This window comes from Ruegeria sp. CDSC081, assembly GCF_059610485.1.
The window spans coordinates 336,907-436,464 of sequence record NZ_JBXWNS010000004.1 but is presented as its reverse complement, the minus strand read 5'-3'; the positions used below and the strand labels follow the sequence as shown (position 1 = coordinate 436,464).

Below are 99,558 nucleotides of genomic sequence, written 5' to 3'. Positions count from 1 at the left end.
TCCGGCGTAGCTCAGCGGTAGAGCAGTTGACTGTTAATCAATTGGTCGTAGGTTCGATCCCTACCGCCGGAGCCAATCTTCCAAAATCTTCACGACTATAAAAACACCCTGCCTCAGGCCGTGCGTCATAACTCAGGGCAGATGATAAACGGTTTCAAAGGTTCATCCTCAAATTTTTTCATTCCATTCAACTCAAAGTTGAGGGATAAGTTCCCAATTACATTTGCATTGAAGGACTTAGTCTGGGCCCAAGTTATTAGCAGGCTCAGGTGAACTTGAGATAAATTGAAAGAAGATTTTATGCCGGTCACGCTTGTCCCAAAGCCAAACCAGGCAGATCAGAAACGCCACTGGCAAGTCGCGAAACGGACATACGAGCATAAGGAAATATCATGAAGCAGGTGAACTGTTTGATCATAGGTGCTGGCTTTGGCGGCATTGGTATGGGCTACCAGCTCAGACAAGCGGGAATCGACAGCTTCGCAATACTCGACAAGGCCACTGAATTTGGGGGCACTTGGCAGCATAACACCTATCCCGGTGCGGAATGCGATGTGCCCTCGCATTTGTATTCTTACTCTTTCAGCAAAACGCCGGACTGGAGCCGAAAATGGTCGGGACAGAAAGAGATTCTGGATTACATCCGGGATTGTGCGGAAACATTCGGAGTGATCGCGCATTTACGCCTTGGCTGCGCCGTCACTTCAGCAAGCTTCGATCCGACAAGTGAAATGTGGACTGTGACGACCAAGGGCAATGGAGATGAAACCTATCTCTGCCGCCACGTGGTTTGCTCGGTTGGTCAGTTGCACTTTCCCAACCGTATTGGGATACCGGGGATGAAACTCTTCGGGGGAACCATATTCCATTCTGCCGAATGGCGCCATGATATCGACCTGAAGGACAAATCAGTTGCCGTGATTGGAAATGCAGCCAGCGCGCTGCAGTTCATCCCAGAGATCGCCAAACAGGCAGACATTCTGACAGTTTATCAACGCACGGCAAATTGGGTCATGCCCAAAGGCAACAAGACCTATGGCGAGAGCTTCAAGTCGCTGATGCGTTCGATGCCTTTCCTTCAAAAACTTTATCGTTTCCGCCTTTGGGCCGAGAATGAATTCAAGATCTTTCCAGTCATGAAAGGATCGAAACTGCACGAGATGCTGATGCAGAACATACTGAACCGGCATCTGGAAAAGACGATATCGGACCCAAAACTGCGCGAGGCGCTTCGGCCCAAATACCCGCCCGGCGCGCGTCGCCTTTTGGTCTCGGACAGCTACTATCAGACCCTGAACCAGGATAAGGTTGATCTGGTAACGGAGGGGATCGACTGTTTCACCAAAGATGGGATCAAGACCACAGACGGTACCGAACGCAACCATGATGTGGTCATTCTTGGCACCGGGTTCCAATCCAACCCCTTCCTGCAAGCTATTGATATCAAGGGACGTGATGGTATCTTGTTGCGCGATGTTTGGGATAAGGGTGGTGCGCGGGCCTATCTTGGTATTTCGGTTCCCAAATTCCCCAATCTGCACATTATTTACGGACCAAACACAAACCTTGGCCACACGACGGTCCTGGCCATGATCGAAGCGCAAATCGGTTTTGTCATCCAACTTATCAAGGCGGCCGATCACGGCACGATCGAAGTAAAACCTGAGGCGGCATTGCGTTTCGATGACGAGATGCAACAGCGTCTTGCCAAAAGTCAGTGGGCGCGGATCAAGCGCAGCTATTACAAAGATGGCGAGCGGATAACCACCAACTGGCCAGGCAGTTCGTTCGAGTATTTCAGGCGCACGAGGAAACCCAAACTGGCAGATTTCAGGCGTGGAACTTCAGAAGGCTGAGGGGCTATAGATCTACGTTCGCCGCGAAGTCAGAAAACCCGGCAAACCATCTCGCTTGTGTCTGCCAGACCAGTGATCTTGCGCTAGGTACTCAGCACATCTTTGAAGTCTTCCCGCAGGTTGCGTTTCAGGATCTTGCCAGTCGCGTTCAGTGGCAGCGCGTCCACAAAGACTACCCTGTCCGGGATCTGCCACTTGGCGATCTTACCACCAAAAAACGCCAGCAATTCTTCTTCGCTTGGGTTTGCCCCCTCGGCTTTCACCGCCACAAGAACGGGCCGTTCGTCCCATTTCGGATGCGGCACACCCACAACGGCTGCGCCTGCCAGCTTTGGATGTGCCACCGCGATATTTTCGAGCTCGACCGAACTGATCCATTCACCGCCGGATTTGATGATGTCCTTTGAGCGATCTCGGATCGTCATATACCCGTCCGGGTCCAGTGTCGCCACGTCGCCAGTGGCAAACCAACCGTCTTGCAGCAGACCCTGATCCTGCATCATGAAATAGCTGTCCAATACCCAGTATCCGCGCACCATCAGGTCTCCCTGTGTTTCACCGTCGCGCGGAAGCTCATTGCCCAGATCATCAACGATTTTCAATTCGACCCCATAACAAGGACGGCCCTGACTTTCCCGAAGCCCATACTGCTCTTCTTTGGGCAGTTTTCCATGTTTCGCCAAGGGCTGGTTCGCGGTTCCCAGCGGGCTCATCTCGCTCATCCCCCAGGCGTGGACTGTATCAACACCGTAGGTTTCGCGGAACGTCTCGATCATCGACGGCGGACATGCGGCCCCACCAATAACTGTGCGCTCAAGACTGGACAGTTGACTGCCAGACTTCTTGGCAGAGGCCAGCAGACCCTGCCAGATCGTCGGCACACCCATGGCCAGTGTCACCCCATAGTTGTCAATCAAATTGACCAATGCCTCGCCATGCAAATCTGGTCCCGGTAATACCATCCGAGACCCCGACATCGCGCAAGCGTACGGCGATCCCCAAGCGTTCACATGGAACATCGGTACAACTGGCAGTACCACATCCATCGCCGAATACCCGATCACGTCACGCGTGTTGGACCCAAAACTGTGCAAAACTGTCGAGCGATGGGAATAGAGCACCCCCTTGGGGTTTCCGGTTGTGCCCGAGGTGTAACAAAGGCTTGAGGCTGTGTTTTCGTCCAGTCTGGGCCATTGATAGCCGGAATCACCGGTTTCGATCAGCTCATCATAGAACTGCACCCCTGGAACCTGCACGATTGCGTCATCATTCCGCGGACCCATAAACACGAAATGCTGCACCTCTGTCAGGTGGTCCTTCAAAGCGGCGACAAGCGGGATGAATGTGGCGTCGAAAAACAGAACCCGGTCCTGCGCATGATTGATGATATAGGTCAGCTGCTCTGGAAACAGCCTGGGGTTTACGGTGTGGCACACGAATCCAGCACCCGAAGTGCCATAGTAAATTTCCAGATGGCGGCGGTTGTTCCATGCCAATGTCGCTATCCGAGCGTGCGGTTCCAGCCCAAGACCTAACAGTGCAGAACCCAATTTTCGCGCGTTTTCGGCGACTTGCGACCAGTTTGTTTCAGTTAAACTGCCGTCAGTTTCGACAGAATAAATCTCGGTTTGGCCATGATAGCGATCGGCATGCTCGATCAGTGACGAGATCAGCAACGGTTGCGTCATCATTTGTCCCAGCATGGACATCCTCCCTGTGTCGGGGCCGCTTTTTGCAGCACCTTCTTGTTTGCCACGCATCTTTGACTGTTGGCGCGGTCAAAAGAAATCCTGCCAAGCATTTAATTGTCTGACAATAGAAGAATGCGTCATGCAAGGGCTGCAAAGCTGGCTTTTATTCGGTTTCCCGGTGCAACATGGCATAGGCAACAAGGGCGGCGGTTGACCCGTCTTTGGTCTCGGTACCTTCTGCACCGTCCACGATTGGCCCCAGTGAAGTCGCCAGTTCCTTGCCCAGTTCAACGCCCCACTGGTCAAAAGAGTTGATCCCCAACAGGACCCCTTCGACGAATACGCGATGCTCGTACAGGGCGATGATCTGCCCCAGAACAAAAGGCGTTAGCTTGGGGTACATCAGCGTGGTCGAGGGACGATTGCCAGCAAACACCCGATGTCGGGCCTGACGTTCGCGCTCTTCACCCGTCAACCCTTTGTCGGCCATGCGCTGCCGCGCCTCGTCCAGCGATCGGCCGCGCATCAGCGCCTCGGACTGGGCCAGACAGTTGGCCAGCAGCAGACGGTGATGGTGGGTCAGCTCGGGTTCATGTCCCTCGGCAGCGACCATGAATTCGCAAGGGATAACGTCTGTGCCCTGATGGATCAGCTGATAAAACGCATGCTGACCATTGGTACCAGGCTCACCCCAGACCACCGGACCCGAAGGAATGGTCAGCGCACTGCCGTCCATGGCAACGGATTTGCCATTCGACTCCATCTCGAGCTGCTGAAAATATGCGGGCAAGCGCAGGAGACGCTGATCGTATGGCAGCACGGCCCGGCTGGCATATCCCAGAACCTGCCGATGCCAGACACCGGTCAAAGCCAACATCACCGGCATATTCTCGGACCAATCGGCGGCGCGAAAATGCACGTCCATTGCCTGTCCACCGCGCAAAAACGCGTCAAAGGCCGTCGAGCCTACGGCAATCATCACCGGCAGGCCCACAGGCCCCCAAACCGAATAACGCCCGCCGACCCAATCGGCGAAACCAAACACGCGCTGTTCGGGAATGCCAAAGGCCTGAGTCTTGTCCAAAGCGCTGGAAACCGCAGCAAACTGTCGGGCCGGCTCCCCACCGCCATCGACCATCCAGGCGCGCGCGGTGCGGGCATTGGTCATGGTTTCAATGGTCGTGAACGTCTTGGACGCGACAATCACAAGTGTCCGCGTCGGATCCAGCTGCCGTAGAACATCGGCAATATGTGCCCCGTCTACATTCGAGACATAGTGCAGCCGCGGCCCGTCGTGATACGGAGCCAGCGCATGCGTAGCCATAACCGGTCCCAGATCAGACCCACCAATTCCGATATTTACCACATCGGTAAAGCTGCCCCCTGCCCCGGACACGGCACCCCCTCGGACCTCTTCGGCAAAGACACGCATCCGCTGCAGCGTATCCAGAACGCCAGGCATGACATCCAGACCATCCACGTCGACCGGACCGCCATCCAGATTCCGCAATGCCGTATGCAGAACCGAGCGTTCTTCGGTTTCATTGATCTTGGCACCCGCAAACATCGCGTCGCGCCTGTCGGCAAGCCCCGCCTCGTCGCATAGGCGGATCAGGGCTGCGCGAATATCTGCGTCAATCTGCGTCTTTGAATAGTCAAACAGCATATCGCCCGTTGAGGTCGAGAAAACCTGTGCCCGATCCACGTCTTGTTCGAACAAGTCCAAAATGGAATGACCGCCATCTGACGCAAATGCCTTGAGAGTATCCAGGTTCATAACTCTACTCCGCCCAATGGACCGTCATGCCGCCCAACACAGCAGCAATCGGCGCCTCTTTGGGATGCAGGGACATGGCCCGGTCCAGCGCCTTGCGTTTGGTTTCCCCAAAAATCACCAGATGCTTAGACAATGCGCCGTCCAAGACCGGAGCCGTTAATGTAATCCGCGCCTCGGGCTGAACTTCGGGTCGGGCCACGGCCAAAGGTGGCGCATGCCCGTCCAATGCGGCGGCCAACCCGTCCATCCCCGGAAACAGCGAGGCGGTGTGCATATCTTCGCCCATACCCAGCATGAGAACCGAAAGAGGCAGCACAGGCGCAATCAAGCTTTCAATTTCGGGCAGCACCGATTCCGGATCTTTGCCATCCAGATACAGCGGCACATATTGCGCGACCGAGGCGCGATTGGTCAGCAAACGCTCTTGGATCAGCCGCGCATTTGCGCGATCGCTGTCGCTGGGCACGCACCGTTCATCCGTTGGCAGAATTTGGACCCGATCCCAATCCAAATCAGCGGCGCACAATCCGTCAAAGACCGGCCCGGGTGTGGTACCGCCCGGCACAGCAAAAGAGACCAGATCGTGATGCAGCAGCGCCGCCTCAAGATCTCCGGCGATAGCATTGGCCACGTCGATGGCTAGCATATCCCGGTCGGCGTATTCCTGAATTTTCATGGGTTTATCCCTTGCCAACGGCGACCGTCCCGTTTCATCAGCAGCTCGGCGTCGCCCGGCCCAGTGCTGCCGCTCTCATAAGGTTTCGGCACGTCGCCACGCGCCTGCCATCCTGCGATGATCGGGTCTGTCCAGGCCCAGGCGGCCTCGACCTCATCACCGCGCATGAACAGCGTCTGATTGCCTCGGATCACATCCATCACCAGACGTTCATAGGCGTCTGGCGGGTCCTGGTTCTCGGCGCCCAGGGCCTCGGCAAAGCTCATGTCCAAGGGCACGTCGACCAAACGCATGCCGCCTTGCCCGGGCTCTTTGATCGTCACTTTCAGCGTGATGCCCTCATTTGGCTGCAGGCGGATCGACAGCGCATTCGCATGACGCCCGGCATCCGCTCCAAAGATCGAGTGCGGCGCGTCTTTGAACATCACATTGATCACCGAAGACCGGGCCACAAGGCGCTTGCCCGTGCGCAAGTAGAACGGTGTTCCCGCCCATCGCCAGTTGCTGATATGCGCCCGCAGCGCCACATAGCTTTCCGTGGTCGAGCGCGGATTTCCAACGGCTTTGCGGTAACTTGAACTTTCGCCCTCAAACTGCCCCCGCACGATATGATGCGGCTTTACCGGGTCCAGAGCGCGAATGACCTTGAGCTTTTCATCACGCACCGCATCCGGGTCGAACTTGGCCGGAGGTTCCATGGCGATCAGGCACAAAAGCTGCATCAGGTGGTTCTGCATCATGTCGCGCATTGCGCCTGCGCGCTCGTAATACTCTTCACGGCCGTTAATTCCGACGGATTCGGCTACGGTGATCTGGATATGGTCGACATACTGGCTGTTCCAAAGTGGTTCGAACAACATGTTGCCGAACCGAACAGCCATCAGGTTTTGGACGGTTTCTTTGCCCAGATAGTGGTCGATTCGATAGATTTGACTTTCCCTGAAATGCGCGGCCAGCGTGGCATTCAAAGCTCGCGCACTTTCCAGATCATGGCCAAAGGGTTTTTCAACCACGATCCTCGTCTGCGGGGTAGTCAGATCATAAGCCTCGATCCGTTCCGCCAGAGGGCCAAACAACCGCGGCCCCACCGAAAAATAGAACGCCCGAACCCGATCCGGCTGAAGTTTCTGCGCAAGCTCGGCCCAGCCATGATCCGCAACAGCATCCAATGTCACATAATCAACCCGCTGCAAAAACGCGTTCAGTGCAGCGGTGTCCTGACTGTGTCGTCCGGCATGTGACTCAAGCGAGTTGCGGACCAAATTGCGGAACTTGTCACGGTCGTAATCCGTTCGGGCCGCCCCGATTACTTGCGCGCCTTCAGCCCACTGGCCAGCACAAAACCGGCGAAACAGAGCGGGCAGGATTTTACCCTGCGCCAGATCGCCGGTTCCGCCAAAAATGACCAGATCAAAGGGGTCTACAGGTATGACGCGAGAAACCATGTGTTTTCCTTACCTTGCCCTATGCTCAATGTCCAATGTTAGCGCAACCATTTTTGCGGATTTCCGCGACATCAATTCTCTGTCAGTTCACCCATGTCTCACTTTGCGAAACGGTCTGAAACCTCTAATTCAAGGTGACAACAGAAAAGAACCGGAAACCGGAATGAAAGACAACGCCCCTCAGATCGTCAATATCGGCAAGTTTCAAAACAAATTGGTGACAGCGGATGGCCAGACTCGTGCCTCGGTGGCGTTGACCAACCCCGAGACGCTCTGGTTCAATACCGGGACTTTGTGCAACATCGAATGTGTGAACTGCTATATCGAAAGCAGCCCGACCAATGATGCGTTGGTCTATATCTCGGCGGATGAAGTGCGCGACTATCTGGACCAGATCGAAGACAGAAACTGGCCCGTGCGTGAGATTGGCTTTACCGGTGGTGAGCCGTTCATGAACCCCGACATGATCGAGATGGCGCGCGCTGCGCTGGAACGCGGCTATGAGGTGTTGATCCTGACCAACGCCATGCGGCCAATGATGCGCCAGAAGATGCGCGAGGGATTGACTGAACTTCAGCGCGACTACGCTGGGAAACTGACGCTGCGGGTATCGCTCGACCATTATCGTGCCGACCTGCACGATAAGGAACGTGGCAAAGGCAGTTTTGACAAAACCGTGGAAGGTATGAAGTGGCTACGCGATGGCGGATTCCGGATGGCTGTTGCCGGCAGAACCGTATGGGGCGAGGACGATGAAAAAAGCCGTCAGGGATATGCTACGTTATTCAACCACCACGGGTTTGGCATCGACGCGCATGACCCTGCGCGAACGGTCCTTTTCCCGGAAATGGACGAGACCGTGGAAGTGCCGGAAATCACCACCGCCTGCTGGGGTATCCTGAACAAATCTCCTGCATCCGTGATGTGTGCCAGCGCCCGGATGGTGGTCAAACGCAAACGCGCTGAAAAACCGGCTGTTCTGGCCTGCACGCTGCTGCCTTATGAGCCGGAATTCGAGATGGGCCATACGCTGGCCGAGGCGGAAGCGGACGTGCATCTGAACCATCCGCATTGCGCCAAATTCTGCGTCCTGGGCGGGGCCAGCTGTTCGGGGTGATCAGTTCAGTTCCGGCGATTTCCAGAACTTTGAGCCCGACGCGCCCGCTGCCACGCGCCACCCTTTCTTGGACAGTTCAAAAAAAGACCGGCCATCGGTGAAGCGCACGGTTTCCGTCGTGTTTTCATCGCCGTACATGGCGCGGGTTTCGGCCGTCGCGTCATAGCCCTGGGTGATGAACTTATCCAGATCAGCAGGGGTTTCGAACATGATCACAAACTTGGATTCAAAGCCGCCGATGCCGATCGCGCCACCCACGCCGCCTGTTCCCATGTTCATATATGTGTGCTGGCCGGTGTCCTTTGACACCGCCACACCCCGCCCATACCCAGCCGAGACTGGAAACACCGTAACCTTGCGCGAGTCGAACACGGCATAGCCGGCACAGACCTCGTACAGCGCATGCGCTTCGTGATTTTCGGCCAGCAACTGATCCAGAATCTGCGTGGCCAATGTGTCCAGCTTGGCGCGCGTCTCTTCCGGAGTGGCCTCATTGCTTAGCAATTCGGTGGTCGAGTCGACCGTACCCTCAACAGCTTTCGCGCCTTTATCGATTGTCTCGCCAACGGTTTCGGCCCCTTGCCCTACAACGTCAGCCGCGTTTGACGCGCCTTTTTTGATCTTGTCCAAAACTCCCTCAGCGGCGACTGGCCCACCAAGCAAAACGGCGGCGACAAACAGCAACATTCTGGGCATGCGGCATTTCCTTAGCTGATCAATGGTTTGGACACGACCCTAGCCTAAGAAAATCAAATGGAACACGCCCTTTCGTTACACAGCCAATAATCTGTCAGGGCGGCTAATTCACCCGAAACTCGCCAACTTGATTGCGCCACTCTCCGGGCGCGATCATCTTACGGTGGGTGAATTTTACGGAATGTAAGGGGCCTTCGATCTCTCGCTGCCAGAAATCAATGAACTCGAACAGTTTCGGATGATCCGGCGCCAGATCGTATTCCTGCCAGATGAAGGTGTTTAGAACATGGATATAGTCGGGCATGTGGTAGAATAATTCCGCCGTTGTCAGCCCATATCCTTTAAGCATCAATTCCGTTTCGCTGCGCTCCATTTCGACCTCAATATTAATTGCAAGGTCCCCCTATTGTATCACGAAAACACCCTAATCCTTAGTTAACAATATGTTACCGTGATGTTACCGGAGTTTCTCACTTGCAAAATGGTTGCTTGCTTGCACCTTATGTGCCGGGTCTGATAAGGTGTATCCACAAGATATAGAGTCTGCATACAGAACGGGCAGTTTACGTGAGCGATACGCCAGAAGTTCCTGAAAATATGGATGAAAACCCACCAGAACGCCCCGTTTACGGTGGCCCGACGGTCTCCATCGAATCCGAAATGCGCACGTCCTATCTGGACTATGCGATGTCGGTCATTGTTAGCCGTGCGATTCCTGATCTGCGCGATGGGTTGAAACCGGTACATCGGCGCATCCTTTACGCGATGCACGAGACCGGAAACACCCATGACAAATCCTATCGCAAATCGGCCCGTCCGGTCGGCGACGTAATGGGTAAATACCACCCACACGGCGACAGCGCGATCTATGACGCGTTGGTGCGGATGGCTCAGGATTTCTCGATGTCGCTGCCGCTGCTGGACGGTCAGGGCAACTTTGGCTCGATGGACGGCGACAACCCGGCGGCCATGCGCTATACCGAAGTGCGGATGGACAAGCCCGCCGCCTCTCTGCTGGCGGATATCGAGAAAGACACCGTCGATTTTCAGGACAACTATGACGGCAAAGACAGAGAGCCGACAGTCCTGCCCGCACGGTTCCCGAACATGCTGGTCAACGGCGCTGGCGGCATTGCCGTGGGCATGGCGACCAATATCCCGCCGCACAATCTTGGTGAGGTGGTCGACGCCACCCTCGCCCTGATCGACGATCCCGATCTGACGTCCGAGCAGCTGATCGAGTATGTTCCAGGCCCCGACTTCCCGACCGGCGGCGTAATGCTGGGCCGGTCCGGCGCGCGTAAAGCCTATCTGGAAGGTCGCGGCAGCGTCATAATCCGCTCGAAGACCCGCGTCGAAGAGATCCGTAAAGACCGCTATGCCATCGTGGTTGATGAGATTCCCTATCAGGTGAACAAGGCTTCGATGATCGAAAAGATCGCCGAGGCCGTGCGTGAGAAGAGGATTGAAGGCGTCAGCCACGTTCAGGACGAATCCGACCGTAACGGCGTACGCGTGGTGGTCGAACTCAAACGTGATGCCACGCCCGAAGTTGTTTTGAACCAGCTTTTCCGTTTCTCGCCGATGCAGACCTCGTTTGGCTGCAACATGCTGGCGCTGAATGGTGGCCGGCCCGAGCAGTTGACCCTGCGCCGGTTCCTGACCTCCTTCATTGACTTCCGCGAGGACGTCGTCGCCCGTCGCACCGCCTACGACCTGCGCAAGGCCCGCGAACGCAGTCACATCCTGTGCGGTCTGGCCGTGGCTGTGTCGAACGTGGATGAGGTTGTCGCCACAATCCGGTCATCCGCTGACGCGGCGCAAGCGCGAGAAAAGCTGATGACCCGTCGCTGGCCCGCGGCTGAGATCGAAAGCTATCTGCGCCTGATCGACGACCCTCTGTCCAAGATGAACGACGACGGCACCTATAACCTGACCGAAGTTCAGGCCCGCGCGATCCTCGACCTGCGTCTGCAGAGATTGACCCAGATCGGTGTCAAAGAGGTTACAGACGAACTGGAAGAACTGGCGGGTAAGATCCAGGAATACCTGGATATTCTGTCCTCGCGAGAGCGCATCATGTCGATTATCGGGGATGAGCTGCGCAGCGTGCGTGAACAGTTTGCCGTGCCCCGTCGCACCGAGATCGTCGATTGGTCCGGCGACATGGAAGACGAGGACTTGATCGAGCGTGAGGATATGGTCGTGACCGTCACGTCGGGCGGCTACATCAAGCGTACTCCGCTGGCCGATTTCCGGGCGCAAAAACGTGGTGGCAAGGGCCTGTCGGGAATGCAGACCAAGGAAGAGGACGTCGTTACCAACCTCTTCGTGGCGAACACGCATACACAGTTGTTGTTCTTCACCACTGACGGGATGGTCTACAAGCTCAAAACCTGGCGTCTGCCGCAATCCGGGCGCACTGGCAAGGGCAAGGCCATTGTCAACATCCTGCCGATTCCAACCGGGGTTTCGATCGCGGCGATCATGCCCGTGGATGTGCCGGACGAAGAATGGGAAAACCTGCAGATCATCTTTGCCACTAGCGCAGGCGATGTGCGCCGGAACCGACTGTCGGATTTCACCAATGTCCGCCGCAACGGCAAGATTGCGATGAAATTGCCCGAAGGCATCGAACTGGTGAATGCACGCATCTGCTCTGAAGACGAAGATGTGATGCTGGTCACCAATTCGGGCCGCGCAATCCGGTTCCGCACCACTGATGTGCGCGTGTTCAACTCACGCGAATCCACCGGTGTTCGGGGTATAAGGCTGAGCGGTGGCGACCGTGTCGTCTCGATGTCGGTGATCCGCCACTTTGAAGCTGATCCGGATGAACGCGCCGCCTATCTCAAGATGCGCCGCGCAATGGCAGGCATCGCCGATGACGGTGAGACGGATGAGGATGAAGCAACCCCCGACACCATCACGCAGGAACGCTATGCCGAAATGTCCGCTGCCGAAAACATGATCCTGACGATCACCACGGGCGGTGCAGGCAAGCTGAGCTCCAGCCACGACTACCCGGTCCGCGGACGCGGCGGCATGGGTGTTGCGGCGATGGACAAGGCAATGCGCGGCGGAGCACTTGTGGCCTCGTTCCCGGTCGATATCGAAGATCAGATCATGCTGGCCACGTCCAAAGGTCAGTCGATCCGGGTCCCGATCGAAGGCATCTCGTTCCGCTCGCGGTCAGCAGGTGGCGTGAAGGTGTTCAACACCGGCAAAGGCGAAGAGGTTGTCAGCGTCGCCTGGATCGCCGATCAGGGTGACGAGGAAACCGAAGAAGAGTAAACACCATACTGGTGGGAACAGGGCGCCGCTCCATCGGGGTGGCGCCCTTTTTTATGCGCGCACCAGATCATCCACGAGCCAAAGACGGTCCTGCCCCCAAATGCTTTGTCCTGCAATGTGGAAACTGGGAACACCCCACAGGCCGGTCTCTTGCAGTCTTGCCTGATTGGCTTCAACCCGGTCGCTCCAGCCATGTGTGCCCAGGCAAGCGCGTGCCTCGTCCCAGTTCAACCCGGCTGCTGCAACGATACGCGCCAGGCCGTGATCCGTCTCTGGATCAACTCCTTCCGACCACACAGATCGCATGAAGACCGAGCAGAATGCAGCCATCTTCCCCTGGGATTCGGCATGATCCAGCAGGGAATATCCACGCTCCACACCCGCGCCCAACGGATCACAGATACGCCCGAACGGAATGCCCAACCTACGCGCCTCACGCGCGCAATCGCGTAGGATATAGCCCGATTTGACCGTGGGAACTGGCAGTCCACGCATCAGCATCGGCAGGACTGGCCGCAGGATCAGACGGGCGCTGTGACGGTTGGCAAGGGACTGAACACGGTCAAAGGCCAAGTAGGAATACGGGCTGCGGAACGAGAAAAAGAACTCCAGCTCTTTGCCGGCTGCGTTGCTGATTTCCGGTGAGGGATTTGGCGGAGCTATGATCGGTGGCGCGCTTTTGCCAAGCCCGGCCCCCTGCAATCTTTCTTCTAGGTAATGCAGCCGATCCAGACCCCAATACCATTCCCCGCCATAGTAGAACGTTCCGCCAAGATAGTGCCCCAAGGCTGCCAACGCACTGTCACCGGCATGCAGAGCCTTTGATGGGTCGATGGCCGTGCCCAATGGCAGATCACTGCCAGACAACAGAGCCCTGTTGACCCTATCCAGTTGGGCGGCAAAGTCCGACGCATCAAGGCAGGCCGCCAACAGACCATTGGCTTGCGCCTGCGCTTCAGCGCTGCACTTCAGTGGCACCTCCAACCCAAGTTTTGTCGCCAGCCGCGACGCGTCAGCAATCGCATTCTGCCGATGGGCGTCTGCGTCGGGAATAGCTTCCGATGGCGGCCCCGAGATCAGATGCGGGCGCAGCTTGACCCGGTAGCGGTCCTGAAACAGCGAAAGTATCTGCGCGGTCAGATGAGAAAAGGGATCAGCAACATCGTGGAAATAGTGCACCTCATGACCGGTGCCACGCACCCTGCGGCGAACCTCATGCGCCTGCCGTCGTGCAGTCAGAACCGCTTGGCTTGTGATGATCTGAGCAAGCCGGGATTTTACTTTGCGGTCAAGGGACAAGGGGCTCTCCGAGTGAGTGCTTTGCCTGCCACTTTAGCCGTGACCGCGTAAAAGACCACGCGCTTACACGGCAATGTGAGCAGGCATATCTAGACCCCGTAAAGCGCCCCGAACTTCGCCTCGAGATAGTCCAGCAGAGGCTCCGGCCCAGGTTCCATGCCACTGGCGCGTTGGATGATGTCGCGGGGGGCGTAAAGGCCGCCATGGCGTTGGAGGTTTTCGCGCAGCCAACCGGTGGCGCCCGACGTGTCACCCTCGGCCAGTTGAGTATCCAGATCGGGCAGCGCGGATCGCAGAGCCTGGTTCAGGCATCCGGCATAGACATTGCCCAGCGAGTAGGTCGGGAAATACCCGAACAGACCGACGGACCAATGGACATCCTGCAGACACCCGTTCGAGGGCTTATCAACCGCATAGCCGAAATCCGCCTTGAACCGGTCATTCCATGCGCCCTCAAGGTCGCTGACCTGCAGATCACCGCTCATCAACTCGCGCTCAAGGTCAAAGCGCAGCATGATGTGCAGGTTGTACTGCACCTCATCCGCCTCGGTGCGGATATATCCATTATGGACCCGGTTGACCGTGGCATAGAACGCATCGGCATCGGCGACGCCGAAATTGCCAAAAGCCTCGACCATCTGGCCAAACAGCCAGCCAGTATAGGCGCGTGATCGACCCAGTTGGTTTTCGTAAATCCGGCTCTGGCTTTCATGCACGCCCATCGACACGCCCTGCCCCAGCGGGGTCAAAAGGTAGGCTGGGTCGATGCCCTGTTCATAGGCGGCGTGGCCGACCTCGTGAATGGTTGAATAGAAACAGTTGAACGGATCGGTCTCGCTGGTGCGCGTGGTGATCCGCACGTCCAATCCGCTGCCCGAGCTGAACGGGTGAACGGCCTTGTCGACCCGGCCAGTGTTCAGGTCGTAACCGAATCCGGTGGCCAGCTTCTGTGACAGGCGCATCTGGGTCGCTGAGTCAAACGTCCCAGTCAGGGCGGCCGGTCCGGGCTGATCCAGTACGGCTGCTCGCAATGCCACCAGACGCGGACGCATCTGGTCAAAGATCGCAGCGATCTGAGTGCCGGTCGTATAGGGCTCGTAATCTTCGACCATGGCGTCATAGACATCGCCGCCCTGTGCCAGGGCCTGACCTTCCTGACGTTTGAGCGCCACAACCTCTTCCAGTACGGGCAAAAAGGCCGCCACATCCTCATCGGCGCGCGCCTGTGCCCATGTGCCCTGCGCGGCTGAGGTAACGCGTGCGATGGTCTTGGCCAAATCGGCGGGCACTTTCACGGTCCGCTCATAGGACCGGCGTATCTCGCGCAGTTGCGCGCGGGCGACATCGTCCTGCGGGTCGGCCTGCTCCAGCCACTCTGCCACACGCGGATCAGACCGTCGGGCATGCAAAACAGCTTCGATCGCGGCCATTTCTTCTGCGCGCTGCGGTGCTGCGCCGCGGGGCATCACTGTTTCCTGATCCCATCCCAGACGCCCGGCAATCTGACCAAGTGCCGAGGTTTCACGTTGGAAGGCCATCAGTTCATCATAGGCAGTCATCTGGGTCAGGCTCCGCGGATCGAAGTTGCGATGGGATAGGCTGTCAGGAAGCGCGCACGCAGGGTCAGAGTCCACACGATCACGGCCATGAACTGGTGGAAAATGGCGATCTGCCAGGGGGCCGCGTAGATCACGGTCATGATCCCAACAACCACCTGCAGCGACAAGGCTGCGAACATCGTGTTGAAGGCAAAGCGCGTTTGCGGATGCGCACTGGAATTGCCACGACGCCAGACAACGATGGCAAAGATGAACAGCAGATAACCCGCGCAACGATGGATGAACTGCACAAGCCCGGGGCTTTCGAAAAAGTTCCGCCACATCGGTTCCAGTATCGCCGCGTCCGGCGGGAAAATCTGCCCGCCGATCAATGGCCAGTCGGTATAAGACCGCCCAGCGTCGATACCTGCGACAAGTGCACCGATGAGGATCTGCAGGAATGCGAAATGCATCAGGCCGGTAGACAGGGAAAACAGTTTGGCCTCTTTCGCGCGGCGGGCTTGCATCAGGTCACGCTCATCCCGGCCAAGTTCGAACATATACCAGGCGAGGAAACCCAAGATCACAAAGGCCAGACCCAGATGGATCGCCAGGCGATAGCTGGCAACGGCGATCATCCCCTCGCCCTGCGTCACGCCTGACGCAACCATCCACCAGCCAACCGCTCCCTGAATCCCACCCAAAGCACCGGGGATCATCAGCTTGCCGGTCCAGCCCGTTGGTATCTTGCGGGCAATAAGGAACCCGAAAAATCCAAGTGCCCATACCAGCCCGATCACACGGCCCAACTGCCGGTGGCCCCATTCCCACCAATAGATGGACTTGAAATCCGCAAGCTCCATCCACTGGTTCTGGATGCGCCACTGGTCGATTTGCTTGTACTTGTCGAACTCGGCCTGCCAGTCGGTTTCGGTCATCGGCGGGACAGCCCCGGTGAGCGGGCGCCATTCGGTGATCGACAGCCCGCTATCGGTCAGGCGGGTCAGCCCACCCACCGCAATCATCACAACCACAAGCGCAAACAGGATCATCAGCCAGGCCCGGATAGCCTTACGCGCACCACCGCGGCCCCGGTCAATCATACCAGGTTGAACCGCTTGTTGTTTTTCAGAGTCTGAGACCTCTTCGAAGATGCTGCGCTTGCCGCTCATGCGTTCCTCATGTGTCTTGAATTTCGTTGCAAGCTAGGACCACCATGGGACGAGGTCCAGCCTTACCCTTTGTCTTTCCAACGGACCATCTGACGCATGACCCCGTGCAACATCTGCACATCCGCCCGCGTCATCCGCATCCGTGACCACAGATTGCGCAGATTGGTCTTCATGCTTTCGGCTTTTTCAGGCGGGTAAAAGAACCCCGCCTCTTCCAGCCGGTCTTCATAATGTTCGACCAGCTTTTCGACCTCGATGCCTGTGGCCCAGTCGCCTTTGCCCAGATCGGTTGCCTCATGCACGACGTCGCCTGTCTGGCGCATCCACTCATAGGCGGTCAGCAACACGCATTGTCCAAGGTTCAATGAGGCATATTCCGGATTCACCGGGACCGAGATGATGGCATTGGCCTTGGCGATATCCTCATTCTCAAGCCCTGCCCGTTCCGGGCCGAACAGCACGGCGACTTTTTCGCCCGCAGCGACCTTTTCGGCCGCGATCTGCATAGCGCGTTCGGGGCTGAAGACCGGCTTGGTCAACCCGCGCTGGCGGGCCGTAGTAGCAAAGACATAGGTACTGTCAGACAGCGCGCCAGCCAGATCGTCAAACAGCTGCGCCTCATCCAGCAGACGGCCCGCCCCACTGGACATGGCCACCGCCTTGGGGTTTGGCCAGCCATCACGTGGGGCCACGATCCGCATCCGGTCCAGCCCGAAATTCCACATCGCCCGCGCGGCGGCACCGATATTTTCACCCATCTGCGGGCGCACGAGCACAAATGAGGGCTGGGATTTGTCGCTGGGCATGGTTGTCTCCGAAAACTGCGCCTGCTGTAATCGTCGCGCCAACGCAGGGCAAGCCATTGGCGGCGCCAATTCTGCCTGAAACAGGCATAAAAGTTTGCTTCCGGCCCGCAATCCGCTAAACCGCGCAAAAGACTTAAAGCTAAGGACGCGCCGATGGACACCCCCGAGCAGCCGCAGATTTACCTGATCACCCCGCCGACCATCACGTTGAGCACGTTCCCCGACCAACTGGCCCGCGTTCTGGACAGCACCGAAATCGCCTGCATCCGTCTGGCCCTTGCGGGAAATGACGAGGATACGATTGCCCGTGCCGCTGATGCCTGCCGCGAGGTGGCACATACGCGGGACGTGGCGCTGGTGATTTCCAACCACGTCCTGTTGGCGCAGCGTCTGGGTCTGGATGGGGTGCATCTGGATGATGGCGCGCGCTCGGTCCGGTATGTGCGTAAGGAATTGGGTGCCGATGCCATTGTCGGCTGCTTCTGCGGCACCTCCAGCCATGACGGCATGTCGGCTGGTGAGGCCGGGGCGGATTATGTGGCCTTTGGCCCGGTTGGTACGTCCTCTTTGGGTGACGGAACCGTGGCCGAGCTCGATCTGTTCCAGTGGTGGTCCGAGATGATCGAAGTGCCGGTTGTGGCAGAAGGCGGCCTGACCCCCGAATTGATCCGTGACCTCAGCCCCTGCACCGATTTCTTTGGCATCGGGGATGAAATCTGGCCACAGGAAGACCCGGCCGCCGCACTGAAAACTTTGATCTCCGCCATGGGCTGAACTGGGTGTGAGCGTTAACCCTTGCACCCACGCCGGGGCTGCGGCATGACGTCGACATGACTCAGAACAGCGAAATTCTTTGTATCGGTTCTGTCCTGTGGGACGTGATCGGACGTTCTGCCAGCGCCATGCGGCAGGGGTCGGATGTTCCCGGCAGGATCACCCGCCTGCCCGGAGGCGTGGCAATGAACATTGCCATGACGCTGGTGCGGTTTGGCATGACGCCCACCCTGTTGACCGCCATTGGCCGCGATCCCGAAGGGGACGAGTTGGTCAACGCTTGCGCCCGACTGGGGATGGTAACCGATCACATCTATCGCTCGCAGGACCTGCCGACCGACCGATATATGGCTGTCGAGGGCGCCAATGGGCTGATTGCCGCGATAGCGGACGCTCATTCACTTGAGGCCGCTGGGGCAAAAATTCTGAAACCCCTGATGCAAGGCCCATTAGGCACAGAGACCATGCCATTTGATGGTCCTGTTGCTTTGGATGGCAACCTGACGCTGTCGCTTTTGGAAGAAATCGCGCAAAGCCCAGCCTTCGCCGGGGCCGACCTGCGCGTGGCACCGGCCTCACCCGGCAAGGCCGATCGCCTGCTGCCTTTCCTCAAGCATGCCCGCGCGACGCTTTATGTGAACCTCGAAGAGGCTGGCATCCTGTGCCAGCGCGAATTCGCGGATTCGGCGAGCGCCGCCAAGGGGCTACTGGATCGCGGCGCGCTGCGCGTGCTTGTGACCGATGGCGGCAGTTCAGCAACCGTTGCCAGCGCCGAGGAAATCTTGACCCAAAAACCCCCATCCGTTCTGGTCACCCGTGTGACCGGCGCGGGTGATACATTCATGGCGGCGCATATCGCATCCGAGGCCACCGGTGCCCCAAGCGATGAGGCCCTGTCACGTGCCCTGCATGCCGCCGCAACTTACGTTTCCGGAGAAACCCCACTGTGATCAACATTCAATATTCTGCCGAGGTCCGCGCCGCCAAAGACGCAGGCCAACCTATCGTTGCGCTGGAAAGCACGATCATCACCCACGGTATGCCCTACCCGCAGAACATCGAGGTTGCGGCACAGGTTGAACAAGACATCCGAGAGGCGGGCGCTGTGCCAGCCACCATGGCGGTGATCAATGGTACGCTTCACGTCGGTCTGGAAGCCGAAGAGTTGAAAGCGCTGGGCCAAGCGCATGGGGTCGCCAAACTGTCCCGTGCCGATATGGCAGCCTGCATGGCAACCGGTGGCACCGGTGCAACAACGGTCGCCGCAACCATGATCGCCGCCCATCACGCCGGGATCGACGTTTTCGCCACCGGCGGTATTGGAGGCGTCCACCAAGGGGCTGAAACCTCGTTCGATATCTCTGCTGACCTGCACGAATTGGCCCATACCGCGGTCACGGTTGTTGCCGCAGGCGCCAAAGCCATCCTCGATCTGGCCAAGACGCTTGAGGTTCTGGAAACACTGGGCGTTCCGGTCATTGCCTATGGCCAGGACGAATTTCCGGCCTTCTGGTCGGCAAAATCCCCGCTGGCAGCCCCTCTGCGCATGGACAGTGCGGAAGACATCGCGCACGCACATGCGACCAGACGCGCGCTTGGCCTGCCCGGCGGCCAACTTGTCGCCAATCCGATCCCGGAGGCCGATCAGATCCCATCCGAGGAACTGGCCCCGATCATCGCCTCGGCACAGGCGGATGCAGATGTGCATCGGATCAGCGGTAAAGGGGTCACACCCTACCTGTTGCAACGGATTTATGAGCAGACCGAAGGTCGTTCTCTGAGCGCCAATATCGCATTGGTCCGCAACAATGCCCGTCTGGCAGCCGGGATCGCCCGCGCCCTGTCCGCCAAGGCGGATTAACATATAGCTATTGTACCAAGGCCAAGGACTGCTTAACTAAATTTGCAAGCCACTCAGGACCGTAATGAACACTCCTTTTGACGAAGAACCCAACCGACAGCCCGGCCTGTTCTCACGGCTGCGCGCGTCCTTTCTGACGGGCATCGTCGTTATTGCGCCGGTGTGGTTGACGATCTGGCTGATCTGGTCTGTTGTCGGCTGGATCGACAGTGCGGTTCTGCCGCTGGTTCCCCACCAATTCCAGCCTGAACAATATGTTGGCATCAACCTGCGCGGTGTAGGTGTCATCTTTTTTCTGGTGTTCACCGTCGTGGTTGGCTGGGTTGCCAAGGGCATCCTGGGCCGATCCTTTATCTCGTTCACCGAAAGCCTGGTGAATAGGATGCCAGTCATCCGGTCCATCTATTCAGGCATCAAGCAGATTTCCGAGACCGTCTTTGCCCAGACTGAACGGTCATTTGAAAAAGCCTGTCTGGTTCAATATCCGCGCCGTGGCATCTGGGCCATCGGGTTCGTCTCGACCACCGCCAAGGGAGAAGTCAACGAACGCGCAGAAGCGGGTGGCGATCTGTACAGCGTGTTCATTCCGACGACACCCAACCCGACATCGGGGTTCCTGCTGTTCTTTCCGATAGAGGACGTCATCCTTTTGGACATGTCGATCGAAGATGCCGCCAAACTGGTGATTTCGGCCGGTCTTGTTTACCCGAACGACAAAGACCCGACCCAGCCACCAGAATGACTATCCAAACATTTCCGGCAGATTGACCGTGCTGCGTGCACCCAAATCGGCCTTGTGATCTGTCAAAAACTGATCAGCTGCATTGCGGCCAGCTTCTTTGAGCTTATGCAGGACCACAGGGTTGGGCACTGTCTTGGTCGCGACCGAGAGGTCATTCATCAACGCGTCATCGGCAATCATGTGAACCAGAACGCGGCTCATTTCGCCCGCTTTCAGCTTGCCATCCTCCAGCAAGCGCTGAACGAAGCTTATGGCCCTCAGTTCCCGAAACAGCGATGAGTTAAAGCCGATCTCATTGATCCGGTTCTGGATTTGCTGCGGCGTCTTGGGGATTTCTTCCCGTTCCAGGGGGTTGATGTTCACGATCACCACGTCCTCGGGCAGATCGGAATTGAACAAGGGATACAGAGCTGGATTACCGGTATACCCGCCATCCCAGTAAGCCTCGGTCCGGCCCGATTTTGGATCGAATATCTCGACCGCCTGAAACAGGGTTGGCAAACAGGCGGACGCAAGGATGGCCTCAGTCGACAGCTCGTCCCCTGTGAACACCCGTATCTTTCCGCTGCGCACGCAGGTCGCGCAGACATACAGACGCGGACCTTCGGCAGCGCATATTTCATCGAAATCAAAGCGCTCAACCACGGGCTGCAAGGGATTACGGTAGAACGGCCCATAGGCATAAGGCGAAACCAATCGCGACCAGGCGTCGCCTACAGCAAACGGCAGCGAATTTTCGATGGACTGTGCGATATGTGAGGGCTCAAACGCACGCATCCAGTTGGTCAGGTTCGTATCGTCGACAGCCCCCATACGGGCCCAGAGCGCATCCAGATTGGCGCGCGCACCCTCCCGGCCGCCCCGTACCATGCCAGACTTATAGGCCGCACCGTTCAGTGCGCCTGCCGATGTTCCCGTGATCGCCGCGACTTCGATATCATCTTCGTCCAGCAGACGATCCAGCACACCCCAAGTGAACGCGCCGTGCGCGCCGCCGCCCTGCAAAGCCAGATTGATACGTATCACTGCCCTACTCCCCCAGGCTCAGAGCGCGGTCCACCCGCCATCAACTGAAATCGTCGTGCCGGTGATCTGCGCCGCCGCATCCGAGCACAGAAAGATCGTCGTACCGCCCAGTTGTTCGACCGTAGCGAATTCTTTCGAAGGTTGCCGCTTTAGCAGGACATTCTTCACGACATCCTCACGGCTCATATCGTATTCTTTCATCGTATTGGGTATCTGCTCTTCGACCAGCGGCGTCAGCACATATCCCGGGCAAATCGCATTACAGGTAATCGGCTCTTGTGCGGTCTCGAGGGCTACGGTTTTGGTCATGCCGACAACACCGTGCTTGGCCGCGATATAGGCGGCTTTGAAAGGCGATGCCGTCAACCCATGGGCCGATGCAATATTCACCACCCGTCCCCAGCCCGCCTTGCGCATCATCGGCAACGCGGCGGCAGTGGTGTGAAAGGCCGAGTTCATGTTGATCGCAATGATCGCGTCCCATTTGTCGGTTGGAAACTGATCAATCGGCGCCACATGCTGAATGCCGGCATTGTTGACCAGGATATCGCAGGCTCCAGCCTTCTCGATCAGCGCCCGACACTCGTCACCCTTGGACATGTCCGCTTTGATATAGCGCGCGTTGGTTCCGGTTTCCTGCCCGATCTCTGCGGCCAGAGCATGATCTTCGTCGCGGTCAGTAAACGAATTCAGCACCACATCTGCCCCGGCCTTGGCCAGCTCGCGGGCGATGCCCAGCCCGATGCCCGAATTCGATCCTGTGATGATTGCTGTTTTGCCCGAAAGACTCATGGGTGCTCTCCGTCAGATTCCGTGTTGACGGCACAGTGCCATGCTGCACCTGCAAAGAAAACGGGGAAAGATTGGCCGCGCTGTATCAGCGAAAATCGCACAAAAAAAACGCCCGCACGAAGCGGGCGTTAAGTTATTGAGGCAGGTTTCATACAGGCAAGAAACCTATCGAGCAGTACGCCCTTTATAAGCAATTCCACGCCTTCGTCCAAGCTAAAAGTTTGATAATATGAAAAATCATGGCTACGGTGAATCCCAACAAAATAAGGCCAGAGCAGGATTGTTTCCAAAATGAGCCCCGATTTTCTTCGCCCCGTTCGCCCTATGATCGCGGGAATCGTTAGTGTTTTTGCCGTTGCAGCAGCCCATGCAGAATCGACCCATGGCATAGCTATGTATGGCGACCCTGCCCTACCACCGGATTTTGTGTCGCTACCCTATGTCAACGCTGATGCACCCAAAGGCGGCAAAGTCGTATTTGGAAATACCGGCGGCTATAACAGTCTTAACCCGTTTGTGCAAAAAGGCACGTCACCCTGGCAGTTGCGATTTTGGACCCATGAAAGCCTGATGGGGCGTTCCTGGGACGAACCTTTCACTCTTTACGGGTTGTTAGCCGAATCAGTTGAGACGGCTCCAGACCGATCCTGGGTCGAATTTACCCTGCGAGAGAATGCCCGATTCTCGGATGGATCACCGGTCTCTGTCGAGGATGTCATCTGGTCATATGAGACTTTGGGAACCGAAGGGCATCTGAGATATCGCGGCCTTTGGGGAAAGATCGACAGTATCGAACAAACCGGACCGCGTTCCGTCCGCATCACGTTTAACGACCCCGACCGCGAGCTTGCGCTGATCGCCGGGATGCGTCCGATCCTTCAGAAGGCACAGTGGGAGGGTAAAGACTTTGCCGACGCGCCGCTGCAAGACATCCCTCTGGGGTCTGGACCGTATGTCATCGACGGGTACGAAGCCGGACGGTATGTGAACCTGCGTCGCAATCCGGATTACTGGGGCGCTGACATTCCGTTTCGGCGCGGCACCATGAATCTGGATGAGATGCGGATCGAGTTCTACGGGGATGGCACAGTCGCATTCGAAGCCTTCAAAGCAGGCGAGCTCTCAGCCGTGCGCGAGTTTAACGCCGATAAGTGGAACAACCAGTATGACTTCCCCGCGGTACAGCGCGGCGATGTGGTGAAAACCGAAATCCCGCATCGCAAGCCTTCGGGCATGACCGGATTTGTCATGAATACGCGCAAGCCACCCTTCGATGATTGGCGCGTGCGCGAGGCTCTGACTCTGGCTTTCAATTTCGAATTCATCAACGACACCGTCACCGGAAGCGCGCAACCGCGGATAACCTCGTATTTCTCGGGCTCGGATCTGGCGATGCAGCCCGGTACTGCCACCGGTCAGGTGGCTGAGCTGCTGCAGCCATACGCCGATACACTGTTGCCCGGTACGCTGGAAGGTTACGAGCTGCCGGTAGGTGACGGTTCGGAACGCAACAGGGCCAATCTGCGCAAGGCAACCAAGCTGCTGCAAGAGGCTGGCTGGACAGTTCAGGACGGCGTGTTGCGAAACGCAGATGGCGAAGCGTTCATCGTTGACATGGTCATCAGCCAGGGCAGCCTCAACGTTGTCCAGAATGTCGGAACGATCGCCGAAATCTATGCGCGTACGCTTGAACGGCTTGGCATCGAGCTTACAGTCGAAAAAATCGACGACGCACAATACACCTCTCGGATGGATGCGCATGATTTTGACATGACCCCATTTCGCCGGGCTCTTTCCCTGTCGCCGGGTAACGAACAACGCCTGTATTGGGGCAGTGAAAATGCTGACACGGCAGGAACACGTAACCTGATGGGGGTTCAGTCGCCAGCAGTGGACGGTTTGATCGATACGATGCTGGCCTCTGAAAGCCACGAAGATTTCGTGTCTGCGACCCGCGCGCTGGATCGCGTTCTAACCGCTGGCCGGTATGTCATCCCGATCTGGAGCTTTGACGTCGGCCGGATTGCACATGCGCGTGAGCTGAAACAGCCGGAAACCCTGCCCATTTACGGTGACGGGCCGGAATACATGCCGCAGGTCTGGTGGTACGAGGAATAGCGCCTTAAAAGAGGCGGCCCCGTCCTTTCCTAATTGCTAACTGTCCGTGCCAATCTCGTTGCAGAGGATCGCAACCGCTGCAGATGTGATGCAATAAGACCCGTTCGGCGTTTGCTGTGTGGGTCTCATATCCTTCGGCGGATTCTGGCACAGACCCGCAGTACCACGACATGCAGGTAAATGCTGTGGGCATTCCGCTATAAATTGATGCGATCCCTAGTTTCAGACAAATTTGAAAAATTTCAACAAGGGGCTTTACGTAACGGGTTCGAAAGATATAGCCTGCGACTAGTACAAATGTATCCAATTTGAATTACGCCAAACATTACCGACACATAGCTGTGTTACAATATCAGGAACAGTATTTTCGGACCAGCCTCCACTCACTCAAAACTATTTGGTCCGTAGGCCCGTCTCAGATTTCCTGTGGCGGGCCTAACTGATTTAAACTTCGCACGCTCAAGGTGCGACATTTTGCCATAGCCCTACCTGCAAACACCATTCGTACCCTGAATTCAGGGCCGAGCAGATCTGTAGCCAGACAAACAGAAAGCCCAATAGATGTTTAAGTGGAACGATCTGACGCAAGATTGGAATGAAATGTACGCCCGTGCAAAACGGCGGTTTCCCAATTTGCGCGACCGAGACATGGATGCGGTCGGGCGCGACCGTGCACAATTCGAGGCTTATCTGGCCGAACGTCATCATCTGACGGTGAACGAAGCACATGAAGAGCTTGAGGATTTCCTGTTCACCGAAGCGCTAACCCGTGAAGTCACCAAACATCTAGGTAAGTGACGTCACCCACAGGATCATCGCGTCTTCTTCACTGACCGAAACGACATTATGCCCCATGCTGCCGTCGTAATAGGCGCTGTCACCGCGGCGCATTTCGACGGGTTCGTAGAACTCGGTATACAGGCGAACAACACCCGTCAGCACGTACAGGAATTCTTCGCCATCGTGGCGGACCCACCCGTCAAACTCATCCATTGACCGGGCACGTACACGGGCGCGATAGGGCAGCATCTGCTTTTTCGTAAGCGTTTCAGCTAGCAGTTCGTGCTCGTATGTTGTGGTTGCGTGGCTGGTGCCTTGCCCCATCCGGGTCACAGCCATACGCCCGATCACCTGCTCGCGCTGTGGCGGCGTGAACAGCTGCGGAACAGAGATTTCCAGCCCGATCGCCAGCTTCTTCAGCGCATCATATGTAGGCGACATCTGCCCGTTTTCGATTTTGCTGAGCGTTGAACGCGCCAATCCCGCCTGATTGGCCGCTTGTTCCAAAGTCCAGTTACGCGCCTTGCGCAATTCACGCACACGGACGCCAAGGTCCAGCGGTTCGACCTCTGTGTGCTCGCCCGAGTTTCGGGCAATTCGGATCAGAGATGTCTGCTCTTTGGTTCTCATGCGCCACTCTATAGGGCCAGCCTGTCCCGCTTGCAACGCAGCAGTTGCCGCGTTAGCCAGACGCCATGCTTTCCCTTTTCGATCAAGGCCCGCCCAAGGCCTGCCCCACCCCTTTCAATCTGGCCGCGCATGTGTTGCGTCAAGCAGATCGCAATGGCGACAAGATTGCCTTGTCGGTACTTGGCGCAACGTCGGCGCAGAACTGGAGCTTTGCTGCGTTGAAACGCGCGATCCTTGCAACCGGTACAGGTCTGCTGCGGGCCGGTCTGAAACCGGGCGATCTGGTCTTGATGCGTTTGGGGAACACGGTTGATTTCCCAATAACCTATCTGGGTGCAATCGCGGTCGGCATTGTACCCGTGCCGACATCGTCACAGCTGACGCAGCCAGAAACGGCAAAGATCATCCAAGATCTGAACCCCGCCGCCATACTGCGCGATCCCGATATCGCCAGCGCGGATCACCCGAACCAGATATCTTTGAGCCAACTGCGCGAGATGCGCGATCTACCTCTGGCCGAGTTTCGGATGGGCGACCCCGAAGACATGGCTTATGTGGTCTATACGTCTGGCACCTCGGGCAAGCCACGGGCCGTTGCACATGCCCATCGTGCAATTTGGGCGCGGCGGATGATGGTGGATGGGTGGTACGGCCTGCAGGAAACGGATCGATTGTGCCATGCAGGTGCGTTCAACTGGACCTATACGTTGGGGACAGGACTGATGGATCCCTGGACCATTGGCGCGACAGCGCTGATACCGGAGCCCGGCACCGATCTGTCGACCCTACCCGATATGCTGCGCAATCACCGTGCCACGATTTTTGCTGCAGCTCCGGGCGTGTTTCGAAAAATTTTGAACGAAGCAAACGATCTGCACCTTCCCGATCTGAGGCACGGCCTTTGCGCTGGTGAAAAACTCTCACGGCATCTGCACCAGAAATGGACACGGATCACCGGGCGCGAGTTGTATGAAGCTTTTGGAATGTCCGAATGCTCGACCTTCATCTCTTCAAGCCCAGCCTATCCGGCACGTGGCGATGCACTGGGGCAACCACAACCCGGGCGACGTGTGGCAATTCTGGGTCCAGACGGGCCGGTTCCACAGGGGAAAGAAGGGACCATCGCCGTCCACCGATCAGACCCCGGCCTAATGCTGACCTATCTCAACGCGCCGGACGAAGCGCTGGCCAGGATGCAGGGCGAGTGGTTTCTGACCGGCGATCAGGGTGCAATGGCAATTGATGGTCAGATCACCTATCTTGGCCGAGACGATGATATGATGAATGCAGGCGGCTACCGGGTCTCACCGATCGAGGTCGAGGCCACATTGTCCCGATATCCCGGCATCTCGCAGGTCGGCGCGGCCGCCGTTGAGGTCAAGCAGGACAGTTTTGTCATAGTGGCATTCTATACCGGGCCGGAAAAGCTGGACGAGGACGCCCTGCGCGCCTATGTCGAGACAAATCTGGCGCGCTATAAGCAACCGCGCGCCTTTATCCATCTGCCTCAGCTGCCAACTGGCGGCAATGGCAAACTTTTGCGCCGGGCGCTGCCGGCCTATTTCAAGGCGACCAATACATGACCCAGACCGTCAAGCTCGACATCATGTCTGACCCGATCTGCCCCTGGTGCTATATTGGCAAGACTCATCTGGACAAGGCGTTGGCTGCAACTCCGGACCATCCATTCATCATTGAATGGCACCCCTTTCAGCTGAACCCCGATATGCCGGTCGAAGGCATGGATCGGCGCGAATACTTGGAGCGCAAATTCGGCGGCAAAGACGGAGCCATCCGTGCGTATGCCCCGGTGGTCGAGCATGCCGAAAACGCAGGGTTGGGCATCGACTTTGAGGGGATGAAGCGCACCCCGAACACGCTGGACGCTCATCGGCTGATCCACTGGGCCGGGATCGAAAACAAGCAGAACGCTATAATTGATGCCCTGTTTCAGGCCTATTTTGTACAGGGTCGCGATATCGGCGACCACGAGGTTCTGGCGGATATTGCCGACAGTCAGGGGATGGACGCCGCCGTCGTCATGAAGCTGCTGAAATCCGACGCCGACCGCACCGACATCAGCAACCGTGACGCGCATTCCCGGCAGATGGGTGTGACGTCGGTACCGACTTTTATCGTTGCCAACCAACATGCTGTCCCCGGCGCGCAACCACCGGAAATGTGGGAACGCGTGATCGGTGAAATCATGTCTCAAATCGAGGCTTCCCCTGCAAAATAGCACAGCCTCCTGTGCATTCTGATCACTGGCCGTGCCCAATCCTCTGTGATAGCGCGAACGGGTCAGGAGAGCCCCATGAGTAATCGCATGCCGCGCGGAGAATTTGTCGCTTTGATCGCAATGATGTTTGCGACAATCGCGTTTTCTATCGACTCGATGCTGCCCGCCCTGCCGCAGATCAGCGCGCAACTCAGCCCAGGTGATGCAAACAAGGCGCAGTTGATCCTGACCTCATTTGTGCTGGGCATGGGGATCGGCACCTTTTTCACCGGCCCTCTGTCGGATGCATTCGGGCGCAAGCCGGTAATTTACGTCGGCTCTGCGCTGTATATCCTGTCTGCCGCAGTCGCCTGGGCCACCTCCTCGCTTGAGATGCTGTTGATTGCGCGCATCTTTCAAGGCATCGGCAGCGCGGCCCCACGCGTGGTGGCCATGGCCATTATCCGTGACCTCTATTCCGGCCGTGAGATGGCCCGCATCGTCTCGATTGCCATGATGATCTTTACGCTGGTTCCCGCCATCGCGCCCATGATGGGTGCCGGGGTGATCGCTCTGGCCGGGTGGCGAGGCATCTTCGCTTCGTTCATGTTGTTCTCTTTGATCACAATCACGTGGATGGGCCTGCGTCTGAGCGAACCTCTGGCACCCGAAAATCGCCGCCCCCTGCGCCTGCCGCTTATGATTGATGCCGCGCGGCAGATGTTTGCACACCCGACTGTGCGGGTTTCGATCATGGTGCAAACGCTTTGCCTTGGGATGCTGTTCACCATGCTGACGATGGTACAACCTGTTTATGACATCATCTACGACAGAGCAGACAGTTTCCCATTCTGGTTTGGATTCGTTGCTCTGATGGCTGGCTCGGCCAGTTTGTTGAACGCGACTTTGGTCATCCGATTGGGGATGCGCCGGATTGTAACCTGGACTTTGGGCGCACAGATCGTCTTTACGTGTTTTGTCATGGTAATGAACGGTCTGGACCTTTCTGATGGCGCCTCATTTGCGCTTTTTGTCAGTTGGCAGACTGCCGTGTTCTTCATGGCCGGTATGACGATGGGCAACCTGAATGCCATAGCGATGGAGCCGATGGGCCATATTGCGGGCATGGCAGCGTCAGTCATAGGCGCGGTATCAACCGTTCTGGCCGCTGCAGTAGCAGCCCCCTTGGGACAGTTGTTTGACGGATCGATCCTGCCCTTGGCAATAGGTGTCCTGACTATGTGCACGATGGGGTTCGGCCTGATGCTGTATATGGGCCGGATAGAAGACAGATTGCCCGCCTGATCTGTGCAGCCGCGATGAATCGCGTTAACCTGTTCCCGCTACGTGGGGAGATTGTCGATGCGCTATTCTTACGATCTGGGCACGCATACTTGTCCAGTCACTACCACATCGCCCGAGGCACAGGTCTGGTTTGATCGTGGACTGAACTGGACATACGGCTTTAACCACGACGAAGCTGTCGCGTGTTTTCAGCGATCGGCCGAGGCTGACCCGGATTGCGCCATGGCTTATTGGGGCATCGCCTATGCAGGCGGGCCGAATTACAACCTGCCATGGGATCGGCTGGACGACCAGGGACGGGTAAAGGCTCTGGCGCAGGCATATGATGCAACTCAACAGGCGCTGGCCTTAGCCGACCGATGCACCCCGTTCGAGCGTGCCCTGATCCACACGATGCCTGCACGATACCCACAGCGCGATCCGATTGAGGATATGAACGGGTGGGATCGGGATTTTGCCGATGCCATGCGCGCGGTCTTCAAAAATCATCCCGATCAGCTGGACCTGCGCTCGATCTATGTAGAGTCGCTGATGAACCTGACCCCCTGGCAGATGTGGGACCTGCACTCAGGCCAACCCGCAAAGGGGGCCGCCACTGTCGAAGCGCAACAAGCGCTGGAAGCGGCGATGGCGAATGACCCGGCAGCGATGACCCACCCCGGCCTGCTGCACTTGTATGTTCACCTGATGGAAATGTCGCCCACCCCGGAAAAGGCGCTTAAGGCCGGGGACATCCTGCGCACGCTGGTGCCCGATGCGGGGCATCTGGTGCATATGCCAACCCATATCGACGTGCTGTGCGGCCACTATCAAAACGTGGTCCACTGGAATGAAAAAGCCACCGAAGCGGACTTGAAATATTACGAACGCGAAGGCGCGTTCAACATCTACACCGGCTACCGCCAGCACAATTATCATTTTGTCATATATGGCGCCCTATTTCTGGGACAGATGGAACCTGCTCTGCGGGCCAATCAGGGATTGTGGGACACCACACCCGAAGACATGCTGCGCATAGAAAGCCCGCCTATGGCGGATTTCTTCGAAAGTTACATGTCAATGGGCCCGCATATCCTGATCCGGTTTGGCCGTTGGGAAGAGGCAATGGCGCTTGAGCTGCCCTCGGACCCCGAACTGTACTGCACTCTCACGGCAACCACGCATTATGCCCGGGCCATTGCTTTTGCCGCCACTGGGCAGGTCAGCGAAGCCGAAGCCGAAGAGCAGTTGTTCCTCGCTGCCAAGGCCCGCGTGCCAGAAACGCGATTGCTGCACAATAACCGCGTGATCGACCTGCTGGACATTGCCCGCGAAATGCTGCGTGGCGAAATCGAGTATCGCATGGAAAACTACGATGCGGCCTACGCCCATCTGCGCCGCTCGGTCGAACTGGACGACACCTTGCCCTATGACGAGCCATGGGGATGGATGCAGCCCACTCGACACGCGTTGGGTGCATTGCTGTTCGAACAAGGGCATACCGCCGAAGCCGAGGCCATATACCGCGAGGATTTGGGGTTGGGCGGTACGCTCAGCCGTGCCTCTGTCCATCCTGACAATGTCTGGAGCCTCAAGGGCCTGCATGACTGCCTGAAGGCGCGCGGTGAGACGGTTGAGATCGTGCAGATCAGGCAACGGCTGGATTTGGCTTTGGCTCGTGCGGACCGGGCTGTTGGGGCGTCCTGTTTCTGTGCCCAAGCCGCCATGAGGGCCGCCGAATGAGATACGCCTTTCTGCTCGCTTTGCTCTGCAGCCCGGCGCTGGCGGATCGACAATCCTTTCCGCCCGTCGACGAGGCCGAGCGGGATGTCACCCTCGTCTCGTTCCGGGCAAACCTGCTGAACATGGTAGCCGAGCGCGACATCGAAGGCGTGCTGTCTGTTGCCTGCCCGGATATTTACCTTAGCCACGGCGGCAATGGCGGCCCGGACGAGCTGCGCGAGTATCTTACTCCCGGACCGGCAACGTCAGAGCAAGATGATGATGACAGCGAAAAGGTTGTTGAAACCTTTTGGTCCGATCTGGAAAACACCCTGACACAGCCTGGCTATTTCAACGAAGACGGCGAGTTCTGGATGCCCCACCAATGGCAGCTCACCCTACCCGCTTCGCTGGATCCGGCGTTGGCCTATTTTGTGACCGCTCAGGATGTAACTCTGCGCAACGCACCAAATCGAGGCGCGGCCATACTCGACCTCATCAGCTATGAGGTCGTCATCATCCGCGACGTCTCTCCCATCGCGCAATACCAGAGGGTTCTGCTGACTGATGGGGGTCAGGGCTATATGCACAGCGATTTCCTGTGGCCCATGACCGGGTTCCGGGCTGCATTGGCGCAATCCGACGCGGGCGACTGGCAGCTGTGCACCTTTGTCAGCGGTGACTAGGCTTTGGCCTTTTTCTTTTCGGCCACAAGTTTTTCCGCCAGATCGCGGGCGATGGCAAAGGCCCCCTTGATCTTGTCGCTGTCCTTCTTCCAATCGCGGCGCACGACGATCTTGTTATCCTTGACCTTGGCCAACCCGCGCTGGTTCTGGATGAACTCGACCAGCCCCTGAGGCGAGGCAAATTTGTCGTTGTGAAACTGGATCGTCGCGCCTTTGGGCCCGCCATCTAGCTTTGCAATCCCCGCCCGTTTGCACATCGCCTTGATGCGCACGACCAGCATCAGGGTGTTGACCTCTTTCGGCAGCGTGCCAAAGCGGTCGATCAATTCAGCGGCGAAGCCTTCCAATTCCACCTTGGTCGACAGCGACGACAAACGGCGATACAGGCCTAGGCGGACATCCAGATCGGGCACATAATCCTCTGGGATCAGGACAGGGACGCCAAGATTGATCTGCGGCGCCCATTGGTCATCTGCATCCGACAGGCCTTCCATCTCACCGGCTTTGATCTTGGCAATCGCCTCCTCCAGCATCGACTGATAGAGTTCATAGCCCACATCGCGCATTTGGCCCGACTGTTCCTCGCCCAACAGGTTACCCGCCCCTCGAATATCAAGGTCCTGAGACGCCAACGTGAACCCCGCCCCCAGCGTGTCGAGCGAGCCCAGAACGCGCAGGCGTTTTTCGGCCGTGGCAGTCAGACGGGCGCGCGGTTTTGTGGTCAGATAGGCATAGGCGCGGGTTTTCGACCGCCCGACCCTGCCGCGGATCTGATAGAGCTGCGCCAGCCCGAACATATCCGCCCGGTGCACAACCATCGTATTTGCAGTCGGGATATCCAGCCCGCTTTCCACAATCGTGGTGGCCAGCAAGACATCGTATTTGCCGTCGTAGAACGCATTCATCCGATCGTCGAGTTCCCCCGCCGCCATCTGCCCATGCGCCACCATATAAGTCAGCTCGGGCAGTTGCTCTTTCAGGAATTCCTCAATCTCGGGTAGGTCCGAGATGCGCGGGACGACATAGAAACTCTGCCCACCACGGTAATGTTCACGCAGCAGGGCTTCGCGGATCGTGACCGCGTCGAACTCACTGACATAGGTGCGGATCGCCAGCCGGTCGATGGGAGGTGTGCCGATGATCGACAGGTCACGCACGCCGGTCAGGGACAGTTGCAGCGTTCGTGGAATCGGCGTCGCGGTCAGGGTCAGGACGTGGATATCGCTGCGCAGCTGTTTCAGACGCTCCTTGTGGCCAACACCGAAATGCTGTTCCTCGTCGATGATCAGCAGACCCAGATTGTTGAACCGTATCGCTTTTGCAAGCAAGGCATGGGTGCCGATCACAATATCCACCGTGCCGCGCGCCAACCCATCACGGGTCTGTTGCGCCTCTTTGGCCGAGATGAAGCGGGACAGCTGCCGCACCTCAAGCGGGAAGCCCCGGAAGCGATCCTTGAAGCTGGCCGCGTGCTGACGCGCCAACAGCGTTGTCGGTGCGATCACCGCCACTTGCACGCCCGACATTGCGGCAACGAAAGCGGCACGCATTGCGACCTCGGTCTTGCCAAAGCCCACGTCGCCACAAATCAGACGATCCATCGGCGCGCCGGAATGCATGTCTTCCATGACCTCACCGATTGCGCGCAGCTGATCGTCAGTTTCCTGATAGGGAAAGCGCGCACTGAACTCCTCCCACGCGTGCGGAGGCGGGTCCATAATCGGGGCCTTGCGCAAAGCCCGTTCGGCAGCGATGCGGATCAGTTTATCCGCCATCTCGCGGATGCGCTCCTTCAGCTTAGCCTTCTTGGCCTGCCACGCGCCGCCGCCCAATCGGTCCAGCAGACCCTCATCATGACCGTATCGCGACAGCAGTTCGATGTTTTCGACCGGCAGGTACAGTTTGGATTGTTCTGCGTATTCCAGCAGCAGACATTCATGGGCGGCACCGGCCGCCGTCACGACCTCCATCCCCAGATAACGCCCGATGCCATGATCCACATGGACCACCAAATCACCCGGGCTGAGGGATTGGGTTTCGGTCAGGAAATTTTCGGCCTTGCGGCGCTTTTTGGGCTGCCGGATCAACCGATCGCCCAGCACATCCTGTTCGGCGATCACGGTCAGGTCGGGCGTTTCGAACCCGTGCTCCAGCGCCCAGACGGCCAGATGCAGCCCGCGTTTGCCGATACGCGTACCGTCGGGCACGGGGATCGCCTCGGCAAGGCCTTCATCCTCGATCAGCCCAGTCAGACGTTCGCGGGCCCCTTCGGAATAAGAGGCAATCAGAACCGGCCCCTTGGCCATTTTGTCGGTGATATGGCTGGCCAGTGCTCCGAACAAGCTGATGCTTTCCTGCTGCCGCTCGGGCGCGAAATTCCGTCCAATCCGTCCACCTGCGTCAATCACCCCGGGCCCAAGGGCCTGAGGCAATGCATTGAATTGCAGAACGCGCCTATCGCCGACAGCTTGTTCCCAAGCAGTGTCATCCAGATACAATAGGCCCGGTGGTGTCGGTTTATACACCGTGTCCATGCGCGACCGGTTCTCAAGCGCGAGCCGCCGCGTTTCGTATTGATCCGCAATCGTGTCCCACCGCGCCAAACGCGCGGGCGTGACCTGATCATCCAGCGAGATGGTGGCACCGGGCAGATAATCAAACAGCGTTTCCAGCTTTTCGTGAAAGAACGGCAGCCAGTGTTCGATCCCCTGATGCTTGCGCCCTGCGCTAACGGCCTCGTACAGGGGATCATCTGTGCCCGCCGCCCCGAACTCGATGCGATAATTTTGCCGAAACCGGGTGATGGCCGCGTCATCTAGAATGACCTCGGACACTGGTGCCAGCTCCACAACAGCCAGCTTTTCGGTCGTACGTTGCGACACCGGATCAAACCGACGTGCTCCATCCAGAACATCCCCGAACAGGTCCAGCCGCACCGGCCCGGATTCGCCGGGCGGGAAAATGTCGATGATACCCCCTCGAACGGCATAATCGCCAGGCTCCATCACGGTCGGGCTTTGCGTGAACCCCATGCGCACAAGGAAATTCCGCAGCGCGGTTTCATCAATGCGGTGATCGACACGGGCGGTAAACGCCGCCTCTCGCAGCACCGCACGGGCAGGCACGCGTTGGGTTGCGGCGTTCAGAGTTGTCAGCAGCACATATTGCTGCGGCATCTGGTGCACAAGTGCGGCAAGGGTGGCCACACGCGCTGCCGAGATATCGGCATTGGGCGATACCCGATCATATGGCAGACAATCCCAGCCTGGGAACACAAATACCGGCATGTCAGGCGCAAAAAAGGCAAGCGCCGCGCGCATCGCCTCAAGCCGTTTGTCATCACGCGCGACATGGCACACCGGCCCGCCCGAGCGCGCCAGCTCATTCAGGACAAGCTGCGCGTCAAACCCTTCGGGGGCGCCGCCAACGATTACTTGGTTCGGACCCGTCATCGCCAAGCCTTTCTGATTTTACCAACCCGGGACGCCGATGGAAAAATTCTGGTACATGCCCCAAAGCGATGTGATCAAGATCGAAATCATACCAACTATCTGGGTATAGATCCGGCAGCGCGTAAGAATCTTGGAAATATATTCCAGACTTGGTGTTTCCCGGCGCAGTTTCCGCGCGGCTGATACATTGATCAGCACGACAAGACAAACCGGAAACAGCAACAAAAACACGGCCTGCGCAAATTCAAGCCCGTAGTAGAACCCCAAAGTGGCGAGACCCGTGAACAGAAAACAACTAAACGCTAATATCGCGAGGCCGGATACCTCCAATATATAGAGCAATCGGTTTCCGTTAATGCGGACGATATCCATCAAATCCTGTTCCGATTGCCCACCTACCCGTCTTGCGCGCACAACAAGGTCAAACGGCACGCCCATGGCCCAGTGGCTGGCGGATGACCACAACACCGCAAGCCCGATCCAATACCAGAGATTCGAAAAGCTGCGCATGTCGATGAGTTCAAAAATCGAAGAGTATAAGTCCACGCGTCAGCCCTTAATTTCCGTCTTCAGGGACCTTCTTCGCAAAGACGCGTCCATCGTTACCCTTGAGACTACACGGAATTCATGCCACCCAATGCTGGAATTTACAAGGAGAGCGCGTCATGAAACCGACCATTGCCCCCTATCCTCTGGCCCGTTTTCGTCGAACACGCCAATCACAGGCGGTGCGGGCGCTGGTCCGCGAGAATACACTGACCACCGATGATCTGATCTGGCCGGTTTTCGTCCGAGACGGCGAAGGTATTGAAGAGCCTGTCCCCTCGATGCCTGGTGTCATGCGCCGCTCGGTCGATCTGATCGCACAGGCTGCGGTCGAGGCGCAGGCCCTGGGTATCCCGGCAATCTGCATCTTTCCCTACACCGACGCCTCCCTAAAGACCGAAGATTGCGCCGAAGCGTGGAACCCCGATAACCTGTCCAACCGAGCCATTCGCGCCATCAAGAAAGCCGCACCCAATATCGCGGTGATGACGGACGTGGCGCTGGACCCATACAATATCAACGGCCATGACGGTTATGTGGTCGATGGTGAGATCATAAACGATCAAACGATCGAGGCGCTGGTAAAGATGACGCTGGCGCAAGCAGATGCGGGCGCCGACATCATCGGACCGTCAGATATGATGGATGGCCGGATCGGTGAAATGCGGCGCGCCCTGGAGGGCGCAGACCATCACAACGTGATGATCCTCAGCTATGCGGCCAAATATGCGAGTGCGTTCTACGGACCGTTCCGAGATGCAGTGGGCGCCTCGGGCGCGCTGACCGGAGACAAGAAGACCTATCAGATGGACCCCGGAAACTCGGACGAGGCGCTGCGCATGATCGAGCGTGACCTGACCGAAGGCGCGGACATGGTCATGATCAAACCCGGCATGCCCTATTTGGACATCTGCCGCCGGGTCAAGGACACGTTTGGCGCGCCGACCTATGCCTATCAAGTCTCGGGCGAATACGCGATGATACAAGCCGCGGCGCAGAACGGCTGGATCGACGGAGAGAAGGTCATGCTCGAAAGTCTGCTTGCGTTCAAACGCGCGGGCTGCGACGGGATCCTGACCTATTTCGCGCCTCAGGCCGCCCGGATCCTGCAGGGCTAATCCCCCGCGTTTCCGCGATTTTTCGCCGACTATCTTTGGTCACTGGGCAGCTTTCCCGTGACACGAGGCGACAATCGGCGTATTCTTGCGGACAAGATCGGGAGCACCCGACAATCAGGCATTTATACAGAGATAAAAAACATGAGCAGTTCCAAACCTACTCGATTAAGCCGTCGTGGCTTTGCTTTTGGCATGGCCGGTCTGTCAGTGACCGCCGCTTGCGGCAATGGCGTCGGCAGTTCCAACGCAGCGACGATTGACGCCCGTGTGGATGCGACATTGAACCAGATGTACGCCACCTACCCCAACACGCTCGAAATCGCGAACAAGGCCAACGGCATGCTGGTCATGCCTCTGATAACCGATGCCGGACTAATCGTCTTTGGCGGTGCCTACGGCACAGGCGCGCTACGCATTCAGGGCGCGACAGTTGATTACTATTCCGCAATTTCGGGAACCGCCGGCCTGCAAATCGGTGCCCAGCAATATGCGCATGTCCTGTTCTTCATGACACAGGACGCGTTGAACGATTTCCGCCGTTCCAGCGGATGGACCGCCGGGGCCGAAGTCGGCTACGTGGTCGATGCGACGGGCGACTCTCTGTCGACCGACACCACCACCCTGCGTTCGCCGGTTCTGGCGGCGGTCTTCGGACAGGCAGGGCTAAAGTTCGGCGCGACGGTCGAAGGCACGAAATACACCCGCATCATTCCCTGATACCGGACTACCCTCCCCCCTCAAGACACCCCGCTTTCGGCATCACGCCCGAAGCGGGGTTTTTCATTCAAACCGCGGTAAACACGCATGTTCTCATGCGGTTCCTCTTTCGATCCGTGCGGCCATCCTCTAGTGTCTGCGCAATCATAGAGTGAACGGAAATGTGACCGCTGATGGGAATTGTCTTTCGCTGGCTTGTGCGTATCGCCTCGGGTCTTGTTCTGCTGACATTGGCGGCTGTGTTGCTGGTGTATTTTCTGGCCAGCCAGTCCCTGCCGGACTACGATCAGACCGTTAAAGTTGATGGCCTGACTGCGCCGGTTGAGGTTGTCAGGGATACAGCGAATGTTCCCCATATTCTGGGCGCATCAGACCCGGATGTCTTCTTTGGGCTTGGCTATGCCCATGCACAGGATCGCCTCTGGCAGATGACTGTTCTGCGCCGGACAGCGCAGGGCCGATTGTCCGAAGTCTTTGGCGCTCGCACTGTTCATATCGACAAGCTGTTGCGGCGGTTTGATCTGTACGGGCTTGCACACCGGTCGGTACAAGCCCAGGACGACTATACCAAAGAGGCCCTGCGCGCTTATGCTGCCGGGGTGAATGCACGACTGGCCGAGATTAACGAAAACGCATTGGGCCGTGGTGCGCCAGAGATGTTTTTGTTCAATGCGCCTGTATCGCCCTGGCAACCGGGCGACAGCCTGGCCGTCATCAAACTAATGAGCCTGCAACTTTCTGGCCATCTTGAGGATGAAGTGCTGCGCGCGCGCACATCGCTTATGCTGGATGACCAGACCCGACTGGCGGATATTCTGCCTGATGTTCCCGGGCCGGGAATCGCCGCTCTGCCCGAATACGCCGCCCTGTTTCCTAACCTGCCCAGATATGCGGCCGGATCGTCGATGCCGGACACGCCCATCTCGCCCTTTCCAAAGCGCGGATTGGCCGGAGCATCGAACGCATGGTCTGCCGCCCCCACAAGATCTGCCAGCGGAGGGACGCTTCTGGCCAATGATCCGCATTTGGGTTTCACAGCGCCGGGCATCTGGTATCTGGCCCGTCTGGAACTGGCCAAAGGCGGCGTGATCGGTGCCACGATCCCCGGCATCCCGGCGGTGATGACCGGACGCAGTGATCGGCTGGGCTGGGGTTTGACCTCATCCTATCTGGATGATCAGGACATCCATATCGAGCAGTTGAACCCAGAAAACCCCGAGGAATACCTGACCCCCGAAGGATACAAGACCTTTCGCAGCCGCCCTTCGATCATCGAGATCAAAGACGAAGCCCCAATCACTCTGACCCTGCGTTGGACCGAGAACGGACCCGTTCTGCCGGGCACCCATTACGATCTTGGGACGATCACGCCGCCGGGTCATGTCGCCTCGCTGTCCTGGACAGCCCTGAGCGCACGGGACACATCCATGTCAGCCTCAATGGCGCTGATGAATGCGGACACTGTCCGACAAGCCATCACCGCAGCCGAGCTGTTCATGGCGCCATCTCAGAACCTGTCATTGGTCGACAAGGACACCATCGGCATGAAGCTGATCGGCGCAATGCCGCAACGTGCCGCAAAGAACCAAAGCCGGGGGCGTATTCCGACGCCTGGCTGGCTGGCCGAAAACCGGTGGCAAGGCCGCCTGCCCTATGCTGACAACCCCGAATTCGTCGCACCTGCGGGCGGCATTCTGGGCAACACAAACAACAAGATCATCGACCGGCCATTTCCCGAACATGTCTCATATGAATGGGGGGATACGCAGCGCATCCATCGCTGGGAACGGCTGATGCAATCGCGCGAGGTACACACGCGCGACAGCTTTATCGAGGCACAGCTGGACACGGTCAGCTTTACCGCGCGCTCTCTGCTTCCGCTGATCGGGGCTGATCTGTGGTACACCGGCGCCTCTGCCTCCGAAGGCACCCAGGAACGCCAGCGCCAGATCGCGCTGAACCTTTTGGCCGAGTGGAATGGCGAGATGAATGAACACCTGCCAGAACCCCTGATCTATGCTGCTTGGGTTCGGGCGCTGCAAATCCGGTTGATCGCAGATGAGCTTGGCCCCCTGGCGGCTGAATACAAACATGTCGAACCACTGTTCATCGAACGTGTCTATCGCGACATCGACGGAGCTTCGGCCTGGTGTAATGTGCGTCAGAGCGCGCCGACAGAGACCTGCACCGATATGGCGCGCATGGCACTGGACGATGCGCTGATCTGGATTTCCGAAAAATACGGAGGATCGCTGGAATCTCTACGCTGGGGTGACGCGCATCAGGCGACGCATGACCACCCGGTTCTGGGATCGGTTCCGGTGCTGCGGTTCTTTGTGAACATCCGGCAGTCCACCAGCGGTGGCGACAATACCCTGCTGCGCGGCAGAACGTCGGGTGAAGGCCCTGATCCGTTTCAGAACGTGCACGGTGCAGGCTATCGCGGCGTATATGATTTTGCGGATCCCGACAGCTCGGTGTTTATCACGGCTACGGGCCAGTCGGGTCACTTCCTTTCACGCTACTATGACGATCAGGCCCAGCTTTGGCGTCGGGGTGAATACATCCCGATGTCCCTGGACCTTGACCTGGCACATGCAGCCGCTGTCGGAGTGACCACCCTTATCCCCCGCTAAGTTCCGTGCTTCGGCAAGACCTCGCCCGTTTATTTTCCATCGCGTGGACGCTGAATGGCGTTTGGCATACGATCCAAAGGCCTAGGATTTGTGTGCGGGGGACCAAATGGCCAGTATCCGGGATAAGCTGAACAATCTCGCGCGGGATTATGCGATCGCCTGGAGCTCGGGCGACCCCGAGGCCGTTGCCAGTTTCTATGCGCCCGACGGACAGATCACGATCAACCGTGGAGAACCGATCATAGGCCGCGCCGCGGTGGCGGAAATGGCGCGCGGGTTTTACACTGATTTCCCCGATCTTGAGGTCCGCTGCGACATGTTTCGCTGGGCGGGAAGCCACGCAATATTTGTCTGGACCCTTGAAGGGCAGCATTCCAAGACCGGCAACGACGTCGTGACGCGGGGTTGGGAAGAATGGGAAATGACCGACACCAATCAGGTCCAGACCTCTCTGGTTTGGTTCGATGCCGAGGATTTTCAGCGCCAGATTGACGGCTGATCACGAACCACTTTGTTTGATGGGTATAGGGGAATTCGCCCCCAGTCAGAGTTCAAAGCGCGGAGTATTGCGAGGCCTGTTTTTCTGTCCACAGCACGTCGATCACAAAGCCATCTTCGGTCTGCTTTTCGGACTGCACGACCTCCTGGCGGAACAACCACGCGCGCTTGTTGCCTTCGGCAAATCCCAGTTCCAGCGTTGCCTCAGAACGTACGCCCTGCAGCGTGACGGCAATTTCCGCCAAAAGCGGGGCGATCCCTTCGCCGGTGACGGCTGAAATCGCGAAAATCCCCTGATCCCGCTCTGCCCGCGCCATCGCGGCTTCGCGCTCATCCGGGGACAGCAGGTCGATCTTGTTCCAGACCTCAATCCGGGGCCGCGTATCGTCAATACCCAGTGAAGTCAGGATAGTTTCGACATCCTTCGCCTGTGCCTCAGATTCATCGTGGCTGATATCGCGCACATGAACCACGATATCAGCGCCCAACACTTCCTCCAGCGTGGCCCGGAATGAGGCGACCAATTCGGTGGGCAGGTTCGAAATGAACCCCACCGTGTCCGACAGTATCACTTCGGGACCGTCAGGCAGTTCGACCCGACGCATGGTAGGGTCAAGCGTGGCGAACAACATGTCCTTGGCCATGACATCAGCCCCGGTCAGGCGGTTGAACAGGGTTGATTTGCCCGCGTTGGTATAGCCTACCAACGCCACAATCGGATATGGCACCTTGGCCCGCGCCGCGCGATGCAGCGTGCGGGTCTTGACCACCTTCTGCAACTGACGCCGCAGCCGCACCAGTTGTTCATCAATGGCCCGGCGGTCCGCTTCGATCTGGGTCTCACCCGGGCCACCCACAAAGCCCAATCCGCCCCGCTGCCGTTCCAGGTGGGTCCAGGCACGCACCAGCCGGGTCCGCTGGTAACTCAGCGCGGCCATTTCCACCTGCAAAACGCCCTCACGGGTGCGCGCACGGTCGCTGAAGATTTCGAGGATCAGCCCGGTCCGGTCGAGGATCTTGACCTTCCACGCCTTTTCAAGATTGCGTTGCTGAACGGGCGTAACCGATCCGTCGATCAAAACCAGCTCGACTTCGTTCTCGTGCAACCGTTCGGCCAGTTCCTCGATCTTGCCGCTACCGAACAGAAAACCGGCCTGCGCTCGAGGTAAGCGCACAACTTCGGATCCGATCACATCAAGGTCGGGCAATGCAGCGGCCAGCGCCACCGCTTCTGCCAGCGCCGGTCCTGGAACGCGGCGCTGTTCATCTGATTTGATTTCCGGATGCAGCACCCACGCTCGGGTGCGCACCCTTTCATGTTCCATCAAGAGGCGTCTTCGCCCTCATACAGGCTGATCGGCTGCGATGGCATGATGGTCGAAATCGCGTGTTTGTAGACCAGCTGCGACTGTCCGTCGCGGCGCAACAATACGCAGAAGTTGTCGAACCAGGTGATCACACCCTGCAATTTCACACCGTTGATCAGGAAAATTGTGACCGGGACTTTTGCTTTCCGTACATTATTCAGGAACGCGTCCTGCAGATTCTGTCTGTCCGAAGCCATATTCTTATAATCTCGCCATTGTTCTTGCTACGCGCTGCGGACCAACGCGCTCCCTCCGGCGGAGTATGGAGTGTCGTTAACCGATATTCCAGATGAAAAATCAGTCACTAGCATGGTTATTGTTTCTTAACCCCTCAATAGAGCGGGTGTGATCAGGGCAATAATCGCCAGCGTTTCCAATCTGCCGATCACCATAGCGGCACACATGGTCAGCTTGGCACCGCCCGAAAGGTCGATCAATCGGATAGGAACATCGGTTGCCAATTCGATCAACGGCCCTGTCGTGCTCAGCGCGGCAACGCTAAGCACCATAGCGTGTTCGAACCCCGTACCCATGGCAGCAAGCAACACATTGAACACAGCAGCTGTCAGGGCAAACATCATGAAAAATATCCAAGCGATAAAGGCCCCATCGCTTTGGATGCGACGGTTTCCGCCACCTACTCCGCTGACCGAAGACGGATAAATCAAACGGTCAATTTCGCGCGCGCCGTTAAGGTACAGAGCGAAAACCCGCAACAGCTTTACCCCGCCCGCCGTTGTTGCAACTCCACCGCCGATCAGCGCAAGCCCCATCAGGATCAATCCCGGGGTGCCCAGACCGGAAATTTGCTGGGCATCATCCCAGTTTGCACTTTCGAACCCCGCGGTTGTCAGAAATGACAAGACCGTAAAAATCATGCCCCAAATTACGCTCAACGCCTGAAGAGGTTCCATCTGGCCGCCAATTTCGCTGACGCCGGCAAGAACCCTGAAGAAAAGCAGCGCCGCAACGCCTGCAACGATCATGAGCCCGATCCGGAACTCGGGGTCCTTATCCAGCCGCGAATATCCGGAGGTAGCTGTGTCCGAGGAAAAGGTAAGCCGCGACAAAGCGAAGAACAGGAACAGAAACAGGATGGCCTCACCGGTTACCCCGGCCTGCGCTCCCTCAAGCCCGCCAACCGGTGATATACCCGATGTGGCCATGGTTGACATCGCATGACAGATGGCGGTCAGGCCCTGCTCTCCTGCGATCACGAGCAACAGCCAAATTACAGCGGTCAGCCCGACATAAACCGGCGTCAAAGTCAGCGTGACGCGGATAAGACGCCCGCGCGGGTCTACCATCTCGCTTTGCGCCACGCCTGAAACCGGGCGACCGGGTTGACCGCGGGCCGTCACCTCGAACCCGCCCAGTGACAACGGCGCGAGGATCGCGGCCGCTGAAATCCACATCAAAAGCCCGCCCATCCATCCGACCTGAGCCCGCCAAAGGTGTAACGGTGCCGACAACCGGTCTGGATCAGGAAACAAATCAGCCCCGGTAGTGGTCAATGCGCTGACCATGTCGAAATAGGCGTTCAGAAAGCTCGTATTGCCCAACGCATCATGCAGAGGGATCGCAAGAAACAAGGGCAATACGGTGAAACAGCCTAACAAGACCGCCAACTGGCCCAATGTCCCTCGGCGCGGCATTCTGTTGGATGTTGCCAGCGAGATGATCCCGACCACGAACAACCCCAGCAACCCGGAATAGAAGAACGACCGGGACGTTTCGTGATCATCCAGCACCAGCGCAAATATGGCAGGCATCCACATAGCGGCGGCAAAAATACCCCAGAGCAGAAGAAACAGCGGCAATCGCCGAATGAGGCTAACCTGTTTTTTCCGTGCATGCGCCATCAGAAGAAATCGATCGAGACCTGCATCAGCCGTTCCACCTCGGGCACGTCTTTGGCTAAGGCAAAAATCGCCACCACATCCTTTTCTTCAATCCTGAGACTACCGGTGGGGCGCAACATCTCATCGCCCTTACGCACTGCGCCAACCAGCACACCTTCGGGGAAATCAATGTCGCGCAGCCTCTGCCCGGCCATGGGCGAGGTTGAAAGTACTTCGGCCTCGATCACTTCGGCCTCGGCATCGCCGATGGAATAGACCTGCCGCACGCGTCCGTGCCGAATATGGCGCAGAATCGAACTGACGGTGGTTGCGCGGGGGTTGATATAGGCGTCGATACCCAGCGGCCCCATCAGGGCAACCATGCTGGGATCATTGATCAGTGCAATCGCCAGAGCACAACCTTCGGCCTTGGCACGCACGGCAACCAACATATTTACACGGTCATCATCCGTGACGGCCAACATTGCATCCGCGCGTTCGATGCCAGCTTCGCGCAGCAGCGCCGCGTCCAGACCATCACCGTGAAGGACAATCGTTCGCTCAAGCGCTTCGGCTGCCACTTCCGCACAGTGGCGGTCTCGTTCAATTATCTTGGCACGCACGCGGCTTTCACGTTCTTCCAAAGTCCGAGCAACTTCAAGACCAACATTGCCGCCGCCGACAATCACCACCCGGTCCTGCCGTTTTTGCGCCTTGCCGAAAACCTCCATCGTCCGGTCCACGTCTTTGACATTGCTAAAGACATAGCATTCGTCACCGACAAACAGCTGGTCCTCGGATTCCGGGGCAAACAGCGTACCCTCGCGCCGGACACCCACCACAATAGAGCTGAGCGTCGAAAACAGATCGGTCAGTTGCCGCAATGGCGTGTTCACGATCGGGCAATCCTCGGCGATGCGAATGCCAAGCAACTGCGCTTTGCCATCCATGAACATCTCGGTGTCAAAGGCGGATGGGGCAGACAACCGGCGCATCGCCGCTGCGGCAACCTCGCGCTCGGGGCTGATCACCACATCAATCGGCAGGTGATCGCGGCGATACAGATCCGAATGAATCGCCTCGAGATAGGATTTCGACCGAAGCCGGGCGATTTTGCGCTGAATGGAGAAAACCGAATGTGCCATCTGACAGGTGACCATGTTCACCTCGTCCGAATGGGTGGCAGCAATAATCATATCCGCATCGCGCGCGCCCGCACGGTTCAGAACATCCGGATAGCTTGCAAATCCCGCAATCCCCTGTACATCCAAGGTTTCGGTCGCCCGTCGCACCAGATCAGGATTGTTGTCAACCACAGTAACGTCGTTCAACTCGCCCGAAAGATGCCGTGCAATCTGCCAGCCAACCTGACCCGCACCGCAAATGATGACCTTCATGCTATTGGCCCTTCTGCCTGAAATCTTTGAATGACAGATGCCCCCCAGACGGTCAATTAGTTTGTAACACAAGCGAAGCTGAGGCAAGGTAAGCGTATGAAAACAATAGCTCTCACGATTTCTTTGACTCTGTTGCTAACTGCGTGTGGGCCGCTTTCCCTGTATTATCAAGAGGGCGAGACAGTTTCGCAAATGCAGTCTGAAACGACTGGATGTCAGGTTCAGTCCCTCAAAGACGCCCCCGTTGCCAATCAGGTGCGACAAGGGGCACCAACCTATTGGCCAGGTCGCACCTACTGCGATGGTCGGGGAAGGTGTCATCGCACCGGAGGCTGGTGGCAGCCCGGTCAGATCTATACGGTCGATGTGAACAAAGGGCTGCGCAACAAGCTGGAAGCACAATGCATGGCGCAGAAAGGCTATCGCCCGGTCAGCCTTCCGCCTTGCAAGCAGGGCATAAAGTCGCGTGTTGCTGCGGTCCCAACAACACAGCTGCCACCGCTCAGCACAGATTCATGTTTCGTCAAATTCGACAACGGAACGTTCCAGATCATTACCCCAGGTCAGGCAGGGTAAAGGCCGGCGGATCACTCCGCCGGTTCAGCCTCGTCCAGTTGCGCGATCCGCGCCCCCGATTTGTTCGAGGTCACTACGCCCAGAGATTTCAGCTTACGATGAAGCGCGCTGCGTTCCATGCCGACAAAGCTGGCGGTGCGGCTGATATTGCCCCCGAACCGGTTGATCTGGGTCAGCAGATATTCACGCTCGAACGCCTCGCGAGCTTCGCGCAACGGCAAGGTCGCCAATGCCCCGGACAGAACGACGCGACCTGATTCATCGGCTTTTTCTTCTTCGTTTGGCAGCTCACGCGCTTCGATCGGGCCCGTACCGTCACCCAGAATGAGCACCCGTTCGATCAGGTTCTTAAGCTGACGCACATTGCCCGGCCAGGTCATGGTCTGCAGCAACGCGACAGCTTCGTCTGAAATCTCGCGCACCGGCAGGCCCTGGGATTCATTGCACATTTCAATAAAAAACTCGGCAAGAACCGGAATATCCTCGCGCCGATCTTCTAGCGAAGGCACCGAAATAGGCACAACATTCAGACGATGATAGAGTTCTTCCCGAAAACGATCAGCGGCGATTTCTGCATCAAGGTCACGATTGGTCGAAGAGATCACCCGCAGGTCGACCCGGACCTTGTCGGTACCTCCAACCCGTTGAAACTGTTGATCAACCAGAACCCGCAGGATTTTTGACTGGGTTCCCATGGGCATATCTGCCACTTCATCAAAGTAGACGACGCCACCATGGGCCTCTTCCAACAGGCCTGCCTCAACCCCGCGTTCGGTGGTTTCACGGCCGAACAGAACCTCTTCAACGCGCTCCGGCTCGATCCCGGCACAGTTCACGGTCACGAAGGGCGCATTTGCCCGGTTCGATTCTGCATGGATATAGCGCGCGGCGATTTCCTTGCCTGAACCGGCAGGGCCTGTCAGCATCACACGCCCGTTGGACTTGGTTACCTTGTCCAGTTGGCTCTGCATTGCCCGGAACGAGGCCGATTTGCCGATCATATCCGAGCTTGTGACCTCTTTCCGCTTTAGCGAGGCGTTTTCGCGGCGCAGGCGCGAGGTTTCCATCGCGCGGCGGATCACAACCATCAGCTGGTCGATGTTAAAGGGCTTTTCGATAAAGTCATACGCCCCCTGCTTGATCGCAGCGACAGCGATTTCGATATTCCCGTGGCCCGAAATGATCACCACCGGAATGTCTGGGTTGTCGCGCTTTACAGTCTTCAGAATATCAATCCCGTCCATCCGGCTGTCTTTCAGCCAGATATCCAGGATCAAAAGCCCCGGAGGTTCGGAATTGATGGCTGCCATACACTCGTCCGAGTTGCCAGCCAGCCGGGTGGAATAGCCTTCGTCCTCGAGAATATCGGACACAAGCTCGCGAATATCACGCTCGTCATCTACAATCAGAATGTCGCTCATCTTTGGCCTGCTTTCAGTTTGTTTGTATCAATTGCCTGCTTTTTCGGCGCTGAATTTGAGGAAGTATTGCTCCCGGGCAAACGGATCACGGCCATTGCGCCAAAATGGTCCTGTCCGTCAAATACGGGGGCGTCCTCAAGTGTCAGCACCCCGCCATGTTCTTCGATAATCTTTTTGACGATCGGCAGCCCCAACCCGGTGCCCTCGTCGCGTGTGGTCACGTAAGGCTCAAACAGCCGCGCACGATCTTCCGGCAAGCCGATACCGTTGTCGGCAATGGTAATTACCGTGCCCGCATCGTCGCCGATCACAGTAACCTTGATCTGAGGCTTGAGGTTCTCAGGTGCCCCTTTTTGTTTCAGCGTTTCAATCGCTTCGCCTGCATTCTTGATCAGATTGGTCAGCGCCTGATTCAGCATTGTTGCGTCTACATCACCTGAAATCGGCTGATCTGGAAGCATCGCTTCGATTTCGACATCCGGCTGACCGGCTTGCTGCAAAAGAACTGCCTCGCGCACCAACCCCACCAGATTCTCTTCGTGCCGATCCGGTTCCGGCATGCGCGCAAACTTTGAAAATTCATCCACGATCCGCCGCAGGTCATTCGTCTGGCGAACAATCACATCAGTCATGGATACAAGGATATCGCAATCATCCTCATCCAGTTTGGACGAAAACTTTCGTTTGATCCGCTCGGCGCTCAGCTGGATCGGGGTCAAGGGGTTCTTGATCTCATGTGCGATGCGGCGCGCCACATCACCCCAGGCTGCCATTCGCTGTGCACTGACCAGATCGGTCACGTCGTCAAAGGCAACCACATATCCTTCAAGCCCGCCATCTTCGCCGCGGCGGATCGCCATGCGGACCAACAGGTTTTCCAAATGGCCTTTTCGCGTGACCTTGATTTCACCCTGCACAGCCTCTTGCCCGCTGTCCTTGAGACTTTCGAACAAAGGCATGAATTCGGGCACCGCAATTCCAATGGCAAGATGTTCCTCTCCACGGGACCAATCCAACAGGCGTTCGGCGGATCGATTCACAAACGTCACGCAACCATCAGGGTCGACACCAACAACACCAGATGTGACCGAGGTCAAAACCGAATCGAACAGCCGACGCCGGCGTTCGATCTGCCGTGTGTTCTCCAAAAGGGTATCGCGCTGCCCTTTCAACTGTCGGGTCATCTGATTGAAATAACGGCCCAGCATCGCAATTTCGTCATCGGTGGCTTCTTCGATAACCTGAACGCCCAGATCGCCTGCCCCGACACGCTGCGCAGCGGTGGTCAGGCGTCCAACCGGGCGCGAGAGACGCTCGGCGAACCACATTCCCAGCGACACTGCAGCCAGGATCAGGATCACGGCAAAGCCCAGATAAAGCAGGCCGAATTCAAACAATACCCGTCCGCGTTCACTTTCAAGCTGTTGATAGAACTGAACTGTTTCCTTGGTATCGTCCAGCAGCGTCAGCAACTGCCCGTCCACTTCCCGGCTGACATAGAGATACCGATCAAGATAAGCCTTCAAAGGCACAAGCGCCCTGAATTCACTGTTTTGCCAATCGGCAATGATCAGCAATTCATTCTCAGTCGCCTGGGCCATCTGTTCAGAGGTCGGCTTTTCGAAGTTGAACAGATAAGAGCGATCCCCCCGGGATCGGATTTCGCCATTTCCATCAATGACATAGGCCTCACGCAGACCGCGCTGGATTTGCGCCTGCCCTTGCGCCAGAACCTCTCGCAGTTCAGCATCGGAAATATAGAAATCGCGCGTCCGGGCATTGTCCAGAAAAAGCGCCAATACGACGGCGTCTTGCGTCAGGCCCTCTCGGTGTTCCTGTTCATAAGCTTCCGCAGCAGTAAGCGAGGATCCGACAACCTGCCTTACGCGGTCGGAAAACCAGCCCTCAAGACCAATATTCACCGTCAGACCGGCAAAGATTGCAACCGTGACAGTCGGCACCAGAGCCAACAGCGTGAAAGCTCCGATCAGTCGCAGGTGCAAACGGGACCCCGCGGATTTGGCCCGGCGCGCTGCAATCAGGTTGCCTACCTGACCCAGAACCAGCGCCGCAACCACGAGAACATAGACCAGATCCGCAAGCAGGATCAGGCGCAATGAGGGCGCGGTTGCCCCCAGATCGAATGGACCAATGACCAGATAAGTGGTCAAAGCCAGCACCGGGCCCAGCAAAACCAGACCCAAAGTTCCAAAATTGCGCAGCCTTCGGGATTTTCGCCACCGATTGACTGATAAAATCAGCCCGCTCTGTGCTCGGGTTGCCACCGTCTGCCCTCATCCTGATGTGCCGCTTGCGCGACTTACCGCCATATGTCGTGGTCGTTGCCCGGTCGAAACCCGGATGCCACGCTTTGTGTGGCGATATTACATCAGTTTGCGCCGCCGTGTCACCTGAATATCGAGCTCTGTTATCTTTTTGCGCAGCGTATTCCGGTTAATCCCTAGAAGATCAGCACATTTTGCCTGATTTCCCCCGGTCGCATCCAGGGCCAGTTCAATCAAAGGCGCCTCAACCTCACGCAAAATACGCTGATATAGACCCGGAGGTGGCAACATATTTCCATGTAGATCGAAATAGCGGCGCAGGTGGCGTTCGACCGAAGCCGAGAGCTTTTCGCGTTCTCCATTGCCCAGCACCGGCTCGGCTTCGGGTTGGCTGCCCAGCACCGACTCGACCTCGGTTTTGGAGATTTCATCGGCGCGGCTGGTCAAGCTCAAACGACGGACCGCATTTTCAAGCTGCCGTACATTTCCGGGCCAGGAATAGCGCCGTACCAGCTCGACCGCATCCGGACTGAACCAGCGTTTCGCGCCATGTTCGCGTTCTTCACGCGCCAGGAAATGATCCGCAAGCAAGGTGATATCATCGACCCTTTCGCGAAGGGCCGGAACATGCACTGTCGCACCGCAAAGGCGATAATACAGGTCTTGCCGGACGCGCCCGTTCTCCATGGCTTCGGTCAGGTCCGATTGGCTCGTAGCCATGAACCGAGGAACATGATCGCCTGGAGTGTCCATCATCCGAACGAGACGCGCCTGCAATTCGTCATCAATATCCGCGATCTCGTCGATAAGCAGCGTACCGCCCCGCACCCGTGCCATGACGCGCGCCGGGCCTTCAAGATCCCGCAGGTCGGCGGCAGTGGCCGTTACAAATGGCAGCGTCCTGCGATCGGAAAAATCATGTATCGCTTTGGCGATCAACGACTTGCCCGTTCCACTCTCGCCCGAAATCATGACCGACAGATCGGTATTCATCACCCGCGCCACCAAGCGATACAGCGCCTGCATCACTGGTGTCCGCCCCACCAGAGGCAGCTCTTCCGGACGCTCTTGGGACGTGTTACCGGCATCTGACGGCGTGCGCTGTTTCTGTTCCAGCGCGCGCGCGGTACGCTTCATCAAATCCGGCAGGTCGAAGGGTTTCGGCAGATAGTCATAAGCTTCCGCCTCGGCTGCCTGGATCGCCGTCATGATCGTGTTTTGCGCCGAAATCACGATGACCGGTAATCCCGGTCGGTCCTGTGCGATTTTTGGCAACATCTCGAGCCCATTGCCATCCGGCATAACTACATCGGATATGACCACGTCGCCTTTGCCCTCGGCCACCCAACGCATCAAAGTGGTCAACGACGAGGTTGCATGCACCTTACACCCAGCGCGTGTCAGGGCCTGTGTCAGAACGGTCCGAATTGTGCGGTCGTCATCTGCAACCAGTACTGTTCCATCCATCAGGTGCTTTCCTTATTCTTGCTCTTTCCGGCGATTTATTGACTATTTCGCGTCACGCGGCGCGCGCCTCAGAGAGATGCGAAATTCCGTTCGTCCCGGAACCGACTCGGCCGAAATCCAGCCGTCGTGGTCCGAAATGATCTTGCTGACCAGCGCCAGCCCCAGGCCGGTGCCGTTTTCCTTGCCCGACACAAACGGGTCGAATATCTCGCCCCGAATCTTCTCCGGCAGACCGGGGCCGTCATCGGTCACTTCGATTTGCAGTGGCAGAGAATGACCTGACCCGTCGCTGCGTCGCAGGCGGAAAGAATGTTCAAAATACGTCCTTAAACGTATGGTTCCCCCTTTAGGGTCAGCGGCTTCCGAGGCATTCTTTAACAAATTCAAGATGACCTGCAGAAACTGATCCGGGTCGCCATAAGCAAGTGGCAACGAAGGGTCGTAATCCTCGATGATCGTCATATGGGCACCGAAACCCAACAGGGCCGACCGCCGTGCCCGATCCAGCACGTCATGTATGTTGACCGGTTTGAAATCGGGCTCAGAGAGATTTCCGAATTGTTCAACCTGCTCCAACAGTTTTACGATACGGCGACTCTCTTCGACAATAAGATCTGTTAATTCAAGGTCTTGCTGCGAGATATTCATGCTGAGAAGCTGCGCCGCGCCGGTAATTCCTGCCAAAGGGTTCTTAATTTCATGCGCAAGCATCTCGGCCATGCCGATCGCCGATTGCGCAGCAGATTTCACCGTGTTTCCACGGGTCATACGCCCAGCAAGTTCACGCGGCGTGATGATCATGATCATTGACCCCGGATGTCCGACAAGCGGCGCGATCTGAAGCGCACATTGCAACGGCGCGCGACTGCCTGATCCCACATCCACATCGTTCACAAATAGTGGCGTACCTTGCTGACGCGCTCTCAGAAACGCTTCTTCTAACGGAGCGTCCACGGCAATCTGATCCCAGACGGGATGCCCGATCACGGATTTGCGCGAAGCATTCAGGAACCCTTCACCGGCGGAGTTTATGTCTGCGATCCGGTCACCTGCATCTATGACAAAGGCAGGAACGGGTAGCGAGGTCCAGATGCTGTGATCCGAGGTCATGCCGCCACCTCTGCATCACTGCCAAGTGCAACACTCAGCAGGTGCATCACCTCATCCGTGTTGCGCGATGTCAGCACTGCCCGGCGCAACGGGGCCGGTGTTCCAGCCTCATCCATATACCAGCCGAGATGCTTGCGAGCGACGCGCAGGCCCAGATCCAAACCATAAAACCCCAGCATGGCCTGATAATGGGCACGAACCATGTCGGTCAGATCACTACCAGTGGGAATGATTGGCGCCTCTGCCCCGTATAGCTCATGCCCCATCTGCGCCAGAAGCCACGGTTTACCCTGCGCCCCGCGCCCAACCATAACCCCATCGGCGGCGGACTGATCCAGCGCTATGCGTGCAGCGCCAGAATCAACAATGTCACCATTCGCAATCACCGGAATCGAGACCGCTTCTTTGACCGCCCGGATTGCGCTCCAATCGGCATGCCCTTTGTAGAACTGGCAACGTGTGCGACCGTGGATCGTTACCATTTGTATTCCCGCATCCTGCGCCCGCCTTGCCACATCGGGCGCGTTCAGCAATTTGTCATCCCATCCCAGCCGGGTTTTCAGCGTCACGGGCACGTCCACGGCGCTGACAACGGCGTCGATCAATGTCAGCGCGTGGTCAGGCGTCTTCAGTAGGGCCGAGCCCGAATATCCATTTGTCACCTTCTTGGCCGGGCAGCCCATATTGATATCAATCACGCGCGCACCCCGATCAGCGACCTGGCGGGCCGCCTCGGCCATCCAATACGCCTCGCGTCCAGCAAGCTGGACAGCAGTGTTTTCCACATCCGCAGACAGCTCGGCCCGTTCGCGCACACCGGGTTTGGCCTGCACCATTTCCTGGCTAGCCACCATTTCGCTGACCACCATACCGGCACCAAAGCGCGTCACCAGATCGCGAAACGGACGATCAGTGATTCCGGCCATGGGCGCCAGAAGTACGGGCGGGTTCAAATCTTTGTCGGCAAGTCGCAGAGTCAACGTGCTTAATCCTTGAGCAGTTGCAGCTTTGATATCGAATTGAGTGCATATGAACAACAAAACCGCCATGAACAAGCATGCAAAATCATCGTTTGCCTATTTTTTAAGCAGATGAAACCGAGTGATTGCCTCTGCTTTCACCGCACCCTAAACATTGCCCTTAACTCGTCGGAGAGCACGACACATGACGACCGCAGCTATCATTGTCGCCGCAGGACGCGGTCAACGCGCCGGAGGCGGCACACCAAAACAGTGGCGCCATCTGGCAGGTCGTCGGGTTGCCGACTGGACCATCGACCGATTCCGCGGGCAAGTCGATCACATCGTCCTTGTGCTGTCGAAGGAGGATGCCCCCGCCTGGGAAGAATTTGAAAGCGCCGGTCTGATCCTCGCTGAAGGCGGGTCAGACAGAGCAGGATCAGTGCGCAGCGGGTTGTCGGCGTTGAACGGGATGAATGTGACCCGCGTCTTGATCCACGATGTCGCACGTCCTTGTGTCAGCACCGAGATCATTGATGCCGTTCTGGCCGCTCTGGACAATTTCCCCGGTGCAGCACCTGGCCTTGCGGTGACGGACGCCTTGTGGACAGCAAGCGACACTATGGTCACAGGCACTCAGGATCGATCCGGGTTGCATGCAGCGCAAACCCCGCAAGGCTTTCACTATGACGCAATCGTCGCTGCTCACACCGCGCATCCCGGAGGTTCCGCGGATGACGTGGAAGTCGCGCGCGCCGCCGGGCTGGACGTCTGCATCGTGCCGGGCGATACGGACAACCTGAAAATCACCCGACCCGAGGATTTTGCCAGGGCGGAACGCATATTGGGAACGGATATGGATGTAAGGCTGGGGAACGGCTACGACGTGCATCGTTTTGGTGACGGGGATCACGTAATCCTGTGCGGTATCAAAGTTCCGCATAACCGATCGCTTCAGGGGCATTCTGATGCGGATGTCGGTATGCACGCAGTCACCGATGCGATTTACGGAGCATTGGCACAAGGGGATATCGGACAGCACTTTCCGCCCTCAGATCCCCAATGGAAAGGCGCGGCAAGCGAAATTTTCCTGCGCCACGCGGTCGAGTTGGCCGGGCAGATGGGATATCGTATCTCGAATGTCGACTGCACGCTGGTCTGCGAATACCCCAAGGTCGGGCCTCACGCCGCGGCCATGCGGGCAGAGATGGCGAAGATCATGGAATTGCGCCAGGATCAGATTTCGGTCAAGGCCACAACCTCCGAGCGTTTGGGTTTTACCGGGCGTGGTGAAGGAATTGCTTCTATTGCAACAGCTTGTTTGGTGATATCATGACCGTTGCACAACTGATTGGCACTGTTTGTGGCGTCGGATATCTGCGACCCGCCCCAGGCACCTGGGGGTCTTTGGTTGCCCTGCCCTTGGTATGGGTTCTGCATACTCTGGGCGGCTTCCCCTTACTGGCGGTCGCGACAGTCGCGGTGTTTTTCGGCGGTCTGTGGGCCACGCGGGTGATGACCGCCGGGCAAGAAGACCACGACCCTTCCGAGATTGTGATTGACGAGGTCGCAGGTCAGTTCCTCGCGCTTTGGGCGATATCCTATCCCAGTTGGGCCCACGGGATCGACATTACGGCGCTGTGGCCAGGCTGGGTAACTGGGTTTGTACTGTTCCGCCTGTTCGACATCCTGAAACCTGGCCCCGTGGGTTGGGCCGACCGGCGCGGTGATCCGATGGGCGTTATGCTGGACGATGTGATTGCCGGGGTATTCGCTGCCATAGGCATCGTGTTGGCCGCCGGGTTCAGCCACGGAGTTCTGGGGTTGTGACCGTTTCCGACCTGCTAGAAAGCGCCAAAGCGAAAGGGGTGATGATCACCACCGCCGAAAGCTGCACTGGCGGGATGGTCGCTGCGGCTCTGACCGACATCCCCGGCAGCTCTGCGGTCGTTGAGCGCGGTTTTGTGACCTACACAAATACTGCCAAACAGCAAATGTTGGGTGTCCGCAAGGAATCATTGGATGCCCATGGCGCGGTTTCTGAACAGGTCGCGCGCGAAATGGCCGAGGGTGCCTTGCGGAATTCACAGGCGCAACTGGCAGTGTCGGTTACCGGCATTGCAGGCCCGGGCGGGTCCGAGTTCAAACCCGAAGGCCGGGTATGTTTTGGTGTAGCCGGTGACGGCATGCCACCCATGACAGAAACCGTCGAATTCGGCGCATTGGGCCGCGATCGGGTGCGTCGCGCCGCGCGGGATCACGCGCTGGCACTGCTGTCAAAGGCGCTTTTCAGCACTGCCCAATAATCGGGCATGCTCGACAATTTGACGCCCAATTAATCAACTCTTCAAAAAAGGCCCCTGAAATAGGCTGCTCTTTTGGGCTCTGCCTCTTTTTTCCCCAGTCGCAATCCGCTTCAAGCCCCGCCACGCATTCTGAAAAGGAGAGTGGCTGATGAATGGAGCCGATACCGCCTGGATCATAGTAGCAACCGCACTGGTCCTGTTCATGACACTTCCGGGCCTGGCCCTCTTCTATGGCGGCCTTGTACGCGCCCGCAACGTGCTAAGCGTGTTCATGCACTGCTTTAGCATCGCCTGCTTGATGAGCATTCTCTGGCTGGTCGCAGGATATTCCATCGCCTTCGGCCCCGGTGAAAGCGGGATTTGGGGCGGGTTGGACAAGGCCTTTCTGAATGGTGTTGATGCCGACAGCCTGGCCGGCACCCTGCCCGAAATTCTGTTCTTTGCCTTCCAAATGACCTTTGCCATTATCACCCCCGCCCTGATCGTTGGCGCCTATGTCGAGCGGGTTGGCTTTGGCTTTGTTCTGACCTTCTCTGCCCTGTGGATGCTGCTGTGTTATGCGCCCGTGGTCCATTGGATATGGGGCGGCGGAATACTGAGCGATGGCGGCATTTTTGGCGAGATTGGTGTGCGAGATTTCGCCGGTGGCATCGTGGTGCATGAAACGGCAGGTCTGGCCGCATTGATCATTGCCGTTGTACTCGGCCCGCGCCGCAATCGCACGACGCCTCCGCATAATCCGGGCTATGTCATGATCGGCGCCGCAATGCTGTGGGTCGGCTGGTTTGGGTTCAACGGCGGCTCGCAACTGGCGGCAGATGGTGGTGCGGCGATGGCGATGACCGTGACGCATCTTTCGGCGGCCACTGCATCCCTGACCTGGGCCTTGTGGGAGAAAATTCGCTTTGGCAAAGCCTCGATGGTGGGTCTTGTGACCGGAACCATCGCCGGTCTCGCTTCGATTACCCCAGCATCGGGTTTCGTCGGCCCGGTTCAGGCGCTGATCATCGGCGGCGTCGCAGGTATCCTGTGTCAGGAAGCGGTCTATGTCATGCGCAACATTTTGAAAATCGACGACACGCTGGACGTGTTTGCGGTGCATGGCGTTGGCGGCATCTTTGGCACGATCATGATCGCCTTGTTCGGTCTGGGAACCTGGACCGCGCAGCTTGGCGGGCTGGCAATCGTGGGCGTCTTTACCGCTGTGGTGACCTTTGTGTTGATCAAGCTGGTCTCAGCCGTCACGCCGCTGCGTGTGGATGCCGAGACCGAGACCAATGGCCTTGACCTGTCGGTCCACGGCGAACGCGCCTATGACATGAGCAGCTAAGCGCATCACATTGTGCAAGCTGACAGCGGGCCTCATTCGGGCTCGCTTTTCTTTTGCCTGCCCTCTCGACTCTGACGGCAGCAGCAGGCTATCAGCCCCGAAGGTTTTTCAGCTCAGAGGTCCCGCCATGATCCCCAATTCCTTTCCCGACAGCACCGAAATCGCCCGTCTGACCGCGCGGATGCTACTGGAGATCAAGGCCGTTCACTTCAATTCGCGCGAGCCGTTCACATTGGCCAGCGGCCTGCCCAGCCCGACCTATATCGATTGTCGCAAGCTGATCTCTTACCCGCGAATCCGGTCGACCCTGATGGATTTCCTGACCGTCACAGTGATGCGGGATGCGGGTTTTGAGGCGTTTGACAATATCGCTGGCGGCGAAACTGCAGGCATTCCCTTTGCTGCGATGGTCGCCGAACGGATGGCCCTGCCGATGACCTATGTACGTAAAAAGCCCAAAGGCTATGGCCGCAACGCCCGGATCGAAGGCGCGATGAACGAGGGCGAGCGCGTGTTGCTGGTCGAGGATCTGACCACCGATGGCGGATCCAAGCTGTCCTTCGTCGATGCGATCCGCGAAACCGGCGCGACCTGCGGGCATACGGCGGTGATCTTCTATTATGGCATCTTTCCTGAAACCGAGAAAACTCTGGGTGATCATGGGGTCAAGCTGCATTCTCTGTGCACCTGGTGGGATGTTCTGGCCGAGGCCAAAGCGCAGAAAGCCTTTGATACGGAAACACTTGACGGTGTCGAAGCCTTCCTGAACGACCCGCGCGGCTGGCAAGAGGCCAATAAAACTTCCTAAACCTGTGTGGATGGATTGGGGATAAGCGCCAAAGAATCGGCTGAGCATATACGATATCTGGTGACTTTTCCCCGCTTTCCTACATAATAGGCCAAGCACACCACAGCGTCCAATCTGTCTGGAAAGTTATCCCTAGGCCTTACCCCCAGTTAGCCACAGGTATTTCCAGATAGCTTGCAATGGCGTTTCGCGTATAGAACCTCGGGACGGGCAGCGGGGACAAAATGAACGAGATAAGCAGCATCGAGCAGGCAGCGGCACAGATCCAAAACGCCGATACCATGCCGCATTCTATTGAGGCTGAACAACAGCTTCTGGGTGCGATCCTGACCAATAATGATCTGTATGACCGGGTCGCCTCGATCATCGGGGCCGAGCATTTCTATGATCCGGTCCATGCGCGTATTTACGAGGTCGCCGCGACCCGTATCGCCAAGAACGCGCTGGCCTCGCCCGTCACGCTGAAATCTTTCATGGCCGAGGATGAAGGCCTGAAGGAACTGGGCGGTCCGGCCTATCTGGTCAAGCTGGCCGGGGCCTCGATCAGCGCCTTTGCGGTGCATGACTATGCCCAGATGATCTATGATCTTGCCATCCGGCGCGAGTTGATCCGTCTTGGCCGCGATATCTCGGACAAGGCGGCGCGGGTCGATGTGGCGAGCGAGCCCAAGGAACAGATCGTTGAGGCTGAACAGCAGTTGTATCAGCTGTCTGAACAAGGCCAGACCGAACAGGGGTTTCAATCCTTCCTCAAGGCGGTCACCGAGGCTGTCAACGTCACCAACGAGGCCTATCAACGCGGTGGTGGAATGGCCGGGATTTCCACCGGTCTGACCGATTTGGACAAGCAGTTGGGTGGCTTGCACCCGTCCGACCTGATCATTCTGGCCGGGCGTCCGTCGATGGGGAAAACCTCATTGGCGACAAACGTGGCGTTCAACGTGGCCAAAGCGTACAAGCGCGGGCTGAAACCCGACGGCACCGAAGGCGCGATTGACGGCGGCGTTGTCGGGTTCTTCTCATTGGAAATGAGCGCCGAGCAGTTGGCGGGCCGGGTTCTGGCCGAAGCCTCGGAAATCTCGAGCCACAAGATCCGCCAGGGTGACATGACCGAGGGTGAGTTTCGCCGCTTTGTTGATGCGGCCAAGGAACTGGAAGCCTGCCCGCTGTTCATTGACGACACCCCGGCACTACCGATTTCACAGCTCGCCGCGCGTGCACGGCGGTTGAAGCGGACTCACGGTCTGGACCTGCTGGTGATCGATTATCTGCAGCTGTGTCGCGGCATGGCCGAAAACCGCGTCAACGAAATCGCTGAGATTTCGATGGGCATGAAAGCCATTGCCAAGGAACTGAACATCCCGGTCATCGCATTGTCTCAGCTGTCACGTCAGGTTGAAAACCGCGACGACAAGCGCCCGCAGCTGTCTGACCTGCGGGAATCGGGCTCGATCGAACAGGATGCTGACGTGGTGATGTTCGTGTTCCGCGAGGAATACTACAAAGAACGTGAAAAGCCCGGCGATCATGAGTTGGAGAAGATGGAAGAGTGGAAGCAGGCCATGGAACGCCTGCACGCCAAGGCCGAAGTAATCGTTGGCAAACAGCGCCACGGCCCCATCGGTACGGTCGAGCTGTCCTTCGAAGCACAGTTCACCCGCTTCGGGAACCTCGTCAAACCCTGGCAGCAGGACGGTCAGATCGAAGGCTACTGACCGTCACCAAAGGTCAGGTCGGTCAAACGCGCTGACACAGCGTGACGGCCCCACTATCGGATCAGCATGTGAACCAGACAGAGATTGCCCTAGCCATCCGATCGGCTGGCTAAGCGGCATTGGCGGCTGCGCGAATGCCTCAGAAATGGGCAGGAAACCGGTTTTGCCGTAATATGACGGATCTCCGTAGGTTATTGCAAAATCGACGCCTTGGGCCCGCAGTTGGTCCAGACCAAAGGTGATCAGCTTCTGCCCGACCCCACCCTGTTGCCGATCCGTCCGCACGGCCACGGGCGACATCAGAAACACCGGTCGCGGATCCTGATCAAAGGTCAGGCGCGAGAACATGATACATCCCAGAAGATCGCCCCCATCAGTCGCAACACATCCCTTTAGATCCTGATCGGGCTCGGTTTTCAGCAATTCCCTGATCAAAGATTGAATGGCCCGTCCTTCCTCGGCCCCCTCTGAAGCAGAGAACACATCATAAAAGAAATCAGGCAACCTACTGCTCTGGTTTTTGTACCCAAACGAGAGTTCAATCATGTTTTCATCCCAACAGGCCCCCTTGGGCATTAGTGAACGATCACCTTGACCCGATCATGGTTGACCACGATGTGCGCACAATAGAGATTTGGCGCCCTCAGATGTTCAATACGCAGATTTACGCTGTTTCAACCCGCTTCCCGGCCTCAAGGTGCCGTTATGCGCAACGTACAGGTCAATTATCGCTGCGACCCCCCTTGACCTGACGCGATCCAATGTCATGAACAGACGCATGAGTACTGCACGCTTAACGATCAATCTTTATACGCTGGCCAGCAACTGGCAGGCGCTTGATGCAAAGACTTCCTGTGAAACGGGTGCCGTGGTCAAGGCCGACGCCTATGGCCTGGGCGCTGGTCCTGTCTCTGCCGCACTTGCTGAAGAAGGTGTCAGAAATTTCTTTGTCGCGGCCGCCGAAGAAGGCGCTGCCGTGCGCGAGGCTGTCGGGCCCGACGCAACGATCAGTGTTTTTTCCGGACATATGGAAGGCGACAGCGACCTTCTGCGCCAACACAATTTGACGCCTTTGCTGAATTCGTCCGAACAGTTCCGCCGCCATCGTCAAACCTTGTCTGAACACGCCTTTGGAATCCAGTTGGATACCGGCATGAATCGCTTGGGGATTGAGCCTGCGGACTGGGCCGCGTTGCGCACAGAGATCGAGCCGCTTAACCCCTCGCTGGTGATGTCGCATCTCGCCTGTGCGGATGAACCTGACAACCCGATGAATCGCCACCAACTGCGGGTGTTCCAGGAATTGACTGATGGAAGTGCGGCCCCCAGATCGCTTGCGGCCACCGGCGGTATCCTTCTGGGCAGCGATTATCACTTCGACCTTTGCCGTCCCGGTATCGGGATGTATGGCGGACAACCCTTTGCCGATGCGAAACCCGTCGTCACCGTCGACCTTCCGGTCATTCAGGTGCGCGAGGTCGAGCCCGGCGAAAGCGTGGGATACGGCAATAGCTGGGTCGCGCGGCGCAAATCCCGTATCGCCACGGTTGCGGCCGGGTATGCGGACGGGCTTCACCGCGCTATCGGAGGCGGCATTGATGCCTTTGTGGCGGACAGGCCCTGCCCTGTCGTTGGCCGGATCTCAATGGATCTGATCACCATCGACGTAACGGATCTGCCCGAGGATCCGGAACGCCTGCGTATTCTCAACGGCCACCAGACAGTGGATGATCTGGCCGAGGCCGCCGGCACCATCGGGTATGAAATTCTGACATCTCTAGGCGCGCGCTACTCTCGGGGCTATATCGAATGAACCCTCTTTCAATGCTGGGCGGGTTGGGACGTACAGCCCTGTCTTTGCTTGCAAATTTCGGCAAGGTCGCTCTGTTCTTTGTAGACGCGATTTCACATATTTTCCGCCCCCCCTATTATCCGCGCGAATTTGCGGTCGCTCTGATGAATATCGGTTGGATGTCCCTGCCGGTGGTTGGCCTGACGGCGATATTTACCGGCGGTGCATTGGCGCTTCAGATCTATGCAGGTGGTGCGCGTTTCAATGCCGAAGCTGTGGTGCCACAAATCGTAGCGATCGGCATGGTGCGCGAGCTTGGGCCTGTTCTAGGTGGTCTGATGATTGCAGCGCGGGTCACATCGTCCATCGCTGCGGAAATTGCGACCATGAAAGTGACCGAGCAGATCGACGCGCTGGTAACTTTGTCCACGCATCCGATGAAGTACCTCACCGCTCCACGGGTGCTGGCCGCCGTTATTACCGTGCCGATTCTTGTTGCTGTTGGCGATGTGATCGGCATTGCGGGCGGATATATCGTGGCGACCCAAAGCCTGGGCTTCAACGCCGCGGCCTACCTGCAAAACACCATGAATTTCCTCGAATTTCATGACATCGTCTCCTCGCTTACCAAGGGCGCGGCCTTTGGCCTGATCACTGCGACCATGGGCTGTTACTACGGCATGAACTCGGGCCGGGGCGCGCAGGGCGTAGGCGCTGCGACCAAATCTTCGGTCGAGGCTGCCGCAATCATGATTCTGGCTGCAAACTTCGTTCTGACAGGGGTGTTCTTCTCGATATGATCCGGATGGAGAATGTACATAAAGCCTTTGGGTCCAATCAGGTCCTCAAAGGCGTCAATATCGAGATCCCCAAGGGCACCTCGATGGTCATCATCGGCGGATCGGGCACCGGCAAATCGGTGGCACTGAAATGCGTTCTTGGCCTGATCAAACCCGATAGCGGCACGGTCTATGTAGACGGTAAAGACGCCACCAAAGGCGACCGCGATGCCTTTCTGGCCCGGTTCGGAATGCTGTTTCAGGGCGGAGCGCTGTTCGACTCGCTGCCCGTCTGGCAAAACGTCGCCTTCCGCCTGCTGCGCGGCTCGCTCAAACGTCCCGTGGACGAGGCGCGCGAGATCGCCATCGAGAAACTGCGCCGCGTGGGTCTGAAAGCGGATGTGGCCGATCGTTTCCCGGCCGAACTGTCGGGCGGTATGCAAAAACGCGTAGGCCTGGCCCGCGCCATCGCCGCCGAGCCCGAGATCATTTTCTTCGATGAGCCCACCACCGGCCTTGATCCCATCATGTCCGGTGTCATCAACGACCTGATCCGCGAGATCGTTACCGAAATGGGCGCCACCGCGATGACCATCACCCACGACATGAGCTCGGTCCGCGCGATTGCCGACAACGTCGCCATGCTGCACGGAGGCGTGATCCAATGGACCGGCCCCGTCGGGCAGATGGACGCCTCGGGCGATCCCTATGTGGAACAGTTCATCAGCGGTAGTGCTGAGGGGCCGATAGAGGCGGTGCGTTAGACAGGCGCACCTTTCCTTTCTTGTTTCAAGTTCTCGTAGGCTTCTTTTACATAATCTAGCCGCAGCAAGTATTTCCCACGCGGGACCACAAAATCTGGCGTCTGAATCCGGGCAAGCGCCAATGTTTGACCCAGATGAGTTCCCGAAAACAGAACGTAATTGGGGTCTTGCCCTGAAAATCGATTGTAAATTTTTCCACCGAACCAACGCGCCCTGCGTTGCGCCTGCAGCGCTTCCTGGAGGCGAAAATGCATTACGCCAAACAACTGTTCGCGATCAAATGGCATAATGTCTGCAGCGACACTTCCCGCTGAAAGAACCCCCGCGAGGCCAACAGTTATAGCCTCGCTGACCCCCTTCTGGGTTGGGGACGGGCCTTCGACAATTTTTATAACAGGTTCAGCCATATAAATTTTTTTCGTAAACAAAGTGATGTGTATCAATAGCGTTTCGGATATCGGTATAGGCACAATACAGACTGAGGTTAAATATTCACCTCATCGAAAAGTTCCGAAGAGTATCTATAATGACCCTCCGCCTCGTCACCCTCTCTCTGCTGATCCTCTACCCCATCGCGTGGTTCGCTCCGCTGATGCGCGCGGGGTTTCTGCCCATCTTCGGCCTCAGCGAAATCAGCGTCATCACCGGGCTCCAGTCCCTTTGGAAGTCCGATATCTTCCTCGCGCTGATCGTCACCGTCTTCGCCCTTTTTGCCCCCTATCTGAAAACCATCGGCACCGCCCTGATCCAATGGGACCTGCTGGATGCGCGCGTTCAACCTGCGCTGAACATCCTCGGCAAGCTGGCGATGGCCGACATTTTCCTGATCGCGCTCTATATCACTCTGGCCAAGGGCATCTCTTACGCGACCATCGAAACCGCCTGGGGGCTTTACCTGTTTACGGCCTGTATTCTGGCCTCAATTGGCTTGGGTATTATTACCGAGATGACATCCAGATCACGAAATCATCAGACCTAATTGATTGAAAACACTTATCTGAGTATCATCTTAATATTTCGAGCAGCCAGTTTCTTGTAGTGATCGGTCCGTAGCGGATCAAAAATTATGTTCAACCTTTGTCCGCTTCGGCCCGATATGTATCGGTTTGAGAAGGAGATCGTCGAACATGACCGCACTCCACACGTTAACATTACAGTTTCAAAACGCATTTTTACGACTGACATTTTTTCTGATTTGTTCCGCGGCTTTTCTGGCCGTCGCAACCACTATGCTATCCGCCCTGGGCGTGCTGCCATGGCTTTCCATGCAAGCCGGACTGGCGAGCGGTACCATCATAGACGCCGGGATCTATGTTCAGATTGGCCTGACCGCTCTGATCCTGATGCTGGCCTTCTACCTTCCTGCGAATGCCCGGATGATGGCCCTGGAAAACGCGCACCGTAAATTTGCGCTGAACATGCACGACATCGCCCATGCCTATCAGCTGGCCCATGCGCAGGACCGCAGCGGGGCATTTATCCTGTCGTCCGAATTTGATGCGGTCAAAGAGCGGATGGCCTTCCTGCGCCAACATCCCAACCTACAATCGCTCGAACCAGAGATTCTGGAGTTGGCCGCGCAAATGAGCCAGATCAGCCAAGAATTGGCCGAAACTTACGGGGATACCCGCATCGCCCGTGCCCGCACATTCCTGCAGCAACGCCAGGAAGAGATCGAACTGTTTCAGCAACGGCTGGAAGAGGCACAAACCATTCAGCACGAGCTGCGCCAGTGGACCCATGATGTTGAAATCGAGGAATCCATTGCTCGTTCTCAGCTAACCCGTCTGCGCGACGAACTTTTCGAACTGTTGCCGGAATTGTCGGCGCAACTGCAGCAGCCCAAGGACGGTGCATCGAAGCCGTCGAGCGTCATAGCTATGTCGCCACCTCGCGCCGCTGAATAGGCGCGACGGCGCCCGCTTTGGACAATGGCCCAAACGGGCCTGAGGATATGGCGCGCTACCGGCGGAGATGAAGGCCCACGAGGGCTTGAAGAACCGCCATTCCTCGGGCACCAAGGGCGCCATGGCAAAGACAACTTTTTCATGCTCGGCCTGCGGTGCCACTCATTCACGGTGGTCCGGGCGCTGTGACGGCTGCGGTGAATGGAATTCCATCACGCAAGACGTACCCCTTTCGGCTGGCCCGGCCAAAAAATCCCTCGGTGGTAAGCGCGGCCAGTCTATCACACTCACGGACCTGTCGACCGAGGAAACGCCCCCACCCCGCACACTCTGCGGGGTTGAGGAGTTGGATCGCGTGCTGGGAGGCGGTCTCGTCCCCGCCTCGGCCTTGCTGGTAGGTGGGGATCCGGGCATCGGCAAATCCACCCTTTTGCTGCAGGCCGCGGCCCGGTTCTCGCGTGCGGGTGTGAAAACCATTTACGTCTCGGGCGAGGAAGCCAGCGCGCAGGTTAGGATGCGCGCGCGCCGGTTAGGGCTTGAAGATGCGCCTGTGCAACTGGCCGCCGAAACCAACCTGCGTAACATCCTCACCACGTTGGAAGCCGAGAAACCCGGTCTCGCAATCATCGACTCAATTCAAACCATGTGGGCCGACAACGTCGACAGCGCACCGGGTTCAGTGTCACAAGTCCGCGCCGCAGCACATGAATTGACCACGTTTGCGAAACGACACGGAGTTTCAATCATCATGGTTGGCCATGTCACCAAAGATGGTCAGATCGCTGGCCCCCGCGTGGTTGAACACATGGTCGATACCGTTCTTTATTTCGAAGGCGAACGCGGGCATCAGTTCCGCATTCTGCGCGCGGTCAAAAACCGGTTTGGTCCAGCCGATGAGATTGGCGTGTTCGAGATGACAGGCAAGGGTCTGGCACAAGTCACAAACCCGTCGGCCCTGTTTCTATCTGAACGCGGCAAGCCCAGCCCCGGATCGGCCGTATTTGCTGGTATCGAAGGGACACGGCCGGTTCTGGTTGAGCTTCAGGCGCTGGTTGCCCCATCCCCCCACTCTCAGCCTCGCCGAACCGTCGTCGGATGGGATAGCGGACGGCTGGCAATGATCCTTGCCGTGCTCGAAGCCCGCTGCGGCATCCCCTTTGCCGGGCTCGATGTCTATCTCAACGTCGCAGGCGGGCTTAAAATCACCGAGCCAGCCGCGGACCTTGCCGTTGCTGCCGCGCTACTCAGCGCGCGCGAGGACACAGCCCTGCCAACGGACACCGTCGTTTTCGGAGAAATCTCGTTGTCCGGGGCACTTAGACCGGCCCCTCAGACAGAAAACAGGTTGAAAGAAGCCCAAAAACTTGGTTTCACATCCGCCATAGCTCCGGCAGGCGGGAAAACCGGTACTGTGGCAGGTCTGACACTCACCCGGCCCTCTGATTTGGTAGGGTTTGTTGGCGAAACCTTCGGAGCAGGTTAAGGTAACGCCTTGAGGGGCAGAAAAAATTACGGGCGAGGGCCATGGAAGGTTTTACAATAATTGACGGGGTAGTTGCCCTGATCATCGTTATATCGGGTCTGCTGGCCTATTCCCGTGGCCTGTTGCGGGAAATTCTCGCGATCGCGGGATGGGTTGCAGCGGCAGTTTTGGCATTCATTTTCGCACCACAGGCCGTTCCACTGGTCAAAGAAATCCCCGTTGTCGGAGATTTCCTGCGCGACAGTTGTGAATTGTCGGTTATCACCGGGTTCGCTGGCGTGTTTGCCATTGCCCTGATCGTGGTTAGTATATTTACCCCACTGTTCTCATCTCTTGTGCAACGGTCTGCACTGGGCGGCTTGGATCAGGCACTTGGGTTTTTCTTTGGAATCGCGCGCGGCATCCTTTTGGTGGCGATTGCCTTCTTCGTCTATGACACAGTCATGACGGGCCAATCCTACACCATCGTCGATGAAAGCCGGTCAGCCAAAGTGTTCGAACAATTCAGCGACAAAATCGAAGAGCAAAACCCCGAAGCCGCGCTGGGGTGGGTAACATCCCAATATGAAGAACTGGTAGCCAGCTGTGGTGAAAGCGCCGATCCATCCGACGCACCTGCCGCCCCTGAAGCACCTGCAGCGGAATAAAGCAAAAGCCCGGTCAAAGCCGGGCTTTTTCAATTCGACTTAGACAAACCCTTCTCCGGCGCAAACGGTGCATCTGATGTTTTTCAGCCCAAAGCACCCCTCGCAACGGGACATGACGGGCTTGCCAAAAATGTCCCGACTTTTGATCACTTCACCTGCGCCTCCGCAAATCTGACAGGGTGCGCGCCCCATTCCACGGCATCGGTGGCACCGGCGTTTTACCGGTTCTTGCTTTTTCTGACCTTGATTGTTTTGCCACATGTCTGAAATCCGCTTGGCTTGAAGAAACTATTGTTTCGGATTGTTTCCTCTATGACAGCACAAGCTGCGAAATCTGTCACCTTTTGTTCGGCCATTGTGGCAAATTCCACCTGCGTCAAATCGCAAATGTGATCCTTTGATGACACAGCCTCCGTAAGGCTTTATGTGAAGTCCGAACTGACATGGAATCGGAGCTGCCGATCTTGCTGTATCTGTTTTCTTTCGCGCCTGCCGCTTGCGACCAGGGCGCGTCTGCATCCCAAGATCTATGGGAAGTATCAGGCAAAGACACCGCCATGCTGATGTTCCGAACACCGCCACAACTTAAATCGTCATAGTAATTTGGAGCCCGTACATGTGTGGGATTTTGGGGATCGCAAGCAGAACACATGATGTGTTTGCGGAAATCTATGACGGGCTTCTGATGCTACAGCACCGGGGTCAGGATGCATCGGGTATCGTCACGTATACCGGAGAGTTCTTCCGCGAAAAGAAGGCAAACGGGCTGGTCAAGGACGTGTTTAACGCTCAGGACGCCGATACCCTGCTTGGAAAGGTCGGCATTGGCCATGTGCGCTATCCGACCGCCGGGTCGCTCAGTGCGGCCGAGGCGCAGCCGTTCTTCGTGAATGCCCCGTATGGCATCTACCTGGTTCATAACGGCAATATCACCAACACTGCCGCACAGCGTGAGAAGGTCACTGGAAAATACAGCCGCCACCTGCGCACAACGTCAGATTCGGAAATTCTGCTGAACGTTCTGGCGGACAAGGTCGCTGACGCAATCAAGGTCAATGGCAACGCCGAGCCCATTCGCAATATCTTTGCCGGTGTGAAGATGACGATGGAACGGGTACAGGGCGCCTATTCGGTGATCTGCCTGATTGCAGGTGTCGGAATGCTGGCCTTCCGCGACCCGCACGGAATTCGCCCGCTCTCGGTGGCCATCCGCGAAACCGAAAGCGGTGGCGACGACTTTGCGTTTGCCTCGGAAGATGTGGCCTTTGGCATCAACGGCTTCAACAAGATGCGCGACCTGCGCCCTGGTGAAGCGATCCTGATCGACCTGGACGGCAACATGCACGAATTCCAGGCGGTCGAAGGCAAGCTGACACCCTGTATCTTTGAATATGTCTATCTCGCGCGTCCGGATTCTCTGTTGGACGGCGTCTCTGTCTATAAAACGCAGATGCGTATGGGGCAGACGCTGGCCAAACAGATCCAGGAATCAGGGCTTGAGATTGATCGGATCATCCCGGTCCCAGACAGCGCCCGCCCCGTCGCGCTTGAGGCGGCCAAGATCACCGGCATCCCCTATCGCGAAGGACTGGTAAAGAACCGCTATGTCGGACGAACGTTCATCATGCCCGGTCAGGCCGAACGTCAGAAATCCGTGCGCCGCAAACTGAATGCGGTTCCGCTGGAGTTTGACGGCCACAATGTTCTGTTGATCGACGATTCCATCGTCCGCGGGAACACGATCAAGAAGATTGTGCAAATGTGCCGCGAGGCTGGAGCCAAGAAGGTCTACATTGCCAGCGCCTCACCGCCGGTGAAATACCCCAATGTCTATGGCATCGACATGCCCACCAAACATGAGCTCATTGCCCATGGCAAAGAGGTCGAAGAAATCCGGCAAGAGCTGGGTGCAGACGCCCTGATCTATCAGCATCTGGACGATCTGATCTGGGCCGCCAAGGAAGGAAATCCAGAAATCGAAGCGTTCGACTGTTCGTGTTTTGACGGAAAATACATCACCGGAAGCGTCAGCAAAGACTATCTAGATACGCTCGAGAGCAGTTCACGCGTTAGTAAGAAACGTGAAGACATGCAGGTGCCCGGCGGATCCTGGAACGCGGCCAAGCTGGCTTCGGGATAAGTTCCCGGCGAATCAGTAGCTCTCTGCCCGGTTCAAGCCGGGCGGTTTCCGACCTGCATCGGTGTAAATTCGCTTAGTTTCCGCGCACAACTTTTTGGCGAAGGAAATGCAATCGCAATGGGTTCACCGACTGCCTTTTGAAAGTGACGGAACGGACAATTCACCGGACCTTTTGTTCCCTTGTTGCGTTTGATAGTCCGCCTCCAACCACTCATCAAAAGGGGTTGGGGCCGCGTGCCGCAACCGCACTCTATGTCAAACAAAACCGTTACAATCGCGGCCACGCAACAGGGCGCGCTTAGCAAGAACTCTGTCACGCTGCTTGGGGTGTTTGGGCCAAAAGCCGAGATGCGCGCGCTGATGCGGATGTCTTCTGGCCGGGTCAAAGAGGTCAAGCTGGGCAGCCGTGTGTCTTCAGGTACTATTGTGGCCATTGATGCCGAGGGCATCATGCTGCGACAAAGCGGTCAGACGACGCGCATAGCGATCCCAGGCAGCTAATCCTGTCTTGACGCGCTGCGCGCTTGGGTTCAAACCGCAGTCATGACCGATCAGACTAAAATCGCCCTCATCACCGGGGCCTCTCGCGGGCTGGGCGCTGCCCTGGCCGAGGCGCTGGCACCAGAGTACCACATCGTCGCTGTCGCCCGCACCACCGGCGGGTTGGAAGAACTGGACGACCGCATCAAAGTAAAGGGCGGTTCAGCCACCCTGGCTCCGATGGATATTGCCGATCCGAATGCGATGGCGACACTGTGTCGTGGCATCCATGATCGCTGGGGCAAGGTGGACCTGTGGCTGCATACTGCGGTTCACACTTCGGCCCTGACGCCGACCCATTTCATTGACCCCAAGGAATGGACCAAAGCCATCAACACCAACGCAACCGCCACGTCGGTCCTGATCCCCTATGTTGCGCCTTTGCTGGGTGAGGCCGGCCATGCGGTGTTTTTCGATGATCCGAAGGCGGGCGAGAAATTCTATGGCATCTACGGTGCCACCAAGGCGGTGCAGATGGCTCTGGCCCGTAGCTGGGCGCTGGAAACTGAGCGCACCGGGCCGCGTGTGAGCATCGTGGAACCGGCTGCCATGCCAACTGCCGTGCGTGCCCGGTTTCATCCCGGTGAGGATCGGGAGGCATTGACCAGCACCGCAGATGAAGCGGCGCGTATTCTGGCTCTGTTATAGGAATGGCCCATTGGGCCATGCCTCCGGCGGAGGTATTTTTAGCCAGATGAAGCCGGCGGATTACGCGATGTGAACACCGTTTCTTCCGGCCAGATCGACGAAGAATTGCCATGCCACACGTCCCGAGCGCGCGCCACGTGTGGCCTGCCATTCGATCGCTTCGGCGCGCAGGGTGTCTGCGTCGACCGAGACGCCGTAAGCAGCACAATAGCGGTCGATCATGGCAAGGTATTCGTCCTGATCGCAAGGATGGAAACCCAGCCATAGCCCGAACCGGTCCGACAGTGAGACCTTCTCTTCTACGGCCTCAGACGGGTTGATGGCGCTGGAACGTTCATTTTCGATCATATCCCGCGGCATCAGGTGGCGGCGGTTTGAGGTGGCGTAGAAGACCACATTTTCCGGGCGACCTTCGATGCCTCCGTCCAGCACTGCCTTGAGCGATTTGTAGTGCTGATCATCGTGGCTGAAGGACAGGTCATCACAATACAGGATGAACCGATGCGGCGCTGCACGTAGATGGTTCAGCAGACGCGCGACCGAGCCCATATCCTCGCGCTGAAGCTCAACCAGTTTCAGATCGGGATGTTCGTTCTGCAGGGTGCCGTGGACCGCTTTGACAAGGCTGGATTTGCCCATACCGCGCGCGCCCCAGAGCAGCGCATTGTTGGCCTTAAATCCTGCGGCAAAGCGGCGTGTATTGTCCAAAAGTGTATCGCGAGACCGGTTGATACCCACCAAGAGATCCAAATCGACCCGATTGACCTGCTTAACCGGTTCTAGGCGATCGGGTTCGACATGCCAGACAAAAGCCGGAGCTGCCGCAAAATCGGGCGCGGCCAGAGGCGCCGGGGCCATGCGATCCAGCGCGTCGGCGATACGGTTCAGGGCTTGTGTATCCATTGGGGCCTCCGGTCGTGTTTGGAGGGTCTCAAACCATGTTCCGCCCGGCGCGACAAGAGCGGCGCATGAAAAAGGCGCGCCGGGATGGGCGCGCCTGTTCATTGCATGATCGACGTTTATTTGCCGTCTTCTTCGTGGATGATATCGGCATCCGCCTCTTCTTCGTCGTCATAGTAGCCTTCTGCGCGCAGCTCGGCCTCGCGCTTTCTCTCAACTCGGGCGACAAGGAAAATCGACACCTCATAGAGGCCATAGACCACGACAAACAGGATGATCTGAGTGATCACATCCGGCGGTGTCACAAGGGCGGCCAGCACCAGAATGCCCACCATGGCGTATTTGCGGACACTGCCCAAACCTTCGGCGCTGACCAGACCGGCCTTGCCCATTAGGGTCAGCAGAACCGGCAGCTGGAAACACAGGCCAAAGGCCAGGATGAATTTCAGCGTGATATCCAGCGATTCATTCACCTTGCCGAAGAACGTGATCTTCACGCCCTCGGTGGTTTCGGGCACAACCACGATCTCTTCTGGAACATCTCCGGTTGTCGCCGACAACAGATTGGCGAAAATCGAACTGACATCCGCAAAACCCAGGAAGAACTGCATGGCCAGCGGCGTCACTACGAACTGCGCAAAAGATGCCCCCAGCAGGAACATGAACGGCGAGGCGACCAGGAATGGCAGGAAAGCGCCCTTCTCAGACCTGTACAGACCGGGCGCCACAAAGCGCCAGAGTTGATAGGAGATCACCGGGAAGGCCAGCGCAAAACCAAACACCATCGATATCCGGAACAGCGTAAACAGATATTCCTGTGGCGAGGTATATTGCAAAGTCGGAGAAGGATCGCCCAGATCGCGCAGCGTTGCCTCGATTGGTTGGACCAGAAATTGCAGGATCGGTTCCGCGACCGTAAAGGCCAGGACAATGCCTATTACAAAGGCAATGACCGCGCGGATCAGCCGGGTGCGCAGTTCCGCCAGATGCTCGATCAATGGGGCCGAGCTGTCTTCGATCTCGTCTGTGTCGGTCATGATTTGCCTTCGCTTTTCAGCGCGGCTTCGGCCTCTTCAGCCTTGGCCAGCGCGTCGGCGGCTTCTTTCGCCTTCCGCTCGGCCGCAGCGCGTGCGGTCGAGGCCTGGATCTTCTTGGCCTGTTCGGCCCGTTCGGCGGCCAGCTTACCGGTCTCGCTATCGGGGTCAAACTTGGTGGGGTCGATACTTTTGGCCAGGTCCTGCGCGGCTTCTTTCACACCATCCATGGCGCTGCCTACAGGGTTGGTGGCCGCGTTGAGACCTTTTTTGATGTCATTCACACCGGCCTGATCCGCCGCCTCGTTCATGGCACTGCTGAATTCGCGCGCCATGCCACGGGCCTTGCCGACAAAACGACCGACATTACGGAACAAAACCGGCAGATCCTTTGGCCCCACAACGATCAGGGCAACGACGCCGATGACCAGAAGCTCGGTCCAGCCCAGATCAAACATACCGGATCAGACCTTGTCTTTGTCGGTCTCGGGCGTGACGTCTTTGGCCAGCTCGGATGCGTCCTGATCCAGTTCCTCTGCGCCTTCTTTGACGCCCTTCTTGAATGACGTAATGCCTTTGCCCACTTCGCCCATCAACGAGCTGATTTTGCCACGGCCGAATAGCACCAGAACCACAACTGCGATCAGCAGAATGCCGGGAAGGCCAATATTGTTGAGCATCTCTCTTCTCCTATAACGTCGGCGCCGTACGCCGGAAATGTGATCTGGGTCCGTGTCTACGCCCGCTGGCCCGCCTGCAAAAGTGAGTTGGTTCAAATCTGCGTTCAAATTTGATCCGATCCGATGTTTTTTACGGCCTCGGATTGATCAACTGACAGGTTTGTGTCAGTTGATAGGGGCTAGGTAGGCGGTATCGAAACCTGGTCAACGGAGATTCACATGACCCATGTTGCAGAAATCGTCACCTTCACCCTCGCCAACGGGACAACCCCGGAAGAGTTTGTAAAACTCAGCCAAGCGTCCGAAGCCTTTGTACGCGCAGCTCCGGGGTTTGCCCATCGTCAACTCAGTCAAGGCGAAGACGGGCGCTGGACTGACTACGTGATCTGGACCGATATGAAGGCCGCACAGGACGCAGCTGCGCAGTTCCCGCAGCAGGGTTTTGCGCCCGCACTGATCGCAGCGATCAACCCCGAAGGCATGCAGATGCGCCACGAGAACGTGCTATGGAACATGACCGCATAACCCCGGTCAGAGCGGCGTGTCATGCGCCGCAGTGACCGGCTGTTCGATATCATCCAGATCCTGCGCGACGGTAAACTGCACCGCGCGCAGGACATTGCGGACCGGCTTGAGGTGTCGGTCCGCACGATCTATCGCGACATGGATACGCTGGCCGCCTCGGGCGTTCCGGTCGAAGGTGAGCGCGGCGTGGGCTATATGGTGCGTGAGCAGATCACCCTGCCCCCGCTGAATCTGACCCCGGCCGAACTGGAAGCGCTGAACCTTGGCATGGCAATCGTGGCCGAGGCCGCCGACCCCGACTTGAAAACCGCCGCCGAGTCTTTGGCTGAAAAGATCGACGCCGTGCTGCCGACACAGGTGATTTCCGAGGCTGACAGCTGGAAATTTGCGGTATACCCCTTTGCCGATGCCGCACGCGGGCTGGCGCATATGGCCCCGATCCGCGCCGCCATCAAATCACGACAAAAATTACGTCTGAGTTACCGCAGGATCGACGGCGTGCTGACCGAGCGCACCATTCGGCCATTGCATATGGAGTATTGGGGACGAGTCTGGACGCTGACTTCCTGGTGTGAACTCCGCGATGATTTCCGGGTCTTCCGAATTGACCTGATCGAAACCGTCCTTCCCCTGCCCGAGATTTTTGCAGACGAGCCGGGAAAGCGTCTGAGCGATTACGACCCATACGCTTAACCCTGCCGTCATCGGGTTGGGATTATCCCTGCCAGCGGCATGGCCCTGACGGGGCCATTCTTATCATTTCAGATAGGGCTCTGGATCTACAGATTCGAAGCCTTTGCGCACTTCGAAATGGACATAGGCGTTGTCCCCGCTCCGCAGCGAGGCAATCTTCTGCCCTCGTCGCACGCGATCCCCTTTCTTGACCGTGATATCTGCCACATTGGCATAGACGGTCAGCAGATCACTGTTGTGTTTAACAACGATGATCGGAACCTGATCTGCATCAGCAGTGATCGCCGCAACAGTTCCCGCCTCTGCCGCCATTACAGGCGATCCTGCGGCCGCTGCGATGTCGATCCCCTCGTTTTTTCCCTTTTGATAGGTGCGGATAATCGTACCGTTCACAGGAAGCCCAAGCGCCGAATTGCTTTGGTTTGTTGGTGCCTCGGCGGTCACATCAGGCGCCGGAGTGGCCGGGGAAATGGTTTCGTCAGGCAAGGGCTGCGTAGCACTGGGCGGCGTCGGTGTCGGAGACCCCTGGCCGGGCTGTGTCACATTCGTTGCAGGCACAGCAGCTTTGCGCGGTGCGGATTGGCTTTTCACCGGGATCAGAAGGAACTGGCCTTCGCGGACGGTAAAATCGGAATCCAATCCATTCCAGTCTGACAGCGCCTCAACGGGAACGTCATAGAGGCGTGAAATTGTAAATGCCGTTTCACCACGTTTCACCTTGTGGCGGATCGGTTCGGGACCGGTTGGTGCCGGTGCCGCCGCAGGTTTTGCGGGTTCAAGCGTTGATGTACGGACCGAGCCATTTGCGGGGACTTCGTCGATTGCCGTACCAGCTATCGTCGCAATATCGACAGAGCTTGCGGAACCGACCGTCTGGGGCAGTGCCACAACTTCGCCCTCGCGCAGGGAATCGGTAGGCATTAGACCATTGAAACGCGCCAGCTCTCCTTCAGGCAAACCAACCCTTGCGGCCAAGTCTCTGACAGTGTCACCGCGGCGAGCAATCGCCACTTGATAGGTCGGATATGTGATGACACCCCTGGCATCCGGTGCGGGTCGGTTGGTCGTCGCCGACTGTGCTGCTTCGGCGGTGGAAAAACCGCCTACCTGTCCGCGAAGATCATAGTCCAGCGGCCCTTCGCACCCAGCCAGGATTGCAAGGCTAGCCACTCCTAACGCACAGCGGCGCATTGCTGATTTGGAAACTGCTCTCATTTTATTGTCCTCGACACCTGCCCCTGTTCATCGGGGTTCCGGCGCATTTTGCAGAATATTCCTTTAAGCTCCATCCTTCCCAAGCCCTTCTAACAAGGGCACAAAACGGACAGGCAACAATTCGTCATAGTCCAAACCGGATTCGGTGCGTCGGACCCTGATCAACGTCTGGACCGTATCCGACTGCCCCACCGGCAAAACCATGATACCGCCGATTTTGAGCTGCGCCAAGAGCGGCCCGGGCGGGTCCTCGGCAGCTGCAGTCACGATGATACGATCAAACGGGGCTTGCTCGGGCAGACCAAACGAACCATCCGACAACATTGCCGTCACATTCGTCAGCCCCAAATCACGGAACAACTGGCCGGTTTCGCGCACAAGTCGCTTATGGCGCTCGACCGTGTATACCCGGCGTGCCAGTTTCGACAGGATCGCGGCCTGATAGCCCGATCCGGTCCCGATCTCGAGCACGGTATCACGCGGACGTACTTCCAGCGCCTGCGTCATCAGCCCAACGACAGACGGTTGGCTGATCGTCTGGCCGCACGCAATCGGCAGCGGCGTATCCTCATAGGCGCGTTCTGCAAACAGGCCTTTGACAAATCTGCCGCGATCTATCTGCTCCATGGCTGCCAGCACGCGTGCATCCGTCACCCCGCGCGAGCGCAGGGCAAACAGGAACTGCATGGTTGTTTCAGGGTCCAGTCCGCTCATTCGATCGACTTTAACGCTTCCAGCGCGTCATGCGCCGTCAGATCCGCACGCATTGGTGTGACCGAGATATAGCCTGCCAGATTGACGGCAGCATCCGTCCCAGGTGCAGTCGGGTTGTGTTGATACCCGCCCTTGATCCACAGAAACCGCCGCCCGGAAGGTGAGCTGTGCGGCTCGACCGAGAAATGTGTGTCACGCCGATAACCCTGAGGGGCGATCCGGGTGCCCAGTACTTCATCCGCAGGCACTGGGGGGAAATTGACGTTGTAAAACAAACGGTAATCGCCTTGTTCTGCCGGCGTCGCGCCCAGTATCTTACGAACCAGTTCGGCACCAAATCGGGTCGCGGATTCGAACGGGTCATCCAGCCCCAAATTGCGCGGACCGAAATATTGAGACAGGGCAATAGCCGGAACCCCCTGCAGGGCCGCCTCCATCGCGCCCCCGACTGTGCCAGAATACAGCGTATTCTCGGCCGAGTTGTTCCCACGATTCACACCAGATAATACCAGGTCGGGTGGCGCGTCCTTCATCACATCGTGCAAACCAGCCAAGACACAATCAGCTGGTGATCCTTCCGCAGCAAAACGGCGTTCTCCCAGCTTGGCAACCATCATCGGGTGCGTGTAGCTGATGCAATGCCCCACGCCGGATTGCTCGAAAGCGGGCGCAACGACCCAGACTTCACCGCCCGGTCCGGCCAGATCGGCAGCAATCGCCTCGAGCGCGATAAGTCCCGGCGCATTGATACCGTCATCATTGGTTAGAAGAATACGCATATGCCCCATCCACCGCAGCGTTTTTTCCTTGATAGACCCAGCCCCGCACTGCGGCAAGCAACCCGCAGGTGCAATCTGAGGCTTTCACGCACCACTTGCGCCTAAACTGCAGTTTTAGACCCTATTTGGGGAATACAAAGCACCGATCGCGGCGAATGGTAAGCCACATGACCCGCCCCGCTTGCGGGACAAACACGTTGGGAACGGTCGCTTTCAAGATTGAATCATCATAGTCCATACGGAATTCAATCAAGCTTTCGTTGCCCAGAAAACGCGCCCGTTCGACCACACCACGCGCGGCTACCCCGTCCGTCGGTGTCGGCAGTGGACCTTTGCCATTGCGATCAAAATCCAGACGGACGTGCTGAGGCCGAAATACAATTTCAACATTCGTCCCATCCGGCACACCCGGAGCAAGAAACTGACCAAATGGGGTATCGGCCAATGCTCCGTTAACTTGCGCGCCTAACACATTTATATCGCTAAAGAATGCAACTGCAGCTTTGTCCGCAGGACGGGTGTAGACGTTGTAAGGCGCACCCTGTTGAACGATTCTGCCACGGCGCATCAGGGCGATCTCATCGGCCATACGCATTGCCTCTTCGGGTTCATGGGTAACCAACAGCACAGCGGCGTCCTCTTCCTTGAGGATCGCCAGAGTTTCGTCCCGAATTCCATCGCGTAACCGGTTATCGAGACCCGAAAACGGCTCATCCATCAACATGATCCGGGGGCGTGGGGCCAATGCGCGCGCCAGGGCCACCCGCTGTTGCTCACCGCCCGACAAGTGATGTGGAAAGCTGTCTGCGAAACGCATCAGGTCGACTTTGGCCAGCAACTCATCCACGCGTGCGCGTTTTTCATCTTTGCTACCCTTCAGGCCAAAGGCAACATTGTCAGCTACGCTAAGATGCGGGAACAGGGCAAAGTCCTGAAACATCAGGCCAATCTCGCGCCGCTCAGGCGGGACACGGAACACCGTATCGCAGATCAGCTTGCCATCGACATAGATCTGGCCTGTCTCTTGCATCTCGACACCGGCAATCATCCGCAGCGTCGTCGACTTGCCGCACCCTGACGGCCCCAACAGGCATGTCACCTGCCCCGCCTGCACGGTCAGCGAGACGTCATCAACAACCACCCGACCTTCGTACCGGGCGACCAGATTGCGAATTTCCAGACGCGGAGGAGTTGCGTTTACTGTCACCGATGGACCCCGTAGCCTTACCCGATCAAATCAATCGGGCTTGGGCGGGGATAGCAACCCCTCCCTTTGGGTGCAAGGGATCAGCAGCAGCCGCCCGTTTCGGCCTGCCCGGTCGCCTCAAATGGGCTTTCACCACCGCAGCCTTCGAAGATGCCGTAATGGGTTGAGAAATCACCGAGGAACTCGAAATGCCGCGCAAACCGCGTGTCTTTGAGCATCATCCATGTGTTGCCGCACACCGGAAACACCTTACCCGTCGCGATTGCGTGGTGGTCATCCAGCTCAAATATGTGCGCCGCATTGGGCACAGTGCCCTTATAGATCACGGCCTGACCATAATCTTCGCAGGCGGGTTCCAACGCAGGTAACTTGAACAGACGATAGGTGGCTGACAGGAATTTGAGCGGTGCCACGCGGTCCTCAAGAACCGGGTTTTCGATGGTCAAGGAGCGGTGCGTGACTCGACGCGGGTCGCCGAAACCGGCTTTGCGAGACATCGACAGAAAATCATTCCAGTACAGCGCACCGGACAGACACTCGCCATACAGAACCTCATCCTCGGCCATTGCCTGCGGTACGCGACGATCCGCATAAACGTCCGAGAAATACATCTCTCCGCCGTCCTTAAGCAGGCGATGCGCGCCGCGCAGAACGGCCTCCTTATCGGTGGCCAGGTTGATCACGCAGTTCGAAACGATGATATCGAAAGACCCCGCCTTTAAGTCCAGTTCATCCAGCTTTTCGATGTAGCCGTGATGGAATTCCACGTTGCTTTGGGCATACCCAAAGGTTTCGGCGTGATATTCCTGATGCGCGCGAGCGATATCCAACTGCTCGGGTGTCATATCAACGCCCACCACACGGCCTTTCTCACCTACCATAGCAGACAGGGCGTATACATCCCGACCGGCACCACAGCCCAGATCAAGGATGCTCATCCCTTCCAGATCCAGCGGCGCGATCAGCCCGCAGCCGTAATAGCGGGTCAGCACGTCATCATGGACCTTGGCGAGGATCTTTTTCAGATGATCCGGCATATCGTCGGGCGTACAGCACGCATTGGTCTGCAGGTCCGCGCTACTTTGCAGGACCTCGCCATAGTAGTTCTGCACCGATTCATGTTTCATCGCTGTCATCCCCTCGCCTGACTGTTGCTCAGCTAACGCAGCGCCGCACGCCGTGCAATCAAAAGCCGAGCATTCTGACGAAAGGTTGAGCTAGCCCAGTAGCTCAAAATCCAGATCCGCGCGCACCCGGCCGTTCACCTGAATCTCCAGACGATGTGCGCCGGGAACAAGCTTGAACGTGGTCGCATCGCCTTTGAGCTTGTGCTTTTTGCTCAAGGTCAGCTTTCCATCGCGCAACGCGGCCTGTTTCAGCTTGTGCACTTTGGCGGAGGTTTTTCCGCCAGGTCTTTGGAAATAAATGATATAATCGACCAGAACCGGTTGGCTCGCCTCACCAGCCAATGAAACGTCAAACTCAAGCGCGCCGCCAATCTTTGCGGGCCCGTTTACCGTGACCGAGACCTGTATGTCGGCATCAGGGTCATATCCCAGCATCTTCATCGCGCGCGGGTGCCCGGCCTTAACCAGACCGCGCAGGGTATGAGAGGTCATCCACCGCAACTCGTCCGCGTCCTGACGCTGTGAGACAGACCAATCCTGCAGGCGGTCCAGCACCATATCCGGGTCTTTTTTGGAGATGTCGTTCAGATGGTTGGCCACCGACCGCGTCACATAGCGCGTTTGATCCTCATGCAGCCGATCCAGCAGAGGCAGCGGGTCGGTTAATTCCAACCCCACCGCCTGGCCCCATGGCAAACGCGGGCGGGTTCCTTCGGACACCAGACGCCGCACGTGATAGCTGTCATGTCCGCACCAATCCTCCAGCCGCTCCATGACATGTTCGGGGTGACGATTGAGAAAGGGGCGAATGGCCCATTCCATCGAAAACCTCTGCGTCAGTTCAGCCAGCACGTCCAGCGCGAGGTCGGGGTGATCAAGGCCGACATTCACGACCCAATCCCCCAGCGGCGCAAAGATGAAATCGCCAAAATCGTCGTCGGTCTTGTTCGGATTCAGCGGCGGCGGCAAGGCCCGTAAAAGGGTCGGAGCGACAGTTGGCAGCTCACCCGGAACCTGTTGCTGCAGGCAATCGGCGATCCACGCCATCCGCTCTTTCAACTCAAGCTCGAGAAGGCGTGACATCACCTGCGTTTGAAACGCCTGTGCATCGAACCCTGGATCAGCATCGGCAAAAAGCCCCGCCAGATAACGGGTTTTTTCCGCATTAAACAGCTGATCCTTCAGTGAAAATCCTTGCGCCATGGTCACATCGTCAGATTGGTCGCGCCACCATCCAACAGGATGTTCTGCCCGACGATAAAGCCCGCATGCTGCGAACACAGAAACGCGCAGGTTGCCCCGAACTCCTGCCGCGAGCCATAGCGGCGCGTGGGGATGGTTGCCTCACGCTGCGCGCGTGCCTCGTCAACGGAAATGCCTTGCTGCGCAGCCACACCACCGTCCAGAGAATCCGCTCGATCCGTCGCATGTATCCCCGGCAACAGGTTATTGATTGTCACACCATGCGGCGCGACCTGCCTGGACGTTCCGGCCACATAACCGGTTAGCCCGGTCCGTGCCGCATTAGACAGGCCAAGAACGGCAATCGGCGCCCGTACGGATTGCGAGGTGATGTTCACCACCCGGCCCCAGCCCTTATCCATCATGCCGGGCAACAGGGCCTTCATGAAGGCAATCGGGGTCAGCATGTTGGCATCCAACGCCTTGATGAAGTCCTCGCGCTGCCAATCCGACCACAGGCCCGGAGGCGGACCGCCAGCATTTGTCACAAGAATATCAACGCCCTGCGCGGCAGCAATCACTTGCGCCTGCCCCTCCTCCGAGGTCACATCACACGCAACACTCTGCACATCGACACCAAATTCCGAGCGCAAACGCGCGGCTTCAGCCTCTAACGCGTCGGCCCCTCGCGCGTTCATCACCAGATTCACACCAGCCGCCGCCAGAGCCTCGGCGCAGCCCAGACCCAAACCTTTACTGCTGGCACAGACCAGCGCGCGCTTTCCACCTATTCCCAGATCCATCTGTTCCTCCCCATCTGTGATTATCCGCATGTCTTTCACCCAGCAGACAGGGAAGACAGATTGATGACAAGGGGTTAGTAGAAGAACTCTTCCCGGACGATCTTGCCATCCGCGACGTGATACAGCGCAACTTCGCGCATATCGAAGCTCTCACCGCTTTCCTTGAACTTGCCCTGCACCTCAAAGATCACGGCAAAACGGTCTTCGCCATGCACCATCGGGTCACTGACGTTTCCGCCCGTCACTTCGGTCGAACTCTCCCACCAATCGTGCTTGCCACGGATCGCGTCGCGCCCATGCGCCTCGCGTCCCATACCGGATGCATCGACGGCCTCAACCGAAACGGCATCTGCCGCATACAGCTTGTCCAGATTGGCCTTGGCCCTGTTTTCCCGGCATCCCGCCACCAGCTCATCGGCGATTTCTTTCAAATTCATTGATCCTCTCCATTATTTGTTCACTATATGTTCTTATTGCCACAGGCAGACGATTCGAACCAGCCTCTTTGTCTTGCTTCGGCAGAATTCCCCGCCTATACGCGCGACTATGCTTGATACCGCCACGAACCAACCCACCTTGCCGCCCGAGATCGCCCGGCGCCGGACATTTGCCATCATCTCGCACCCGGATGCGGGCAAGACGACCCTGACGGAAAAGTTCCTGCTGTATGGCGGCGCCATCCAGATGGCCGGTCAGGTACGCGCCAAGGGTGAGGCACGGCGGACACGTTCGGATTTCATGCAGATGGAGAAGGATCGCGGGATCTCGGTCTCGGCCTCGGCCATGTCCTTCGACTATGGAAACTTCCGGTTCAATCTGGTGGACACGCCCGGCCACAGCGATTTCTCGGAAGATACTTATCGCACTCTGACCGCGGTGGACGCGGCCGTGATGGTGATCGACGGCGCGAAAGGTGTGGAAAGCCAGACCCAGAAACTGTTTGAGGTCTGCCGCCTGCGCGACCTGCCGATCCTGACCTTCTGTAACAAGATGGACCGCGAAAGCCGCGATACGTTCGAGATCATCGACGAAATTCAGGAAATGCTGGCCATCGACGTCACGCCCGCTGCCTGGCCGATTGGAGTAGGCCGCGACTTTATCGGCTGTTACGACATGCTGCGCGACCGGCTGGAGCTGATGGACCGCGCTGACCGTAATAAAGTGGCCGAAAGCATCCAGATCAACGGGTTGGACGACCCCAAGCTGGCCGAACATGTGCCCGAGCACCTGCTTGAGAAGCTGCTGGAAGAGGTTGAGATGGCACGCGAATTGCTGCCCGCGCTTGACCCCCAAGCGGTATTGGAAGGCCACATGACCCCGATCTGGTTCGGCTCGGCGATCAATTCGTTCGGCGTCAAGGAACTGATGGAAGGCATCGGCGCCTATGGCCCACAGCCGCAGGTACAGTCCGCGGAACCCCGTCAGATCGCGCCAGAAGAAAAGAAAGTCTCTGGGTTCGTCTTCAAGGTTCAGGCCAATATGGACCCCAAGCACCGCGACCGGGTGGCATTTGTGCGCATGGCCTCGGGCCATTTCAAACGCGGCATGAAGCTGACCCATGTTCGATCGAAAAAGCCGATGGCAATCTCGAACCCTGTGCTGTTTCTTGCATCCGACCGGGAACTGGCCGAAGAGGCCTGGGCCGGAGACATCATCGGCATCCCAAACCACGGCCAGCTGCGCATCGGCGACACGCTGACCGAGGGCGAAGCGATCCGGGTAACCGGCATCCCCTCCTTTGCGCCGGAACTGTTGCAAACCGTGCGACCGGGCGACCCGATGAAAGCCAAGCACCTGGAAAAGGCGCTGATGCAATTCGCCGAAGAAGGCGCGGCCAAGGTGTTCAAACCGTCCATCGGATCGGGCTTTATCGTCGGCGTCGTTGGCGCGCTGCAATTCGAGGTTCTGGCCAGCCGGATTGAGATGGAATACGGCCTGCCGGTACGGTTCGAGGCGTCTCAGTTCACTTCCGCCCGCTGGGTCAGTGGTGAAAAGGTTGAGGTCGAGAAATTCGTCAATGCCAACAAGCAGCACATCGCTCATGATCATGACGGCGACATCGTCTATTTGACTCGCCTGCAGTGGGACATCGACCGGGTCGTGCGGGACTATCCCGACCTGAACCTGACCGCCACCAAAGAGATGATGGCGTGACAGGGTCACGAGCTTCATATGCCGGATAATGTCCCAAGCTGGGGCATTGTATCGACGATCCGGGGCTCGGCCCCGGACATACTTCGGTTTGCGGCCTATCACCTCGATCTCGGGGCCGACCGGATGTATCTGTATCTGGACGAGCCTTGCCCGGCTGCGTTCAACGCCCTGAACCGCCACCCACGGATCGAAATACGCAACTGCGACGAAGGGTACTGGGCGAACCGAAAGCGCGAGCGGCCCGACAAACATCAGGTCCGGCAAACCGCAAATGCCAGCTTTACTTACAGAAAGGCTGAGGTCGACTGGCTCGCCCATATTGATCTGGACGAGTTCCTCTGGCCGCAATCCGACCTTGGCGCGATATTAGCGGAGATTCCGCAACATATCCCAGCGGTGCGCGTTCGTCCGATCGAGCCCGTAGGCGGAACCGAAGACCTGTACAAAGCCTATATCCCCGCTGGTCAGGGCCGTGATGGGATCGTTCAGGCACTTTATCCGAATTTTGGCGGATTTGTTCTTGCTGGATTCCTCAGCCATGTTCAGGGTAAACTGTTTGTTCGCAAAGGCTTACCCAAGATCAATTTCCGGATTCACAATCTGTTTCAGGATGGCGAAATCCTCCCGACCAAGGTCGAGCTGCCGCACGTTGATCTATGCCACCGTCATGCACCTGACTGGGATCATTGGCTAGCCCATTATCGGTTCCGGTTCGAAAAGGGCTCGTATCAGCCAGGCATGTCACCCAATGTTCCGCGCGAACAAGGCGGGATGAACATGAATGAATTGCTGAGCTGGATCGAAGAAGAAGATGGGGCTCACGGCCTGCGGGCTTTCTATGATGAAATCAGTGGCGCCGACCAAGAAGTTCGCACCCGCCTCGAAAAGTTTGGGCTGATTAAGCACCGTCCGTTGGATTTGGATGGAAAAGTCGCGAAACATTTCCCCGGAAGTACCTGAATTGTTGCGATAAATCCGCATGGTCAGCCGGTGTTGCAGCGTAAAAGTGACTTCATTTGACCCTGCCCCGTGATTTTGTTATGTCCCGCCAAGCCGAAATGCACAAAACATCGCATGGCCATCCGGGCCCGGCACATTCTTTACGCGCGGGCCAGGTTTTAGTGTCCGCAACAACCGGACATACATGACAAAGTTTAACGAACTGAACCTGAACCCGAAGGTCCTCAAAGCCATTGAGGAAGCCGGATACGAAACGCCAACACCGATCCAGGAAGGCGCGATCCCACCCGCGCTTGAGGGCAAGGACGTTCTGGGTATCGCCCAGACCGGTACAGGCAAAACCGCCAGCTTCACGCTACCGATGATCACATTGCTGGCCCGTGGCCGCGCACGTGCGCGCATGCCGCGGTCGCTGGTGCTGTGCCCGACGCGGGAACTGGCCGCGCAGGTGGCCGAGAATTTCGACACCTATGCCAAAAATGTAAAGCTGACCAAAGCGCTGTTGATCGGCGGCGTCAGCTTTAAGGAACAAGATGCGCTGATCGACCGTGGCGTCGACGTTCTGATCGCCACACCAGGTCGCCTGCTGGATCATTTCGAACGCGGCAAACTGTTGTTGACCGGCGTCCAGATCATGGTGGTGGATGAGGCCGACCGAATGCTGGATATGGGCTTTATCCCCGATATCGAACGCATTTTTTCGCTGACGCCATTCACACGCCAAACGCTGTTCTTCTCAGCCACCATGGCGCCCGAGATTGAGCGGATCACCGATACATTCCTGTCGGCCCCAACCCGGATCGAAGTTGCCCGTCAGGCAACGGCCTCGGAAACCATCGAGCAAAGTGTGGTCATGTTCAAAGGTGGTCGCCGTGACCGCGAGGCCAGCGCCAAGCGCCAAGTCCTGCGTTCGCTGATCGACTCCGAGGGCGAAAAATGCACCAACGCGATCATCTTCTGCAATCGTAAGACCGATGTGGATATCTGTGCGAAATCGCTGAAGAAATACGGCTATGATGCTGCCGCGATCCATGGCGATCTCGATCAGTCACAACGGACGAAAACACTGGACGGTTTCCGTGACGGAACACTACGTCTGCTTGTCGCCTCGGACGTTGCCGCGCGCGGATTGGATGTGCCCTCGGTCAGTCATGTGATCAATTTCGACGTCCCCGGCCACCCCGAGGATTATGTGCACCGGATCGGTCGTACAGGTCGCGCCGGACGCGAAGGCAAAGCGATCACTATCTGTTCGGGTCGCGATGAAAAAGCACTGGCCGCGATCGAGAAGCTGATTCAAAAAGAAATTCCTCGCTTGGACAATCCGGTAAAGGAAGAGCCGAAACCCGAGAGGCCAAAACCCGAGAAAAAGGCCCGGCCAACTGAGGTCCGACCAACAGAGGCCCCCAAAAGCGACGATAGAAGAGAAGATCGCAAGAAGGATAAAGAAGTCAGAGGCCGTGGACGGCGCGCTGACAACGGTCCTTCGGTCGTGGGAATGGGCGATCACCTGCCCAGCTTTATCGCGCTCAGCTTCGACGAACGCCGCACGGGTTAAATAGACAAAACCAGCGCCAGAATTGATGCGCCCAATAACGTCATCCCGGCGATCTCGCGCCGGGTGATGGTTTCGCGGAAAAACAAGATCGACGCGAACAAGCTGAGGATCAGCTCGACTTGCCCCAGAGCCTTGACGTAGGCGGCGTTTTGCAAGGTGAATGCCAAGAACCAGCAGAACGATCCGCACAGGCTGGTCAGTCCGACAAATACGCCTGTTCGGCGTGTCTGCCACACGGCGCGCAGCTCGGCCCTGTCTCGCCACAACAGCCACAGGCCCATGCTGACGAACTGGAGCGAGACAACGACTGCCAGCGTCACAAGTGCCCGAAACCACGCATCAATCTCGCCCAGTTCAAGCGAGGCACCCCGATAACTGACCGAGGAAAACGCAAACAGCACACCTGATCCCAGGCCAAGCCGCGAGGCCCGGTTCGTCAGGTGTCGCCACCACGCCCCGTCTCCTCCAGGACTTTTCGACAGCAGCAACACAGCCGTCAGCCCCAGAAAGATCGCCCCAAGCGCCCAGGACGAGACCTGATCGCCCAGGACCAGAAAACCAACGATGGCGGTCTGGATCACTTCGGTTTTCTTAAAAGTTATGCCGACAGCAAAATTGCGCTGTTTGAACAAGGCGACGACACAGATCGTGGCAAGGATCTGAGCCGTTCCTCCAATGGTGGCAAACACCCAGAACCGGGCGGTCAGCGGCGGCAAGGAATACCCCGTCAACTGCAGCGCCGCGATCAGAGCGATTAGAACCAGCGGGATTGAATAGGCAAACCGGGCAAATGTCGCCCCGGCGGCCGTCAGCTTTACACTGCTCAGCGATTTTTGCAGCATGAACCGCACCGTCTGAAACGTTGCGGCGGCGATAGTGACAGGTATCCAGAGGCTCATGCCGCCTTTTGTGGCCCCAAATCAACCCTTTGGCCAGAGCGGATGCGCCACCGGGTCTTTTACCTTCCAGAAATACGCCCGGAAAACATCGGCATATGATGGGTATACATAGGCCTTGTTCGTGGCCAGATAGCCCTCTTTACCCTGCTGGTAGATCTTCGGAAGTTGATACCAGGGGGTACGCGGGTTCAGATGATGAACTACATGTAAATTGTTGTTCAAAAACAGAAAAGACAGTATCCCGCGATCTTCGATGATAACGGTTCTTGCCCCCACATCTTCATGCGCACGGTGTTCCAGAAAAGTGCGTATTTTGACAAGGCCAAGCCCCAAATACGCGGACAGGACATAGGCCCAGACCGGCATGGGCGACAAGGTCACGATCCAGATAACCGCAACCACGCCCGCCATATGCAAAGCCCATGCGCGCAATATGTCCCATTCGCCACGCGCGGCCCCTCGCAACTCGTCCCTGACAAAGGCAACCTGTCCGATTGCAGGGCCCAAAACGATCCGCCCCAACAGAGTGTTGTTCACCGATAACAATCGCCTGTGCCAGTGACCTAGCCCCGTCCAAACTTTTGGGTCCAGATAGTTTGATTCAGGATCATCATAGGGATCGGTCAGCGTTGAATCCCGATGATGCGCCAAATGCAGGTCTCGGAACCGCTGATATGGGATGAACAAGGTCAAGGGCAGCGCCATCAGCGCCTCGTTCAGCCATCTGGCGCGAAAAGGATGCCCGTGCAGTGCTTCATGCGTCAATGATGAATGTAACGCGGCCACCGCGCCCATCACTGGAACCGCTAACCAGATGGGCAGGAAGAAGATCACGGCCAACCAGGCAGCATAACAGGCCAGCATCAGCGTGAAAGTGCCCCATTCCGGACCCGGGCGCTCAGACATTGCGCCCCCACGAAATGCCCGCCCAGACCCTCTCATAAACCACATAGAGCGTCAGCCCGATCGCCGTATTTACTACGGCCAGAGTTCCGCCAATCGCGGCGGACCCCGTCGCAACCAGCCCAACCACCGACATGATGATCAGGCCCATCACGTTCCACAAAACCGCCTTCACGACCGATCTGCGTCGTGTTTCCATTCCGTCACCCATAATATTGTTATGGCTTTAGAATTACGGCTTGCCGCTTAGGTTGAAAATTCCGAATATGATTAACAAAACTCATCAAACATGATATTTATCACCACATGCAGGATAAAATCGACAAACGCGACCGTGCGGCTCAATTCCGTTTGCGCCTGGCCCGCGCAATGGAAGAACGCCAAATCAGCCGAAGCGCCCTCGCGCGACAGATCGGTGTTGACCGCTCAACCGTATCGCAACTGTTGACCGATCACGGGGCACGGTTGCCGAATGCCCATGTTGTCGGAAGCTGCGCGACGGCATTGGGTGTTTCGGCGGACTGGTTGCTGAGCCTGTCTGACCGGCCGGAAAGCGCGGCCGAGTTGCTGGCTTTGTCGCTGAGCATGACTGAGGCCCCCCGCGCCCTGGTAGATGAGCGCATATTCGAGTGGCACCAAGAGGCAGCGGGTTACAAAATCAGATATGTTCCTGCGACCTTGCCCGACATGCTCAAGACCCGCACCGTTCTGGAATGGGAATACGCACCGCATCTGGGGCGCACGGCAGATCAGGCCATAGGTGCGTCCGAAGATCGACTGACCTGGATGCGCAGCGCCCAGTCCGATTATGAGATCGCAATGCCGATGTACGAAATCGACAGCTTTTCGCATGCAACCGGCTATTATCAAGGCCTTAGCCTTCGCAAGCGGCTGGATCAGATTGACCACCTTTTGGAGTTGTGTGAACAGCTCTACCCACGGCTGCGTATCTATTTGTTCGATGCCAAACGGCTATATTCGGCTCCCGTAACGATTTTCGGTCCCCTTCTTTGCGTGTTTTACGCAGGAAGCCATTACATGGCCTTTCGCGATCGCGACCGGATTGAAATTTTCAGCCGCCATTTCGACACTCTGGTTCGCGAGGCGGTCGTGACCGCACGGGACTTTCCAGAGCACCTGCAACAGCTCAGAGCAGCGATTTCCCGCGACATGTGATGCATCCCCGTACAACCTGTGGTATCGTCGCCGGGCGCGAACTTTCGGGCATTCCGACCACAGACGGAGGACCACAGGAATGGACGCACTGAAAACAGCCCAATATGCACGGGCTTTATACACGGCGCACGGTGACCAGGCCGAGGCAGAAGCCGCAATGAAAATGCGCGAATGCGAGGCTGCCGGAAACGCTCAGCAAGCCCGCGATTGGCAAGCCGTTCGTCAGACCATCCGCCAGATCCGAGGCCCCAACCAGGGCTAGCTTACAACTTCGGGTCAGGATTAACCGTGTGGCCATCCACCGCGATCACCTGGCCCGACACCAATCGCGCTGCGCCAGAGGACAGAAAGACAGCCATATTGGCTATGTCCTGCGCTTCGACGAAACGACCCATGGACGTGCCCGAGGCATAGCCCTGATAGACCTCGTCCCGGCTCATACCTTTGGTCGCCGCCTCGCGTGCCAGAACGCCTTCCATCCTTGGGCCCTCCACCGCGCCGGGACAAATCGCATTGGCGCGGACGCCGTGGGGACCAAGCTCCATCGCCAGTGTTTTCATCAATCCGATCACTGCCCATTTGGCCGCGGCATAGGGCGCACGAAACGGATAGCCGTATTGCCCCGCCGTGGATGAGGTCAGGATGATGCTGCCGGCACCGGCAGATTTCATCATAGGCGCGGCATATTTGGCGGCCAGAAACGCCCCGTCCAGATTGACCGCAACGCACCCCCGCCAGTCCTTGAGGTCAATATCCTCGATAGCGCTGGTTGGCCCGGCAATTCCCGCATTGGCGCAGAGCGAATCCAGACCACCCGCATCAGAAATCGCGGCGAACACGGCATGCATATCACCCTCATCCGACACGTCAGCATGGTGGGCTGTCCAATGATCCGGCACGCCATCTAGCGCCGCCCGATCAATATCTGTGATCCAGACATCATACCCGGCCGCATCAAACGCCTCTGCCATAGCCCGACCAACACCCGAAGCGCCAGCCGTCACCAACACCCGGCAGGTCATGAGGGTTTCCGGATCGCAACCCCGGCCCCTTCGGGATAAGGCAATCCGGCCTGCGCTTCGGCGATGCGGGCCATAGCGGCCTCAATGCTGGGCGATGGCGGGCTGGGGCGGCGTGTTTCCAGGCTGACATGCAGCAAAAAGCTCTCCCCGGTCGCCAGCAGCGTCTCACCGCTATACATGCTGTGGAACACGTGCAGTTTCTTGCCCTGCCCCAACAGCATCTGGGTGCGCACCTCAATCTTTGCGCCGGCATGGACCTCATTCATGTAACGAATGTGGTTTTCCGCGGTGAAATAGCTGCCCCCGGACGAGATATATTCCATATCGCAACCGATGATCTCCATGAACCGGTCGGTGGCGTCGGCAAAAGCCTCAAGATACTTTGCTTCGTTCATATGGCCGTTGTAATCGGTCCAATCCAAAGGCACGGCACGGGACAGAGTCAGGATCGGTTGGCTCAGATCCGCTTGCTCCAATGATGGCAGCGCACCCGGTTTCAGCAGAGCATCATGCTGGTTCAGCACCGCCCCCGCGCCCCAGTTCTGCGCCTTGAGCGCCCGCATCATGCCCACAAGGTTGTTGTCGCGGATACGCTCCAGCTCGCGGATCGAATGCATGCCGGATTGCGCATCTGACTGATCTGCAATCAGATCGACAAGCTCGTCAGTGAATTCGGGCACATCCATCAGCTTGGTCCAGGGCCATTTCAGTGCCGGGCCGAACTGCGCCATAAAATGCCGCATCCCAGCCTCGCCGCCGGCGACACGATAGGTTTCGAACAGACCCATCTGCCCCCAACGGATGCCAAACCCCATACGGATCGCCTCGTCGATTTCCTCGGTCGTGGCGACGCCGTCCTTGACAAGCCACAGCGCCTCGCGCCAGACGGCCTCAAGGAACCGATCAGCGATATGTGCGTCGATCTCTTTCTTGACGTGCAGCGGGAAGAATCCGACCGATTTCAGGACCTCTTGCGCCCGTTCGATCATCTCGGGCGGGTTCGCGCCAGTTGGCACCAATTCGATCAGCGGCAGCAGGTATACCGGGTTGAACGGATGCGTCACCACGATCTGTTCGGGGCGCAGCGCGCCCTCCTGTAACTCTGACGGCTTGAACCCGCTGGTCGAGGACCCGATGATCGCACCCGGATCACAAGCCTCTTGCAAGCCCTTGTAAACTTTCAGCTTCAGGTCCAGGCGTTCCGGCACGCTCTCCTGAATCCAAGCAGCACCCTGCACTGCATCGGCCATATCATCATGGAATGACAACGCACCTTCAGGAGGCAACGGGACGTCGCTCAGCCCCGGCAGCGAGCGGCGCGCATTGTCCAGAACTTCTCCGATTTTACGCTCGGCTTCCGGGTCCGGGTCGAATACCCGAACGTTCCAACCGTTCAGCAGGAACCGCGCGGCCCATCCGCCGCCGATAACTCCGCCGCCAATGATTGCTGCTGTTTTTGTCATCACTTCACTACTTTCAACTCTTGAGGGTCAAACCCATTTTCGCTCAGTACGTCACGCGCAATCGTCAGTTGATTTTGTGTGATCGTTAAATCTCTGCTCAGTACAACTGCAAACGACCTATCTGTGCGGGCCAATACAACCATCTGCTCCCCGTCACCCACGTAGATGATGTGAAACTTTGTGGGGCTTGCGGCAGTGATGTCATATTCAAGTGCAGACTCGGATCGCCGGGTAGGCACGCTCAGGTGGTTTTCAAAGCAATCACTTGCTCCTGCGATGTACCCAAAACATTCGGTCCGGTCCGGGTCACGCAATTGATAGCTAGGGTATGGCTGTCCCTCAAGCCTCACAAAAAGCCGTTGCGTGTTCTTGCTTTTGCGTCTGAGCGCAGCCACTTCGAAATACGCCTCGTCAAAGATCGACCAATTCACCGCTTCGACAGGTTGAATAGCAAATTGACGCGCTCGAAAGCCTTCATTTCCGACCAAGCCACACGCTGGAACCAATCCAACGAGCAAACATCCGACTACCCATGAAATAACTCGGCGGAACATGGCCCGCCTAGCTTTTCGGCGCCCGCTTCACCAACCCAAGCTTCTCGCGGACCTCCTGCGGCCCGATCACCCGCGCGCCCATATTCTCGATGATGCTGCCCGCGCGTTCTACCAGTTGCCAATTCTCGGCCAGCACGCCTTTGTCCAGCCACAGGTTGTCCTCCAGCCCGACGCGCACGTTGCCGCCCGCCAGAACCGCAGCGGCCACATAGGCCATCTCATTCCGGCCCAATGAGAACGCGCTGAAGGTCCAGTCATCCGGCACGTTGTTCACCATCGCCATGAAGGTGTTCAGATCATCCGGCGCACCCCATGGAACGCCCATGCACAGCTGAACCAGAGCGTTCGGTTCCAGAACGCCTTCTTTCACCAACTGCTTGGCGAACCACAGATGACCGGTATCAAAGGCCTCAATCTCGGGCTTTACCCCCAGATCGGTCATCATCTGGCCCATCGCGCGCAACGCACCCGGCGTGTTGGTCATCACATAATCGGCCTCGGCAAAATTCATGGTGCCGCAGTCGAGGGTGCAGATTTCCGGCAGGCATTCGGCCACATGGGCCACACGCTCGGTCGCGCCAACCAAATCAGTTCCCGCCTCGGCCAGCGGCAGCGGGTTTTCGATACCGCCAAACACCATGTCGCCACCCATGCCAGCAGTCAGGTTCAGCACGGCGTCGACCTCGGCATCGCGAATGCGATCTGTGACCTCACGATACAGTGCCAGATCACGCGAAGGCGCTCCGGTCTCAGGGTCGCGCACATGGCAATGCACCACCGCCGCCCCTGCCTTGGCTGCAGCTATCGCGCTGTCGGCGATCTGCTTTGGCGAACGCGGCACATGCGGGCTGCGATCCTGCGTCCCACCCGAGCCTGTGACGGCGCACGTAATGAAGACTTCGCGGTTCATTTCCAAAGGCATGGCGTTCTCCCCAGCTTATACCCGGTTAACCCTGAGTTTTCCCCAGGCTTCTCCACGGATTCCGATTTGCTTTCGCCCCCGAGTTTGGCGCAGCTTTGGTCAAACACTTGTCAGAATGCGAATCGAACTTGATGAAATCCGCAAAAAACATATTGCAGCCCGAACATCGTGCCCTGAAAACGGCTGTGCTGGTACTGGACGAATGCAACACGCTCAGCTTTGCGTCGGCCGTTGATCCAATGCGCGCCGCCAATCGGTTGGCGGATCGTCCGGCCTTTGACTGGGATTATGTGACAGCCACCGCTGAACCCGCCATGCTGACCAGTGCGCTTTCGGTTCCGGGTGTACCTTTGGCCCGGCTGCAATCCTGCGATCTGATGATTGTAGTTGCCGGGTTCCAACTGGCCCGCCATGCCACACCCAGCCTGCTGGCCGGCCTACGCCGCATCGCCAAGACCGGCACCACAATGGCAGGTATTGATGGCGGTCCCTGGCTGCTGGCCGAGGCAGGCCTGCTGAACGGCCACGCCGCCACCACCCATTGGGAAGATTTGGAGAACTTCTCTGCCCGCTTCCCCGAAGTGGACGTGCGCCCTGACCGGTTTACCGTTTCTGAAGGCCGCCTGACCTCGGGCGGGGCGATCCCAGCGGTCGAGATGATGCTGCATATCATCGCCGCCCGCCATGGCGCCGGATTTGCCGCCCGCGTCTCGGGTCTGTTCCTCTATGACGGTGCGCCTGATCCCACAAAACCACAAAGCCGCACCGGGGCGCCGCATCGCCACACAGCTTTGACCGCCAAAGCCAATACGCTGATGCAATCCGCACTGGACGACCCTATGCCATTGGCAGATATCGCCGAAACCCTGGGCACCAGTTCACGCACCCTGCAACAGCAGTTCCGACTGCGCCTGAACACCACGCCACAGGACCATTACCTGCAGCTCCGACTGGCCGAGGCACGCAGATTGGTGACGGACACCGATATGTCACTGATGGATGTGGCCCTGGCGACGGGTTTCGCCTCGCAATCCAGCTTTGCCCGCGCCTTTCGCACAGCGTACGGCCTTTCGGCCCGGGACCTACGGCAAGACAGGACACAACCCACACATCACTAAGCGGATCCGCTTTATCTGATTGAAAATACCGCGGGGGAGGCTCCGCCTGCGGAGACGAGGGCAGCGCCCCCTAGAACGGCATCGGATGCGCGCGATGCGCGTCGGTGATTTCAGTCAGAATTTCCCCGGAAAGGCGAAGTTCCTTACCGTCGAGAATATGCCCAAGCTGCGCCACCGTTGTCGCGCCGAAAATGGCCGACATCATGAAGGGCCGCGTCCGACACCAGGCCAGCGCCATATGGACCGGGTCCAGATCGTGGCGGTCCGCGATCTCTAGATAGGCCGCAACCGCCTCAAATGCCCGTCTGCGATGACGTCCTCCCACCTCAGGCACCAATGACATCCGCGAACCCTCGGGCACCATGCCGTTTTGGTATTTCCCGGTCAAAAATCCGGCGGCAAGCGGTGAAAAGGCCATCAGCCCCACATCCTCGTGCGCGCTCAGCTCGGCCATATCGGTGTCGAAATGCCGGCACATCAAAGAATACTCGTTCTGAACAGATGCCACGCGGGGCGTGCCGGTGGCTTCGGCGATCCGCAACCACTGAGCGGTGCCCCAGGCGCTTTCGTTCGAAAGGCCAAACGCTCGGATATTTCCTTTGTTGACCTGTTCTTTCAGGGCAACAAGGCACTCGTGCATATTGTCCAGAACCTCATCGGTATTGTGCCCCGAAGGCGCATAGGTCCAGTTTTGCCGGAACATATAGCTGCCGCGGTTCGGCCAGTGAAACTGATAAAGGTCGATGCAATCCGTTTGCAGTCGGCGTAAGGAACCTTCGACCGCCTCGGGGATTGTCTGCGGTGAAATAGGTGCGCCATCGCGCGCATGTGCGAACCCTGCCCCAGAATGCTTGGTTGCCAGAACATAGTCACCACGCCGTGACGGGTTTGAGGCGTTCCAGATGCCCAGGATTTCTTCGGTCCGGCCCACCGTCTCTTTCGAGATGGGATTCACCGGATACATCTCGGCGGCATCGACGAAATTAATGCCCCCATCAAGTGCCATGTCCATCTGAGTATGCGCGTCGGCCTCGGATGTCTGCGTACCAAATGTCATCGTACCCAGACACAGGTCGCTCACCATGATTCCAGTCCGGCCCAGGGGCTTCATTTCCATCGCTCATTCTCCTGAAATCTGTGGAGGCCCTATGCCTCAGCCTTTTTTTCCCACCGGCCCGATTCCTCGGACCAATATTGCGCCGAACAGCCCGCCCCGGTCAGGTTCTTCCACTGCGCGCGGGCATGTTGGAGAGCCTGATCATCATTCCCATCGAACAGGATGCACACGCGTTCCAGCGCGTTCACTTCCTCGGGTTCAACCGTCGCGCCATCGACGGCCATCACGCAAGCCGGATCATTTGCGGCCTCGGCCCCTGTCGTCAGCAATATGGGCTGGTCCCTGTCATGCGGCCCCCCGGTGCGGCCATGTGGCAGGAACCCTTCCTCGGGGCCCTGCCACAGCTTTTCGTCCAACCAATCCATCCGTGCGGGATCAGTTCCCCGCACGGCTATCTTCCACCCGGCCTGCCGCGCCTTGTCCAGCAACACGGGCAAGGTGTTTTCCAGCGGTTGGCGGGTCAGGTGATAGAAATAAACGGCGCCCATTGGATTATTCGAAATTGTCCTGCACGAACCGGCTCAGTGCGCGGACACCCCAACCGGTGGCCCCTTTGGGCGCATAGGATGTCTCGGTTGCAATCGAAGCCACCCCAGCAATGTCCAGATGGATCCAGGGGGTTTCGTCCTTCACGAACCGCTGCAGGAACTGCGCAGCAGTGATGGATCCGGCAGGTCGTCCACCGACATTCTTCATATCGGCGATGCGCGATTTCAGCTGCTCGTCATAGGCTTTGCCCAGCGGCATCCGCCATGCGCCCTCATCCTCGGCCCCGGCAGCCTTTAGGAAGGCGTTGCAGAACGTGTCATTGTTCGAAAAGACACCGGCATTCTCATGCCCAAGCCCAATGATGATCGCGCCGGTCAATGTTGCCAGGTCGATCATGCCCACGGGGGCAAACCGCTCTTGCGCGTACCACATCACATCACACAGGACCAAACGGCCCTCGGCGTCGGTATTGATGACCTCGACCGTGTCGCCCTTCATCGACTTGACGACATCGCCGGGGCGCGTGGCATTGCCCGAAGGCATGTTTTCCACTAGCCCGACAAGGCCCACGACATTGGCTTTGGCCTTGCGCTTGGCCAGCGCCCGCATGGTGCCGGCGACCACACCTGCCCCACCCATGTCCATAGTCATGTCTTCCATGCCTGCAGCGGGTTTCAAGGAAATGCCGCCGGTGTCAAACACGACGCCCTTACCCACCAGCGCCAGCGGCGCATCATCCTTGTCGCCTCCATTCCACTGCATCACCACAACCTTGGACGGGCTGACCGAGCCCTGCCCGACGCTTAACAAGGTGCGCATACCCAATTCGGCCAGTTTGTCTTCGTTGAGCACTTCGACGTCCAGGCCAAGCGCCTTCATTTCGGACAAACGGTCTGCGAATTCGGTCGTTGTCAGCACATTGGCGGGTTCATTGGTCAGGTCCCGTGTCATCCGAACGCCATCGGCAATCGCATACAGCGGTGCGAATGCGGCTTCGACCTCATCATGTTTCTGATGACTGATTGTTACTGATCCGGCTTCATCCGAATCTCGGGTTTTATGGGCATCAAAATCATAGCTGCGCAAAACGATTCCCAATGCCAGTTCTTCGGTCCGGGCTTGATTTCCGGCCATGAGCAACAAGGGCTGGTGATCAGACAATTTGGCCAGCTTCGCCCCGGCCTTGCGTGCCTCTGCAGCATCGGCACGGCGCGAAAGCACGAGAATATCAAGCGCTTCAGCGGCCATTCCGCCTGGCCAGGCAAGAGAGACTACATCGCCGGATTTCACCTTTTCGAACCGGTCGCTTTCGACAAGTCGCGCGACTGCGCCCCGGGTCAGACGGTTGGCACGGCGTGCGGCTGGGTTCATCTTGCCTTCATCCGAGACAATAATCACGACGCGCCCTTTGGTCTGCGCCATCACGTCCACGTCAAAAGCCTTAAACTGAATTGGAACAAGACTGCTCATTGGGAACTCCTGAAAATCTGTTTCCCAAGACCTAGCCCGCAGCGACCGCATTGACCAGATAGCAGTTTTCCCCGCCGGGCATTTGCATTACAGTCGCGGAAAAAGTTCCGGCAGGGTCGGAGAGCGGGAGGGCGAATTGGCAAATCGGGGCAGGCATAGGCCGTTGCGCGCTGGCGCATGTACCGCTGATTCTCTTGACTTCAAGGCCCCCGCTGCAGGCAACGCAGTGATGCCGAGGGCGCATCGGTGATCCTGGATCGATATTTTGCCCGCCGGTTCACCCAGAGCTTTCTGGTCATTGGCTGTATCTTTTTGACGCTGATGATTCTGATCGACCTGATTGAACAGGTACGGCGCTTTGATGAGGTCGATCTGTCATTTGGCCGGCTTTTGTATCTGACCCTATTGAATACGCCCGCCGCCATCGGTGAGATGCTGCCCCTGCTGATCATCCTGTCCACGATTGCGTTGTTCATCGGATTGGCGCGCAGCTCGGAATTGGTGGTGACGCGCTCGATCGGGCGATCTGGAATTCGCGTCCTGCTTGCACCTGTAACTTTGGCCCTGTTGATCGGAGCCTTGGCGGTTGCGGTGCTTAACCCGTTTGCTGCCGCAACTTCCGAAGAATTCCAACGGCTTTCCGATTCCTACCGTAACCGCACCAGCTCAGCTCTTTCGATCAGCAGTGAGGGTTTGTGGTTACGGCAAGCTACAGAAGAGGGCCAATCGGTTGTCCACGCGCGCCGAACGTCCAACGGTAACACCCTGCTGTTGAAGGACGTCACCATAATAACATTCGACGCGATTGGTCAGCCGACACGCCAAATCTCTGCCAAACAGGCCAAGTTGGAAGACGGTTTTTGGGTTTTACAGGATGCCAAGATCTGGCCGCTTATGAACGGCATCAATCCCGAAGCTGGCTCGAAAGAGCATGATCGTCTGGAGATTCCGACCACCCTGACACGTCAGCGCATTCTGGACAGGCTGGCCAACCAGGATTCGATGTCTGTCTACGATTTGCCCCAGTTGATCCGAGACCTGCGCGAGGCGGGCTTTTCGACAAAGCAATACGAGGTCTGGTTTCAGGTCCAACTGGCAAGACCTCTGTTTCTGGTCGCAATGGTCTTGATTGGCGCGGCCTTTACCATGCGGCATGTCCGGTTCGGCGGCACCGGAATAGCGGTGCTGACGGCCGTGTTACTGGGCTTCGCCATCTATTTCGTCCGTAATTTCGCGCAAATATTGGGAGAAAACGGTCAGTTGCCTATCTTCGTTGCAGCCTGGGCCCCGCCATTTGCGGCCATCCTTCTTTCTCTTGGCCTGCTGTTGCACGCGGAGGATGGCTGATGCGCAAATTCGCTCTGCTATTGCTCTCGGGTGCGGTTGCATTGTCTTTGCCTTCGGGTGTCCTGGCCCAGACTTTGCCGGAACAGGATCTAACGACGCACGCGTCCCAGCAAGAGCCACCAGCCTTACTTGTCGCCGACAAGATTTTCATAACCCCAGAGCGTGTGCTGATCGCAGAGGGCAATGTCGAAGCGTTTCAGGGTGACGTCAAAATGACGGCCAGTCGGATTTTGTACGACCGCGAAAGCGGTGAGCTTACACTGGAAGGACCGATCCGGATTGATCAGGGCAATCGAACGACAGTTCTGGCGGATTCCGCAAAACTCGACCGGGGTTTGCTCAACGGCCTTTTGATCGGCGCCCGAATGGTGTTCGACCAACAGGTGCAAATTGCCTCGGTGCAGGCGACACGTGCTGGCGGCAGATACACCCAGTTCAGCAAAGTCTCGGCGACGTCTTGCCATGTCTGCACGGATGGGCGGCCACCGCTCTGGCAAATCCGTGCCCGCAAGGTGACCCATGATCAGTTGGAACGACAGCTCTATTTCGAAGGTGCGCAATTCCGGGTGCTGGATGTGCCGGTCTTCTATTTCCCTTACCTGCGTCTCCCCGACCCAACGCTGGACCGGGCGACTGGTTTTCTGGTCCCATCGGTCCGCACCACCTCGCAGTTGGGCACAGGCATAAAGGTTCCCTATTTCTTCAAGCTTGGAGATCACAAGGACCTCACGCTGACACCTTACCTTTCCGGTAAGACCAGAACTCTGGGCTATCGCTATCGTCAGGCCTTTAAGAACGGACGGATCAAAATCGAAGGCGCGCATACTCGCGATGACCTTCAACGGGACGAGGCGCGCGGATATTTCTTTACCAACGGTTGGTTTGATCTGCCGGACGACTATCGCCTGACCTTCAACATCCGAACTACGTCCGACGATTCCTATCTGGCTGATTACGGCCTGCCCGACTTTGACCGTCTGCGCAGCGAAATTGCCCTGGAAAGGATCAAGCGCGATACCGCTTTCCGGACCAGCCTAAACCACTATAAAACCTTGCGAGATAGCGAGGATCAGGATCAGATTCCTTCTCGAATCTTCGACCTGAACTATCGCAAACGCTTCTTCCCGGCAGCTGTCGGAGGAGAGGTGCGGATGGCTTTCATCGGTCATGCCCATGAAAGAACGAGCAATGAGGACGTTATCGGGCGCGATGTTGCCCGAGCGACCTTCGATACCGAATGGCTGCGCAGCTGGATACTGGGCTGGGGGCTGCGTGCAGATGCCCAAGTAGGCGCGTCA

At 57.6% G+C, this 99,558-nt stretch carries 93 protein-coding genes and 1 tRNA gene (1 of these 94 only partly in view); 46 read left to right on the top strand and 48 right to left on the bottom strand.

What is annotated here, in order from left to right:
• Positions 1–75, top strand: a tRNA-Asn gene (locus tag AC2FH9_RS09895).
• A gap of 317 nt (positions 76–392) precedes the next feature.
• On the top strand, positions 393–1,856 hold the full coding sequence (locus AC2FH9_RS09890; protein WP_496871371.1) for a flavin-containing monooxygenase: 1,464 nt from the start codon (positions 393–395) through the stop codon (positions 1,854–1,856).
• An 83-nt stretch (positions 1,857–1,939) separates the two neighbouring features.
• Here AC2FH9_RS09890 and AC2FH9_RS09885 read toward each other — a convergent pair whose 3' ends face one another.
• The 4 genes from AC2FH9_RS09885 to zwf form a co-directional block, all read right to left on the bottom strand.
• Positions 1,940–3,559, bottom strand: a complete 1,620-nt coding sequence (locus tag AC2FH9_RS09885; protein ID WP_496691177.1) for a long-chain-fatty-acid--CoA ligase — start codon at positions 3,557–3,559, stop codon at positions 1,940–1,942.
• Between the two features lie 151 nt (positions 3,560–3,710).
• On the bottom strand, positions 3,711–5,324 hold the full coding sequence (pgi, locus tag AC2FH9_RS09880) for a glucose-6-phosphate isomerase (RefSeq protein ID WP_496871369.1): 1,614 nt from the start codon (positions 5,322–5,324) through the stop codon (positions 3,711–3,713).
• A 4-nt stretch (positions 5,325–5,328) separates the two neighbouring features.
• Positions 5,329–6,000 carry a 6-phosphogluconolactonase gene (pgl, locus tag AC2FH9_RS09875; RefSeq protein ID WP_496871367.1) on the bottom strand — a complete coding sequence of 224 codons (672 nt, stop codon included), beginning with the start codon at positions 5,998–6,000 and terminating at the stop codon, positions 5,329–5,331.
• Positions 5,997–7,445 carry a glucose-6-phosphate dehydrogenase gene (zwf, locus tag AC2FH9_RS09870; RefSeq protein WP_142633574.1) on the bottom strand — a complete coding sequence of 483 codons (1,449 nt, stop codon included), beginning with the start codon at positions 7,443–7,445 and terminating at the stop codon, positions 5,997–5,999. Before zwf ends, pgl begins: the two co-directional genes overlap by 4 nt.
• Before the next feature lie 163 nt (positions 7,446–7,608).
• Between zwf and AC2FH9_RS09865 the strand changes: the two genes are divergently transcribed.
• Positions 7,609–8,562, top strand: a complete 954-nt coding sequence (locus AC2FH9_RS09865) for a radical SAM protein (RefSeq protein ID WP_496871365.1) — start codon at positions 7,609–7,611, stop codon at positions 8,560–8,562.
• On the opposite strand, the gene AC2FH9_RS09860 is transcribed toward AC2FH9_RS09865, so the two are convergent.
• Positions 8,563–9,258, bottom strand: a complete 696-nt coding sequence (locus tag AC2FH9_RS09860; RefSeq protein ID WP_496871363.1) for a lipid-binding SYLF domain-containing protein — start codon at positions 9,256–9,258, stop codon at positions 8,563–8,565.
• A gap of 103 nt (positions 9,259–9,361) precedes the next feature.
• Positions 9,362–9,631: an usg protein gene (locus tag AC2FH9_RS09855; RefSeq protein WP_142633572.1), complete on the bottom strand. Its 270-nt coding sequence runs from the start codon at positions 9,629–9,631 to the stop codon at positions 9,362–9,364.
• Positions 9,632–9,855: 224 nt separating this feature from the next.
• On the opposite strand from AC2FH9_RS09855, the gene gyrA reads away from it, so the two are divergent.
• On the top strand, positions 9,856–12,552 hold the full coding sequence (gene gyrA, locus AC2FH9_RS09850) for a DNA gyrase subunit A (RefSeq protein WP_496871383.1): 2,697 nt from the start codon (positions 9,856–9,858) through the stop codon (positions 12,550–12,552).
• Between the two features lie 51 nt (positions 12,553–12,603).
• On the opposite strand, the gene AC2FH9_RS09845 is transcribed toward gyrA, so the two are convergent.
• From AC2FH9_RS09845 to AC2FH9_RS09830, 4 genes are all read right to left on the bottom strand, one after another.
• Complete coding sequence (locus AC2FH9_RS09845) at positions 12,604–13,851, bottom strand: DsbA family protein (protein ID WP_496695588.1); 1,248 nt, start codon at positions 13,849–13,851, stop codon at positions 12,604–12,606.
• Positions 13,852–13,940: 89 nt separating this feature from the next.
• Complete coding sequence (locus AC2FH9_RS09840; protein ID WP_496871361.1) at positions 13,941–15,410, bottom strand: carboxypeptidase M32; 1,470 nt, start codon at positions 15,408–15,410, stop codon at positions 13,941–13,943.
• Positions 15,411–15,415: 5 nt separating this feature from the next.
• Positions 15,416–16,561, bottom strand: a complete 1,146-nt coding sequence (ctaA, locus tag AC2FH9_RS09835) for a heme A synthase (protein ID WP_496691170.1) — start codon at positions 16,559–16,561, stop codon at positions 15,416–15,418.
• A gap of 62 nt (positions 16,562–16,623) precedes the next feature.
• On the bottom strand, positions 16,624–17,367 hold the full coding sequence (locus tag AC2FH9_RS09830) for an RNA methyltransferase (RefSeq protein ID WP_281972025.1): 744 nt from the start codon (positions 17,365–17,367) through the stop codon (positions 16,624–16,626).
• A 153-nt stretch (positions 17,368–17,520) separates the two neighbouring features.
• On the opposite strand from AC2FH9_RS09830, the gene AC2FH9_RS09825 reads away from it, so the two are divergent.
• From AC2FH9_RS09825 to AC2FH9_RS09810, 4 genes are all read left to right on the top strand, one after another.
• A complete protein-coding gene (locus tag AC2FH9_RS09825) occupies positions 17,521–18,141 on the top strand; it encodes a thiamine phosphate synthase (RefSeq protein WP_496871359.1) in 621 nt (206 codons plus the stop codon).
• Between the two features lie 56 nt (positions 18,142–18,197).
• Positions 18,198–19,091: a PfkB family carbohydrate kinase gene (locus tag AC2FH9_RS09820; RefSeq protein WP_281972023.1), complete on the top strand. Its 894-nt coding sequence runs from the start codon at positions 18,198–18,200 to the stop codon at positions 19,089–19,091.
• The gene (locus AC2FH9_RS09815) at positions 19,088–20,002 is read left to right on the top strand and encodes a pseudouridine-5'-phosphate glycosidase (protein WP_496871357.1); all 915 of its coding nucleotides are present in this window, start codon (positions 19,088–19,090) and stop codon (positions 20,000–20,002) included. Before AC2FH9_RS09820 ends, AC2FH9_RS09815 begins: the two co-directional genes overlap by 4 nt.
• A 64-nt stretch (positions 20,003–20,066) precedes the next feature.
• Positions 20,067–20,744, top strand: coding sequence for a DUF502 domain-containing protein (locus AC2FH9_RS09810; protein ID WP_142633557.1), 678 nt, complete (start codon positions 20,067–20,069; stop codon positions 20,742–20,744).
• On the opposite strand, the gene AC2FH9_RS09805 is transcribed toward AC2FH9_RS09810, so the two are convergent.
• Positions 20,745–21,770 (bottom strand): patatin-like phospholipase family protein, encoded by a 1,026-nt coding sequence (locus tag AC2FH9_RS09805; RefSeq protein WP_496871355.1) that lies wholly within the window; start codon positions 21,768–21,770, stop codon positions 20,745–20,747.
• A gap of 18 nt (positions 21,771–21,788) precedes the next feature.
• Positions 21,789–22,562, bottom strand: coding sequence for a 3-hydroxybutyrate dehydrogenase (locus AC2FH9_RS09800; RefSeq protein WP_142633555.1), 774 nt, complete (start codon positions 22,560–22,562; stop codon positions 21,789–21,791).
• A 291-nt stretch (positions 22,563–22,853) separates the two neighbouring features.
• Between AC2FH9_RS09800 and AC2FH9_RS09795 the strand changes: the two genes are divergently transcribed.
• Positions 22,854–24,680 carry an extracellular solute-binding protein gene (locus AC2FH9_RS09795; RefSeq protein WP_496871354.1) on the top strand — a complete coding sequence of 609 codons (1,827 nt, stop codon included), beginning with the start codon at positions 22,854–22,856 and terminating at the stop codon, positions 24,678–24,680.
• 561 nt (positions 24,681–25,241) lie between these two features.
• The gene (locus AC2FH9_RS09790) at positions 25,242–25,478 is read left to right on the top strand and encodes a hypothetical protein (RefSeq protein ID WP_142633552.1); all 237 of its coding nucleotides are present in this window, start codon (positions 25,242–25,244) and stop codon (positions 25,476–25,478) included.
• Here the strand turns inward: AC2FH9_RS09790 and AC2FH9_RS09785 are convergent.
• Entirely contained in the window at positions 25,467–26,090 is a 624-nt protein-coding gene (locus AC2FH9_RS09785) for a helix-turn-helix domain-containing protein (RefSeq protein ID WP_142633550.1), read from the bottom strand. The genes AC2FH9_RS09790 and AC2FH9_RS09785 overlap by 12 nt on opposite strands.
• A 65-nt stretch (positions 26,091–26,155) precedes the next feature.
• Here AC2FH9_RS09785 and AC2FH9_RS09780 point away from each other — a divergent pair, with 65 nt between their 5' ends.
• The 5 genes from AC2FH9_RS09780 to AC2FH9_RS09760 all read left to right on the top strand — a co-directional run bounded on the left by AC2FH9_RS09780 (position 26,156) and on the right by AC2FH9_RS09760 (position 32,000).
• On the top strand, positions 26,156–27,673 hold the full coding sequence (locus AC2FH9_RS09780) for a class I adenylate-forming enzyme family protein (protein ID WP_496871352.1): 1,518 nt from the start codon (positions 26,156–26,158) through the stop codon (positions 27,671–27,673).
• Complete coding sequence (locus AC2FH9_RS09775; protein WP_496871350.1) at positions 27,670–28,329, top strand: DsbA family oxidoreductase; 660 nt, start codon at positions 27,670–27,672, stop codon at positions 28,327–28,329. Before AC2FH9_RS09780 ends, AC2FH9_RS09775 begins: the two co-directional genes overlap by 4 nt.
• Positions 28,330–28,404: 75 nt before the next feature.
• Positions 28,405–29,613 (top strand): multidrug effflux MFS transporter, encoded by a 1,209-nt coding sequence (locus AC2FH9_RS09770; protein WP_496688255.1) that lies wholly within the window; start codon positions 28,405–28,407, stop codon positions 29,611–29,613.
• 57 nt (positions 29,614–29,670) lie between these two features.
• Entirely contained in the window at positions 29,671–31,335 is a 1,665-nt protein-coding gene (locus AC2FH9_RS09765; protein WP_496871348.1) for a tetratricopeptide repeat protein, read from the top strand.
• Positions 31,332–32,000 (top strand): SH3 domain-containing protein, encoded by a 669-nt coding sequence (locus AC2FH9_RS09760; protein ID WP_496871347.1) that lies wholly within the window; start codon positions 31,332–31,334, stop codon positions 31,998–32,000. Before AC2FH9_RS09765 ends, AC2FH9_RS09760 begins: the two co-directional genes overlap by 4 nt.
• Here the strand turns inward: AC2FH9_RS09760 and mfd are convergent.
• The gene (gene mfd / locus AC2FH9_RS09755; protein ID WP_496706061.1) at positions 31,997–35,452 is read right to left on the bottom strand and encodes a transcription-repair coupling factor; all 3,456 of its coding nucleotides are present in this window, start codon (positions 35,450–35,452) and stop codon (positions 31,997–31,999) included. The genes AC2FH9_RS09760 and mfd overlap by 4 nt on opposite strands.
• Positions 35,453–35,470: 18 nt before the next feature.
• On the bottom strand, positions 35,471–35,998 hold the full coding sequence (locus AC2FH9_RS09750) for a component of SufBCD complex (RefSeq protein WP_496695607.1): 528 nt from the start codon (positions 35,996–35,998) through the stop codon (positions 35,471–35,473).
• Between the two features lie 119 nt (positions 35,999–36,117).
• On the opposite strand from AC2FH9_RS09750, the gene hemB reads away from it, so the two are divergent.
• From hemB to AC2FH9_RS09730, 4 genes are all read left to right on the top strand, one after another.
• The gene (hemB, locus tag AC2FH9_RS09745; protein ID WP_281972015.1) at positions 36,118–37,116 is read left to right on the top strand and encodes a porphobilinogen synthase; all 999 of its coding nucleotides are present in this window, start codon (positions 36,118–36,120) and stop codon (positions 37,114–37,116) included.
• A 141-nt stretch (positions 37,117–37,257) separates the two neighbouring features.
• Positions 37,258–37,833, top strand: a complete 576-nt coding sequence (locus AC2FH9_RS09740) for a lipid-binding SYLF domain-containing protein (protein ID WP_142633534.1) — start codon at positions 37,258–37,260, stop codon at positions 37,831–37,833.
• A gap of 173 nt (positions 37,834–38,006) precedes the next feature.
• A complete protein-coding gene (locus AC2FH9_RS09735) occupies positions 38,007–40,469 on the top strand; it encodes a penicillin acylase family protein (protein WP_496871343.1) in 2,463 nt (820 codons plus the stop codon).
• Positions 40,470–40,575: 106 nt separating this feature from the next.
• Complete coding sequence (locus tag AC2FH9_RS09730) at positions 40,576–40,968, top strand: nuclear transport factor 2 family protein (protein ID WP_496695612.1); 393 nt, start codon at positions 40,576–40,578, stop codon at positions 40,966–40,968.
• A 52-nt stretch (positions 40,969–41,020) separates the two neighbouring features.
• Here the strand turns inward: AC2FH9_RS09730 and hflX are convergent, their stop codons facing one another.
• The 4 genes from hflX to trkA form a co-directional block, all read right to left on the bottom strand.
• Positions 41,021–42,292, bottom strand: a complete 1,272-nt coding sequence (gene hflX, locus AC2FH9_RS09725) for a GTPase HflX (RefSeq protein WP_142633528.1) — start codon at positions 42,290–42,292, stop codon at positions 41,021–41,023.
• Positions 42,292–42,531 (bottom strand): RNA chaperone Hfq, encoded by a 240-nt coding sequence (gene hfq / locus AC2FH9_RS09720; RefSeq protein ID WP_010440340.1) that lies wholly within the window; start codon positions 42,529–42,531, stop codon positions 42,292–42,294. The genes hflX and hfq overlap by 1 nt, the downstream gene beginning before the upstream one ends.
• A gap of 126 nt (positions 42,532–42,657) precedes the next feature.
• Positions 42,658–44,196 (bottom strand): TrkH family potassium uptake protein, encoded by a 1,539-nt coding sequence (locus AC2FH9_RS09715; RefSeq protein WP_142633526.1) that lies wholly within the window; start codon positions 44,194–44,196, stop codon positions 42,658–42,660.
• A complete protein-coding gene (trkA, locus tag AC2FH9_RS09710) occupies positions 44,196–45,572 on the bottom strand; it encodes a Trk system potassium transporter TrkA (RefSeq protein ID WP_142633524.1) in 1,377 nt (458 codons plus the stop codon). Before trkA ends, AC2FH9_RS09715 begins: the two co-directional genes overlap by 1 nt.
• Before the next feature lie 96 nt (positions 45,573–45,668).
• Here trkA and AC2FH9_RS09705 point away from each other — a divergent pair, with 96 nt between their 5' ends.
• Entirely contained in the window at positions 45,669–46,148 is a 480-nt protein-coding gene (locus AC2FH9_RS09705) for a hypothetical protein (protein ID WP_496871342.1), read from the top strand.
• Positions 46,149–46,159: 11 nt separating this feature from the next.
• On the opposite strand, the gene ntrX is transcribed toward AC2FH9_RS09705, so the two are convergent.
• The 5 genes from ntrX to dusB all read right to left on the bottom strand — a co-directional run bounded on the left by ntrX (position 46,160) and on the right by dusB (position 53,411).
• Positions 46,160–47,569, bottom strand: coding sequence for a nitrogen assimilation response regulator NtrX (gene ntrX, locus AC2FH9_RS09700; RefSeq protein WP_496675862.1), 1,410 nt, complete (start codon positions 47,567–47,569; stop codon positions 46,160–46,162).
• On the bottom strand, positions 47,566–49,854 hold the full coding sequence (locus AC2FH9_RS09695) for a sensor histidine kinase NtrY-like (protein ID WP_271947352.1): 2,289 nt from the start codon (positions 49,852–49,854) through the stop codon (positions 47,566–47,568). The genes ntrX and AC2FH9_RS09695 overlap by 4 nt, the downstream gene beginning before the upstream one ends.
• Positions 49,855–49,953: 99 nt before the next feature.
• Positions 49,954–51,321 (bottom strand): response regulator, encoded by a 1,368-nt coding sequence (locus AC2FH9_RS09690; RefSeq protein ID WP_281994544.1) that lies wholly within the window; start codon positions 51,319–51,321, stop codon positions 49,954–49,956.
• 42 nt (positions 51,322–51,363) lie between these two features.
• Complete coding sequence (locus tag AC2FH9_RS09685; RefSeq protein ID WP_496871340.1) at positions 51,364–52,431, bottom strand: two-component system sensor histidine kinase NtrB; 1,068 nt, start codon at positions 52,429–52,431, stop codon at positions 51,364–51,366.
• A complete protein-coding gene (dusB, locus tag AC2FH9_RS09680) occupies positions 52,428–53,411 on the bottom strand; it encodes a tRNA dihydrouridine synthase DusB (protein WP_496871339.1) in 984 nt (327 codons plus the stop codon). The genes AC2FH9_RS09685 and dusB overlap by 4 nt, the downstream gene beginning before the upstream one ends.
• 184 nt (positions 53,412–53,595) lie before the next feature.
• Here dusB and AC2FH9_RS09675 point away from each other — a divergent pair, with 184 nt between their 5' ends.
• The 6 genes from AC2FH9_RS09675 to AC2FH9_RS09650 all read left to right on the top strand — a co-directional run bounded on the left by AC2FH9_RS09675 (position 53,596) and on the right by AC2FH9_RS09650 (position 59,549).
• On the top strand, positions 53,596–54,726 hold the full coding sequence (locus tag AC2FH9_RS09675) for a bifunctional 2-C-methyl-D-erythritol 4-phosphate cytidylyltransferase/2-C-methyl-D-erythritol 2,4-cyclodiphosphate synthase (protein WP_496871337.1): 1,131 nt from the start codon (positions 53,596–53,598) through the stop codon (positions 54,724–54,726).
• Positions 54,723–55,220, top strand: a complete 498-nt coding sequence (locus AC2FH9_RS09670; RefSeq protein ID WP_496700462.1) for a phosphatidylglycerophosphatase A family protein — start codon at positions 54,723–54,725, stop codon at positions 55,218–55,220. The genes AC2FH9_RS09675 and AC2FH9_RS09670 overlap by 4 nt, the downstream gene beginning before the upstream one ends.
• Entirely contained in the window at positions 55,217–55,696 is a 480-nt protein-coding gene (locus AC2FH9_RS09665) for a CinA family protein (RefSeq protein WP_496871335.1), read from the top strand. The genes AC2FH9_RS09670 and AC2FH9_RS09665 overlap by 4 nt, the downstream gene beginning before the upstream one ends.
• Before the next feature lie 148 nt (positions 55,697–55,844).
• A complete protein-coding gene (locus AC2FH9_RS09660) occupies positions 55,845–57,026 on the top strand; it encodes an ammonium transporter (RefSeq protein ID WP_496871334.1) in 1,182 nt (393 codons plus the stop codon).
• A 127-nt stretch (positions 57,027–57,153) separates the two neighbouring features.
• On the top strand, positions 57,154–57,834 hold the full coding sequence (locus tag AC2FH9_RS09655) for an orotate phosphoribosyltransferase (RefSeq protein ID WP_496871332.1): 681 nt from the start codon (positions 57,154–57,156) through the stop codon (positions 57,832–57,834).
• Between the two features lie 224 nt (positions 57,835–58,058).
• Positions 58,059–59,549 (top strand): replicative DNA helicase, encoded by a 1,491-nt coding sequence (locus AC2FH9_RS09650; RefSeq protein ID WP_142633499.1) that lies wholly within the window; start codon positions 58,059–58,061, stop codon positions 59,547–59,549.
• Positions 59,550–59,552: 3 nt separating this feature from the next.
• Here AC2FH9_RS09650 and AC2FH9_RS09645 read toward each other — a convergent pair whose 3' ends face one another.
• The gene (locus AC2FH9_RS09645; protein WP_496871331.1) at positions 59,553–60,095 is read right to left on the bottom strand and encodes a GNAT family N-acetyltransferase; all 543 of its coding nucleotides are present in this window, start codon (positions 60,093–60,095) and stop codon (positions 59,553–59,555) included.
• Between the two features lie 232 nt (positions 60,096–60,327).
• Here AC2FH9_RS09645 and alr point away from each other — a divergent pair, with 232 nt between their 5' ends.
• Genes alr through AC2FH9_RS09630 form a run of 3 tightly spaced genes read left to right on the top strand, consistent with a single transcriptional unit; the run spans position 60,328 to position 62,884 of the window.
• Positions 60,328–61,362 carry an alanine racemase gene (gene alr / locus AC2FH9_RS09640; protein WP_496871330.1) on the top strand — a complete coding sequence of 345 codons (1,035 nt, stop codon included), beginning with the start codon at positions 60,328–60,330 and terminating at the stop codon, positions 61,360–61,362.
• Positions 61,359–62,141, top strand: a complete 783-nt coding sequence (locus AC2FH9_RS09635) for an MlaE family ABC transporter permease (protein ID WP_142633494.1) — start codon at positions 61,359–61,361, stop codon at positions 62,139–62,141. The genes alr and AC2FH9_RS09635 overlap by 4 nt, the downstream gene beginning before the upstream one ends.
• Positions 62,138–62,884: an ABC transporter ATP-binding protein gene (locus AC2FH9_RS09630; RefSeq protein ID WP_282021912.1), complete on the top strand. Its 747-nt coding sequence runs from the start codon at positions 62,138–62,140 to the stop codon at positions 62,882–62,884. Before AC2FH9_RS09635 ends, AC2FH9_RS09630 begins: the two co-directional genes overlap by 4 nt.
• On the opposite strand, the gene AC2FH9_RS09625 is transcribed toward AC2FH9_RS09630, so the two are convergent.
• A complete protein-coding gene (locus AC2FH9_RS09625) occupies positions 62,881–63,291 on the bottom strand; it encodes a hypothetical protein (RefSeq protein ID WP_281994537.1) in 411 nt (136 codons plus the stop codon). The two genes, AC2FH9_RS09630 and AC2FH9_RS09625, sit on opposite strands and share 4 nt — an antisense overlap.
• 119 nt (positions 63,292–63,410) lie before the next feature.
• Between AC2FH9_RS09625 and AC2FH9_RS09620 the strand changes: the two genes are divergently transcribed.
• The 7 genes from AC2FH9_RS09620 (at position 63,411) to AC2FH9_RS09590 (ending at position 70,249) form a co-directional block, all read left to right on the top strand.
• A complete protein-coding gene (locus AC2FH9_RS09620; protein ID WP_142633488.1) occupies positions 63,411–63,863 on the top strand; it encodes a paraquat-inducible protein A in 453 nt (150 codons plus the stop codon).
• A gap of 148 nt (positions 63,864–64,011) precedes the next feature.
• Complete coding sequence (locus tag AC2FH9_RS09615) at positions 64,012–64,791, top strand: DNA repair protein (RefSeq protein WP_496706043.1); 780 nt, start codon at positions 64,012–64,014, stop codon at positions 64,789–64,791.
• 121 nt (positions 64,792–64,912) lie between these two features.
• A complete protein-coding gene (gene radA / locus AC2FH9_RS09610; RefSeq protein WP_142633484.1) occupies positions 64,913–66,274 on the top strand; it encodes a DNA repair protein RadA in 1,362 nt (453 codons plus the stop codon).
• Positions 66,275–66,315: 41 nt separating this feature from the next.
• Entirely contained in the window at positions 66,316–66,921 is a 606-nt protein-coding gene (locus tag AC2FH9_RS09605) for a CvpA family protein (RefSeq protein ID WP_142633482.1), read from the top strand.
• A 616-nt stretch (positions 66,922–67,537) separates the two neighbouring features.
• Positions 67,538–69,061, top strand: a complete 1,524-nt coding sequence (gene purF, locus AC2FH9_RS09600; RefSeq protein WP_281994533.1) for an amidophosphoribosyltransferase — start codon at positions 67,538–67,540, stop codon at positions 69,059–69,061.
• Positions 69,062–69,313: 252 nt separating this feature from the next.
• Positions 69,314–69,562, top strand: a complete 249-nt coding sequence (locus AC2FH9_RS09595) for a hypothetical protein (RefSeq protein WP_496871328.1) — start codon at positions 69,314–69,316, stop codon at positions 69,560–69,562.
• Positions 69,563–69,604: 42 nt separating this feature from the next.
• Positions 69,605–70,249, top strand: coding sequence for an SDR family NAD(P)-dependent oxidoreductase (locus AC2FH9_RS09590; protein WP_496871327.1), 645 nt, complete (start codon positions 69,605–69,607; stop codon positions 70,247–70,249).
• Positions 70,250–70,309: 60 nt separating this feature from the next.
• Here AC2FH9_RS09590 and AC2FH9_RS09585 read toward each other — a convergent pair whose 3' ends face one another.
• From AC2FH9_RS09585 to AC2FH9_RS09570, 4 genes are all read right to left on the bottom strand, one after another.
• The gene (locus AC2FH9_RS09585; RefSeq protein WP_496731754.1) at positions 70,310–71,152 is read right to left on the bottom strand and encodes an ATP-binding protein; all 843 of its coding nucleotides are present in this window, start codon (positions 71,150–71,152) and stop codon (positions 70,310–70,312) included.
• A 116-nt stretch (positions 71,153–71,268) separates the two neighbouring features.
• Positions 71,269–72,186 (bottom strand): twin-arginine translocase subunit TatC, encoded by a 918-nt coding sequence (tatC, locus tag AC2FH9_RS09580; RefSeq protein ID WP_142633471.1) that lies wholly within the window; start codon positions 72,184–72,186, stop codon positions 71,269–71,271.
• Positions 72,183–72,641: a Sec-independent protein translocase protein TatB gene (tatB, locus tag AC2FH9_RS09575; RefSeq protein ID WP_496749652.1), complete on the bottom strand. Its 459-nt coding sequence runs from the start codon at positions 72,639–72,641 to the stop codon at positions 72,183–72,185. The genes tatC and tatB overlap by 4 nt, the downstream gene beginning before the upstream one ends.
• Before the next feature lie 6 nt (positions 72,642–72,647).
• Positions 72,648–72,863 (bottom strand): twin-arginine translocase TatA/TatE family subunit, encoded by a 216-nt coding sequence (locus AC2FH9_RS09570; RefSeq protein ID WP_142633467.1) that lies wholly within the window; start codon positions 72,861–72,863, stop codon positions 72,648–72,650.
• 219 nt (positions 72,864–73,082) lie between these two features.
• Between AC2FH9_RS09570 and AC2FH9_RS09565 the strand changes: the two genes are divergently transcribed.
• Positions 73,083–73,388, top strand: a complete 306-nt coding sequence (locus AC2FH9_RS09565) for a hypothetical protein (RefSeq protein WP_142633465.1) — start codon at positions 73,083–73,085, stop codon at positions 73,386–73,388.
• Between the two features lie 21 nt (positions 73,389–73,409).
• A complete protein-coding gene (locus AC2FH9_RS09560; protein WP_496871324.1) occupies positions 73,410–74,081 on the top strand; it encodes a helix-turn-helix transcriptional regulator in 672 nt (223 codons plus the stop codon).
• A gap of 63 nt (positions 74,082–74,144) precedes the next feature.
• Here AC2FH9_RS09560 and AC2FH9_RS09555 read toward each other — a convergent pair whose 3' ends face one another.
• The 8 genes from AC2FH9_RS09555 to AC2FH9_RS09520 form a co-directional block, all read right to left on the bottom strand.
• Complete coding sequence (locus AC2FH9_RS09555) at positions 74,145–75,296, bottom strand: peptidoglycan DD-metalloendopeptidase family protein (protein ID WP_496706028.1); 1,152 nt, start codon at positions 75,294–75,296, stop codon at positions 74,145–74,147.
• A gap of 63 nt (positions 75,297–75,359) precedes the next feature.
• Positions 75,360–76,010 carry a protein-L-isoaspartate(D-aspartate) O-methyltransferase gene (locus AC2FH9_RS09550; protein ID WP_142633458.1) on the bottom strand — a complete coding sequence of 217 codons (651 nt, stop codon included), beginning with the start codon at positions 76,008–76,010 and terminating at the stop codon, positions 75,360–75,362.
• Complete coding sequence (surE, locus tag AC2FH9_RS09545; RefSeq protein ID WP_496688290.1) at positions 76,007–76,789, bottom strand: 5'/3'-nucleotidase SurE; 783 nt, start codon at positions 76,787–76,789, stop codon at positions 76,007–76,009. The genes AC2FH9_RS09550 and surE overlap by 4 nt, the downstream gene beginning before the upstream one ends.
• 121 nt (positions 76,790–76,910) lie before the next feature.
• Complete coding sequence (locus tag AC2FH9_RS09540) at positions 76,911–77,996, bottom strand: ABC transporter ATP-binding protein (RefSeq protein WP_185956606.1); 1,086 nt, start codon at positions 77,994–77,996, stop codon at positions 76,911–76,913.
• Positions 77,997–78,076: 80 nt separating this feature from the next.
• Positions 78,077–79,123 carry a methyltransferase domain-containing protein gene (locus AC2FH9_RS09535; RefSeq protein WP_142633454.1) on the bottom strand — a complete coding sequence of 349 codons (1,047 nt, stop codon included), beginning with the start codon at positions 79,121–79,123 and terminating at the stop codon, positions 78,077–78,079.
• A gap of 90 nt (positions 79,124–79,213) precedes the next feature.
• Positions 79,214–80,326, bottom strand: a complete 1,113-nt coding sequence (locus AC2FH9_RS09530) for a DNA alkylation repair protein (protein ID WP_496749646.1) — start codon at positions 80,324–80,326, stop codon at positions 79,214–79,216.
• Positions 80,327–80,328: 2 nt separating this feature from the next.
• Positions 80,329–81,108, bottom strand: coding sequence for an SDR family oxidoreductase (locus tag AC2FH9_RS09525; RefSeq protein ID WP_496688658.1), 780 nt, complete (start codon positions 81,106–81,108; stop codon positions 80,329–80,331).
• Positions 81,109–81,182: 74 nt separating this feature from the next.
• Entirely contained in the window at positions 81,183–81,545 is a 363-nt protein-coding gene (locus AC2FH9_RS09520) for a nuclear transport factor 2 family protein (RefSeq protein ID WP_142633450.1), read from the bottom strand.
• Between the two features lie 109 nt (positions 81,546–81,654).
• Between AC2FH9_RS09520 and AC2FH9_RS09515 the strand changes: the two genes are divergently transcribed.
• The 3 genes from AC2FH9_RS09515 (at position 81,655) to AC2FH9_RS09505 (ending at position 85,780) form a co-directional block, all read left to right on the top strand.
• On the top strand, positions 81,655–83,262 hold the full coding sequence (locus AC2FH9_RS09515) for a peptide chain release factor 3 (protein ID WP_281994525.1): 1,608 nt from the start codon (positions 81,655–81,657) through the stop codon (positions 83,260–83,262).
• Positions 83,263–83,280: 18 nt separating this feature from the next.
• Positions 83,281–84,222: a glycosyltransferase family 2 protein gene (locus tag AC2FH9_RS09510; protein ID WP_496749645.1), complete on the top strand. Its 942-nt coding sequence runs from the start codon at positions 83,281–83,283 to the stop codon at positions 84,220–84,222.
• 184 nt (positions 84,223–84,406) lie between these two features.
• Positions 84,407–85,780 carry a DEAD/DEAH box helicase gene (locus tag AC2FH9_RS09505; RefSeq protein ID WP_496871321.1) on the top strand — a complete coding sequence of 458 codons (1,374 nt, stop codon included), beginning with the start codon at positions 84,407–84,409 and terminating at the stop codon, positions 85,778–85,780.
• Here AC2FH9_RS09505 and AC2FH9_RS09500 read toward each other — a convergent pair.
• Genes AC2FH9_RS09500 through AC2FH9_RS09490 form a run of 3 tightly spaced genes read right to left on the bottom strand, consistent with a single transcriptional unit; the run spans position 85,777 to position 87,781 of the window.
• On the bottom strand, positions 85,777–86,679 hold the full coding sequence (locus tag AC2FH9_RS09500) for an EamA family transporter (protein WP_496701182.1): 903 nt from the start codon (positions 86,677–86,679) through the stop codon (positions 85,777–85,779). The two genes, AC2FH9_RS09505 and AC2FH9_RS09500, sit on opposite strands and share 4 nt — an antisense overlap.
• 21 nt (positions 86,680–86,700) lie before the next feature.
• Positions 86,701–87,585 carry a fatty acid desaturase gene (locus tag AC2FH9_RS09495; RefSeq protein WP_496871319.1) on the bottom strand — a complete coding sequence of 295 codons (885 nt, stop codon included), beginning with the start codon at positions 87,583–87,585 and terminating at the stop codon, positions 86,701–86,703.
• The gene (locus AC2FH9_RS09490) at positions 87,578–87,781 is read right to left on the bottom strand and encodes a DUF2061 domain-containing protein (RefSeq protein WP_142635106.1); all 204 of its coding nucleotides are present in this window, start codon (positions 87,779–87,781) and stop codon (positions 87,578–87,580) included. Before AC2FH9_RS09490 ends, AC2FH9_RS09495 begins: the two co-directional genes overlap by 8 nt.
• Positions 87,782–87,888: 107 nt before the next feature.
• Between AC2FH9_RS09490 and AC2FH9_RS09485 the strand changes: the two genes are divergently transcribed.
• Both AC2FH9_RS09485 and AC2FH9_RS09480 read left to right on the top strand, forming a co-directional pair.
• The gene (locus AC2FH9_RS09485) at positions 87,889–88,758 is read left to right on the top strand and encodes a helix-turn-helix domain-containing protein (protein WP_496749638.1); all 870 of its coding nucleotides are present in this window, start codon (positions 87,889–87,891) and stop codon (positions 88,756–88,758) included.
• A gap of 79 nt (positions 88,759–88,837) precedes the next feature.
• A complete protein-coding gene (locus AC2FH9_RS09480) occupies positions 88,838–89,020 on the top strand; it encodes a hypothetical protein (RefSeq protein WP_142633436.1) in 183 nt (60 codons plus the stop codon).
• 1 nt (position 89,021) lies between these two features.
• Here AC2FH9_RS09480 and AC2FH9_RS09475 read toward each other — a convergent pair whose 3' ends face one another.
• Genes AC2FH9_RS09475 through bcoG form a run of 4 tightly spaced genes read right to left on the bottom strand, consistent with a single transcriptional unit; the run spans position 89,022 to position 92,719 of the window.
• The gene (locus AC2FH9_RS09475) at positions 89,022–89,780 is read right to left on the bottom strand and encodes an SDR family oxidoreductase (protein ID WP_496749636.1); all 759 of its coding nucleotides are present in this window, start codon (positions 89,778–89,780) and stop codon (positions 89,022–89,024) included.
• Positions 89,777–91,243 carry a carnitine 3-dehydrogenase gene (locus AC2FH9_RS09470; protein WP_496749635.1) on the bottom strand — a complete coding sequence of 489 codons (1,467 nt, stop codon included), beginning with the start codon at positions 91,241–91,243 and terminating at the stop codon, positions 89,777–89,779. Before AC2FH9_RS09470 ends, AC2FH9_RS09475 begins: the two co-directional genes overlap by 4 nt.
• Positions 91,243–91,797 carry a lipocalin/fatty acid-binding family protein gene (locus AC2FH9_RS09465; protein WP_496749634.1) on the bottom strand — a complete coding sequence of 185 codons (555 nt, stop codon included), beginning with the start codon at positions 91,795–91,797 and terminating at the stop codon, positions 91,243–91,245. Before AC2FH9_RS09465 ends, AC2FH9_RS09470 begins: the two co-directional genes overlap by 1 nt.
• 7 nt (positions 91,798–91,804) lie before the next feature.
• Positions 91,805–92,719, bottom strand: a complete 915-nt coding sequence (bcoG, locus tag AC2FH9_RS09460; protein ID WP_281994518.1) for a 3-dehydrocarnitine:acetyl-CoA trimethylamine transferase BcoG — start codon at positions 92,717–92,719, stop codon at positions 91,805–91,807.
• Positions 92,720–92,850: 131 nt separating this feature from the next.
• Here bcoG and AC2FH9_RS09455 point away from each other — a divergent pair, with 131 nt between their 5' ends.
• Complete coding sequence (locus AC2FH9_RS09455) at positions 92,851–93,837, top strand: GlxA family transcriptional regulator (RefSeq protein ID WP_496871316.1); 987 nt, start codon at positions 92,851–92,853, stop codon at positions 93,835–93,837.
• A 70-nt stretch (positions 93,838–93,907) separates the two neighbouring features.
• Here AC2FH9_RS09455 and AC2FH9_RS09450 read toward each other — a convergent pair whose 3' ends face one another.
• The 3 genes from AC2FH9_RS09450 to AC2FH9_RS09440 are packed head-to-tail and all read right to left on the bottom strand — an operon-like array spanning position 93,908 to position 96,913.
• Positions 93,908–94,954 (bottom strand): aldo/keto reductase, encoded by a 1,047-nt coding sequence (locus AC2FH9_RS09450; RefSeq protein WP_496871315.1) that lies wholly within the window; start codon positions 94,952–94,954, stop codon positions 93,908–93,910.
• 29 nt (positions 94,955–94,983) lie between these two features.
• Positions 94,984–95,442 carry a DNA polymerase III subunit chi gene (locus AC2FH9_RS09445; protein ID WP_496871313.1) on the bottom strand — a complete coding sequence of 153 codons (459 nt, stop codon included), beginning with the start codon at positions 95,440–95,442 and terminating at the stop codon, positions 94,984–94,986.
• Between the two features lie 4 nt (positions 95,443–95,446).
• Positions 95,447–96,913: a leucyl aminopeptidase gene (locus AC2FH9_RS09440; RefSeq protein ID WP_496871311.1), complete on the bottom strand. Its 1,467-nt coding sequence runs from the start codon at positions 96,911–96,913 to the stop codon at positions 95,447–95,449.
• 246 nt (positions 96,914–97,159) lie between these two features.
• Between AC2FH9_RS09440 and lptG the strand changes: the two genes are divergently transcribed.
• Both lptG and AC2FH9_RS09430 read left to right on the top strand, forming a co-directional pair.
• A complete protein-coding gene (lptG, locus tag AC2FH9_RS09435; RefSeq protein WP_142633419.1) occupies positions 97,160–98,260 on the top strand; it encodes an LPS export ABC transporter permease LptG in 1,101 nt (366 codons plus the stop codon).
• Positions 98,260–99,558, top strand: partial view of an LPS-assembly protein LptD gene (locus tag AC2FH9_RS09430; RefSeq protein WP_496871310.1) — the 5' portion only. 864 nt of this gene lie beyond the right edge of the window; the window shows 1,299 of its 2,163 coding nt (coding positions 1–1,299); the start codon lies at positions 98,260–98,262; its stop codon lies off the right edge, out of view. Before lptG ends, AC2FH9_RS09430 begins: the two co-directional genes overlap by 1 nt.

Excerpts from the sequence above, each read along its gene's own strand:
- AC2FH9_RS09780 (WP_496871352.1), top strand. The coding sequence starts at position 26,156 with ATGCTTTCCCTTTTCGATCAAGGCCCGCCCAAGGCCTGCCCCACCCCT.
- AC2FH9_RS09620 (WP_142633488.1), top strand. The coding sequence starts at position 63,411 with ATGACCCTCCGCCTCGTCACCCTCTCTCTGCTGATCCTCTACCCCATC.
- AC2FH9_RS09775 (WP_496871350.1), top strand. The coding sequence starts at position 27,670 with ATGACCCAGACCGTCAAGCTCGACATCATGTCTGACCCGATCTGCCCC.
- AC2FH9_RS09635 (WP_142633494.1), top strand. The coding sequence starts at position 61,359 with ATGAACCCTCTTTCAATGCTGGGCGGGTTGGGACGTACAGCCCTGTCT.
- AC2FH9_RS09670 (WP_496700462.1), top strand. The coding sequence starts at position 54,723 with ATGACCGTTGCACAACTGATTGGCACTGTTTGTGGCGTCGGATATCTG.
- AC2FH9_RS09570 (WP_142633467.1), bottom strand. The coding sequence starts at position 72,863 with ATGCTCAACAATATTGGCCTTCCCGGCATTCTGCTGATCGCAGTTGTG.
- AC2FH9_RS09760 (WP_496871347.1), top strand. The coding sequence starts at position 31,332 with ATGAGATACGCCTTTCTGCTCGCTTTGCTCTGCAGCCCGGCGCTGGCG.
- AC2FH9_RS09440 (WP_496871311.1), bottom strand. The coding sequence starts at position 96,913 with ATGAGCAGTCTTGTTCCAATTCAGTTTAAGGCTTTTGACGTGGACGTG.
- AC2FH9_RS09740 (WP_142633534.1), top strand. The coding sequence starts at position 37,258 with ATGAGCAGTTCCAAACCTACTCGATTAAGCCGTCGTGGCTTTGCTTTT.
- AC2FH9_RS09715 (WP_142633526.1), bottom strand. The coding sequence starts at position 44,196 with ATGGCGCATGCACGGAAAAAACAGGTTAGCCTCATTCGGCGATTGCCG.
- AC2FH9_RS09455 (WP_496871316.1), top strand. The coding sequence starts at position 92,851 with ATGAAATCCGCAAAAAACATATTGCAGCCCGAACATCGTGCCCTGAAA.
- AC2FH9_RS09645 (WP_496871331.1), bottom strand. The coding sequence starts at position 60,095 with ATGATTGAACTCTCGTTTGGGTACAAAAACCAGAGCAGTAGGTTGCCT.
- purF (WP_281994533.1), top strand. The coding sequence starts at position 67,538 with ATGTGTGGGATTTTGGGGATCGCAAGCAGAACACATGATGTGTTTGCG.
- AC2FH9_RS09565 (WP_142633465.1), top strand. The coding sequence starts at position 73,083 with ATGACCCATGTTGCAGAAATCGTCACCTTCACCCTCGCCAACGGGACA.
- AC2FH9_RS09495 (WP_496871319.1), bottom strand. The coding sequence starts at position 87,585 with ATGTCTGAGCGCCCGGGTCCGGAATGGGGCACTTTCACGCTGATGCTG.
- AC2FH9_RS09465 (WP_496749634.1), bottom strand. The coding sequence starts at position 91,797 with ATGTTCCGCCGAGTTATTTCATGGGTAGTCGGATGTTTGCTCGTTGGA.
- AC2FH9_RS09505 (WP_496871321.1), top strand. The coding sequence starts at position 84,407 with ATGACAAAGTTTAACGAACTGAACCTGAACCCGAAGGTCCTCAAAGCC.
- AC2FH9_RS09790 (WP_142633552.1), top strand. The coding sequence starts at position 25,242 with ATGTTTAAGTGGAACGATCTGACGCAAGATTGGAATGAAATGTACGCC.
- hfq (WP_010440340.1), bottom strand. The coding sequence starts at position 42,531 with ATGGCTTCGGACAGACAGAATCTGCAGGACGCGTTCCTGAATAATGTA.
- AC2FH9_RS09890 (WP_496871371.1), top strand. The coding sequence starts at position 393 with ATGAAGCAGGTGAACTGTTTGATCATAGGTGCTGGCTTTGGCGGCATT.
- AC2FH9_RS09735 (WP_496871343.1), top strand. The coding sequence starts at position 38,007 with ATGGGAATTGTCTTTCGCTGGCTTGTGCGTATCGCCTCGGGTCTTGTT.
- AC2FH9_RS09515 (WP_281994525.1), top strand. The coding sequence starts at position 81,655 with ATGCTTGATACCGCCACGAACCAACCCACCTTGCCGCCCGAGATCGCC.
- AC2FH9_RS09520 (WP_142633450.1), bottom strand. The coding sequence starts at position 81,545 with ATGAATTTGAAAGAAATCGCCGATGAGCTGGTGGCGGGATGCCGGGAA.
- AC2FH9_RS09650 (WP_142633499.1), top strand. The coding sequence starts at position 58,059 with ATGAACGAGATAAGCAGCATCGAGCAGGCAGCGGCACAGATCCAAAAC.
- AC2FH9_RS09530 (WP_496749646.1), bottom strand. The coding sequence starts at position 80,326 with ATGGCGCAAGGATTTTCACTGAAGGATCAGCTGTTTAATGCGGAAAAA.
- AC2FH9_RS09840 (WP_496871361.1), bottom strand. The coding sequence starts at position 15,410 with ATGACTGCCTATGATGAACTGATGGCCTTCCAACGTGAAACCTCGGCA.
- AC2FH9_RS09615 (WP_496706043.1), top strand. The coding sequence starts at position 64,012 with ATGACCGCACTCCACACGTTAACATTACAGTTTCAAAACGCATTTTTA.
- AC2FH9_RS09510 (WP_496749645.1), top strand. The coding sequence starts at position 83,281 with ATGCCGGATAATGTCCCAAGCTGGGGCATTGTATCGACGATCCGGGGC.
- AC2FH9_RS09655 (WP_496871332.1), top strand. The coding sequence starts at position 57,154 with ATGATCCCCAATTCCTTTCCCGACAGCACCGAAATCGCCCGTCTGACC.
- AC2FH9_RS09480 (WP_142633436.1), top strand. The coding sequence starts at position 88,838 with ATGGACGCACTGAAAACAGCCCAATATGCACGGGCTTTATACACGGCG.
- AC2FH9_RS09555 (WP_496706028.1), bottom strand. The coding sequence starts at position 75,296 with ATGAGAGCAGTTTCCAAATCAGCAATGCGCCGCTGTGCGTTAGGAGTG.
- AC2FH9_RS09770 (WP_496688255.1), top strand. The coding sequence starts at position 28,405 with ATGAGTAATCGCATGCCGCGCGGAGAATTTGTCGCTTTGATCGCAATG.
- AC2FH9_RS09450 (WP_496871315.1), bottom strand. The coding sequence starts at position 94,954 with ATGGAAATGAAGCCCCTGGGCCGGACTGGAATCATGGTGAGCGACCTG.
- AC2FH9_RS09470 (WP_496749635.1), bottom strand. The coding sequence starts at position 91,243 with ATGACAAAAACAGCAGCAATCATTGGCGGCGGAGTTATCGGCGGCGGA.
- AC2FH9_RS09865 (WP_496871365.1), top strand. The coding sequence starts at position 7,609 with ATGAAAGACAACGCCCCTCAGATCGTCAATATCGGCAAGTTTCAAAAC.
- surE (WP_496688290.1), bottom strand. The coding sequence starts at position 76,789 with ATGCGTATTCTTCTAACCAATGATGACGGTATCAATGCGCCGGGACTT.
- AC2FH9_RS09825 (WP_496871359.1), top strand. The coding sequence starts at position 17,521 with ATGGACACCCCCGAGCAGCCGCAGATTTACCTGATCACCCCGCCGACC.
- zwf (WP_142633574.1), bottom strand. The coding sequence starts at position 7,445 with ATGGTTTCTCGCGTCATACCTGTAGACCCCTTTGATCTGGTCATTTTT.
- pgi (WP_496871369.1), bottom strand. The coding sequence starts at position 5,324 with ATGAACCTGGATACTCTCAAGGCATTTGCGTCAGATGGCGGTCATTCC.
- AC2FH9_RS09830 (WP_281972025.1), bottom strand. The coding sequence starts at position 17,367 with ATGCCCAGCGACAAATCCCAGCCCTCATTTGTGCTCGTGCGCCCGCAG.
- AC2FH9_RS09500 (WP_496701182.1), bottom strand. The coding sequence starts at position 86,679 with ATGAGCCTCTGGATACCTGTCACTATCGCCGCCGCAACGTTTCAGACG.
- tatB (WP_496749652.1), bottom strand. The coding sequence starts at position 72,641 with ATGTTTGATCTGGGCTGGACCGAGCTTCTGGTCATCGGCGTCGTTGCC.
- alr (WP_496871330.1), top strand. The coding sequence starts at position 60,328 with ATGAGTACTGCACGCTTAACGATCAATCTTTATACGCTGGCCAGCAAC.
- AC2FH9_RS09605 (WP_142633482.1), top strand. The coding sequence starts at position 66,316 with ATGGAAGGTTTTACAATAATTGACGGGGTAGTTGCCCTGATCATCGTT.
- AC2FH9_RS09885 (WP_496691177.1), bottom strand. The coding sequence starts at position 3,559 with ATGCTGGGACAAATGATGACGCAACCGTTGCTGATCTCGTCACTGATC.
- AC2FH9_RS09685 (WP_496871340.1), bottom strand. The coding sequence starts at position 52,431 with ATGACCTCGGATCACAGCATCTGGACCTCGCTACCCGTTCCTGCCTTT.
- AC2FH9_RS09705 (WP_496871342.1), top strand. The coding sequence starts at position 45,669 with ATGAAAACAATAGCTCTCACGATTTCTTTGACTCTGTTGCTAACTGCG.
- AC2FH9_RS09560 (WP_496871324.1), top strand. The coding sequence starts at position 73,410 with ATGCGCCGCAGTGACCGGCTGTTCGATATCATCCAGATCCTGCGCGAC.
- AC2FH9_RS09630 (WP_282021912.1), top strand. The coding sequence starts at position 62,138 with ATGATCCGGATGGAGAATGTACATAAAGCCTTTGGGTCCAATCAGGTC.
- AC2FH9_RS09765 (WP_496871348.1), top strand. The coding sequence starts at position 29,671 with ATGCGCTATTCTTACGATCTGGGCACGCATACTTGTCCAGTCACTACC.
- AC2FH9_RS09550 (WP_142633458.1), bottom strand. The coding sequence starts at position 76,010 with ATGAGCGGACTGGACCCTGAAACAACCATGCAGTTCCTGTTTGCCCTG.
- pgl (WP_496871367.1), bottom strand. The coding sequence starts at position 6,000 with ATGAAAATTCAGGAATACGCCGACCGGGATATGCTAGCCATCGACGTG.
- gyrA (WP_496871383.1), top strand. The coding sequence starts at position 9,856 with ATGGATGAAAACCCACCAGAACGCCCCGTTTACGGTGGCCCGACGGTC.
- hemB (WP_281972015.1), top strand. The coding sequence starts at position 36,118 with ATGAAACCGACCATTGCCCCCTATCCTCTGGCCCGTTTTCGTCGAACA.
- ntrX (WP_496675862.1), bottom strand. The coding sequence starts at position 47,569 with ATGAGCGACATTCTGATTGTAGATGACGAGCGTGATATTCGCGAGCTT.
- AC2FH9_RS09445 (WP_496871313.1), bottom strand. The coding sequence starts at position 95,442 with ATGGGCGCCGTTTATTTCTATCACCTGACCCGCCAACCGCTGGAAAAC.
- AC2FH9_RS09810 (WP_142633557.1), top strand. The coding sequence starts at position 20,067 with ATGAACACTCCTTTTGACGAAGAACCCAACCGACAGCCCGGCCTGTTC.
- tatC (WP_142633471.1), bottom strand. The coding sequence starts at position 72,186 with ATGACCGACACAGACGAGATCGAAGACAGCTCGGCCCCATTGATCGAG.
- AC2FH9_RS09860 (WP_496871363.1), bottom strand. The coding sequence starts at position 9,258 with ATGCCCAGAATGTTGCTGTTTGTCGCCGCCGTTTTGCTTGGTGGGCCA.
- AC2FH9_RS09660 (WP_496871334.1), top strand. The coding sequence starts at position 55,845 with ATGAATGGAGCCGATACCGCCTGGATCATAGTAGCAACCGCACTGGTC.
- AC2FH9_RS09730 (WP_496695612.1), top strand. The coding sequence starts at position 40,576 with ATGGCCAGTATCCGGGATAAGCTGAACAATCTCGCGCGGGATTATGCG.
- trkA (WP_142633524.1), bottom strand. The coding sequence starts at position 45,572 with ATGAAGGTCATCATTTGCGGTGCGGGTCAGGTTGGCTGGCAGATTGCA.
- AC2FH9_RS09785 (WP_142633550.1), bottom strand. The coding sequence starts at position 26,090 with ATGAGAACCAAAGAGCAGACATCTCTGATCCGAATTGCCCGAAACTCG.
- AC2FH9_RS09475 (WP_496749636.1), bottom strand. The coding sequence starts at position 89,780 with ATGACCTGCCGGGTGTTGGTGACGGCTGGCGCTTCGGGTGTTGGTCGG.
- bcoG (WP_281994518.1), bottom strand. The coding sequence starts at position 92,719 with ATGCCTTTGGAAATGAACCGCGAAGTCTTCATTACGTGCGCCGTCACA.
- AC2FH9_RS09535 (WP_142633454.1), bottom strand. The coding sequence starts at position 79,123 with ATGAAACATGAATCGGTGCAGAACTACTATGGCGAGGTCCTGCAAAGT.
- AC2FH9_RS09820 (WP_281972023.1), top strand. The coding sequence starts at position 18,198 with ATGACTCAGAACAGCGAAATTCTTTGTATCGGTTCTGTCCTGTGGGAC.
- AC2FH9_RS09625 (WP_281994537.1), bottom strand. The coding sequence starts at position 63,291 with ATGGCTGAACCTGTTATAAAAATTGTCGAAGGCCCGTCCCCAACCCAG.
- radA (WP_142633484.1), top strand. The coding sequence starts at position 64,913 with ATGGCAAAGACAACTTTTTCATGCTCGGCCTGCGGTGCCACTCATTCA.
- AC2FH9_RS09485 (WP_496749638.1), top strand. The coding sequence starts at position 87,889 with ATGCAGGATAAAATCGACAAACGCGACCGTGCGGCTCAATTCCGTTTG.
- AC2FH9_RS09800 (WP_142633555.1), bottom strand. The coding sequence starts at position 22,562 with ATGAGTCTTTCGGGCAAAACAGCAATCATCACAGGATCGAATTCGGGC.
- AC2FH9_RS09690 (WP_281994544.1), bottom strand. The coding sequence starts at position 51,321 with ATGGATGGAACAGTACTGGTTGCAGATGACGACCGCACAATTCGGACC.
- AC2FH9_RS09595 (WP_496871328.1), top strand. The coding sequence starts at position 69,314 with ATGTCAAACAAAACCGTTACAATCGCGGCCACGCAACAGGGCGCGCTT.
- AC2FH9_RS09490 (WP_142635106.1), bottom strand. The coding sequence starts at position 87,781 with ATGGAAACACGACGCAGATCGGTCGTGAAGGCGGTTTTGTGGAACGTG.
- AC2FH9_RS09675 (WP_496871337.1), top strand. The coding sequence starts at position 53,596 with ATGACGACCGCAGCTATCATTGTCGCCGCAGGACGCGGTCAACGCGCC.
- AC2FH9_RS09590 (WP_496871327.1), top strand. The coding sequence starts at position 69,605 with ATGACCGATCAGACTAAAATCGCCCTCATCACCGGGGCCTCTCGCGGG.
- ctaA (WP_496691170.1), bottom strand. The coding sequence starts at position 16,561 with ATGAGCGGCAAGCGCAGCATCTTCGAAGAGGTCTCAGACTCTGAAAAA.
- AC2FH9_RS09795 (WP_496871354.1), top strand. The coding sequence starts at position 22,854 with ATGAGCCCCGATTTTCTTCGCCCCGTTCGCCCTATGATCGCGGGAATC.
- hflX (WP_142633528.1), bottom strand. The coding sequence starts at position 42,292 with ATGGAACATGAAAGGGTGCGCACCCGAGCGTGGGTGCTGCATCCGGAA.
- AC2FH9_RS09525 (WP_496688658.1), bottom strand. The coding sequence starts at position 81,108 with ATGGATCTGGGAATAGGTGGAAAGCGCGCGCTGGTCTGTGCCAGCAGT.
- AC2FH9_RS09585 (WP_496731754.1), bottom strand. The coding sequence starts at position 71,152 with ATGGATACACAAGCCCTGAACCGTATCGCCGACGCGCTGGATCGCATG.
- mfd (WP_496706061.1), bottom strand. The coding sequence starts at position 35,452 with ATGACGGGTCCGAACCAAGTAATCGTTGGCGGCGCCCCCGAAGGGTTT.
- AC2FH9_RS09855 (WP_142633572.1), bottom strand. The coding sequence starts at position 9,631 with ATGGAGCGCAGCGAAACGGAATTGATGCTTAAAGGATATGGGCTGACA.